Raw genomic sequence first — 113,627 nt, forward strand, 5'->3', positions numbered from 1 at the left:
GAAACCCTCGCGCATCTCGGCAAGGACGGCATTCCACGCCGCCAGCATCGCGCCCGCCGCCAGCACCGATACGATGCCGAGCAGATAGATCGGCCCCGCGATCGAGCCGCTGACATAGGCGCTATAGGGAGAGACGGCCATCGCCATCACCGTGCGCAGGTTGAAGATCGGCTCGCTCGACAGCAGCAGGAAGGGGATCACCACCCCGATCGCGACATAAACGGTCAGCGCGCGCCAGTGCTCGCCCGCCAGCGCCCGCGCTTCGGCGAGCCCGCTTCTGATTTCGATGTCCATGATCGCCCCCTGTTTCCCCGATGACGGGGTTATCAGGGGCGCCGGCGATTACAAGAGCGTGCCGAGGGCCCGGGCTTCAGAGCGCGAGGATCGGCATGTGCATCGGCGCGCCGACGACATGGTCCGATGCGGCGAGGATGCCCAGTGCTGCGTGGATCGCGCTCGCCGGCCCTTCGTGGGTGACGAGCACGATGACGACGCCGCTGCCGTCTTCGCTGCCACGCTGGATCAGGCTTTCGATCGAGACGCCGGCATCGCGCATCGCGGCGGCGATCTCGGCCAGCACTCCGATGCGGTCCTCCACGATCAGGCGGACATAATGTTTGCCGATTCGCGCACCGGCGTCGGCGGGCGGCGCGGCGTCGAGCGCGTCGACGGGCATGGCAAAGGCGGGTCCATATTCGTCGCGTGCGATATCGATGATGTCGGCGACGATCGCCGACGCGGTCGGGCCTTCGCCCGCGCCCGCGCCCTCGAAGAACAGGCGGCCGACGAAATTGCCCTCGGCGACCACGGCGTTCAGCGCGCCGGGGACATAGGCGAGCGGGTGGTCGGCCGGGACCAGGCACGGCTGGACATGCTGATAGAGGCGGCCGTTCGCTTCGGCGCCGTCGCGTTCGGCCATGCCGATCAGGCGGACGCGGTGGCCGAGCGCCTCGGCCTCGCGAATGTCGGCGGCGATCAGGCCCCGGATGCCGTCTGCGGTCACGGCATCTATGTCGAGCCGGGTGCCGAAACAGAGCGCGGCAAGGATCGACAGCTTGTGCGCAGCGTCGATGCCGTCGACGTCGAAGGTCGGGTCGGCCTCGGCATAGCCCTCGGCCTGCGCGGCCGCGAGCGCGTCGGCAAAGCTCGCGCCGTTCCGCTCCATCTGCGTCAGGATATAATTGCAGGTGCCGTTGAGGATGCCATAGACGCGCGCGATCTGGTTCGCCGATGCGCCCTCGCGGATTGCCTTGATCACCGGAATGCCGCCCGCGACTGCGGCTTCATATTTCAGCGGCGTGTCCTTTTCCTCGGCGATCCGCGCGAGGTCCAGCCCGTGATGCGCGATCATTGCCTTGTTCGCGGTGACGAGCGCCTTGCCCGCGCCGAGCGCATGACGCGCGATCGTCAGCGCCGGACCGTCGGCGCCGCCGATCATCTCGACCACGACATCGACATCGTCCGCCCCGACGAGGGCGTCCATGTCGTCCTCCCAGCGATAGCGCGACAGATCGACGCCGCGATCCTTGTGCCGGTCGCGCGCCGACACCGCGACAATCTCGATCGCCCGCCCGGCGCGCCGGGCGATGAGGTCGCGATTCGCCTCAAGCAGCTTGACGACGCCGCCGCCGACGACGCCAATGCCGGCGAGCGCGACGCGCAGCGGCGGACGGGGCGCGGCGGGGGCAGGCGAAGGCGACATCGAGGCACTCCATGTTATGGATGCGGGCGATTGCCCGCAGAATGCCCGCGCCCTATCCGCTTTTGACGCGGAAACAAGCCCGCCGCGCCTTTGCGGCGCCGAAGCGGAAGTTTATCCCCCGATCGGCGGCATTCGCGTTCGTGTGCATTCGCCGAGCGCGCCAAGCACGACCGCATAGTCCGACGCCGCTTTCTTGCGGTCCTCGGGCGCGGTGCCCCCGAGCTTGGCGAGCGGCAGCTGGCGCGGCAGGCCGCAGGCGAGCCGGTACCATGCCAGCGTATCGCGTTGCGGCACTGCCGCTGACCCGTCGACGATCTCGCCGAACGCAGCGGCCCAGCGGCGTGATCCGTCGGCGGCGGTCAGAATCGTCAGCGACACGGGTTCGCCGGTCTTCGTATCGAGGAACAATTGCGTCTCGCCCTCGCCGGGAAGCGTGCCGGGAACGTGAAAGCCGTTCGCGACGCCGGTAATCGCGGGCGGGGCGCCGGGCTTGACGAGTTCGGTCAGAATCGCGCGGAGCTGCGCCTCTGTTGCGGGATCCCATGGCAGCTGCGCGTCCGGCGCGACCAGCCGGATGCTCCCGGTGCTATTCGCGCCAGGCGTTGCGCCCGCGACGGGGCGGGCGAAGAGCAGGACGGGTTGCTTTTTCTTCAGCTTCGCCGGCTTGCCCTTGGCATCGAGCGGCAGATCGACGAGATAGTTTATCCGCGCGGCAAGCGGGCCGGCGCCGCGAATCAGGCCGATAACGTCCGCCTCGACATAGAATCGCGCCTGACCCGCCTTCAGCCCGGGCGACTGCTCGGGTTTCAGCACCGCGCTGCTATAGATCCGCGCGTGAATCGTCATCGGCGCGATCGTCGCCAGATCGGCGATATCGGCATAGCTATAGGGCGAAGGCGATGTCACCGGTGTCGGCGCCTGCATGGCATAAACTTCAGGAAAACAAATGCTTGCTAAGGGAATTGCCAGAGCGGCGGCGTGCAGGAGCGCGCGCATGATCGAACCACCTTCCATTGTTCGAAGCGCCTGGGCGGCGCCAAAACCCCTTCATGGGGAAGCGGACATTAACCGCTGATAAAGGGTTTGCGAATGTGCCGCCACCGCGATAGGACGAGCGGCGAAGCGTCCGGCAAGAGCAAAACAAGGCCGGATGCGACACCGCCGGGTCTGTGGAACGCATCGGAAATCATCCGAGCATTTGGCAACCGAACCCGTCGGTGCGGATTTGGTGTCAGGATGATCTAGCAAGGAGCGTCGTCCCTGAATGGCTTATGGTGATAATGTCGACCCTAAAAACAGGGTAGTGGCGATTGTCTTGGTGGGCTTGTTCACGGCTTTGCTGGGCTACGGCCTGGTCAATGGCCTGAACATCAGCATCGTCAAGAAACTCGCCGAGAAACTGGACGTCGTGGACGTCGAGGAACCGCCGCCGCCGGAGGAGCCCCCGCCGCCGCCGCCGCCGGACAACAAGCTGCCGCCGCCGCCGCCGGTCGTGACGCCGCCTTCGGTGTTCCCGCCGCCGGTGACCACGAACTCCGTGCAGTCGGTTCAAGAAGCGCCTCCGCGTCCGCCGCTGCCGATTCCGCCGATTTCTGCGCCGCCGGCTCCGCCGCCGTCGCCGGATCTCAGCGCTCCGGGTACGCCGCGTGGCAACCCCGGCCGTTGGGCAACCAACGACGACTATCCGGCGCGCGCGATGCGCGAGGAGCGTGAAGGGACGACGGGTTTCCGCGTTACCTATGATGCGTCGGGCAAGATCACGAGCTGCGATATTTCGGCATCGAGCGGCCATGCCGACCTCGACGCGGAAACCTGCAAGCTGATCCAGCGTCGCGGCCGTTTCAATCCGGGTAAAGACCGCGCGGGCAACCCCGTCGGCGGCAGCTATTCGAACCGGATCCGGTGGCAGATTCCGAAGTGATCCAATCGGGGCATCGCCCCGGTACGAACTTTGATATTCAGTCTTTTGAGAGGGAATAACCGAAATGTTTAATCTGATTGCAAACGCCGCCGCCGGCGCGGCGCCCGCCGCCCACGATGTCGGCCTCAGCCTGCTTCCCGCATCGATGTGCGTGAAGAAGGAAGGCGAAAACCCCTACGGCCTGCTGCCCGCGCTCTGCGAAGGCGGTATCGTGTCGCAGGTGACCTTCCTGCTGCTGCTCATCATGTTCATCGGCACGCTCTACATCCTGTTCACCAAGCTCTTCGAACAGAACAAGGTGATGAACCAGGGCAAGGCGGTCGATGCGAACTTCTGGCGCGCCCCGACGCTCGCCGATGGCGTTGCCAAGCTCGAAAAGAACAGCGCCTATCGTCAGGTCGTCGAAGACGGTCTGCGCGCCAACGAAGAGCATAACAAGCTGACCGACCCCGTCGAAGCGCATGACTGGATGCACGGCACGCTTGAGCGTTCGCAGAACCACATCAACTCGAAGCTCAACGGCGGCCTCGCGTTCCTCGCGACCGTGGGTTCGACCGCTCCGTTCGTCGGTCTGTTCGGTACCGTTATCGGTATTCTTCGCGCTCTCGTGAAGATCGGTGCGTCGGGTCAGGCTTCGATCGACACCGTCGCCGGTCCGGTCGGTGAGGCGCTCATCATGACCGCGATCGGTCTGATCGTGGCAGTTCCCGCGGTGCTCGCGTTCAACTGGCTGCAGAGCCGCAACAAGACGATCGCGCGCCGTCTTTCGACCTTCTCGAACGACGTTCTCGGCTCGATCATGTCGGGTGGCCAGGTGAAGCCGGCGGTTTCGGCTGCTCCGGCGAAGGCTGCTCCGGCCGCCGCGCCGAAGAAGGCCTAAAGGTCTGAGGGCCCCGTATATCGTTCTCCGGACGATGCACGGGGCCGCTGGACGGGACGGTGCGCCATTCGGGTGCCCGTCCCGGTCCGTGACGCTAATTTTGTGACAGGATGCTAATCCTATGGCGATGAGTGTAGGCGACAAGGGCGAAGATGCCCCGATGTCGGACATCAACACGACCCCGCTCGTGGACATCATGCTTGTGTTGCTCATCATCTTCCTCATCACGGTCCCCGTGGTGCTGAAGACCGTGAACCTCAAGCTCCCCGACGTGGTCTTCGAGCCGACGACGACAAAGCCTGAAAACGTGCTTCTGTCGGTCCGAGCGCCCGATACCAATGGCGATGGTGTGCCCGATTCGAACAGCACGGCTTGTGAAGTCTATTGGGGCCAGACCCCGGTCGACTCGCGCGAACTGCTTCAGAAGGGTCAGGACAAGCTCGAGCAGCTGATCAAGGATATCGGCGGTCCGCAGAACATCACCGAAGAAAACTTTCCCGAAGTGCACATCCGCGGCGATATTAATACGCCGTACCAGTGCATCGGCGGTGTGATCTATACGATGCAATATGCCGGCTTCCAGAAGATCGGGTTCATTTCCGAACCGGCTGCTGGCTCGGGCACGCTGGGCCGCCTGTAAGGGCGGTTCACCAGGAATGAAGGAATAATCCTATGTCCATGGCCGTTGGTGATCGGGACGAAAATGAACCGATGATGGACATGAACACGACGCCGTTGATCGACGTCATGCTCGTGCTCCTCATCATGTTCATCATCACGCTCCCGGTCCAGACCCACGCGGTAAAGATCGACTTGCCGGTTCCGACCGATGCCAAGACCAATGTCGATCCCGAGAAGAACAAGATCACCATCGACCCCGCGGGGACGATTGCGTGGAACGGTTCGCCGGTCGATCTGGCACAGCTCTCGCAGTATCTGGAACAGACCAAGGCTTTGCCTGTCGAACCTGAACTGCAGGTGCAGCCGGATCCCTATGCCCGCTATATCGTCGTCGATCGCGTGATGGCGGTCGTCAAGCGCAGCGGCGTCGGCAAGCTCGGCTTCGTCGGCAACGAACAATATGCCCGCGTCTTCTGATCGCTGATCGGAACGCAGACAGAGGAAGGGCCGCGAAGCGATTCGCGGCCCTTTTCTTTTGGACATCCTGGCCGCCGCTTTCGACCGATTGCGGAAATTCGCGCGATCACTACAGCGTCAAGCTGACGCTAAAGGGAGTGATGGATGGCCGACATACCTAACGCTGGCGCATTCGCCATTATCCCAAATAATGACTTGCCGGCCGCTGTCACGTTTTGGGAGAGGTTGGGCTTCAGTCGAACGGGCGGCGCCGACGACTACCCGATCATGACCGGATGGGGTTGCGAGGTTCACCTTACGCAGGCGGGCGCTCCGCCTTGGAACGTGCCGGAACACAACCCTTTCGGTATTTTCCTTCGCACCCCCGACGTCGAAGCAATCGCGGCCCTCGTCGAGGATCTGATTATTCAGCCCGGAGGCGTCTTACGGCATCGCGAGTGGGGCCTTTACGAGGTTGGGATCAACGGACCTGACGGACTTCTTGTGCGCATCGGTTGGCCCTCTAAACTTGTGCGCTAGCGTATGGCCGCTTTCCACCCCTAAGTCGACATCGCTTGGAAATGCGGCCAGTTGAAGGCATCATCCGCTGGATCGAAATCGGCGCCCATCGCGTTATGATGCCAAACAACCGGAGAAGAGATTGATGACCATCCCCTCGCTTGCCCGCTATTCCCTGACCGCCGCCGCGGCGCTGGCCCTCGCCGGCTGCGCGGGCATGGGCGGCAAGTCGGTCGAAAAGCTTCCCGCTGCCGATGCATCGGCGCAGCTCGTCGACGCCCGCGGTGCCGACCGCGGACGCGCCGACTTCTACAAGACGACGACCGGCCTGCGCGTCGAACTGGTCGCGCGCGGCTTTGCCGCTGGCACCTATGGCATGCACATCCACACCGTCGGCCGGTGCGATGCGCCTGATTTCACCAGCGCGGGTCCGCACTGGAACCCGACCGGCGCACAGCACGGCCGCGACAATCCGATGGGCGCGCACCATGGCGATCTGCCGAACCTGGTCGTCGATGAAGGCGCGATCGGCCGTGCGACGTTGACGCTCGTCGGGACGCGCCTGACTGGAGACGGCGGCCTGATCGACGCCGATGGCGCGGCGTTCGTCATCCACGCCGGTCCCGACGACATGAAGACCGATCCCAGCGGCAATAGTGGCGGGCGTGTCGCCTGCGGCGTGATCGAGCTTCCCGCCCAATAATCCGCGGGCGAATAATCTCGATAGAGGAGTTTAAGGCGGGCGGGCTCTAGACGGGCTCGCCCGCTGCGCGTTCGGCGATCGTCGCCTCGGCCTTCGGTACCGTGCGATAGGCGTAGATCAGCAGGGCGAGCGCAATCGGGGCGACGCCGATCAGCGACAATATGCCTGTCCGCAAATCGCCGACCGGCTTGCCGTCGACCATAGTGCCGGCCAGATCGGAAATCTGCCCGACCATATAGGGACCGAAAGACAGTCCGACGAGCGTGGTGCCGAGGAAGAAGGCGGCGGTCGCGGTGCCGCGCATGCGCGGCAGCACCAGATCCTGCGTCGTCGCAGCCGCCGCGCCAAGCGCCGTTGCCCCGAACATGCCGGCGAGGAAGTTCATCGCATAGAAGATTATCGAGCTTTCGGTCGTATAGCCGATCCAGATCGGGATGACGGGCGCGACGACGCCGAAAATGATCATCCAGATGCGGCCCGCGGGGTTTGTCGCGCGCAGATGGTCGGCCACGCGTCCGCCGATGATCACGCCCAGAAATCCTGCAACGGCGCCGTTACCGCCAAGGATGAGCGCCAGTTCCTGCTTCGGCAGCCCCAACACGGTTTCGGCATAGGGCGCCGACCAGAAGGCGATGCCATAGGCCGCAAGCGCGACGAGCCCATAGCCGAGCGTCGTGCAGATGAAGGCGGGGGTGCCCCAGATCAGGCGGAAGGTCGCGGGATCGCGCGCGCGCAGCGTGCTCGCCCAGGAGAAGACGGCATAATAACCGAGGCCGACCGCCGACCATTGCGGGAGGTTGCCCGTTAGCCCGATCATCCACCATGCGAAGCCGACGACGGCGGCGGCGAAGCCGACATTGACTGCGAATGCCACAGGCCCGCGCAGCGCGGCGCCGATCAGCGTGAAGGGCGGAACGATCGTCGACAGGTCATAGAAGAATTCGCGGAACGGCGTCGGCGAACTGGCGCTGGCGACGCCGTCCATCGCGCCGCGGACGGGCTCGCGCAGCGTTGCCACCCACAACGCGACGAGCAGGCCGGGGATTCCGACCGCGAGGAAGGCCGCGTGCCAGCCGGAAAGGCCGAGCGGGCCGCCGTCCGGATAGGCTCTGTTCCAAGCCTGAACAATCGACGCGCCGATGAACAGCGAGACGCCGCCGCCCAGATAAAGCCCCGACGAATAGATGGCGAGGGCCGTGGCGCGCTGATGTTTTGGGAAATAGTCGGAGATCAGCGAATAGGCGGTCGGGCTGGCCGTCGCTTCGCCGATGCCCACCCCCATGCGCGCGAAGGTCAGCGTCAGCTGGTTGCGCGCAAAGCCCGATAGCGCGGTCATCGCCGACCACAAAGCAAGGCCGATCGACAGCAGCTTCACCCGGCTCCAATTATCGGCCAGCCGGCCGAGCGGGATGCCGAACAGCGCATAGAAGACCGCGAACGCCGCGCCGCCCAGAAAGCCCATGTCCGAATCGGTGAGGCCAAGGTCGGTCTTTATGTCGACCGCTAGGATGCTGACGATCTGGCGGTCGATAAAGTTCAGGATATAGACGACGACCAGGACGGCCAGCACATACCAGCTATATCCGCTGGCCTTGGTGACCGGCAGCGGCTCGCGCTGATATTCACCTTCGCGAACACCTTCGGTCATCTGGCAACCCTCTCCCATATCTTTTATCGCTTGCATTATGGCTAGCAGAGCGGGGCGGGGGCGCAAGTTGAAAGTCGGTTCAACTTCGGGCAGGAGATGCGCTATATGAGCGAAAATCGACACAATCCCCCTGCCATCCTCTTTCTCTGCCTCGGCAACATCTGCCGGTCGCCGCTTGCAGAGGGGGCTGCGCGTGCGGCGTTCGCTGAGGCCGGCGTTGATGCGCGGCTCGATTCTGCAGGGACCGGCGACTGGCATGTCGGGCGGCCGCCCGACGCCCGTGCCCAAGCCGAGGCACAGCGGCACGGGGTGGATATCTCGGGCCTTTGCGCGGGCGGCAGCTACGCCGCAGCGACTTCCACGACTTCGATCTGATCCTCGCTGCCGACGAGGCCAATATCCGTGACGCGCTCGCGATCCGTCCCGCCGACGCGACGGCGGCGCTGAAGTTGATGTTCGACATCGTGCCCGGTCGCGCAGGGGAAGGGGTGACCGACCCCTATTATGGCGCCGACGAAGGCTTCGCGGCGACGTGGGACGACGTCAGCGCAGTCGCTGCGGCGCTCGTCGCCTCTTTAAGAGGATAACGCGTGACCGGGCGATAGCGCGACCCGCCATGTCCCATCTCGCTTTCATAAAGGGTGACATGGCCGAAGCTGAAGGGCGGGCTCGTGAGGTCGCTGTTCTGCGCCAGAAAGGGCGCGACTGGTCCCGAGCCGCGATTGAGCCGTGCCAGCGTGATATGCGGAATGAAGGCGCGCTTTTCCGGCGACACACCGACGCGGGCGAGCAACTGATCGACCTTGTGATGGAGCGCGCCGAGCGGTTCGGCGGGCTCGACCCCTGCCCAGACCATATGCGGACGTCCATGATGCTCGAACAGGCTGACCCCGGCAATGCGCGCGGTGATCGGCGGCGCATAGAGGCCGCCGAGGGCCGCTGCGATATCCTCGGCGCGATGATGATCGACCTCGCCGATGAAGCGCAGGGTGAGGTGGATCTGGTCATCGTCCTGCCAACGGGCGCCCGAAATGCCATGCATTGCGGCGCGCAGAATTTCGCGCACCGGACGCGGGGGGCGGAGCGCGACGAACAGGCGATGTGTGGACATGCGGGCAGCATAAGCGGTGATGCATCGCACCGCGACCCCCGACTTGCGGCGAAACAATAATATTGCTGGAATATTGCTGATGTCCGGTTTCGCTTGAAACAGGAAGGGAAAGCCCCGATATTATGGGCTACGGCCGGTATGGGCTGGCCGGTGATGGAGTAATGACAATGGCGAATTGGAACGACCCCAATATGGCGGCGTCCGGCTTCCAGGGCAGCGCGAGCGCGATGGATCAGGCCGTCGACGCGGGCCTGCGGTCGTACATGCTGTCCGTTTACAACTATATGGGCTCGGGCGTGCTGCTGACCGGCATCATCGCGATGCTCGCGTTCAATACGGGCTTCACCACGTCGATGGTCGGCACCCCGCTGATGTGGGTCGTGGCGCTCGCGCCGCTGGCGTTCGTGCTGGTGCTTAGCTTCGGCATCAACAAGCTGTCGACGACCGCCGCGCAGATGCTCTTCTGGGCCTATGCCGCGGTGATGGGTCTGTCGATGTCGACGATCTTCCTCGCCTTCACCCAGACCTCGATCGCGCAGACTTTCTTCGCGACGGCGGCGGCCTTCCTTGGTCTCAGCCTCTATGGCTACACGACCAAGAAGGATCTGTCGGGTTTCGGCACCTTCCTGATCATGGGCGTGATCGGCATCATCGTCGCGATGCTGCTCAATGCGTTCGTGTTCCAGTCGGGCGCCTTCGCGATGGCGATCAGCGTTGTCGGCGTACTGCTGTTCGCGGGCCTCACCGCCTATGACACGCAGAAGATCAAAAGCATGTATTTCTATGTCCACGGGACCGACTTTGTCGGCAAGTCGGTGGTGATGGGTGCACTGACGCTCTACCTCGACTTCGTCAACATGTTCACCTTCCTGCTCAATCTGTTGGGCAGCCGCGAATAAGCGGACGGACATAAGGCAAGACACAGAAGCCCGGCGAAGCGATTCGCCGGGCTTTTTTCTTTGGGGTGGGATGATGCTTCGTATCGGAACGGTCATGGCGGCGATGCTTTTGGTGCTGGCCGCTGCTCAAGCAGAACCATCGGCCGCGCCCTGCACGGTCGCGCGACCGGCCGATGGCGATCTCAAGGCCTATGCGGCGACCTTTTTCCCCAAAGCAGGACGGGCCGATCTGACGGCGCTTGCCGCTTGCTTGGGCGATCCCGATCCCGCGGTCCGCGACGGCTTTGCTTATGCACTCTGGTCCGAAGGGCTGCGCGGGAGGCATCTCGGTGCGGATAAGATGCGGCAGGTGCTGGGGCTGCTCACCGCAATGGCACGTGCGCCCGACGATGCAGCGGGTTTTCGCAAGCCTTTCGCCGTGCTGGCGCTTTCAGAGGTCGCGCGCACCGACCGGATCGAGGCTTGGATGAGCGATGCCGAACGGCACGCGCTCGCCGAAACGGGGGCAGCCTATCTGCGCGGGGTGACCGACTATCGCGGTTTCACTGCCGGCGAGGGCTGGCGCCACGGTGTCGCGCACGGTTCGGACCTTGCGCTCCAGCTCGCGCTCAGCCCGCGGCTGACGCGCGCCGATGCCGAACTTCTGCTCAGCGCGATCGCGGCGCAGGTCGCGCCCGCCGCCTCGCCCTATTATCATCATGGCGAGCCCTCGCGCCTTGCGCGGCCGATACTCTTTCTCGCGAAGCGCGCCGATATCGACGATGCGGCCTGGGCGGCCTGGTTCAAGGCGCTCCACCCCGACGCCAGCGCGCGCTGGAAAGACGCTTATGCTGGCGACGCCGGCCTCGCGGCGATCCACAACAGCACCGCCTTTGCGAACGCCATCTATGTCGGCGCGGCCGAAACGCAGGATCCGCAGATCCGTCGCCTGGCCCCGCTCGCCGCCGATTTGCTGAAGGCGCTGCCCTAGGGTCAGGCCCCATTGATTGCACGTTCGAGGCGTCGAAATGGCGAAGATATCGAACTCGTGCGGCCTTGCGGGTAGCATCGCTACCCGCAAGGCCGCACGGGCTTGAGATCGAAGCCATTTCGGCGTCCCTTCGGGATTTGACCGATTTTGCCCGCGCCGGCGTCCGAAAGTCTTGAGATATCGACATATCCCTGCGCCTTTCCTCCTAGCCCCGAGCAAGATCGCTTCAAACCTCGCGCGCGCAATCAATGGGGCCTGACCCTAGCGCGGGCGTGCGCGCCACTCCTCGGCGGTGATTTCCCATAGTTCGGTCGGTAGTGACCCTTCGACATAATCCTTCTGCCCGCGCCAGATCACGCGCATGCCGCTGCCCGTCGAAATGGCCCGCGAGGCTGCATTATCGATAGCTTTCGGAACGCGCAGAACGGGCTGGCCCAATATGTCGAACCAATAATCGGTCGCCGCATCGCTGGCTTCGCGGATCAGACCCTTTCCCCAGTGACGGGGGTCGAGCCAGAACCCCCTGTTTTCTTCTGCCCCGAGCATCAGGCTGATGACGCCAATCAATCGGTCGGGCGTCTCCTTGTTGCGGATCGACCAGTGCCATGCCGCGCCCGCAACCATGGCCGGAAGCGCCACGTCGCGAACATAGGTCAGCGCCCCATCCGCCGGATAGGGCCATGGAACGAGCGCGTTCAGATGCCGGACGATCTTCCATTGCGGGAAGATCGCCTGAATTTCGGCATGATCCGCCAGCTCCAGCGGACGAAGAAGCAGCCGGGTGGTCGAGAGCTCTGCGACCGATGCCGTCACTGCGCCGCCTGCATCTCGGCAATCAGGGCGTTATCGATGTCCTTCGCCCGCTTGTAGCCCGCGCGCTCGCGAAGCCCGGCGGCATAGGCCTCGAACGCCGGACGCGAGGGGATCGTCCCGAACTGCAGCCCCCAGTCGATCTGACTGCCGACATAGACATCGGCGGCAGTGAAACGGTCGCCCGCGACATAGGTCTTGCCCGCGACCGCGCTCTCAAGTGCATCGAGCGCATGCTGGAGCGTTCCGAAGCCCGCCGAGCGTTGCTGGTCGGCGTCGGGCTCGATCCCGAAATGTCTGGCGGTGATCGCCTGTTCGACCGGCCCGGCAGCAAAGAACATCCAGCGATAATAGTCAGCGCGGTCGGCGGTTGCCGGCGCGAGGCCGGCCGACGGAAAGGCATCGGCCAGATAGGCGCAAATCGCAGCGCATTCGGTGACCGCCTTGCCATTGTGGACGATCGCGGGAACCTTCCCCATCGGGTTGATCGCCAGATAGGCGTCATCTTTCATCGACGTGCCATAGCCGAGGATATTTGTCTCATAGGGCGCGCCGACTTCTTCGAGCATCCACCGGACGATCTGTCCGCGCGACATGGGGTTGGTATAGAAAATCAGCTCATCGGCCATCGCGTCTCTCCCTTGATTGCGAGTCGAGTTGGAACATATAAGGAACATGATCGCCCTGCCAGCAGACTTGTTTTGTCATGCCAGCGGGCTAAGGCAAAGCGATGAGCGACGAACGCATCTGGACCGCCGCGGTGCTGGTCATCGGCGACGAAATTCTCTCGGGCCGTACGCAGGACAAGAATGTCGCGCAGATCGCGACCTGGCTCGACGTGCAGGGGATTCGCCTCCGCGAGGTCCGCATTGTCCCCGATGTCGAAGACGAAATCGTCGATGCGCTGAACACGATCCGCGCGCGCTACGACTATGTCTTCACCACCGGCGGGATCGGGCCGACGCACGACGACATCACTGTCGACGCGGTCGCCAAGGCGCTCGGCGTCGGCGTCGTCATCCATCCCGGGGCGCGGGCAATCCTTGAACGCTATTACAGCGGGCGCGGTATCGAACTGACCGAGGCACGGCTGCGCATGGCGCGCGTTCCCGACGGCGCCGACCTGATCCCGAACCGCCAGTCGGGCGCGCCGGGAATCCGCATGGGCAATCTCTTCATCATGGCAGGGGTGCCGCACATCACCGCAGGGATGCTCGATGCGCTGACCGGCGAGCTCGAGGGCGGTGCGCCGCTGATCGCACATACGATTGGCTCCTGGTCGCCCGAGAGCGAAGTCGCCGACCTCCTCCGCCAAGGCGAGAAGGACAACCCCGGCGTCGTGATCGGCAGCTATCCCTTCTTCCGCGACGGCAAGGTCGGCGCGAACTTCGTCGTCCGCTCGACCGACGGCGATGCAGTCGCGGCTTGCGTCGCGATGCTGACCGCCGGGCTCGAGGCGCTCGGCTATGCGGTGACCGACGGCGGCATCTGATCTGCGCCGCGCGTCGCGCGTGGCAGGCGGCGGAGCATCAGGATCGCGAGCAGCCCAAAGATCGCCGCGACGATGAAAGCCGCGCCAGGGAAATGCGCCGGCGCGCCCTTTGCAGTGAAATACGCCATCGTGCCCGTCAGCACTATCGGCGCGGCAAGCTGGCCGAGCCCCATCGCCATCGCCGAAATGCCCTGCACCTCGCCCTGCGTTTCCGGCGTCGCGCGGCGGGACATCATCGCCATCAATGAGGGTTGCACCGGGGCCTGCAGGGCGACCGGGATCAGCAGCAGGAAGGCGCCCCATGTCGTCGTCGTGAAGGCATAGCCGATATAGACAACCACCGCGACGAGGATGCCGAGCGTCGCGGCATCGCGTTCGCCGAAGCGAGCGACCGCGGGGCCGACGACGAAGACCTGCCCCAGCGCGATCATCACGCCGACCGCGGCAAGGCTCGCACCGATCATCCCCGGCGTCCAGCCAAGCTGCGCGATGCAGTAAAAGCTCCACGTCATCGGATAGACCAGGCTCGCGATCTGCCACAGTACCAGCACCGCCGCGATGCCGCCCATGCCTGTCAGCTCGCGCATCGTCTTGAGCGCGCCGAGCGGGTTGGCGCGCCGCCAGTCGAAGGCGCGGCGCCGTTCCTCAGGCAGCGTTTCGGGGAAGATGATCAGGCCATAGAGCATGTTCGCCGCCGCCAGAATCGCTGCCGCCACGAACGGCGCGCGCGGGCTGAGCTCGCCGAGGAAGCCGCCGATCGCCGGTCCGACGACGAAGCCGACGCCGAACGCCGCGCCGACGAAGCCGAAGTTGCGCGCGCGGCTCTCGGGCTTGGTGACGTCGGCGATCGCCGCCTGCGCCGCGGCATAGCTGCCGCCGAAGACCCCCGAAATTGCGCGCGCGACGAACAGCCAGGGAAGGGTATTCACCACCGTCAGCAGAATATAATCGGCAGTCAACCCGGAAAGCGACAGCAGCAGCACCCGCCGGCGCCCGAAACGGTCCGACAGATTGCCGAGCACCGGCGAAGCGAAGAAAGTTGCGATCGCCATGACGAACCCGATCCACGCGCCAACTTCGATGGCGTGCGGCAGGTCGATCTTGCCGACTTCCATGACGAGCTGCGGCAGCACCGGCATGATGATGCCGAAGCCGATCGCGTCGATAAAGATCGTGACGACGATGAAGGGTATGGTACGCGCCGGCGTCACTTGTGATTTTCCCGATTGGTCATTAGCGGCACCGATCCCCCTCTTATGCGTTGCCGATAGATGAAACTCAAAATTTCCGCCTCCCTAAATTACCGGCTTCCCGAACCCGTCGACCTGATGTTGCAGGTCGAGGCCGCCAATGGTCACGGCCAGCAGGTGATCGACAGCTCGCTCGACATGGGCGATTCCGAAAATCTCGTCCGCGTTCCTGCGAGCGACGGGATTTGCGAGCCGATCTGGCTGCGCACCAGCGGCGAATTCCGTGCCGAATATCGCGCGCTCGTCGAAATCGATCGCGTCGAGGAAAATTTCCGCGCGCTGGCGGCAGTGCCGCTTCATCGCTTGCCCGCCGAAGCCGTGCCTTATCTCAACGAATCGCGGTATTGCCCCTCGAACAAGTTCCACGCCTTCGTCGAGCGCCGTTTCGGCGACCATGAGGGTGGCAAGAAGATCGGCCGGATGCGCGACTGGATCGAAAGCCGCTTCACCTATGTTTCGGGATCGAGCAATTCCGAAACCGGCGCGCTCGACAGCTTCGTCGAACGGCGTGGCGTTTGCCGCGACTATGCCCATGTCATGATCGCGCTGGCGCGTGCGGCGCATATCCCGGCGCGGATGGCGAGCGTCTATGCGCTTGGCGTCGATCCGCAGGATTTTCATGCGATCGCCGAAGTCTATCTGGACGGCGACTGGCACATGGTCGACGCGACCGGAATGACCAGCCCGACCGAAACCGCACGCATCTGTGTCGGGCGCGACGCCGCCGACATCGCATTCCTCACCGCTTACCGCGAGATCGAATTCGTCAGCCAGAAGGTGAGGGTGAAGCGATTTGGGGAAGGCTAGGTCCGGCGCGGCAAAGCTACGCCGTCAGTCCTCGCCGCGCGAGGTTGGCCGGACTTTCGCTGATCACGATTTAGCGCGGCTAAATCGCTACGAAAATCTGGAGCGGGTGAAGGGAATCGAACCCTCGTCGTAAGCTTGGGAAGCTTCTGCTCTACCATTGAGCTACACCCGCGCGATTTCCGGCCTTTGCCGTTTCGCGCGGCAGCGGTCAATCCTCCGCGCCTTCGCGGCTCTCACAAAAAGCAGCTTGTGAAGGGGGGCGCGGCGCAATAGCGGCTTTGGAACAAGACCAAGGGGAGAATGCCGGTGTTCGACACGCTCAGCCTCGCCAGCCTGCCGGATGCCGACGAAGCGATCCGGCCGGCGATTCGCGCGCTGGCCGACGAAGCTGCGGCCGCTGCGGGAACCGATCGCCGCGCGCGGTCATGGCAGGGCTATGATCCGGCGTTCAGTCGCCGTCTCGGTGAGGCGGGCTTTCTCGGCCTTACCCTCCCCAAACGTTACGGCGGACACGAGCGCGGGCCATTCGCGCGTTTTGTCGTCGTCGAGGAATTGCTCGCCGTCGGCGCCCCGGTCGCGGCGCACTGGATCGCCGACCGGCAGAGTGCGCCGCTGATTCTCAATTTCGGCAATAAGGCGCAGCGCGAATATTACCTGCCGCGTATCGCGAAGGGTGAGATTTTCTTCTGCATCGGGATGAGCGAGCCGGGTTCGGGCTCGGATCTCGCGAGCGTCCGCACCCGCGCGGAGCGCACCGCGAACGGCTGGCGCGTCAACGGCCAGAAGATATGGACCAGCGGCGCGCCGCACTGCGACTATATGATCGCGCTGCTGCGGACCTCGGGCAGCCCCGAAGACCGCCATGCGGGCCTGTCGCAGCTGATCATCGACCTGAAAGCCCACGGCGTCACGATCCGCCCGATCCGCGATCTGTCTGGCGATGCGCATTTCGCCGAGGTCTTTTTCGACAATGTCGACCTCCCCGAGGACGCTCTGATCGGCAATGAGGGCGAGGGTTGGAAACAGGTCACCGCCGAACTCGCCTTCGAACGCAGCGGGCCCGAGCGCATCTATTCGAGCGTCGTGCTGCTCGATGCATGGGTCCGCCACCTGCAGACGGTCGACCGCGATGACCTGGCGACGCTTGCGCTCGTGGGCGATTTCACCGCGCGTCTCGGTGTTCTGCGCGCGATGTCGATCGCCTGCACCGCGCGGCTCGCGGCGGGCGAAAGCCCGGTGACCGAGGCGTCGCTGGTCAAGGATCTCGGCACCGCTTTCGAGCAACAATTGCCGGTGGCGATCGGCGCCGATCTCGCGGCGCATCCCGACGAGCCGGTCGATGCGGAACTCTATCGGACATTGCTTTACGTCACCCATGTGGCGCCGAGCTTCTCGTTGCGTGGCGGGACGCGCGAAATACTGCGCGGGATCATCGCGCGCGGCATGGGGCTACGCTGAGCGGGAGTGGGCTGATGAGCGAATTTCTCGAACCCTTCGAACGGATGCTCGAGGCCCTGTCGCCGCCCGCGGCGGTGCGTGCGATCGAGGCGGGGGAGGGCGCCGAAGGGCTGTGGAGCGGCATCGCCGAATCGGGCTTTCTCGACGCGCTGGTTCCCGAGGAGCGCGGCGGCGCAGGCCTGTCGCTCGCGGAGGTCGGCTCGTTGTGGCAGGCGCTCGGCGGCCATGCGGTGCCGCTGCCGGTCGGCGAGACGATGATCGCGCGCGCCTTGCTGGCCGACGCGCCTGACGGGCCGATTGCGCTGGCGGTCGCAAGCACGGGCGGAGAAGTGATCGTTCCTTTTGGGCGTGTGGCGGATCATGTGCTGATCGAAGCAGGGGGGCAGCTCTATCTGGTCGCGGCCGCCGGCAAATCTACGGATGTGTTCGGAAGCACGGCGCTGCGCACGAACCCCGTTCTCGATAAACCCGTTGGCCCTACGCCCGAAGGAGGCCTGCGCGCCATTGCAGCGATCCTCCGTGCCGCTCTCATCGCGGGCGCTGCCGATCGCCTCACCATAATGACCGCCACCTATGCCAATGAGCGCGTCCAGTTCGGCAAGCCGATCGGCAAGCAGCAGGCGCTGCAGCAACAGATGGCTATTATGGCCGAGGATATGGTCGCGTGCCGCATAGCAGCGCAGCTCGGCTGCGCGGGCGGCCTGCCGCCGAGCCTCGCTGCCGCGGCGACCGCCAAGTCGATCACGAGCACCGCCGCCGCACGCCTCGCTGCGACCGCGCACGCCGTCCATGGCGCGATCGGGATCAGCGAGGAATATGACCTCCAACTCTATACGCGTCGCCTCCACGAGTGGCGTCTCGCCGATGGCTCGGAAACCTATTGGAACCGCCTGCTCGGTGCCGCGCGTCTCGCCGACGATCGCGGCTCGGTCGATTATGTTCGCGAGGCCTTCGCCTAGCGCGCCGATTCGAGGATCGTCTCCATCGCGACGAAGGTCGAGGTGCTGGCGACATGCGGCAAGCTCGAAATCTTTTCGCCGAGCACAATGCGGTAACGGCGGATGTCGGGGGTGCGGACCTTCAGCAGATAGTCGAAGCTGCTCGCGATCATATGGCATTCCTCGACCTCGGGAATCTGTCGCACCGCATGATTGAACTGGCGCAGCGCCTCTTCGCGCGTATCGGACAATTTGACCTCGGTAAAGGCGACATGGTCGAGGCCGACCTTGGCCGGATCGACGATCGCGCGAAAGCCGGTGATCAGCCCGCTATCGACGAGGCGTCTGACGCGCTGCTGGCACGGCGTCTTCGACAGGCCCACCTGCTGCGCCAGGTCGGTGTAAGTAATCCGGCCGTCACGACCCAGGATCGAGATGATCTTGCGATCAAAATCGTCCAGTTCGACCATCGAATGGTGATTTTTCATATATTCAGACTAAGCATGGCGTAAAATTCAGTCAAAACATATATTCAATGGCCCGATTGAAGTCGGATCGTCTTTTTTTGATATGCTATGAAAGGCCCATGAGCCAACCCAACGACCGCGCCGCGCTTCGCGCCCTCGCCCGCCGTTCCGAAACCGATATCGTCGCCGACCTGCGCGCCGAGCTCGCGCGCTCGCCCGCGACCGTCGCGGCGACAACGGCCCGCGGCCTTGCGCTGATCCGCAAGGCGAAGGCCGAGGGCGACCGCGAGACGCTCGTCGCGCAGCTGATGAACCGCTACCGCCTCTCGACCGAGGAAGGCGTCGTGCTGATGTGTCTCGCCGAGGCACTGCTGCGCGTTCCCGACAGCGCGACCGCCAATGCGCTGATCCGCGACAAGATCGCGGGGCGCCACTGGAAGGATGGCGAGGATGAGGACAGTCCGCTGATCGTCGCGCTCTCGGCACGCGGGCTTTCGCTCGGCTCGGCGACCCTGATGCTCGATGCGATGGGCAGCAAGGCGAACCCACTGTCGCTGCTGAAATCGATGATCCGCCGCTCGGGCGAGCCGGTGATCCGCCAGGCGGCGCTCGCCGCGATGAAGCTACTCGGCCAGCAATTCGTGATGGGCGAGACGATCGACGCCGCGGTAAAGCGCGCCGACAAGGAAAAGAGCGAACTCGCGAGTTTCGACATGCTCGGTGAGGCTGCGCGAACCGCAGAGGATGCGCGGCGCTATTATGACAGTTATGCCCATGCCATCGCGCGCATCGGCAAGAACGCTGGGGCCGGCGACCCGCACGCTAACCACGGCATTTCGATCAAGCTGTCGGCGCTCCATCCGCGCTACGAATATTTGCAGGCCGACCGTGTCCGTGACGAACTGATCCCGAGCGTCATCACGCTCGCCCGCGCGGCGCGCGACGTGAATATCCCGCTGATGATCGATGCCGAGGAAAGCGACCGGCTCGAACCGCATATGGATGTGTTCGCGGCGCTGATCGACGCCGGCATTGCCGATGGCTGGACCGGGCTCGGCATCGTGATTCAGGCCTATCAGAAACGCGCGCCTGAGGCGATCCGCTGGGTTGCGGCGCAGGCGCGCGCACGCGGCGTCAAACTGTCGATGCGCCTCGTTAAGGGCGCCTATTGGGATACCGAGATCAAGCGCGCGCAGACGATGGGGCTCGCCGATTTCCCGGTCTTCACCGCGAAGAACCACACCGACCTCAACTACATGCAATGCGCCGGGATTCTCCGCGATGCGCAGGATTGCATCTTCCCGGCCTTCGCCAGCCACAATGCGATGACGCTGGCCTTCGTGACCGAGCTGTTCGCCGACGCCGATTACGAATTGCAGCGGCTGCACGGTATGGGCGAGGGCGCGCACGATGCGATCATGGCGCTCTATCCGCCGCCACGGCCGGTGCGCGTTTATGCGCCGGTCGGCACGCACCGCGACCTGCTCGCCTATCTCGTCCGCCGCCTGCTCGAAAATGGTGCGAACTCCAGCTTCGTGCATCAGTTCTCGGACCCCGACGTCACCCCCGAACAGCTCGCGGTCGATCCGCGCAGCGTCGCAAGCACCCAGCGATCGATAGCGACTGGCATCGAGTTGTTCGATCCGGTGCGCCGCAATTCGCGCGGCTACGACCTCGGCGAACCGGGTGTTCCCGAGATGCTGAACGCTGCCATCGCCAAGGCGCGGCAGAGCAATCATGTCGCGGCGCCCATCGTTGGCGGGGTGACGCAGAGCGGCACCGCCGAGCCGGTGCGCAATCCTGCGACCGGCGCCGTCGTCGGTCAGGTGATCGAGGCCGACCGCGCCGTGGTCGATGCAGCGGTCGCCGCAGCGCGCAAGGCGCAAGGCAACTGGAGCCTCGCCGGCGGGGCCTTTCGCGCCGAGCGTCTCGAACGCGCCGCCGACCTGCTCGAGGAGCGCGACGCGCTGTTCCTCGGTCTCGCGATCGACGAAGCCGGCAAGACGCTCGTCGACGCGGTTGCCGAGGTGCGCGAGGCGGTAGATTTTCTGCGCTATTATGCGGCGCAAGCGCGCGCCGACTTCACCTATCCCCTCGCGCTCCCCGGCCCGACGGGCGAACGCAATGAGTTGATCCTCGAAGGCAAGGGCGTCTTCGTCGCGATCAGCCCGTGGAACTTCCCGCTCGCCATCTTCTTGGGGCAGGTCTCGGCCGCCCTGGCTGCCGGGAACTGCGTCCTCGCCAAGCCCGCCGAACAGACTCCGCTGATCGCCCATGCCGCGGTCGAGCTGCTGCTCGAAGCGGGCGTCCCGGGTGACGTCCTTGCGTTTCTCCCCGGCCGCGGCGAGACCGTCGGCGCGGCGCTGACGAGCCATGACGACACCATCGGCGTCGCCTTCACCGGCTCGACCGAGGTCGCGCGGATGATCAACCGCAGCCTCGCCGGGCGCGACGGTCCGATCGCGACACTGATCGCCGAAACCGGTGGTGCGAACGCTATGATCGTCGATTCGACCGCGCTCCCCGAACAGGTCGCGCGCGATGCGGTGGCCTCCGCCTTCCAGTCGGCGGGTCAGCGCTGCTCGGCGCTCCGCCTGCTCTGCGTGCAGGAAGATGTCGCCGATACGATGATCGAGATGGTCGCAGGCGCGATGGCCGAGCTCAACGTCGGCGATCCGGCGCTGCTATCGACCGATGTCGGTCCGATCATCGATTACGAGGCGCAGGCCAGTATCGCTGCCTATGTTGCCGAAGCGCGCGCCGCGGGTCGCGTCATCGCCGAAGCCGGGCGAACGACCCTGCCTGCGGACGGTCATTTCGTCGCCCCGGCGCTGATCCGTCTCGACCATGTCACCGATTTGAAGCGCGAGATTTTCGGTCCCGTACTTCACGTCGCGACGTGGAAGGGCGGTGAACTCGACCAGCTTATCGATGCGATCAACGCATCGGGCTATGGCCTGACGCTCGGTGTGCATACGCGGATCGACGGTGTCGCGGCGCATATCGCGGCGCGGGCCGAGGTCGGAAACGTTTATGTGAACCGCAATCAGATCGGCGCGATCGTCGGCTCGCAGCCCTTCGGCGGCCGCGGCCTGTCGGGTACCGGCCCGAAAGCCGGCGGCCCGCATTATCTGCACCGCTTCGCCGAGGAAAAATCGATCTCGACCGACATCACCGCGGCGGGCGGCAACGCGGCGCTGATGGCGGGCTAAGGCGCCGGCCTGATCTGCATGGCCAGGTCGTGCGCGCGCCGCAGCTGGTGGATGAAGCCACCCGGCGTGCCGTCGATATTATAGGCGTTGACCGTCATCACCTTGCCGCCGACCGTGGTCATGCAGACGCCGCCCAGCATGACTTGTTTCCGGGCCGCGACTTCGACGTTCAGCTTGCCGCCGATATAGGCGCAATCATCGTCGACCCCCTGCGGGCCGAGCGTGCCGGTGATCGCGATATCCGATCCCATCGCGTCGGTCATATTCTGCGATACGGTACCGAACAGCTTGTCGTTCTCGCCGTCCTGCCACTTGGCCTTGCCCATCTCGGGCTCCACCAGCTTCAGAAATTCCGGCCGGCTCATCTCGGCTTCGAGCAGCTCCCGCGGGGCTTTAAGGAGTAGATAGTCGGCGCCGACGCCCTCCGGGTGATTGCGCCGGTCGCAGCGGATCAGTGCGAGCGGCGTGATATTATATTTGTCTCCCGAAGCGGTTGCGTCGAGGAGCGTCTTGTCGTTCCCGTCAGGCAGGCAATAGCCCTCTGGAATCGGCATGAGGAAGCGCTTTCCTCCGACCGAGAATGTCGCCTGCTCGGCCGCCTGCGCACCCTGCGCCGCGAAAAGCGTCGCAGCGGCGACGCCCAGTATCGATAATTTCACGCTCATTTCCCACTTCAAGCCCCCGGTACGCCGAGCATCTGCGCCTGCGCCTTCAATCGTCCCGCCGCCGACGGATTGGCCGCGATGCCGTCCTTCAGCGCCTGCGCGGCCTTTGCGGTTTCACCGAGCGTCATCCGGCTGCGCATCAGCATGATCCAGCGGTCTACATTCGACGGGTCGGCCTTCAGCTTGGCCTCGAGGCCGCTCACCATACCCTCGATCATCTGATCCTGCTGGCCTTTGGGAAGCTGCGATGCCGCCTCCATGTCGGCGCGGCTCGGGCCCGGTATCGCGCGCGCGGCGACCGGCATTTCCTCGGGCTTCAGCGGCCGCGCCTGCGTGTTCATCAGCCGCGTTCCGACGTCGATTTTGTGGATCGCGGCGACCTGTTCGATCGTGCGGCGGAGGTCTGCTTCCCACGGCGCGCCCTGCGGCGTTTCGGCGAGCAGCGCGAACCAGTCCTCGATCGCACCCTTATGGTCGCCGCCGATGTCCTTCTTAACTGCCAGAAAATAGCGCGCGCGCGGATCCTTGGCGTCAAGCGCGATCGCCTTGTTAAAGGCTTCGAGCGCCGGCGCCGGCATCGGATCGCGCGCGCTCGCCATCACCCGCGCTTCGCCGAGCGCCGACCAGAGGCCTGCCGATTCGGGCGAAAGCGCGACGGCTTTCTCATAAGCCGCTGCTGCGCCGGGATAATCGCTCAGGTCGAATCGCCCCGCGCCGAGCGCGGTCCATGCCTCGGCACTGTTCGGTTCGCGCTGTGTCCGCGCCTCCAGCGCCGCGAGTTGATCGTCGGGCCGGAACGGCGCGCCGGCGGGTGTTGTCGGCGTCGAAACCGCGGAATCGCGCCAGATTGCATAGCTGATGGCGGCGACCAGCAGAACGAAGGCAGCGATCAATATTGCGCGGTTGGTGGCGGTCATGCCCCCGGCCATCTTCTTGCTCTCGTTCATCTTTGTCCCCGCCTTTGTCTGTTGTGCGGCGCACCAAAAAACATGGGCGTCGCGCGCTCGCATCTTGCCTTTGCCCGGCGATGGTGTAGCCTTTCTCCTGCGAGGTCGGTCAACGACAAAATCGTCAGTGGGGTCGCACCGATTTTCCCAGGCTATAGGGGAGGGGTGCAGTGGCAGTTTCGGATCACGTCGATTTTTCGACGTTCATGGAAGGCGTAAAACGGCGTAACCCGGGTCAGCCCGAGTTCGTCCAGGCGGTGCAGGAAGTGTCCGAGGACATTTTCGATTTCATCGCCGACAAGGAAGAATATCACGCGCAGCAGATTCTGCGCCGTATCGCCGAACCCGACAGGGTCGTTTCTTTCCGCGTCTGCTGGGAGGACGATAACGGCAATATTCGCGTCCAGCGCGGCTGGCGCGTCCAGAATAACAACGCCATCGGCCCTTATAAGGGGGGCATCCGCTTTCACCCTTCGGTGACCGAAAGCGTCCTGAAGTTCCTGGCCTTTGAACAGACGTTCAAGAATGCGCTCACCGGTCTGCCGATGGGCGGCGGCAAGGGCGGGTCGAACTTCAACCCCAAGGGCAAGAGTGTGCGCGAGATCATGCGCTTCTGCCAGAGCTTCATGACCGAGTTGTATCGCCATATCGGCGCCGACATCGACGTGCCGGCAGGCGACATCGGGGTCGGCGGGCGCGAAATCGGCTTCATGTTCGGCCAGTACAAGCGCATCACCAACGAATTCACCGGCGTGCTGACCGGCAAGGGCCTCGAATGGGGCGGCTCGCTGATCCGCACCGAGGCGACGGGTTATGGCGCGGTCTATTTCCTCGCCAACATGCTCGCGGCAAAAGGCCAGGATCTGGTCGGCAAGACCGCGGTCATCTCGGGCTCGGGCAATGTCGCGACGCATGCGGCTGAAAAGATCGTCCAGCTCGGCGGCAAGGTGCTGACGCTGTCCGATTCGGGTGGCTTCATCCACGATCCCGACGGCATCACGCAGGAAAAGATCGACTGGGTGAAAACCCACAAGACGCACCGTCGTGGCCGGATCGAGGAATATTGCGACGAGTTCAAGAGCGCGAGCTTCACCGCCGGAAAGACGCCATGGGGGGTTCCCTGCGACGTCGCGCTGCCGTGCGCGACGCAGAACGAGCTGCTCGGTGACGATGCCAAGGCACTCGTCACCAACGGCTGCATCGCGGTCAGCGAAGGCGCCAACATGCCGACCAACCTCGAAGGCGTGCACGTCTTCAAGGATGCGAAGATCATGTTCGCGCCGGGCAAGGCCGCCAACGCCGGCGGCGTTGCGGTCTCGGGCCTCGAAATGAGCCAGAACAGCGGTCGCCGCAGCTGGAGTGAGGCCGAACTGCAGCAGATGCTCAAGGATATCATGGACGGCATCCATTCGAGCTGCCTGACCTATGGCGATCAGGGCGGTGGCTACATCGATTATGTGAAGGGCGCGAATATCGCAGGTTTCAAGAAGGTTGCCGACGCGATGCTCGCATTCGGGGTTGTGTGATCAAGGTCTAGGCGCAAAAGCGTCAGGCGGGAAAAGGGGACACTGGGCATGACGACCGACGCGATCCGGAGGCGCGGCGAGCAGCCGCGGGCGGCCATAGGGGCGCTCGCGGTGCTTTTGCTCGCGCTGATTGTCGCGGCGATCGTCTTTGCTCCCCCCGCGCGCTCGCAGGGCGAGGGCGGCGCGCGCTATACCGGCGTCGCCTCCTGTGCCGGATCGACCTGCCACGGCCGGATGGAGGGTGACGGCACCGTCGTCCGCCAGGACGAACTGATGAGGTGGCAGGAACCCTCGACGGCCGGCGGTGCGCACAGCCGCGCCTGGGCAGTGCTCGGCAACAGCCGCAGCCAGTTTATCGCGCGCAATCTGGGCATCGGCGATCCGACTGCGGCGCCGATGTGTCTTGGCTGCCACAGCACCGCTGGCGCATCACGCCGGGCGCCGGTCGAGGATGGCGTCGGTTGCGAATCGTGTCACGGCCCCGCCGGGGGCTGGATCGCGAGCCATTATGCGGGCGTCGGCACCAATGCCGATCCCGACCGCGAAATGCGCGAAAAACATCTGTCGAACCTCCGCGCCGGCCTGTGGAAGCTCGAAGACCCGGTGGTGCGCGCGGGCGTGTGCGTCGACTGCCATTTCGGTGCGGCGGGCGAGGGACAGTTCGTCACCCACCGCATCATGGCGGCGGGCCATCCGCGCATCTCGTTCGAACTCGACCTCTTCTCGTCGCTGCAGGCGCATCATCATGAAGATGCCGACTATGGGTGGCGCAAATTCGGTTCGGGCGGCGCACGCACCGACCATGTTCAGATGTGGGCGGTCGGGCAGGCGGTTGCGCTAGAACGCAGCCTTTCGCTCTTCCAGTCGAGGCGCGGGACCGAAGGGATGTTCCCCGAATTTTATTTCCTCGACTGCCACAGCTGTCATCGTCGCATCTTCGACCAGGCAAAGCCGGTGAAGAGCAGCGTCGACAATCCGGCGCGCGCGGGAATTCCGGAGGGCATGCCGCCCTATAATGACGAAAATCTGATCATGCTTGCCGCCGCTGCGCGCGTTGCGGCGCCGGCGCTCGCCGATCAGCTCGCGGCGCGCACCGCGGCGTTCCACAAGGCGATGGCGACCGACCGTGCGAGCGCGGTCGCGGCAGCGGCGCAGCTCGGCCAGACGGTCTCGGCGCTGAAAAGTGCCTTTGCATCGCGCAGCTTCTCGGGCGCCGACGCCTTCGCGCTCGTCGATGCGATCGCGGCGAAGGCGACGACCGAGCGCTTCACCGATTATTCGGGATCGCAGCAGGCGGTGATGGGGGTGGATACGTTGCTCAACTCGATGGTCTCGTCGGGCCGGATCACCGTCGGCGCAGCCGCCGGCATCCGCGCCGACATCGACCGCGCCTATAGCTCGGTCAAGGACCCCAATGCCTACAAAGCCGCTGATTTTCAGGCCTCGCTGGGCAGCGCGGTCAATTCGATCCGGGCACTGCGGTAAGCGATATGCGACATAAATCCCGCCTTTTCCGCTCGGTGGCCTTTGCCGCAATCGGTTCGTTGCTGCTCGCTTCGTGCGGTGGAGGCGGCGGCGGTGGAACGCCTACTCCGACCCCCACGCCTACCCCGACGCCCACCCCGACGCCGACGGGCGGCCTCTATACGCCGCCTGCGGCCCAGTCGCTCAGCGTGACCGAGGTCCAGACCGTGCTCGCCAACGCGGTGTCGGAGGCGCAGGCGCGCGGCCTGCCCTCGGTGATCGCGGTGACCGACCGCGTCGGCAACGTCCTCGCGGTTTTCCGGATGAATGGTGCCGCGCTCAACGCGACGACGGCGCCGGCGCCGAACGGCGTAAATATCGACGCGCAGAACGTCACCTTCCGGGCGGAGGGCGGCGCGATCGCGAAGGCGATTACCGGCGCCTATCTGTCGAGCGGCGGCAACGCCTTTTCGACCCGCACGGCAAGCCAGATCGTCCAGCAGCATTTCCCGCCCGCGCCGACCACCGTCGGCCTCGAAAGCGGACCGCTGTTCGGCGTGCAGTTCAGCCAGCTGCCGTGCAGCGACTTCTCGTCGCGCTTCGGTGCGGCGGGCGCCGCGGCGCTGATCGGCCCGAAGCGTTCGCCGCTCGGCCTCGCTGCCGATCCCGGCGGGCTACCGCTCTACAAGAACGGCGTCCTCGTCGGCGGCATCGGCGTGATGGGTGACGGTGTCTATGGCAGCGACCCGAACATTCTCGACGTCGACAATGATGCCGAAGAGTTCATCGCGCTCGCCGGCACGCGCGGGTTCGAGGCGCCTTCGACGATCACGGCCGACAAGATCAGCGTCGACGGCACGACACTGCGTTTCTCCGACGCGACCTTTGCGGGAGTGATGAGCAGCGGCGGCGCAAGCTTTGCGTCGCAGAACGGCGTCATCGGCAATCTGGTCGCGGTCGCCGGCTATGCCAATGCCGCGGTCATCGCGGGCACCGCTTATGGCAGCGAGGCGTCGGGGGTGCGGCCCTCGACCGCGGCCGAATTCTCGAACCGCGATGCCTTCGTCTTCAGCGATGGCAGCGGGACGAACCGCTACCCGATTCGCGCCGCCGCCGATGGCGCAGCAGTCGCGACCCCGCTCAGTGCTGCGGAGGTGCGCGCGGTGCTCGAAGAGGCGTTCACGGTGATGAGCCGCGCGCGCGCGCAGATTCGCAAACCGCTCGACAGCCGCGCGCAGGTCACGATCAGCGTCGTCGACACCTTTGGCACCCCGCTCGGCATCGTGCGCTCGCCCGACGCGCCGATCTTCGGTTCGGACGTCAGCCTGCAAAAGGCTCGCACCGCGGCCTTTTTCTCGAACCCCAACGCGGGCGCCGAGCTCAGCGCCAATGCCAGCGCCGACATCCGCCAGTTCGTCACCGCGACGCGGACATTCCTGAACAATCCTGCGGCGCTCACCGGCACAATCGCTTTCCCCGATCGCGCCAACGGCAATCTCTCGCGCCCCTATTTCCCCGACGGTGAGGTCGGCCGCCCGAACGGTCCGCTTTCGCGCCCGATCGCGCAGTTCAACCCCTTCTCGACCGGCCTCCAGTCGGCGCTGATTATCGGCAATCTTGGCCAGCATGTCGGCTTCCTGCAGGGGGCAAACCCCGACACGCCCGCGCGTTGCACGACGCTGCCCGACGTGACGGCGGGGCAGAACCGGTTGCAGAACGGCATCCAGATCTTCCCCGGGTCGGTTCCCATCTATCGCGGCAATACGCTCGTCGGCGCGATCGGCGTTTCGGGCGACGGGATCGATCAGGATGATATGATCAGCTTCCTCGGCGCCCATAACGGCGGTGCCCGCGTCGGCGGGATCGGCAATGCGCCGACGGGGATGCGTTCGGACCAGGTTGTCGTGACGCTCGCCGACGGCGCGAAAGTCCGCCTCCGCTATATCGGCTGTCCCTTTGCGCCCTTCCTCGACACGGCGCAGCAGAATGTCTGCGACGGGCTATAGTTGATGGCGGTCGAGGTCAGCCTGCTTCCCATCATCGCGACCCTCGCGGCGCAAGGGGCGCCTGCGGTCGAGACGCCGGCACCGCCTGCCGCGGATCCCGCCGTCGATCAGGCTGCACCGGCGTCTGCCGCCGAACAGCCGCCGGTCGAGGAACTCACCCCGCCGCCGCCGCCGGTCGACTGGCAGGAGGTGATCAAGGACGATCTCGTCACCCAGATCATCGAGGGTCGCCGCCGTCCCGGCTATACCCCCGATCTTCCCGACCGGCTGACGCAGGACAATGTCGGCGCGCTGCGTCCGCCGCCGCCGCAGGCGTTTCCGGGAATGGACGATCAACTCCCGATCCCCGACCGCTGGCGTCTGATCGAGACGCTGGGCGTGGTCAAGGAACGCTGGTTCGACCCTTATCACCAGAATACATTGAAGGGCGACCGCGCGATCGACCCGGCGAAGGTGCCGTGGCTGCCGATCAAGGGCGACGACTGGTTCTTCGTCGCCAATGCGGTGTCCGACACGGTGTTCGAACCGCGCACCTTTCCGATCCCCGTCGGCGTCCAGACGACCGAGCGTCCGGGCAGCCTCGACGTGTTCGGCAAGGACCGCAGCTTCGTGCTCGCGCAGACCTTCATCGTCGGGGCCGCGCTGATCAAGGGCTCGACCGCGTTCAAGCCGCCAGACGTCGAATATCGCGTCACGCTCGCCTATCAGGCCAATTATGTCGACGTGCCCGAACGGCGCGTTCTCGACGTGCGCCCGTCGAAGAAGAGCCACCGTTACGACAGCTTTCTGGGCGTGCAGGAACTGTTCGTCGACAAGCATCTCGGCAACGACAGCGACCGCTATGATTTCCACTCGATCCGTATCGGCATCCAGCCGTTCCAGAGCGATTTCCGCGGCTTTCTGTTCAACGACAGCCAGCTTGGCATCCGCTTCTTCGGCAACCGCGACAACAATCGCTTCCAGTATAATCTCGCAGCCTTCTGGCGGCTGGAGAAGGATACGAACAGCGGCCTCAACGATATCACGCAGACGCCGCGCGACGATTTCATCCTCACCGCCAATCTCTATCGCCAGGATTTCCCGTTCGTCGGGCTGACCAGCCAGGTCAGCGTGACCTACAATATGAACCGCGAGAAGAACGACGTGCAGGTCGATCATAACGGCTTCCCGGTGCGTCCGGCGCTGATCGGCGATCTGCGCGGGCGCGAATATGATGTCGCCTATCTCGGGTACAGCGCCGACGGCCGCATCGGCCGCATCAACGTCACGGCAAGCTTCTATGCGGCGCTGGGCGAAGACCGGAACAGCTTCTTCACCAGCAAGCCTGCCAAGATCCGCGCCGGCTTCGCCGCCGCCGAACTCAGCTATGATCACGACTGGATGCGGTTCCGCCTGTCGGGGCTCTACGCGACGGGCGACAGCAACCCCTACAACAACACCGAAGCCGGTTTCGACGCGATCTTCGAAAATCCGATCTTCGGCGGCGCCGACACCAGCTACTGGATCCGCCAGACGATCCCCTTCGCGGGCGGCGGGCGCGTGATTTCGATCAGCGGTCGCAACGGCATATTGAATTCGCTCCGCTCGTCGAAGGAAGAGGGGCAGTCGAACTTCAACAACCCCGGCACCATTTTCCTCGGCGTCGGGGCCGATTTCGACCTGTCGCCCGAAACACGCATCAGCACCAACCTCAACCATCTCTGGTTCGAGGATACGACGACGCTGCAGCAGTTGCGCGTCGAAGGGTCGATTCCGAAGGACATCGGCTTCGACCTGTCGGTCGCCGGGATTTACCGGCCAAAGGCGACACAGAATATCGTCGGCCGCCTCAGCGCGGCGGTTCTGGTTCCGGGCAAGGGGTTCAAGGATTTGTTCGACAACAAACAGGGCAACAAGGCCTATGTGTCGATCCTCGCCAATGTGATCGTGAGCTTTTAAACGATGGCGCGCAAACTCTTCGCCCTTTTTGCATTTTTCCTGATGGCGCTGGCGTTCGGCGCGCAGGGCGTGCGCGCGTCCGAAGAGGAAAAGCCCGTCAAGGTGGTGTATCGCTTCACGCCGCCGGCGCCAAAGGAGCAGAGCGAGGCGCAAATGGCCGAGAAATCGGCCGGCTGTTACAGCTGCCACGTCCGCACCGACATGCCGACGATGCATGCGACGCCCGCGGTGCGGCTCGGCTGCACCGATTGCCACGGCGGCGATTCGACCTCGCCTGCTGCGTTCGGAAAGCCCGAACTCGGCTATGAAAACGCCTATAATCTGGCGGCGAAAAAGGTCGCGCATCCGCAGCCGACGCTGCCCGGCGCATGGGGCGGCAGTCCGGCAAATCCGAAGCGCAGCTACACCCTGCTCAACAAGGAATCGCCCGAATTCATCCGCTTCGTAAACCCCAGCGATTATCGCGTCGCGCGCGAGGCATGCGGATCATGCCACCTCGAGGTGATCGAGGCGACCGAGCGCTCGCTCATGTCGACCGGCGCAATGCTGTGGGGCGGCGCGGCGTATAACAACGGCATCGTCCCCTATAAGAATTACATCTTCGGCGAAGCCTATACGCGCGACGGCAAGCCTGCCTGCATCCTCTCGCCCTCGTCGCGGCTGACGAAGGAAGAATATGCCGAGGCGTGCAAGCCCGGCTTCGGCTTCGACAAGATATTGACCGATTCGGAGAAAAAGCGCGGCGCGCTCGCCAAAATGTATCCGCTGCCGCGCTGGAGCGTGATCCCGCCGGGCGACGTCTTCCGCGTGTTCGAGCGCGGCGGGCGCAACATCAGCACGCAGTTCGCCGAAATCGGCCTGCCGAACCCGACGGGTAGCATCCAGCGTCTCGAAGAGCCCGGGCGCCCCGATCTCAAACAGTCGAACCGCGGCCCGGGCACGGGCCTCCGCGTCTCGATCCCCGTGCTCAACATCCACAAGACGCGCCTCAACGACCCGTTCATGTGGTTCATGGGTACCAATGACCAGCCGGGCGACTATCGCCATTCGGGCTGCGCGGGCTGTCACGTTATCTATGCCAACGACCGCGAACCGCGACACAGCCTGATCTACGCTCAATATGGCCGCGACGGCGAGACCGCGACGGTCGATCCGACGATCGCCGGCCGCAAGTGGAAGCCTGATAGCGACGGTCATGGCGACAGCCACGGCGGCGGTGGTTCGGACCATGGCGATGCGGCCAAGCATGCGCCCGATCCCGACCAGCACGGCGCGCTCGTCGATCCCGCTGCGGCGGCGGCGGGGCCGCCGGCGAAACCGAAGAAAGACCGGCTCGAGGCGGGGCATCCGATCGGCCATGCCTTCACGCGCGCGATCCCGACCGCGCAGTGCATGACGTGTCACATGCACCAGCCGAACATCTTCCTGAACTCCTACCTCGGCTACACGATGTGGGATTATGAATCCGACGCGCCGCAGATGTGGCCGGGGCCGGACAATACCGCGCCGCGTCCGCCGGGAATGAGCGACGAGGAGTATCAGAAGAAGTTCAAGCAGCAGCATTATCCGACCGCGGCGGAGGTTCATAAGACCCTCGAACGCAACCCCGAAGGCGCGGCGACGCGCGGCCTGTGGTCCGATGTCGAGTTCCTGCGCGACGTCTATGACGTCAACGACACGAACCAGGATACCCAGTTTGCCGACTATCACGGCCATGGCTGGAACTTCCGCGGCATCTTCAAGCGCGACCGCAACGGCAATTTGCTCGACGCCGACGGCAATATGTCGACCTATGGCACCGACAAGGCGCATATCATCGATCCGAAGGATCCGGAGAAATGGCGCAAGAGCTGTAGCTATTACACCGACGCCAGGGAGCGGGATCTCTGTCTGTCGAGTGCCGATCCGGGCAAGCCGGGGGTCGAGGGCAAGTTCGTCCCGCCCGGCATCAATCCCGGCAAGACCGTCCATATGATGGACATCCATGCCGAGAAGGGCATGCAGTGCGCCGACTGCCACTTCGCGCAGGATTCGCACGGCAACGGCTATATCCAGGGCGAGGTCGCGAATGCGGTCGAGATCAGCTGCAAGGATTGCCACGGCACCGCCGATGCCTATCCGAACCTTTTGACCTCGAACGTCGCGGCGCGGCCGCAGGGCACGAACCTCGCGCTGCTTCGCAACAGCGACGGGCGCCGCCGCTTTGAATTCCGGTATGACGACAACGGCGAGGTGACCGGCCTGATCCAGCGTTCGATCGTCGATCCGAAGCTCGAATGGCAGGTCAGCCTGGTCAAGCAGGCGGTGACGCCGGGGCCGCATTTCAACGCCAAGGCAGCGCGCGCGAAGCTTATGTCGCGCGCGGGCGCCGAGGACGGAAAATTCGAATGGGGACCGGGCGTCGCGAAGGAGGATCGCGCGCACAGCGACGACAAGATGACGTGTTTCACGTGCCACCTGTCATGGACGACGAGCTGTGGCGGGTGTCATTTGCCGATCGAGGCGAACTGGAAGACCAAGATGCATCACTTCGAGGGTGAGGAGACGCGCAACTTCGCGACCTATAACCCGCAGGTGGCGCGCGACGAGATGTTCCAGCTCGGCCGGCACATGCTGACCAAGCCCGGCGAACCCGATGCGGAGGGCAACCCGCGCGGGATCATCACCCCGGTGCGGTCGACATCGGCGCTCGTCCTGTCGTCGACGAACATCAACCGCGAACGCATCTATATCCAGCAGCCGCCGGTGTCTTCGGCCGGCTTCTCCAGCCAGGCCTTTGCCCCGCATTTCCCCCACACGGTGCGGCGTCAGGAAACCAAGCAGTGCACCGACTGTCACCTGTCGGCGGCCGACGACAATAATGCGATCATGGCGCAGCTGAATCTGCTCGGCACCAATTTCGTCAATTTCGTCGGGCTCAATGTCTGGTCGGGTCAGGAAAACAGCTTCCAGGCGACGCGTGTCACTGAATGGGACGAGCCGCAGGCGGTGATCGGCAGCTATCTGCAGAAATATGCCTATCCCGATTACTGGAAACTGCACGTCGACCAGAACGGGCGCGAACTCAAGAACTGGGTGCGCGGCAAGACCTTCGACAAAAAGGTCTCGGGCGAGAAATATGCGCTCGAGGAATTCCACAACATCGTTCAGGGCACCAGCGGCCGCGTAAACTGCCTGCAGCAGCGCGGCGAATATATGTTCGTTGCCGAGGGCAAGGGCGGCTTCCGCGTCTATGACGTCGCGTCGGTCGGCAACAAGGGCTTCTCGGATCGCATCGTCCGCGCGCCCTTCTCGCCGCTCGGCCACGACACGCATGTGAAGACGACGAACGCGACCTGCATGGCGATCGGCACCAATCAGCCGATCAGCCTCTCGCGCAACGAGAATATCGTGAAGAATTTCCCCGAGAACCACGAGCAGTCGTTCCACCCGCTCTATCGCTATGCGGTGATCACCGACAGCGTCGAGGGGCTGATTCTCGTCGATATCGACACGCTGGCCGACGGTGAATTCCGCAACAACAAATTCACCCGCGCGCTGACGTGGAACCCCGACAATGTGCTGGCGGGCGCGCGGCATGTCACGCTGGCCGGCGATTATGCCTATATCGCCGCCGATGCCGGCCTGGTCGTCGTCAACCTGTCGAACCCGCTGGAGCCCAGGGTTACCGCGCAGCTGCCGCTGACAGATGCGCGCGCGAGCGCCGTGCAGTTCCGCTATCTGTGGGTCACCAATGCAGAGGGTGTCAGCCTGTTCGACATCACGCACATGGATCGGCCGGTGCCGCTGCCCGAGGGCACGGTGCGATTGACCAATGCCCGGAAAATCTATCTCGCGCGCACTTACATGTATGTCGCGGCAAAGCAGGACGGGCTGGTCGTCGTCGATGTGACGCGCCCCGCGGCGCCGGTCGTCTGGCCCGCGCTGACCTTTGGCGGTGCGCTCGATGATGCCGAGGATGTGATCGTCGGATCGACCAACGCCTCGCTGTTTGCCTATGTCGCCGACGGTCGGAACGGCATCAAGGTGTTGCAGCTGACGAGTCCCGACAATCCCGGCCTCTATGGCTTCTCGCCGAAGCCGACGCCCGAGCTGATCGCCTGGGCGAAGACGCCGTCGCCCGCGCTCGCGCTGTCGAAGGGCCTCGACCGCGACCGCGCGGTTGACGAGACCGGCGGCCAGATCGCGGTCTTCGGCCGCGTCGGCTCGCGCCCGTTCACGCGGCCCGAGATGGAGAAGCTGTTCCTCAACAGCAAGGGGCTGGTCTACAAGGTCAGCGACGCGGTCGATCAGGCCGCGTGGCGGCCGCCGCTGCTCTACGCGAACTGAGGACTAAAGCCGCTCGGCTTGCACGACGCTGTCCGACGCGCGTAGCGCTGACAGGATCCGCATCACGTGCTGGACGTCGCGCACCTCGACGACGACGTCATAGGTGTGGAAGTCGCCCTCGCGGTTCGACAGCCGCAAATTGGTGATGTTCGCCGAATTGGCGGCGAGGATGCCCGACATTTCGGCAAGCGTGCCGGGTTCGTTGAGGATGACGACGCACAGCCGCGCATTGCCGCCCTCGCTGTCCTCCTGCCACCTGAGGTCGATCCAGTCGGCATCGATGCCGTCGGCAAGGCTCGGGCAGTCGATGACATGCACCTCGATCCCTTCGCCGGGGCGCGACAGGCCGACGATGCGGTCGCCGGGGACCGGGTGACAGCAGTCGGCGAGCTGGTAGGCGACCCCGGGGGTCAGTCCCGCAATCGACACCGCCGCGCCCTGCACCAGCTTGCCGGGCTTGCTCTTCATCTCGGCGGTGATGCCGGGGACGAGGGCCTCTAGCACGGCATTGTCGGAAAGCCGCTGCTTCGCGATCGCCACATACAGCGCGCTATCGTCCTCCAGCTTCAGCCGGGTGAGCGCCGCGGCGCGCGCCTTGTCGCCGACCTTGTTCGGCAGGCGGCGCGCGATCTCTTCGTACATCTTGCGCCCGAGCGCGGAGAGCTCGACCTTTTCCTTCGAACGGACATGGCGGCGGATCGCCGCGCGCGCCTTGCCGGTAACTGCGAAGCCGAGCCAGGCGGGCTGCGGTACCTGCTTGTCCGACGACAGAATCTCGACCGTGTCGCCATTCGCGAGCTGGGTGCGGAGCGGCACGAGCCGTCCGTTGACCTTCGCCCCGACGGTGCGGTCGCCGAGCTTGGTGTGCACCGCATAGGCGAAATCGACCGGGGTCGCGCCCTTCGGCAACTGATGCAGGCTTCCCTTCGGGGTGAAGGCGAAGATACGGTCCTGATACATCGCGATGCGCGTGTTCTCGAGGAACTCATCGGCGTCGTGCGTCTGCTCAAGGATTTCGAGCAGATCGCGAATCCACCCCGCCTGTCCGTCGGGCACCGCGCCGCCCTGTTTATACGCCCAGTGCGCGGCGAGGCCGAATTCGGACTGCTGATGCATCCCCAGACTGCGGATCTGGATCTCGATCCGCATATTCTGCTGATGCATGATCGTCGTGTGCAGCGACTTGTAGCCGTTGCGCTTGGGGGTCGAGATGTAATCCTTGAAGCGCCCCGGGACCATTTTCCACTTGCCATGGATCAGCCCGAGCGCCGCGTAGCAGTCGGCGGTCGTCGGCGTGATGACGCGGAATGCGATGATGTCGGTGACCTGTTCGAAGCTGACGTGGCGTTCCTGCATCTTGCGCCAGATCGAATAGGGATGCTTCTCGCGGCCCGAAACATCGGCCTCAATGCCGTTCCTGGCGAGTAGTTCCTTGAAGTCGCGGCTGATCGCAGCGACTTGATCCTTGCCGCCCGCGGTCAGCTTGGCAAGGCGGCCGGTGATCGTCGCATAGGCTTCGGGTTCCAGCTCGCGGAATGCCAGCAACTGCATCTCGCGCATATATTCATACATGCCGATCCGCTCCGCGAGCGGCGCATAGATATCCATCGTCTCCTTGGCGATGCGGCGGCGCTTGTCGGGATTCTTGATGAAATGCAGCGTCCGCATGTTGTGCAGCCGGTCGGCCAGCTTGACCAGCAGCACGCGGATGTCGTCCGACATGGCGAGCAGGAATTTGCGCAGATTTTCCGCGGCGCGTTCATTCTCGGTCTGGGCTTCGATTTTGCTGAGCTTGGTGACCCCATCGACCAGGCGGCCGACATCGCTGCCGAACAGCCGCTCGATCTCCTCGGGCGTCGTCAGCGTATCTTCCAGCGTGTCGTGGAGCAGCGCGGTGACGATCGTCTCGCTGTCGAGGTGCAGGTCGGTCAAAATGCCCGCGACTTCGACCGGATGGCTGAAATAGGGATCACCCGACGCGCGCTTCTGGCTGCCATGCTTCTGGACCGTAAAGACGTAGGCGCGGTTGAGCAGCGCCTCGTCAACGTCGGGATCATAAGCGCGAACGCGCTCGACAAGTTCATATTGTCTCAGCATTGGTGCCAATGTCGTTCATGCAGGCCCAATTGCAATGCGAAATTTGCTTGCGTCAGCGACCGAGGCGTTAGCAACTTTGGTAAAGCCCGTTGGAAGCATCGTTCGTGACGGGTAGGACGACAAGAGATGGGGACTATTCTTCCTGATTCGACCGAGCCGCCACGGGTCTCGATGGTGATGCCCGTGCACAATGGCGCACGCTGGCTGGCGGAGGCGATCGAGTCGGTCCTCGTCCAGGATTTCCTGAATTTCGAACTGATTCTGGTTGATGATGCGTCACGCGATGACTCGCCGCGGATCATGGCAGAGGCGGCCGCGCGCGATCCGCGCATCCGGCTGGTCACGCTCAAAGACAATGTCGGTCTGCCCGCCGCGCTCAACCATGGCTTCGCCGAGGCGCGCGGGAGCCTGCACAGCTGGACCTCGGACGACAATCTGCTCCGCCCCGCGATGCTCGGCCGGCTCGTCGGTGCGCTCGACGCCGAACCCGACGCGGATATTGTCCATGCCGATTTCACCCTGATCGACGAAGACGGCACCGAACTCGGCCGCTCGCGCGTCGGGCCGATCGAACGGCTGCTCCACGGCAATAATGTCGGTGCCTGTTTCCTCTATCGCGCGCGGGTGACCGAAGCGCTCGGCGGGTATGACACCGGGCTGTTCGGGGTCGAGGATTATGATTTCTGGCTCCGTGCGGCGCGGAGCTTCCGCTTCGTCGAACTGCACGAGGATCTCTATCTCTACCGCAAGCATGGCGGCAGCCTGACGAGTCAGCGCGCCGAGCGCATTCAGGCGCTCACGGCGCAAATCGTCGAACGCGCGATGCCTGATACGCTGCCGGCGCGGAACCGTAGCGAGATATTGCTGGGTCTCGCCCTGAAGAGTCATTTACGTTGGCGGCTTGATCTGGTCGGGCGGGCGTTTCGCGCCGATCCGGTACATGTCGCGGCGCGCCTGCCCCAGATCGCGCGCTGGTCGCTCGCCGTCGCGCGCAACCGTTTCGCCGCCTGAACCCCGAAAAGAAAAGGCCGCCACACCCCTGGGAGGGCGGGCGGCCTTCTGCGGCTTGCCGGGCGGCGCTGGAAGAGGGGAGAGCGCCGCCGCTCGGCAGCGCTTACTTGCCGTTGCAGCGCGCCAGTTCTTCGGCGGCGATCGCGGTGCCGTTGATCGCAAAGCTTTTCACTTCGCCCGCTTCGCGCGCGAGGCTCGAGCACATGATCAGCGGGCGGCTGGTGCCGCGTCCTGCGACGCAATTGGTTCCGTCGCACGACCACACCACGTCGCGCGCGACAAACTTGGCCTTCGGGGCCGGGCTGGCAAGCTCGGCACGATAATAGGAACCACTCGCGGCGCCGGCGGCGACGGGCGCTAGAGCGGCAGCGAGAAAGGGCAGCGCAAGCGCCGCGGTCGAAAGCTTCAGCATGGGGAGTCCTCCTGTTTTTCTGGGCAACGCGAAGCGTTGCAGAATGAAATTTAGGATACGGGTTGCAAATTGCAACGGAGGCCACATATTTTTTGTGCGGGGGGCAATTTTACGTTAGTGCTAGGCCCATGGGAAAGTTACGCGAACCGCTAAACGACATTTACGGTGCCAATTGCGCGCTTCCGCTCGCGCTCGAAGCGATGGGCGAGCGCTGGTCGTTCATGATTTTGCGCGCCGCCTTCAATGGCGTCCACCATTTCGAGGAGTTTCAGCAGGAACTCGCGATTGCGCGGAATATCCTGTCGAACCGGCTGTCGAAGCTCGTCGATCATGGCATCATGGCGCGCGAAGTGATGGCCGAAGACCGGCGCAAGGTCCGCTATGAGCTCACCCAGAAGGGGATCGAGCTGCTGCCTGCGATGATCGCGCTGCGCCAGTGGGGCGAAAAATGGGGTGCGGGCGTTCCCTCGACCCCGGTGCTGGTCGATACCTCCGACGAACAGCCGATCGGCCCCGTTACGATTACCGCGCACGACGGCCGGCCGCTCGGCTATGGCGAACTGGTGTGGAAGCATCGTTCGGAATTGCAGCCGATCGGCCAGGCGCGCGTACGGATGGCCCCGGTCGCGGCCGAATGATCTCCGCTACCGCGCGTACGCGACGTCACCAGCTTTTCGGATTCTGACAATGGCGAGTCCGTCCGTATCGCAGCCGGTTTCGATTCCTTTGCTGGGCTTTTCGTCACCCGAGCCCTTTTTCGGCAACAAGGTCCGCGCCTTCTGGAACCTCCAGATATTGGGCTGGGCCGGGTGGCTTGGGCTGCGCGGCATTTCGGGCCTCGCCAACGGGCAGTCCTTCACCTTCCTGATTCCGCAGACGATTTCGGCGATCACTGGCTTCTCGCTGACGCTGATCCTCTCGGTCTGCTATCGCGCGCTCATCAACCGGCGGCCGATATTGATGTGGGGCGTCAGCTTCGGGCTTGCGGGGATCGCCGTCGCGCTGTGGGCCTTTATCGATGCCTGGGTGGCGCAAATCCAGAATCCGGCGAGCGAGGCGGGCTTCACCAGCCTGCTGCTTGGCGCCATCTACATCGACGCGACCTCGCTTGGCGCATGGTCGGCGCTCTATTTCGCGATCAACTATTTCCTGCAGCTCGAAGAACAGAATGATCGGATGCTGCGGCTCGAGGCGCAGGCCGCCTCGGCGCAGCTTGCGATGCTGCGGTATCAGCTCAACCCGCATTTCCTGTTCAACACGCTGAACAGCATTTCGACCCTGGTGCTGCTGAAACAGTCGGAGCCGGCGAACGCGATGCTCTCGCGTCTGTCGGCGTTCCTGCGCTACACGCTGGCGAACGAGCCGACCGCGCAGGTGACGCTCGCGCAGGAGGTCGAGACGCTGAAGCTGTATCTCGACATCGAGAAGATGCGTTTCGAAGACCGGCTGCGGCCCCATTTTCACATCGATCCCGCCGTTTCGCGCGCACGGCTCCCGTCGCTGCTGCTGCAGCCGCTGATCGAAAATGCGATCAAATATGCCGTTACCCCGCAGGAGGAAGGCGCCGATATCACGCTCGCGGCTCAGCTTGCCGGTCAAAATGTCCGGATCACCGTGTCCGACACGGGGTCGGGATTGTCAGAGGGGGCGGTCGATCCCACCACAGGGACTGCAACGGAATCGACCGGTGTGGGTTTAGCCAATATCAGGGACCGTCTGGCGCAGGCTTATGGCGACCAGCAGCGGTTCGAGGTGCAGTCGGGCGCCGATGGCGGCTTTCAGGTTATTATCGAGATTCCGTTTCAGCCCGATGGACAAGTGACGATTGGAACCGAACGCACATGACGATCAGAACCATCCTGGTGGATGATGAAAAATTGGCGACCCAGGGCCTGCAACTGCGGCTCGAACCGCATACGGATGTCGAAATTGTCGACACCGCCCAAAACGGCCGCGAGGCCATCAGAAAGATCAAGACCCACAAACCCGACCTCGTTTTCCTCGACATCCAGATGCCGGGGTTCGACGGCTTTTCGGTGATACAGGGGTTGATGGAGGTCGAGCCGCCGCTCGTTGTCTTCGTCACCGCCTATTCCGATCACGCGATCCGTGCGTTCGAGGCCCAGGCTGTCGACTATCTCGTCAAACCGGTCGAGCCCGAACGGCTCGCCGACGCGCTCGATCGCGTTCGCCAGCGGTTGCTGGAAAAGCGTGGTGCGGCGGAGGTCGAGCGGCTGAAGACGGTGCTGGCAGAAGTCGCGCCGGATGCCGCAGACGATTATGACGCCGAAGTTCAGCCCGATGCGCATGCCGCCGACCGCTATGAAAAGATGATCAACATCAAGGACCGCGGCCAGATCTTCCGCGTCGATGTCGACAGCATCGAGCGCATCGACGCCGCCGGCGACTATATGTGCATCTATACCGCCGACAATTCGCTGATCCTGCGCGAGACGATGAAGGATCTGGAAAAACGGCTCGACCCGCGCAATTTCCAGCGCGTGCATCGCTCGACGATCGTGAACCTGTCACAGGTGAAGCAGGTCAAGCCGCACACCAACGGCGAATGTTTCCTCGTGCTGGGGTCCGGCGCGCAGGTGAAGGTCAGCCGAAGTTATCGCGACGTCGTCGCGCGCTTCGTGCATTGAGATTTTTTGCCTAACAGCAGAAGCGGCACTGGCCCGCTCCCCCACCCGGTCTCCCATTTCAGGATACGCTGTTGGCAGGCCGGGTGGGGGAGCGGGCCGGTGCCGCTTAGTTCCCGCACAAGCGGGAACAGCAACTAAAGCTGGTGCCCCGTCCGGTCGCGCTTCGTCGCGAGATATTGCTCGTTATACTTGTTCGTGGGCAGTGCGAGCGGAATGCGCTCGACGACCTCGACGCCTTCCCTCTGAAGCCGCGCGACCTTTTCGGGGTTGTTCGTCATCAACCGGATTCGCGGGATATTCAGCAGTTCTAGCATCCGCCCCGCAATCGCGAAATCGCGCGCCTCAACCGGAAAGCCGAGCCGCAGGTTCGCATCGACCGTGTCATAGCCCTGATCCTGCAGCGCATAGGCGCGCAGCTTGTTGACGAGGCCGATCCCGCGCCCTTCCTGGCGCAGATAGAGCAGCACGCCCCACGGTGCATCGGCCATCGCATGCAGCGCGGCGTGAAGCTGCGGTCCGCAATCGCATTTGAGGCTGCCGAGCACGTCGCCGGTCAGGCATTCGCTATGCAGGCGCACGACGGGCGGATTGTCGTCGCGTTTGCCGATCACCAGCGCGACATGATCCGATGCCTCTTCGGGCGAGCGGAATGCTACGATTTCGGCGCTTTCGCTCGCCTCCACAGGCAGGCGCGCGCGCGCTGCGATGTCGAGCCGGGCAGGGTCGAGCAGCGCAGCGACGTCGTCGATGCTGCATGCGGTCTCCGCGTCGCCCGCCGCTTCGCAAACGAAGAAAGCGGGGAGCAACCCGGCATGACGTGCCATCGTCATCGCCGTCGTAGCGGCACTGTCGCCGCCGGTCGGGATCGTCCGGAACGGCCCTTTGAGCGGATGGGCGAGATCGAGCGACGGATCGGCGATCGCGAGCGCTGCAGCCACGCCGCTCGCCGCATTTGCGAGCCTTACCGGACCCGGCGCCGCTGCCGGCCGCTGGTTGGTGAGTTTCAGCGTCACGGCGCGTTCGCCCGACAGCAGCACGTCGTTGCTGCCGAATTGGACCAGCGCGGTGTCTCGCGCGCTTTCGACCGCGAGCAGGTCGAGCGCGCCGTCGGGTCCGGTCACGCGGAACGGCCAGCCGCGGCGCAACGCATCGATCGCGCGCGCGGCGCTTCTTGCGCCGGCATCGCTCAAAGGGCGAACTCGGTGATCAGCGGAATATGGTCCGACGGGCGTTCCCAGCTTCGTGCGGGCTGGACGATCCGGTGCGACACTGCCTTCGGCATCAGGTCGGGTGTCACCCACATATGATCGAGCCGGCGGCCGCGGTTCGAGGCTTCCCAGTCCTTGGCGCGATAGCTCCACCAGGTGAAGAGCTGCGCCGGCGCCGCGACGAAGTGCCGGCCGAGGTCGACCCAGTTCGACGCCGCCTGCAGCCGCGCCAGCGTCTCGACCTCTATGGGCGTGTGGCTGACGACGTCGAGCAGCGCCTTGTGATTCCACACATCGCTTTCGAGCGGGGCGACGTTGAAATCGCCGGTCAGAATCGTCGGCGTATCGACCAGCGCGGCCGACCATTCGGTCATGCGGCCATAGAAATCGAGTTTCTGCCCGAATTTCGGGTTGAGTTCGCGGTCGGGAATATCCCCGCCGGCGGGGATATAGACATTGTCGAGCCGCACGCCCGCGGACAGCGTCACGCCGACGTGACGTGCTTCGCCATTCGCCTGCCAGTCATATTTGCGGACATCGGTCAGCGGCAGCTTGCTGACGATCGCGACGCCATGGTGCATCCGCTGGCCGTTGGTGACGATGTGCGTATAGCCAAGCTGCTCGAACATCCCCTTGGGGAACAGGCCGCATTCGACTTTCGTCTCCTGCAGGCAGAGGACATCGGGGGCCTCTTCGCGCAGGAATTTCTCGACGATGCCGATACGGGCGCGAACGCTGTTGATGTTCCACGAGGCAATGCTGACGGTCATTCGGCTGGCTCTATCGGCGCAGGCAGCGGGGCACAACACCCGCATAAACATAAACCCCCGTTCCAGGGGCGGTGGAACGGGGGTTCAAGGTCAGCGTTCGTCACGCTCTTGAATGAAGACACCTGGCAGTCCGGGTGGGGCAACAGGGGGAAACCCAAATCCGGGGCCGTGTTGGCGTCTTCGAGAGTTGAAATAGCCCGTCTTCCCTGTCGCCAAGCTGAACAAAGCCCACAAGTCTGCCGTTCGTCGGCTGTTGAAGGCCGTTCGTCGAAGCCCGGACGCTCAGGTCCGCTTGCGCGGACGGGGGTCGGTCCATTTGAACGCGGAATCGGCGACCGCAACGTTGAACTTCTGATTGCTGAGGTCGATGCGCGTCCGGTTGTTCTGCGAATCGAGCGCGACCCAGCCGCGGAGACGGAGGCCGCCGGGGGCCGCCCCGTCGCGGACGAATACCATGGTGATGGTGCCATATTCGGGGCGCTTGGGATCCTTGACCTCGACGCTCAGCACGTCGTCGCTGCCGGTCGGCAGCACCTTGGCATATTTCGTCAGGTCGCGGTCGGGATCGAGCAGCGCGCCGAGCGGCGAATTCCTGACCGGCCAGCTTTGCACCTGTTTCACCTGATAATCGATCATCGTCAGGCGGCTGCCGTCGCCGACGATCAGCAGCGGGACGTCTTTTTGATACTGGAAGCGAATCTTGCCCGGGCGCTTCAGGGTCAGCTTGCCGGTGAGGCGCTGGCCGTTGCGGTCGGTCTGGACGAAGTCCGCAGTCATCGAGCTGGTCGATTTGAGATGCGCCTGCACTGAGGTCAGCGCGCCCGTCGCCTGTGCGATCGCGGGCGCGGCAACGGCTAGCCCGGCTGCGGCAAGCGGCGCGAGCGTCCAAACGGCGGCGCGGGTCGAAAGGGTCTTGAAGATCATCTGGCTCTCGTTCCTCGAAAATGTCGGTCGGATCATCGCGGCCGGGCCTTGAACCCGCCCTGAACCCGGTGTTGGATGCTGTTCAAGTCGCGGGGCCGCGGAAAGGTTCCTCACCGCGGCTGGCCATATTGGTCGGTCAGCACGTCGCGGCGGCCGACATGGTTCGGCGCACTGACGATGCCTTCTTCTTCCATCCGCTCGATCAGCCGCGCAGCGCTGTTGTAGCCGATACGGAGCTGGCGCTGGAGCCAGCTCGTCGAGGCTTTCTGGCTTTCGGCGACGATCTGGCAGGCCTTGGCATACATGCGATCCTCGGCACTGTCGCCGCCGGCGGGCGCGCCTTCCATCGCAAAGCCGCCATCCTCTGGATCCTCGGTTACGCTTTCGACATAGTCGGGACGCCCCTGTCCGCGCCAGTGATCGGCGACCGCGCGCACTTCGTCGTCCGAGACGAAGGGGCCATGGATGCGCGTGATCTGCTTGCCGCCCGGGACATAGAGCATGTCGCCTTTGCCGAGCAGCTGCTCGGCGCCCGCTTCGCCCAGAATCGTCCGGCTGTCGATCTTCGACGTCACGTTGAAGCTGATGCGCGTCGGCAGGTTCGCCTTGATGACGCCGGTGATGACATCGACCGAAGGACGCTGCGTCGCAAGGATCAGGTGGATGCCCGCGGCGCGCGCCTTTTGCGCGAGGCGCTGGATCAGGAATTCGACTTCCTTGCCCGCGGTCATCATCAGGTCGGCGAGTTCGTCGACGACGACGACGATCTGCGGCAGCGGCTGATAGTCGAGCGCCTCTTCCTCATAGACCGGCTGGCCGGTGTCGGGATCGTAGCCGGTCTGGACGCGGCGGCCGAGCGACTTGCCCTTGGACAGCGCGCCGCGCACCTTGTCGTTGTAGGATGCGAGGTTGCGCACCGACAGCGACGACATCATCCGGTAGCGATCCTCCATCTGCTCCACTGCCCATTTGAGTGCGCGGATCGCCTTCTTGGGCTCGGTCACGACCGGTGCAAGCAGGTGGGGAATGTCGTCGTAGACGCTGAGTTCCAGCATCTTGGGATCGATCATGATCATCTTCACCTGGTCGGGGCCAAGGCGATAGAGAAGCGACAGGATCATCGCGTTGAGGCCGACCGACTTACCCGAGCCGGTCGTACCCGCAATCAGCAGGTGCGGCATCGGTGCCAGATCGGCAATCATCGGGTCGCCGCTGATGTTCTTGCCGAGGATGATCGGCAGGGCGCCGCTCTGATCCTGGAACAAGGCGCTGCCTATAATCTCGTGCAGGACGACAGCCTCGCGGTTTGCGTTGGGCAGTTCGATGCCGATCACGGTGCGGCCGGGGATCGGGGCGATACGCGCCGACAGCGCCGACATGTTGCGCGCGATATCGTCGGCAAGGTTCGACACGCGGCTGGCTTTGGTACCCGGCGCGGGCTCGAGTTCGTACATGGTGACGACGGGGCCGGGGCGCACTGCCGTGACGACGCCCTTGACCTGGAAATCCTCAAGCACCGATTCGAGCAGGCGGGCGTTGCGTTCGAGCGCCGCCTTGTCGATCTGTCCCGTCCGTCCCTCGGGAGCCGGGGTGAGCAGATCGACCGAAGGCAGCTGATAATTGGTGAACAGCTCGGTCTGCGGCTTCGCCTTCGGTTTCGAGGGTGCGGTGCGCTGGACGGGATCGGTGATCTCGGGCGGTGCGCGGTCGCTGGGTTCGGCGCGCGGGCGCGGGCGCGTGACCCGCTCCATCAGATTGGGCGCCTTGGCATCGGGCTCGGCAAGGCGTGCGGGCTCGACGACGCGGCTGCTGGTCGAAGCGGGGAGCTTCAACCGCGATGCCCATCCCTTTTCGAGGCGCAGCGAGCGGAAGGCGAGCCAGAGACCAAAGCCGACGAGGACGAGGATGGTCGCGAACCGTGCGAGCGCCGCGCCCGGCTCGCCGGCAAAAGCGAACAGCGGGGTGATCGCCCCGCCGACGACGAGCGCGATGATCCCGCCCCAGCCTGCGGGCATGGGTGCGCCGCTGGCCGGCGACCAGAGCTCGGCGCCGAGCCCGACGAGCAGGATACCGACGAAGCAATAGCTGAGCTGGCGCAGCCAATAGGGCTGCGCCTCGCCGCTCCACAGCCGCCAGGCCATGATGCCGATCAGCGGCAGCAGCAGGATGATCGGTGCGCCGCCGATCGAGAGGCCAAGGTCGGCGAACCACGCGCCGGGGCCGCCCATCCAGTTCGCCGCATTGCCGTTGGCCGCGGTGTTGAGCGCGGCGTCGGTGCTGTCATAGGTCGCGAAGGCGAGCGTCAGGAACAGGGTGAATGCCGCCAGCGCGGCGGCCGCGCCGATCACGAGCGACCGGGCGATGCTCTGGCGGAAAATCGTGCGCCAATCGGCCTTTCCGGCGACGGGCTTGCGGCTGGCCATGCTGAAAAACGTCCCTAACGAATTGGTCATGGCGATATGCACATGCGGCGGACTCGCCGTCAAGCAGGCCTCTCCGCTTCCCAACGCCCGAACGGCAGGCTAGGGCAGCGACATGACCGAAACGCTGCGCAGCGATGTCCTGATCTCCGGCGGCGGCCTGGTGGGCCAGGCGCTGGCCCTTGCCCTTGCCCGCCATGGCCTGTCGAGCCAGATCGTCGATCCGGCCGATCCGGTGGCGACGATCGCCCCCGGCTTCGACGGCCGCGCGTCGGCGATCGCAAGCGCGGTGTGGCAGATGTTCGAGGTGATCGGCATCGCCGACCGGCTGGCGGATCAAGGCTGCCCGATCCGCGCGATCAAGGTCAGTGATGGCGGACAGGCGGGCGAACTGGATTTCGTGACCGCCGAGGATGCGCCGCCGCTTGGCACGATGGTCGAAAATCGCCGCCTGCGTCTCGCGCTGGCCGCCGGCATCGCCGAGGCGCCGCTGGTGCGGCTCTTTGCCCCGGCCAAGGTCGTTGACCGCGACGTCGGGCCGCATGGCGTGACCCTGACGCTCTCCGATGGATCGCCGCTTGCGGCTCCCCTGCTGATCGTCGCCGAGGGGCGGCGCTCACCGACGCGCGAGGCGGCCGGCTTCAGCATCGCCAACTGGTCCTATCACCATCATGCGATGATCGGCGCGGTCGCGCATGCGAGGCCGCACGGCAATGTCGCGCATGAAATCTTCTTTCCGTCGGGGCCGTTCGCGTTGCTGCCGCTCGTCGATGACGAACAGGGCCGGCATCGTTCGGCGTTCGTCTGGACCGTGTCCGAAAAGGACGGGCCGGGTTTTGCCAAGCTTGGTGATCGCGGCTTTACCGCCGAACTCGAAAAACGCGCGGGCGGGATGCTCGGCGCGATGGAACTGGTCGCACCGCGCATGACTTATCCGCTCGGTTTTCATCACAGTGCGCAGATCGTCGCGAACCGCATTGTGCTCGTCGGCGATGCCGCGCACGGGATTCACCCGATCGCCGGGCAGGGGCTGAACCTTGGCCTTCGTGATGTCGCAGCGCTGACCGAGGTGCTCGTCGAGGGCGCGCGGCTGGGGCTCGACCTTGGCGATGCGGCGTTGCTTGCGCGCTATCAGCGTTGGCGCGGGCTCGACAATCTGATGGTCAGCCTTGCAACCGACGGCCTCACCCGCCTGTTCGGGGTTCCCGGCAGGACCGCCTCGGCCGTACGGCGTGCGGGACTGGGCGCGGTGCAGCGGATGCCGATGCTCAAGCGCTTCTTCATGGACGAGGCGCGGGGCGAGGCGGGCGACCTGCCGCGCCTGCTCGCCGGCGCCGAAATCTAGGTAATATTACATAGGCGCCGCTCAGGTCGCCGCTAACCATCCCGGCATATCCCTTGGCATGCAGGCACTGGCCTGTCGTGACGGGGGAAGGACCATGTCGGACAAGAGCGACGCGCTCGAAAGGGCGGTGATGGAATTGATCGAGGCGCGAACCGCGCTTGAGGCCGCGCCCGGCGCGCGGGCACGAGCGGCCGTCGACCGCTCCTTCGCGCGCCTTGCCGCGCTTGCGGCGCCGCGCATCCGCTATTTCACCCGCATCTATGGCCTCGCCGACTTCTTCGAGGATGCCGAGCAGGCGGCCGCTATCGCGCTCTACCGCGCGGCCGAGCGCTTTGATCCGTCGCGCGCGCGCTTCACCACCTATGTGAACTGGCAGATCCGGGCCGAGTTGCAGGCGTTGCGGCTTCGCCTGCGCGGCGATCCGCGCTGCGCCGGCCGCCGGCAGGCGGGTGCGATGCTATCGTTCGACGCGCTCGTCGAAGACGGCGGCGATGACTGGCTCGCCGACCCGGAGGCCGAGGCGGCTACCGAGCGTGCGGCGGCGGACGGGTTGGCGTCGCGCGCGATCGACCGGCTCGTCGCCGACTGGGGCGCAAGCCGCCGCTCGGCGCTGCTGCGAATGCCGCGCGGCTCTGCCGCGCCCGAGCGAGTGGCGGTGAGAGTGGATGAGGAATGCGCGCTCGTCCGCCGTCAGCTTATGCATACCGAAACGCTGACCGATCGGCTCGGAGAGGCCGACCGCCATATCGTCCGGCGCGCCTTCGCCGACATGGCGCGCGTCGCCGCTGCCAAGCCGCACTAGATTACTGAAGCGTCGCGCGTCCGTCGTCGGTGTCGAAGCGGCCGAAGAACTGCATCATCTGGACGACCAGTTCGGCACGCGCATCGATCGGGCTTGCCTCGAGCAGCGCCTGTTTCGCTGCGGCATCGAACGGGGCGACCTGCGCGATCCCGTTTACCAGCGTTGCATCGTCGAGCTGGCCGACCGAATCCCAGTCGACAACATAGCCCTGCCGTGCCGCGAAGCGCTTGGCCTCGCGTTCGAGGCTGGCGCGTTCGATGCTCGCGAGAACGGCATCGTCTTCGGCCTCGACCTCGATTTCGGCCTCGACCTGCCGGAACGGCGTCGTGACGTCGAGTTCGCGGCGGACGCGAAACCGTGCGATGCCTTCGAGCACCAGATTGAACCGACCCTCGTCGAGCGCCTCGACGTCGACGATGCGACCGACGCAGCCGACGTCGTAAAGCGCGGGCGGCTCGCGAGCCTCTTCGCCGGGAATCTGGCGCGGCTGGATCATGCCGATCTGGCGATCGCGCGCGAGCACTTCCTGCACCATCGCCTTGTAGCGCGGCTCGAAAATGTGAAGCGGCAGATGCAACCCCGGAAACAGCACGGCGCCGGGGAGCGGAAAGATCGCGATCCGTTGGATAGTCAGAGGCGCGGCTTCGCCCATCAACCGAACAGGATCAACGACAGTTTGCGGCGCTGTGCGGCGACCCATGAGTCTTCCAGGCCCACGGCCTCGAACAGCGACAGCAGCTTCGCGCGCGCCGCGCCATCGCTCCAGTCGCGGTCGGCGGCAATGATATGGAGCAGATTGTCGGCGGCGGCGTCGCGTTGCCCGGCGCCGATCTGTGCGGCAGCAAGGTCGAAGCGCGCCTGATGATCGTCAGGGTTGGCGGTAACTGCCGCTTCGAAGCCGGCGAGCTCACTGAGGTCGGGCGCGTCGGCAGCAAGCGCGAGCGCGCTTTTTGCCTGCGCGATTGCCGCATCGTCGGCGATCTCGGCGGGAACCATAGCGAGCGCCGATTGTGCGGCTTCGACGTCGCCCGCGAGCAGCAGCGCGCGGATCAGTCCACCATGCGCGGCGGCATTGTCGGGCGCCATTTCGGCGATCTGCGCAAAAATACCGACGGCGCGTTCCCCGTCGCCCTCGGCAAGCACGCTCTCGCCCATCTCGATCAGCGGCGCGATCTCGACCGCCAGATCCTTTGCCGCGCTCTCGATCGGCAGCTGCGCGAGCAGCTGATCGAGAATCGCCTTGAGCTGGCTTTCGCTGCGCGCATTGGTCAGGTTCGCGACGGGTTGCCCTTGAAAGATCGCATAGACGGTCGGGATCGACTGCACCTGGAACTGGCTGGCGATGAAGCCGTTCGCATCGACGTCGACCTTCGCGAGCACGACGCCCTTGTCGGCATAATCGGCGGCGACCTTTTCGAGCACCGGCGCCAGCTGCTTGCACGGCCCGCACCATTCGGCCCAGAAATCGAGAATCACCAGTTTCGTCATCGACGGGTCGACGACGTCACGGCGGAAGGCTTCGACGGCTTCCTTTTCCTGCGGGTTCAGACCGAGAGTGGCCACGAAAACATGCTCCTTGATAACATAGGCAAGCCCGGTCCCGATCCGCTCGCGCGCCGACGGGCCGGACTCATGCTCCGCTTATGTGGGATTTGGGGCGGCAATGCCAACCCTTCGCAGAAAAACACAAACAGGGCTTGCCGACTCCGGAAGCCGGTGCTAATCGCCCGCCTCACCCGCTGGAAGCCACCCGTTTCCAGCCGCCAGAGCGGGCGTAGCTCAGGGGTAGAGCACAACCTTGCCAAGGTTGGGGTCGAGGGTTCGAATCCCTTCGCCCGCTCCATCGTCGTTTCCTACGATATCGTTGCCAAACCCTTCCTATCACTCGACAGCATCCGTGCCGGCATCGGGAAATATCGATTTTGTCTCCAAGCCAAAGGTTCGGGTCGAAGGTTCGAATCGTGCCTAGATTGGCGGCTTAACGTCGCCAAACTGCGGCCAGCCAGAACAGCACTGCGCTTGCTGAGAGCATGTCGGGAGGGCCGCTTTGCGCCCGAAATCAGACATTCGGTGCCCCGTCTAGATCGCTACTGGCTTGGAGAACATTTCGCATCAAGCAAGTGCAAGTCTGCAATGGGCCTCGAATCGGACGTTCGGTTTCACGCGCAAACCATTGAAAGTCGTGCTTGTATTTGACGACTCCAACGTCTGCTAGCGGCCATTCCGCGCGGAAATGTCATCGAAAGGGCTGGAACACTCTCACGGCGACCCAGCCCTTCCCCGTCTAGCGCGTCGGCGGCGGCGCGACCGCGGCCGCATCGGCGGGCGCCGCGGGTGCGGGGGGCGCGTTGACCGGATCTGCGTCGGCGCCGATTTCGCCTGGCGGCGGAGGGCCGTCGAGCCGGTGGTGCCGGCCATGGTCGCGCGGGCCGACCTGTTCGACCTGCCCGCTGGCATCCGTAATGAACGAGGCGCGCAGCTGCCCATCGTCATAGCGGCCCTGCACGCCGATGGCGTCGCCCTTGGCAATCGTCAGGCGATCGTCGCGTCCCGCATCTATCATCATGCGGCCGCTGCTGTCCTCGATGATGAAGCGGTCGCCATAGACTTCGGCGACGCGGCCCTTCACCGACACGATGCCGGTCGCGGCGGACAGCCTGGACACGGGGGTCGGCACCGCCGGCGCCATTTCAATTCCTGGTCGCGTCAGCGACGCCGCACTCGCGCCGCCCACCGCACCAATCGCGAGAAGGGCGATGGCCGTCGCCGCCTTGGCGCGCTGGGACATTGCCGAAATCCTGTCGTTCAACCTGCTCATTGATCTGCTCCTTCGCTTGTTGTTGAACGACCATCTAGCGAAGCCGGCCCGCGCCTCACTGAACGCCGCGGTTCAGCTTCGGTTTAGCGGACGAAGGTAGCGGTCACGCATGCGCATCCTGTTGGTAGAAGATGATCCCGATCTCGGCCCCGCCATCGCAAAGGCGCTGCGCGGAGAAAATTGCGCCGTCGATATCGCGACGAACGGCATCGACGCGGCGCATCTTGGTGACACCGAAATCTATGACGCCGCTGTTCTCGACCTCGGCCTTCCCGATCGCGAGGGCGTGTCGGTGCTCAAATCGTGGCGCGACTCGGGGCGCACTTTGCCCGTCCTGATCCTGACCGCGCGCGACAGCTGGTCAGACAAGGTCGCCGGGTTCAAGGCCGGTGCTGACGATTATATGACCAAGCCGTTCCGCGTCGAAGAACTTGTCATGCGCCTGCGCGCCATCGTCCGGCGCGCGGCGGGCCATGCGGCGAGTCGGATCGACTGCGGCCCGCTGTCGTTCGACAGTCAGACTGGTCAATTCGAGCTGGAGGGCTTTCCGCTCCGCCTGACCGCGCTCGAATGGCGCGTGCTGTCGGCGCTGATGCTGTCCAGAGAAACGGTGATCGAGCGGCTCACGCTGCTGGAGCGTGTCTATGAAGGCGATGCCGACAATGATTCGAACAGCCTGGAGGTGATCGTGGGGCGGCTGCGCAAGAAAATCGGCGCGACGCTGATCGAGACCGTCCGCGGACGCGGCTATCGTTTGACGGCTGGCAACGCCTGATGCGAATCGTCCCGCGTTCGATCCGCGGCCGGATGACAGCCTTGTCGATCTTGGCCACCTTATTCGCGCTGACCGTCGCGGGAGCGGTGATTTTCCACACGCTCGAGCGCGTCGTCACGCAAGGCATCGACCGGCGGCTCGACGCCGAAATCGCTCTGTTGGCCAGCAGCATCGGCCACGATGGCCGTATTGACCGCGAAAGGATCGCGCAGCTTGGCGACGCGCTATACGCCGGACCGGGTTGGCAATGGCAGATCGTCGGTCCCGCCGAGACTCTCGGGTCGGCCGACTTCCCAGCCCTCGACGCCGAACATTCCCGCCGAGATCATCACGGTATCGGCGACAGGCGTGGCCCAACGCCGGTGGAAGGTCGAAACAGGCGCGGCGAACGCGTGCACGCCCGGCAGGTGATGATGGAAACTGCGTCAGGACCGGTTCGACTTGCCGCCTCGGCTCCGCGCTCGGTGATTGAGCGACCGATCCGCGATGCAGCACTGCCTTTGCTTCTTCTCCTCGGCACATTGTCTGCGTTGCTGGCGGTCGCTGGAATCGTGCAAGTGCGTTATGGTCTGCGACCGCTCGACCGATTGCGCCAGGCGGTGGTTGACATACGCACCGGCCGGTCGGGTTCGATCCCGACCGACCAACCTGTCGAACTGCAGCAACTCGCCGACGAGCTGAATTCGCTGGCGCGCGACAATGATGCGGCGCTTGCGGCGGCGCGCGCCTCGGCCGCAAATCTCGCGCACGCACTGAAGACTCCTGTGGCGACATTGGCGCTCGAGCTTTCCGACCAGCCCGGTCCCGCGCGGCAGGTCGCGCGGATCGACGAGACCATCCGCCACCATCTCGCGCGCGCCCGCGATCGGGTGGTATCGGCGCGCTGGCGCACCGCCGCCGGACCCGCCATTGCCGATCTGGCCGCGACCATCGCGCGGCTTCATGCCGATCGCGCCATCGCGGTCGAAATCGACATCGACGCCGGTCATGGTGTCGCGGTCGATCCCGCCGATTTCGACGAGATCATGGGCAATCCGATCGACAATGCGATGCGTCACGCTCGTTCGCAAATCTCGATCCGGACCGAAGTTGCCGACCGGATTTTGCATATCATCGTGGCGGACGACGGCCCTGGCATTCCCGTGGCTGAACGCACGAAGGCAATGACACCGGGCGTGCGGCTCGACGAACGAGGGGAAGGGACGGGCTTTGGATTGGCGATCGTTCGTGAACTCACCGAACTTTACGGCGGCTCGATTATATTGGCTGAAACCGATAAGGGCGGGCTGATGATAAAGCTGAGTTTGCCGAGGGCGGAAGTGAACTGAGCAACGCCTTGCCTTTATCTTTTGGTCAGTTTCAGACTGTCCACACACGGCCAAAGAGGATCGCGCTGTACGCCAGCGTTGGGGCTCCGCTATGGCGCAGGCCATGCAGGGACTGCCGATCCTCTACAGCTTCCGCCGTTGTCCTTATGCGATGCGCGCGCGGATGGCGCTGATCGCGAGTTGCCTTGCTTACGAGCATCGCGAGATATTGCTGCGCGACAAGCCCGCCTCGATGCTGGCGGTCTCTCCCAAAGGCACCGTGCCGGTGCTCATCCTTGCGGGCGGGCGAGTGATCGACGAGAGCCTCGATATCATGCGCTGGGCCTTGGACCAGAGCGACCCAGAGGGGTGGCTAGCGGGCGCTGACCTGGCGTTGATCGCCGACTATGACGGCGCGTTCAAGCATCATCTCGACCGCTACAAATATGCGGTACGCTATGGCGACGATCCTTTGGTGCATCGCGCTGCTGCCGCTGCAATGCTATCGCAGCTCGACGCGCAGCTTGCGGTCCTGGATTTTCTCGGTGGTGCGGTGCGAGGCATTTCCGACATCGCAATCTTCCCTTTCGTGCGGCAGTTTGCCGGTGTCGATCCGTTCTGGTTCCAGCTGCAGAGGCTGCCGAATGTGCAACGCTGGCTCGCGGGCATAGCCGGGTCCGAGCTGTTCGAGCGCGCGATGGTCCGGCGGGCGCTGTGGACAGAGTATCAGGGCTGACAAGCGCGGGCGTTTGTTGGCTGCGGCTGACAAATTGCGATCGATGCCCATATGGGCGCATGACCTTTCCCAAAATCGTGAATGGAGCCAGCCTCAAACCGCGATCCGGAGAACCGCCCAAGAAGATTGTCCTGCTGCTGCATGGCTTCGGATCGAGCGGGACTGACATGATCGCGCTCGCGCCAGCGTGGCAAGAGGCGCTTCCTGATACATTGTTCTTGGCGCCGCACGGGCCGCAGCGCTGCGGCATGATGGGAGCGGGCTATCAATGGTGGGGCTTGTCGGGCTTTGCGCCATCGGCTCTCGCCGAGGGTGCTGCGTCGGCGGCCCCCGCGATCGACGCCTTCATCGATCGCAAGCTTGCCCAATATGGTCTGACCGAGGCGGATCTGGCCTTGGTCGGCTTCAGCCAGGGTGCGATGATGGCGCTTCAAATCGGATTGCGCCGGCCGCGCGCGGTTGCTGCGGTTGTGGGCTATTCCGGCATGCTCGCCGGGTCGGCCGGGCTTGAGCATGACAGCTTCCCGAAGCCGCCGGTGCTGTTGATCCACGGAACAGCGGATCCCGTGGTCCCGGTCGCTGCGTTGCATATGTCCGAGAGCCAGCTGAAGCATCTCGGTATCAACGTAACCACACATCTATCCTACGGCGTAGCACACAACGTCGATCCGGTGGGCTTGCGCCTCGGTCGGGATTTCGTGACACAGGGACTTGCTCGATCGCCGTCGTGACCGCTCTTCCGTCGCTGGCCGCGCCACGGTTCAGGCGCTGTAAGACGTCGTCTTTCGAGAGTGCTGTCTCCTAAGCTGCCGTCCGCAGTCGGCCACTTTAGGCGTTACGCCCCCGGAATTCCGGCCAGTTCAGCCGGCGTGACCACGGGCTCCTTGCGATCCTTCCGCTCCGAATAGCGGTCGACGAGTTGATCAGCATGGCCGCGCGTCAGGACGGTGAAGCGTACGAGTTCCTCGGCGACGTCGACGATCCGGTCATAATAGCTTGAGGGCAGCATGCGGCCCCCCTCGTCGAATTCCTGATAGGCCTTTGCCACACTCGACTGGTTGGGAATGGTGATCATCCGCATCCAGCGGCCAAGGATGCGCAGGGTGTTGACGCTGTTGAACGATTGCGATCCCGCCGACACCTGCATCACCGCGAGCGTGCGGCCCTGCGTCGGGCGGAGCCCCTTGTAGGCGAGCGGCAGATGGTCGATTTGGGCCTTCATGATGCCAGTGATCTGGCCGTGACGCTCGGGGCTGCACCAGACCTGTCCTTCGGACCAAAGCGAATGCTGCCTCAGCTCCTCGACCGCCGGATGATCGTCGTCGGCGATCTGGTCCGGCAGCGGCAGGTCCGAGGGATCGAAGATGCGCGTCTCGCAGCCTAAGAGCTGGAGCAGGCGCGCGGTCTCCTCGACGACAAGCCGCGAATAGGAACGCTCGCGCAGGCTACCGTAGAGGAGCAGGATCCGCGGCTCGGGATCGAGCGGGCCCAGCCCGAGAGCCGGCTGCGAGCGAATATATTCGGGACTGAGAGCCGGAAGGTAATCGGATTCGGCAAGCGTCCGCACGCGGGAGTAGGTCGAGGTCGGCATCGGTCAGTCTTTCGCGGGGGTGGATGCGGGAAACCAGCGGCGCCCGAACCAGAAGGCGACACTGACCAGCAGGATCAGCACGGGCACTTCGACGAGCGGGCCGATGACCGCCGCAAATGCGACGGGCGACGCAAGTCCGAAAGCGGCGATTGCGACGGCGATAGCGAGCTCGAAATTATTACCTGCGGCAGTGAAGGCAACGGCGGTTGTGCGCGGGTAATCTGCATCGATGAGTTTGCCCATCCAGAAGCTGATGACGAACTGAACGACGAAGTAGATGGTGAGGGGAATTGCGATCCGCACGACGTCGCCCGGGATCGTGACAATCTCGCTGCCCTTGAGGCTGAACATCGCGACGATCGTGAAGAGCAGCGCGACAAGGGTAATCGGAGCGATCTTCGGCAGGAAGCGCGTCTCGTACCACTCATTGCCCTTGGCGTCGGCTAGCCACTTGCGGGTGAGGAAGCCGCCGAGAAAGGGAATGCCGAGATAGATGAGAACTGCCTCGGCGATCGTCCAGAAGCTCACGTCGATGACGCTGCCCTCGAGCCCGAACAGCGGGGGCAGGACGGTCAGGAAGAACCAGGCATAGACGCTGAAAAAGAGGATCTGAAAAATCGAGTTGAAGGCGACGAGTGCGGCGACATATTGATTGTCGCCCTTGGCGAGCTGGTTCCACACGATCACCATTGCGATGCAGCGCGCGAGGCCGATCAGGATCAGGCCGGTCATATATTCGGGCTTGTCCGACAGGAAGATGACCGCCAGCGCGAACATCAGCACCGGACCGATGATCCAGTTCTGGATGAGCGAGATGGCGAGCACTTGCTTGTCGTCAAATACGCGCGGGAGTTCGTCATAGCGGACGCGCGCGAGGGGTGGGTACATCATGATGATCAGCCCGATCGCGATCGGGATATTGGTCATTCCGACCGACATCGCATCGATGGCGGCAGGCAGGCCGTCGAGTGTTGACCCCAGCAACACCCCCAGCGCCATCGCTAGGAAAATCCAGAGCGTGAGGTAGCGGTCGAGGAACGACAGGCGTTCGCGGTTGGTAGCGGTGGGCACAGCGTTTCTCTCAGCGCTGGATACGGCTGCCGTCGGCTGCAATCACCTGTTCACCGTCTTCCTTGGCGAAGGCGCCGCGCTGGGCTTCCGGAATAAGGTCCAGCACGGCATCTGACGGACGGCACAGTTTGACGCCGAGCGGCGACACGACGAGCGGACGGTTGATCAGCACCGGATGTGCCATCATCGCGTCGATGAGTTCGGCATCGCCGAGCGCTGGATCGTCGAGGCCGAGTTCGGCGAAGGGCGTGCCCTTCTCGCGGAGCAGCTCGCGCGGTTTGATTCCGGCGCGCTCGATCAGCTGTTCGAGCAGTGCGCGTGACGGGGGTGTCTTGAGATATTCGATGACGTGGGGTTCGATCCCCGCGTTGCGGATCAGGCCCAGCGTGTTGCGCGATGTTCCGCACTCGGGGTTATGATAGATAATGATGTCGGCCACCGCTTTACCTCTCAGCAGCAGGACAGCTCGGCGAGCAGAGGCTCGCAGAGTTCGGCGCGACCCTGGCAGCAGTCCTTGGCGAGGAAGAGCATCAGGCCGCGAAGCGCATCGATGTCCGCGCGCTGGATGAGGTTGCGTCCGCGCTTTTCCGACTGAACGAGCCCGGCCTTGGCGAGGACGGCGAGGTGCGTCGAAAAGGTGCTCTGGGTGAGCCCGGCATGGTCGACCAGCTGTCCCGTCGAAAGTCCTTCGGGTTCATGTTGAACGAGAAGGCGGAAGGCAGCGAGCCGTGTCGGATGGGCGAGGGCGGCGAGCGCCAGCAGGGCTGCGTCATTGTTCATACATCGGAATTATCCGATGGATTAGATTGGGTCAACATCTATCGTAAATTGCCGATGGGTCTGCGTCCGCTTCTTAGTTTCGCTACCCGAAGGCTGCCAGTCTCCAATTGATAACATGGACGGCTCGCCACCTCTCTGCGGTATGATCTGCGGGACAGCTTTCGGTCTTGATCATCAATCGCGGATCACGGTTTTCATCCGCCCTCGATCATCGGCCGGCGTTGCTTCCGGATTTGACCTTTGGAAAAGTCGGGGTCAAATGGCCAGATGACCGAAGCCCTTACCGCTCCCGTTTCCGGTCGGCCGCGGCGCCTGACCAAGCGCGGCATCGATGCGCGCGAAAAAATCCTCGACGCAACGATTGCTTGTATCGTGCGCGCGGGCTTCACCGCGACGACGATCGAGCATGTGATGGTCGAAGCCGGGCTCAGCCGCGGTTCGGTGCTGCACCAGTTCCCGAACCGGGTCGCGCTGATGGTCGCGGCGGCGGAACTGGCGATGCGCCGGGTGATGGACTCGGCGCGGATCATGGCGGAAGCGATCGAGGATCCGTTCGAGCGACTGTCGGATTACGCGCGTATCTCGTGGGAAACGCATTCGCTGCCCGAGGGTCTGGCGCTGACCGATATCCTGCTGGCGGCGCGTTGGGACCGTGAACTGCTCGACGGGTTGCAGCCGATCACCAGCAGGGTCGAACAGGAAATCCACGACGAATTCATCAAGCTCGCGCGCGAGGCGGGTTTCACCGACGCTGAGGCGCTGGTTCCGCACGGCTGGTTGCTGATCGCGAGCGTGCGCGGCCTGATCATCGAGCATAGCGTGAACCAGTCGCGCCCGATGATTATCGCTGCGATCGATCGGATGAAGGAACGGCACCGACGCTTTTGCGCCAATCTTGCGGCACGCGACGCATCATAAGAAAAATAGTCATCACTGATTAGTCGATATTGACTAATTTGGAGCAATCTGGTTTCCTTTTCTGGAGCTGGCACCAAAAGCCGGCCCCAAAAAGGAGAGTATGATGTCCAAGGGATTGGCCGCGCGGCTGTGCGCCGGTGTTACCTATATCGCATTGATGGCTGCCGTACCGGCAATGGCGCAGACGGCGGAGGCCGATGGCGGCGACAGCGCCGCGAGCGCGCCGTCCGACAATGCGGGCGAGATCATCGTCACCGCGCAGCGCCGCGAACAGTCGCTGAACTCGGTCCCGATGTCGATCACCGCGATCGGCGGCGACCAGCTCACCGCGCAGGGTATCAGTACGGTCGCGGACCTTGCCAAGATCGTTCCCGGCCTGACCTTTACCCAGAGCCAGATCGCGACCCCGGTCTATACGATCCGCGGCGTCGGCTTTTACGAATCGACCCTCGCCGCGTCGCCGGCGGTGAGCGTCTATGTTGACGAAGTGCCGCTGCCCTTTGCGATCCTTACCCAGGGCGCCGCGCTCGATCTGTCGCGCGTTGAAGTGCTGAAGGGGCCGCAGGGCACGCTGTACGGCCAGAACGCCACCGGCGGCGCGATCAACTATATTTCAGCCAAGCCGGGCAATGATTTCGAGGCAGGCGCCGATGCGAGCTTCGGCCGTTTCGGTGCGCTGGAACTCTCGGGTTTCGTCAGTGCACCGGTCACCGATACGCTGGGCGTCCGGTTGAGCGCGCGCGTCGATGAGGGCGGCGCCTGGCAGCAGAATTACACGCGCGATGACAAGCTGGGCAGCGCGCGCCGCGTCGCGGGCCGCGCGCTCGTCGTCTGGAACCCTACCGACACGCTGGAATTCACGCTCAACCTTAACGGCTGGCGTGACAAGTCGGATGTGCAGGCGCCGCAGCTGACCGCGCATACGCCGTATAACCCCGCGGGCGCTTATCCCTATGTGCTCGCGACCCCGCTAGCGCCCGAAAATGCCCGCGCCGCCAACTGGTCGGCGTCGACGCCGATGCGCCGCGACGATGATTTCTATCAGGCTTCGCTGCGCGCCGATCTCGACGTGTCGGACGATGTCCGCCTGACCTCGATCACCTCGTGGATCGAATTCAACACCGATGCCACGCAGGATCTCGACGCGACGCAGTGGCGCCAGCTCGACAGCTATACGCCGGGCAATGTGAAGAGCTTCTTCCAGGAACTGCGCCTGACCGGCACCAGCGGCAACGCGCGCTGGATCCTCGGCGCCAATTTCTCGCACGACAAGGCGAGCGAGCAGCAGATCCTCTTCACGAACGATCTCAGCAGCAACGTCATCATCCCCGGCCTGCCGATCCTGACCACGTCGGCGGTGTTCACCAACCAGAAGGTGACCACTTATGCGGGTTATGCAAACCTCGAATATGATCTGACCCCGAACCTCACCGCGCAGGGCGGTATCCGCTACACGCGCAACGAGCGGAGCTTCAACGGCTGCGGCTATGACGGCGACGGCACCACCTATCTCAGCTTCAATGTGCTGACCCAGTTGTTCACCGGGGCGCCGCCGATCACGCCGATCCCCGCCGGCGGCTGCCTGACCTTCAGCCCGGCCTTCCAGCCGTCGCTGGTCGTCGACGAGCTGAAGCAGGACAATATCTCGTGGCGCGGCGGCCTGACCTATACGTTCGACAATCGCGCGATCGTCTATGCGAACGTCTCGCGCGGGTGGAAAGCGGGCGGGTTCCCGACCGTGCCAGCCTCCTCCTTCACGGGCTTCCTGCCCGCGACGCAGGAATCGCTGCTCGCCTATGAAGCCGGCTTCAAACTGCCGCTTGCCGACCGCACGCTTCAGTTCAATGCCGCCGGCTTCTATTACGACTATTCTGACAAGCAGGTCCGCGGCCGTATCCTCGACCCGATCTTCGGGCTGCTCGAACGGCTCGTGAACATCCCCACCTCGCACATCTACGGCGTTGAAGCGGCGATCAACTGGCGCCCGGTCGAGGGCCTGACCGCGAACCTGTCGGGCACCTATGTGAAGAGCCGCATCGACGAATTCACCGGCTATAACGGTACCGGCGTCTTCGCCGATTACGAAGGCTCGGCATTCCCCTTTACCCCGAAGTGGCAGGCGACCGCCGACGTCCAGTATAAATGGCCCGTCAGCGATCGCTGGAATGCGGTGATCGGCACCAACGTCAACTACAACAGCGCGACCAACTCGACCTTCGGCGATCCCGCGATCCTGCGGATCAACGCGCGCACGCTTGTCGATGTGCGCGCCGGGATCGAGAGTGAGGATGGCAAGCTCCGCGTCCAGCTATGGGGCCGTAACATCTTCAACGAATATTACTGGAACTCGACCTTCCAGGCCGACACCGCGTGGCGCATGGCCGGCCGCCCCGCGACCTACGGCATCTCGGTCGGCTGGCGTCTGTGATCCAACCCGCCTTCCGCACGATCGCCACCAACGGCATCCACCTTCGCGCGGCGATAGCCGGCGAAGGGCCGTTGGTGGTGCTCGTGCACGGCTTTCCCGAAAGCTGGGCGGCGTGGCGGCATCAGATCGGGCCGATCGCGGCAGCGGGTTACCGGGTTTGCGCGATCGATTGCCGCGGATACGGCGGTAGCGACAAGCCGGACGCCATTGAGTCCTATGATCTGGAGAGCATGGCGGCCGATATCGCGGGCGTTGTGGATGCGATGGGTGATGGCGAGCCCGGCATTTTGATCGGGCACGACTGGGGGGCGTATCTGGTCTGGCACACCGCCTTGCTTCACCCCGACCGGGTCCGCGCGGTCGCCGCGCTGTCGGTGCCTTTCATCGGCGTCGCCGAGGTTGCTTTGATCGATGCGCTAAAACCTGTCTACGCCGACCGGGGTCGCTTCTTCTATCAGGATTATTTCCAGACGCCCGGCATCGCCGAAGCGGAGGCCGAGAGCGACCTCGACGCCTTTGTCCGCCGTTTCTATTTCTGGCTCGCGGGCGAAGCGCCTGACGGTCTGGGAGACGACCGGCCGGCTGATTCGCGGCTGCTCGATGGACTTCCGGGCCCCGATCCCTTCCCCGCGTGGCTGCCCGAGGCGGACATTGCCTATCTGGTCAGCGAATTCCGGGCCAGCGGCCTTCGCGGGCCGCTCAATCGTTATCGCAACCAGCATCGCGATGTCGCCTATCTGGCCCCTTGGCGCGGACGGACGATCGATCAGCCGGCGCTCTATATCGGGGGCACGCGCGACCTTGTGCTGTCGATGCTGCCCGGCTTCGACATGATCGCGGCGATGCGAGCCCAGGTACCCAATCTGTCCGACGCGATCCTTTTCGACGGATGCGGGCATTGGACACAGCAAGAGCGCCCCCATGCGGTGACCGCGGCGCTTCTGACCTGGCTGAAACAAGTGAAAAAAGGACAGACGCAATGAGATTTGCAGGCAAGACCGCAATCGTCACCGGCGGCGCCTCGGGCATCGGGGAGGCGTTCGTGCGCCGCTTCGTTGCAGAGGGCGGGGCGGTGATGATCGCCGAACTCGATGTCGAGCGCGCCGCCGCGCTCCGCGCCGAGCTGGGTGAACGCGTTGCGTATGAACTGGTCGACGTTGCCGACGCCGAGGCCTTTGCGCCGCTCGCCGACAAGACGATCGAACGCTTTGGCGGGATCGACATATTGTTCAACAATGCAGGGATCGGCAATTTCGGGCTGACCCCGGATATGGATGTCGAGCAGTGGCGGCGCTGCATCGCGGTGAATCTCGACGCGGTCTTTTATGCCTGCCGCGCGATCATCCCGCATCTGAAGACGCGCGGGGGCGGGGCGATCGTCAACACGGCCTCGGCATCGGGCTTGGCCGCCGATTATGGCTTCACGGCTTACAATGCGGCGAAGGCCGGGGTGATCAACTACACCCGCTGCCTCGCGATCGACCATGCGCGCGATAACATCCGTGCCAATGCGATCTGCCCGGGTCCGGTCGATACCCCGCTGCTGACCAGCGGCGTCGATGCGATCGAGGGCCTGCGCGCCGAATGGGAACGGATCGTGCCGTCGGGGCGCTTCGCGCGGCCCGAAGAGATCGCTTCGGTCGCGCTGTTCCTCGCCTCCGACGATGCGAGCGGCGTCACAGGCGCGTCGATCCCCGTCGATGGCGGACTGACCGCGCACACCGGCCAGCCCGATCTTCGCGACGTCATGGCCGCGGCCGCCCAGGAAGCGTGAAAGGATAAGAGGATGACTGCCAAGAAAACGAACTTCCAGGTCTATCGCGCCGCTGATGCGCCGCCTTACAGCGAGACCTCGTGCATGGAATATTCGGGAATCACCCCGGTGATCGAGGACGGCATCGTCCGCGCGGCCGCCGAGGGCGCCGACGACGGCAACGAGGTAAAGCTGCTCTTTTCGATGCCCGGAATGAGCCTGACCTATGCTTGGTTCAAGAGCGGCTTTCCGCTGCCGCTGCACAGCCACAACGCCGACTGCCTCTATTATATCATCGCGGGCTCGCTGAAGCTGGGCACCGAAGAACTCGGCCCCGGCGATGGCTTCTATGTCGGCACCGACGTCCCCTATACCTACAAGCCCGGCCCCGAGGGCGTCGAGGTGCTGGAATTCCGCACCGCCGACAATTTCGACATCCGCTTCAAGGGCAACACGGCCGCCTTCTGGGACAAGATCGTCGATGGCCTGCGCAAGGAAAAGCCCGGCTGGGAAGGCCAGCGCAAGCCGACCGAACTCGCAGGCGCAAAATGAGCGGAGCCACGATGCGCGCGGCGGTCCGCCGCGGCGCCGCGCTGACCGTCACCGACGTTCCTGATGTGGTGCCCGAGGGGGGGCAGGTCGTCGCGAAAACGCTCGCATGCGGCATTTGCGGGTCGGACCTGCACGCCGTCCATCATCTGGAACATGGCGTTGAGATCGGCCGCCGCTGCGGCGCGCCCGACACGATCGACCCGTCACAGGATCTGGTGCTCGGACACGAATTCTGCGCCGAGATTCTGGACCATGGGCCTGGCACCGAAAAGCGGTTTGCAGCGGGAACCCGCGTCGTCTCGACGCCCTTCGCTTTCGGACCGCTCGGCGCCGAACTGATCGGCTTTTCGACCCGTTATCGCGGCGCGCTCGCCGAGCGTGTGGCGCTGACCGAAGCCTTGCTGCTACCGGTGCCGAACGGCCTCGCTTCCGAAATCGCGGCACTCACCGAGCCGCTGTCGGTGGGCACCCATGCGGTCGCGGTCGCCAATCCCGGACCGGGCAGCGTCGCGATGGTCATCGGCTGCGGCCCGATCGGGCTCGCGGTCATCGTCGCGCTGAAGCGCCGCGGCATTGGGCCGATCATTGCCGCCGACTTCTCACCCGCCCGCCGCGCGCGCGCCGAAAAGCTGGGCGCCGACATCGTCGTCGATCCCGCCGCAACCTCGCCGCACGACCAGTGGGAGGCGCTCGACGTCCCCGCGACGCTGACGTCCTTCGGCGCGGCGCAACTGTCGGGCCGCTCGATGCGCGACGCGATCGTCTTCGAATGCGTCGGTGTGCCGGGCATGCTCCAGACCCTGCTCGAACAGGCGCCGCCGCTCGCGCATATCGTCATCGTGGGCGCATGCATGGAGGATGATCGCATCCTGCCCGTTCTCGGCATCAACAAGCAGATGCGCTTCAGCTTCGTCTGGGCCTATGCGCCCGACGAGTTTGCCGAAACGCTGCACGCGTTGGGCGAAGGCGCGATCGACGGCACCGCCTTCCTCACCGATCAGGTTGGCCTCGGCGACGCGCCTGCAGCCTTCGAACGGCTCGCCACCCCCGGCGATCAGGTGAAGATCGTCGTGGAGCCGTGGCGGTGAGCGACGAAACCACGTCGGCGATGCCCGGCGGGAAGGCCGCGATGGTCACCGGCGGTGTGGTGCTGCTCATCGCGGGTTTCATCGTACTGGGTTTTGCGTTCGGGCTGACGCCGCTTTATGCAGGCTTCCTGCTGCTCTGGTATTGGGGCAACGTCGACATGGTCGAAGGCAGGGCGTTGCTGCCACTGCTCGTCGGGGCGTGCGGTGGAACGGCGACGGCGTGGCTGCTGCAATATGGGGCCGTTCATGGCGGGCTGGCCGGCGTGGCACCGGTGCTGGGTCTGATCGTCGCGGCCATTTACGCGCAACTCCGCGGCTGGCTGCCGCTGCTGATCAATCGGCCCTACATGCTCTATCTGACCGTGATGGCCGCGCCTTTGCTACAGGCGGGCGAGAGTTTCGCACATGTCATGGCCGCGATCGTCGCCGCGACGCTCTACTTCGGCGGTATCGTGACCGCCGGGCGTATGGTGATGGCGCGGCGGTCGGCGGCGCTGGCATGACCGGCCTCGCGATTACGCAAGCGTTGCACCGCGCAGTCCGCGAGACGCCCGATCGCATCGCGACGGTTGACGGCGCACGGCAGCGGACGTGGCGCGAGATCGCGTCGCGCACTCGCCGCATCGCCGGTGCGCTTGCCACGCTGGGCGTAACCCCGGGGGATCGCGTCGCATTGCTTGCGCCCAACGGCGACCTGTTCGTCGACTTCCTGTTCGGCAGCCTGTGGGTGGGGGCGGTCGCGTGCCCGGTCAACACGCGCTGGACGGCGGGCGAGATTGGCTATGCGCTCGCCGATTGCGGGGCCGAGGTGCTGATCGCCGATCCGGCCTTCGCAGCAATGCTGGCCGACATCCGCCGCGAAGCCCCGGCGCTGCGCGAGGTGGTCGTCGCGGGCGCCGAGTTCGAGGCGTTGGTTGCCGACGCGGCCGAAGGCGAAGAGCATCTGCGCCACGGCGATGATCTGGCGATGATCCTCTACACGGGCGGCACGACGGGGCGGTCGAAGGGCGTCATGCTCTCGCACCGCGCGCTGATGACCTATGCGCTGTGTCTCGCGGGCGCGGGCGATGCGGCGCCCGGGGCCTGCATGCTCCACACCGCGCCGCTGTTCCATGTGGGTGCGATTTCGGGCTTTCTCGCCTGCCTGCTCGGCGGCGGGCGGCATGTTTTCTTGCCCGCCTTCGAGGCCGAGGCCGTGATGGCGGCGATTGCGGGGCAACAGGTCACCGATATCTTCCTCGTCCCGACGATGCTGCAGGCGCTACTCGATCACCCGCGCTTCGGCGCGCATGACCTGACCAGCGCCCGGCGCATCTATTATGGTGCCGCGCCGATGCCGCCCGCGCTGATGGACCGCGCGATCGCGGCGATGCCGCGCGTTGGCTTCGTGCAGGGATACGGCATGACCGAGACCTCGGGCTCGATCTCGCTGCTGAAGCCTGCCGATCACCGCGATCCGGCACGGCTGCGCTCGGCCGGACGCGCGGTGCTGGCGATCGAGGCGCGTATTGTTGACGCCGACGATAACGAAGTGCCGGTCGGCGAGGTCGGCGAGATTGTCGCGCGCGGCGAGGCGGTGATGACGGGCTACTGGAACCGGCCCGAGGAAACTGCCGAGGCGCTGCGCGGCGGCTGGATGCACACCGGCGACGTTGGCCGGATGGATGCCGACGGCTATATCCATGTCGTCGACCGGCTGAAGGACATGATCATCACCGGCGGCGAGAATGTCTATTCGGTCGAGGTCGAGGCGGTGCTCGCCGATCATCCGGCCGTATCGCAATGTGCCATCGTCGGTCTCCCCGATCCGCGCTGGGGCGAGCGCGTGCATGCGGTGGTCGTCGCGAAGCCCGGCGTCGTGCCCGATGCCGATGATATCATCGCGCATATGCGCGCGAAGCTCGCTGCCTATAAATGCCCGCGCTCGGTCGAGTTTCGCAGCGTCATGCCGCTGTCGGCGGCGGGGAAGATATTGAAGGCCGAACTGCGCGGCTGATCAGTCTTCGATGATCGATGCCAAAGCGTGAGCGACGCGGCCGAGCGTGTCGGGATGCGACCACATCGGATGTTCGCGCGAACGGTCGGAAAGCTCGGTCTCGCGTCCTGCCAATATCCCGCCGATCGCGCCGCCCATGAAGACGAGCCGCTGGTTGAGCAGGTCGGCCGGGACGTGCGCCATCAGGCGTCGGACCTCGTCGAGGCAGCGCTGATAGCCGGAATTCCAGCGCCCCTCGAGTGCGTCCATGAACAAGGCGCGGTTCGATAGCTGGAGGCCGACCACGAAGCGGTTGTAGCATTCGCCCCAAGCGGGGGGATCGGGGTCGACCGAGGTGTCGACCAATATCTCCATCACTTCGACGACGCTGTGCGGGCCGCCGGCGGCCCTGGCGCGATCGAGAGCGGCGTTGCGGCGCGCGTCGATCGACTGCGCGCCCTCGACGACCAGCGCGCGGATCAGCGCCTCCTTCGAGCCGAAATGATAGGTGATCGCGGCGTGGTTCTTTTGCCCCGCTGCCTCGGCGATCTGGCGCACGGTCACGCCATCGATCCCGCGCTCGGCGAAGAGTTTGAGCGCGACCGCCTTCAGATGCTGCGGCGCTTCGGAATGCGCGGTCGAGGGGTCGCGGGCCATGCATCGCATTTGCCATTGACAGCGAGGGGCGTCAAATGCATTTATCCAAATGGATAAGAGAGAGGGTTGAGGATGATCGAGGGAGTCGACCTCGCGGCGCTCGAACGCTGGATGGACGGGCAGGGCGTCGGCACGGGGCCGATCGCCAACGCGCGGCTGTTGTCGGGCGGCACCCAGAATATCCTGATGCACTTTCGCCGCGGCGACGCCGCCTATGTGCTCCGTCGCCCGCCGCCGGCGCCGCGCCCCAATTCGAATGACACGATGCGCCGCGAGGCGCGCGTGCTCGCCGCGCTCGATGGCACCGCCGTGCCGCACCCGCACCTCGTCGCCGCCTGCCCGCAAGAGGATGTGCTGGGCGTCGCCTTTTACCTGATGGAGCCGGTTGAGGGCTTCAATCCGACGCAGGGGCTGCCCGCGCTTCATGCCGGCGACGCAGCGGTCCGCCACCGCATCGGCCTGTCGATGGTCGAAGCCATCGCGGCGCTCGGCGCCATCGACTATCGCGCGGTCGGGCTCGAAGGCTTCGGCAAGCCCGACAATTATCTCGAACGGCAGGTCGGGCGCTGGAAGGCGCAGCTCGCCAGCTACGCCGATTTCGCCGAATGGCCCGGACCGGACGCCATCCCCGGCGTCGAGCGCGTCGCCGACTGGCTCGACGCGCACCGTCCCGCCGAGTTTCGACCGGGCATCATCCACGGCGATTTCCATCTCGGCAATGTCATGGTCCGCCCTGACAGCGGCGATCTGGCCGCCGTGGTCGATTGGGAGCTGAGCACGATCGGCGATCCCTTGCTCGACCTCGGCTGGCTGCTCGCGACCTGGCCCGAGGGCGATACGCCGCGCGCGACCGACGTTGCGATCACGCCGTGGGAGGGGTTTGGGACCCCCGACGAGTTGGTCGACCATTATGCTGCGGTCAGCGGCCGCGATCTGTCGGCGCTCGACTGGTACGTCGTGCTCGCCTGCTACAAGCTCGGCATCATCCTCGAGGGAACGCACGCCCGTGCATCGGCGGGCAAGGCACCGAAGGAAACCGGCGACCGCCTCCACGCCCATACGCTTGACCTGTTCGACCGGGCATTGCGCCGCATCAGCTGAAGGAATGATGATGAAAGACGATACCGATTTCACGGGCCGGCGGGTGCTGATCGTCGGCGGATCGAGCGGCATCGGCAATGGTATCGCGCATGGCTTTCGCGAGCGCGGTGCCGACGTTCATGTCTGGGGCACGCGCGCCGCGGCGGCCGATTATGACGCAGCCGACGGATCGGACCTCGGCGGGCTCGGCTACACCTGCGTCGATGTCGGCGATCCCGATGCGATCGAGGCGGCGGCGCTGCCTTTCGACACCCTCGACGTGCTGATCCTCTGTCAGGGCACTGTCGTCTATCGCCGCGGCGAGTTCGAACGCGAGGGCTGGGACCGCGTCATGGCGGTCAATCTCGACAGCCTGATGCACATTTCGCGCAAGTTCCGCGCGCAGCTCGCCGACGCGGGCGGCTCGATCGTCATCGTCAGTTCGATCTCGGGGCTGAAGGCGAATATCGGCAATCCCGCCTATGCCGCATCGAAGGCGGGCGCGATCAGCCTGACCAAGACGCTGGGACAGGCGTTCGCCGCCGACGGCATTCGCGTCAACGGGCTCGCCCCCGGCCTCGTCGATACCAAGCTGACCAAGGTCACCACCCAGAACCCCGAACGGCTCGAAGGCACGCTCGCTCATATTCCGCAGCGGCGGATGGGCACGCCCGGGGACATGGCAGGCGCCGCGATCTTCCTCGCATCGCCGCTCGCTTCCTATGTCACCGGCCATACGCTCATCGTCGATGGCGGGCTCTCCCTCTAACGAAAGGCAGACAGATGAATTTCGAATATAGCGACAAGGTCGCCGGGCTGATCGCACAGATCGAAGCCTTCATGGACGAGCATATCTATCCGAACGAACAGACCTATTACGACTTCGTCCATGATCAGAACAATCGCTGGCAGGAATGGCCGGGGATGGAGGCGTTGAAGGACAAGGCGCGCGAACAGGGGCTGTGGAACCTGTTCCTCCCGCACGAATATGGCGAATTCTCGCCGGGTCTCACCAACCTCGAATATGCGCCGCTCGCCGAAATCTTCGGCCGCGTGCCCTGGTCGAGCCAGGTCTTCAACTGCTCGGCGCCCGATACAGGCAATATGGAAGTGCTGGCGAAATTCGGTTCGCCCGAACAGCAGGAAAAATGGCTGAAGCCGCTGCTGAACGGTGAAATCCGCTCGGCCTATGTGATGACCGAGCCGCAGGTCGCTTCGTCCGACGCGACCAACCTTGAGCTGTCGATTATTCCCGACGGCGACGATTATGTCATCAACGGTCGCAAATGGTGGATCTCGAACGCGATGCATCCACGCTGCGACCTCTTCATCGTGATGGGCAAGACCGATTTTGACGCGCCGCGCCATGCGCAGCATTCGCAGATCCTCGTCCCGCGCGACACGCCGGGTGTGACTTTTGTCCGTCACCAGACCGTGTTCGGCTCCTATAATTCGCCGGGTGGCGAGTCCGAACTGCGGTTCGACAATGTCCGCGTGCCGAAGGAAAATCTGATCCTCGGCGAGGGCCGCGGGTTCGAGATCGCGCAGGGGCGCCTCGGGCCGGGGCGCATTCATCACTGCATGCGCTCGATCGGGCAGGCGCAGCGCGCACTCGAATATATGGCGCGCCGTGTCGACAGCCGCGTCGCCTTCGGCAAGAAGCTCGCCGACCAGAGCAGCATCCGGCAGGATGTCGCGAAAAGCTTTTGCGAGGTCGAGATGGCGCGGCTCCTGACCTTGAAGGCGGCCGATGCGATGGACCGCTTTGGAAACAAACAGGCGAAGGATCTGATCGCCGCGATCAAGGTCGTCGCGCCCACGATGGCGCAGACCGTCTCCGACCGCGCGATTCAGGCGCATGGCGGCATGGGGGTCAGCGAGGATACGCCGATCGCCTATTTCTTCACGCTCAACCGATACGTCCGCCTCACCGACGGGCCCGAGGAGGTGCATATGTCGCAGCTCGGCAAGCAGAAGATCGCCGAATATGTCGCCGCGAACCGGCGCTGATCGGGAAGGGGAGCCGAAGCCATGAAAGCCCTTCGCTATTACGGCGCGCACGACATCCGCTACGAAAGCATGGACGATCCGACGCCGCAGTCGGACCGCGACGCGATCGTGAAGGTCACCGCCTGCGCGATCTGCGGCAGCGATCTGCACATCTATCACGGCCATGGCTTTTCCGAGGATGTCGGTTTCTGCGTCGGTCATGAGGCGGTAGGCGAGGTTGTCGAGACCGGACGCGGTGTGTCGCGGCTGAAGGTCGGCGACAAGGTGATGATCCCCGCTGCGGTCGGCTGCGGATCGTGCCGCCAGTGCCTCGCCGGCGTGGTCAATCTCTGCGAATATGGCATGGGCTCGTGCTACGGCCTGTCGGCGAAGCTGCAGGGTTCGCAAGCCGAGGCAGTGCGGGTGCCCGCCGCCGACGTCAATGCGGTGCTGATCCCCGACGGCGTGTCGGAGGAACAGGCGCTGCTGATGACCGACGCACTCGCTACGGCCTGGTTCGGTGCGCGGGGCGCCGACATCGTGCCGGGCAGCAGCGTCGCGGTGATCGGGCTCGGGCCGATCGGCCTGATGGCGGTCGAAAGCGCCTTCGTCATGGGCGCGCATGTCGTCTATGCGATCGATCCGGTCGCCGAACGCCGCGCGCTCGCCGAGGAGGCGGGCGCCATCGCGCTCCACCCCGGTGAAGCGGTCGAGACGATCCGCGAGGCCACCAAGGGGCGCAAGCTCGACTGCGCGATCGAGGTCGTCGGGCGCGACGAGACGGTCGATCTGGCGCTGCGTCTCGTCCGCGCGCGCGGCACCGTGTCGGTGATCGGCGTGCAGCAGTCGCGGCGCTATGCCTTTCCGCTCGAACGCTTCTTCGCCGCAGGGCTGACTTTTCGCGCCGGCACCTGTTCGGTGCCCGAGGAATTGCCGACCCTGTTCCCGCTGGTGCAGTCGGGGCGGCTGAAGCCCGAGAAATATGTCAGCCACCGCTTGCCGCTGAGCGCGGGGGCGGAGGCCTACAAGCTGTTCGACGCCCGCGATGCGGGTGCGCTGAAGATGGTGCTAACGCCCGATTGAGTCCGGTCAGGCTGCCCGTTCGAGCGGCCGCGCGTCGGTCCGCCGGACGAGGCGGCCCGGCAGCGCGCCGGTATGCTTGCCGTCCTGATAGGTGATCTCGCCCGACACGATCGTCGCGACATAGCCGTCGGCGACCTGCTGCATCCGCTTGCCGCCGGCGGGCAGGTCGTAGGCAACGCGCGGGACGTGGAGCGTCAGCGCGTTGAAATCAATGATATTGATGTCGGCCTTGTAGCCCGGAGCGATGCGGCCGCGGTCGGTCATGCCGACCGTCGCTGCCGCCTTGCTCGTCAGTTCGGCGATCGCGAGCGGTAGCGGAATGCGCTGCTCGTCGCGCGCATCGCGAACCCAGCGTTGCAGCAGATAGGTCGGGAAGCTTGCGTCGCAGATCAGCCCGTAATGCGCGCCACCGTCGGCGAGGCCCATCACCGTGTTCGGATGCCCCAGCATCTCGCGCACGCTGTCGAGATTGCCGTTCGAATAATTGGCGGCGGGCAGATAGAAGACTGCGCGGCCCTCGTCGCCGAGCAAAAGGTCGTAGGCATAATCCTCGAGCGGTTGCCCCGCGGCGGCGGCGCGCGCTTCCATGCGATCCGCGCGTGTCGGCTCATACTGCGGTGTGTCGCCCCACGGACAGGTCGCACGAAAGGCGCCGATCAGGGTCAGCGTCACCGGATTGCTGTCCTCGGGCTGTTCCGACAGCAATTGCGCGCGGAACGCGGGATCGCGCATGCGCTTGACCCGCTCGGAGAGCGTCAGATGCGCGATCGCCTTGTAGCTCGGATGCGCCGAGAAGAGGTGCAGGCTGAGGTCGAGGCCGAAGAACATGCCGACCGGGCGCGGCGCGACCTGTCCGCGCATCTCGACGCCGTCAACTGCGGCCTGTTCGAGCCCCTTCAGCATATGCTGCCACCCGCCGCCGGGCTGGCCCGCGACGTCGAGCAGGGTGAAGGAGAGTGGCCGCCCCCCATGTTCGGCTACGGTGCGCAGCACGTCGAATTCGGTCCCGGCATCACCATCGGGCGCCGGGATGATCTGGAAGACGCCCGCATCGGCGTCGACCAGTCCGTCCATCAGAGCGCAAAGCTCATCGACGTCCGAATGCAGGCTCGGCGCCAGTTCGCCGGCCTTCGTGCGGTGCATCATGTTGCGCGAGGTGGTCACGCCGAACGCGCCCGCTTCGATGCCCTCCGCTACGAGTGCGCGCATCTGCTTGAGATCCTCGGCGGTGGGTGCCTCGCGGCGCACCGCGCGCTCGCCCATCACATAGATGCGCAGCGCCGAATGCGGGATCTGTGCCGCGATATCGATGTCGAGCTGTCGTTCGCCGAGCGCGTCGAGATAGTCGGGAAAGCTCTCCCAGTTCCACGGCAAGCCGTCGACCATCACGACCTCGGGAATATCCTCGACCCCCTCCATCAGTTCGACGAGCATCTCGCGCTGATGCGGGCGGCACGGCGCGAAGCCAACGCCGCAATTGCCCATGACGACGGTGGTGACGCCATGGCCCGAGGAGGGTGCGAGCCGATCCTCCCATGTGACCTGTCCGTCATAATGGGTGTGGATGTCGACGAAGCCGGGGGTGACGATCTTGCCGCTGGCGTCGATCTCGCGCGCGCCGCGGCCGGGCACGTCGCCGACCGCGACGATCAGCCCGTCCGTCACCGCGACATCGGCGATGCGCGGCGCGCTGCCGAGCCCGTCGTGAACCGTGCCGCCGCGAATGACCAGATCGTGATCTGCCATGCTTCTCATCCTTTCCCGATGATCCTGCTCGTCGGCAGGTTGTCTTTTGCAACTCAGTCTACGCGATTCTCTGTCGCAGGAAAGCCCGAACCTGTCTTTCCATCTCAGCCCTCGCGCGCCTCGGCCAACCACGTAGCGCGCACCGCGGCATCATCCTGACCGACAGTCGCCGGGGCGGAGCTGCGGATGCTGCCGGGGGTGCGTGAGAATTTGGGAAAGACGCCCTGCATCGGTACCGGGCCCAGTTCGTCGTCCTCGACCGTGACGATCGCCTCGCGCGCCGCGAAATGCGGGTCGGTCAGCATGTCGGCGGCGGCGAAGATCCTGCCCGCCGGGATCGCATGTTCGATCATCAGCGCTTCGAGCTCGGCGATGGTCAGCGTCCGCGTCCAGTCGCCGATCAGCCCATCGAGTTCGGCTTGGCGTTCACCGCGCGCGAGATGCGCTGCGTAACGCGGGTCAGTGGCCAATCCGGGCTGGCCCATTGCCTGTGCCAGACGGGCGAAGATCGCGTCGCCGTTGCCCCCGATCAGATATTCGCCGTCGCGGCACGGATAGACGTTCGAAGGCGCGATGCCGGGAAGGATCGATCCGGTGCGCGTGCGCGCATGGCCCGCGACCGCCTGTTCGGGGATCAGGCTTTCCATGACCTGCAGCACGCTTTCGAACAGCGAGACGTCGACGACCTGCCCAAGTCCGCTGGTCTGGCGTTCGTGGAGCGCCGCCAGCGCGCCCATGCAGCCATAGGTTGCCGCCAGACTGTCGCCGATCGACACCCCCATGCGCGAGGGCGGCCGGTCGGGCTCGCCGACGATCGCGCGCCATCCGCCCATCGCTTCGCCGATACCGCCGAAGCCGGCGCGCTGCGAATAAGGACCGGTCTGGCCATAGCCCGAGACGCGGACAATGATCAGCCGGGGGTTGAGTGCGTGGAGGATTTCGGGGCCAAGCCCCCAGCGTTCGAGCGTGCCGGGGCGAAAATTCTCGATCAATATGTCGGCCTGCCCGGCAAGCCGGCGCGCGACCTCCTGATCGACCGGATCGCCGAGGTCGAGCGCGATCGATTGCTTGTTCCGCGCGATCACGCGCCACCAAGTCGGTATCTTGCCCTGTCCCCAGTCGCGCATCGGATCGCCGCCGCGGCGGGTTGCGGTCGCCGGCGACTCGATCTTGACGACCTCCGCGCCCATGTCGCCGAGCAACTGCCCGCAAAAGGGACCGGCGATCAATTGCCCCAGCTCGAGCACACGTAAGCCCGCCAGCGGCCCGCCGCCCCGATCGCCCATCGCTTTTCTCCCGTTTTCCCGTCCCGCCTTATCGTGCACGGATTCCATGGCACCTCGTAATGTCAATATATCTGACGTGACGGCAGCATAGGAACGTCATTTAATTTGACAAGATTATATTCTTAGATAGCTTAGCAATAACCGTCGGCGGAGATTGGCGGTCGGACATGGGAGAGGGAATATGGGCAAGCGCACTATTGCGTGTTGTGTGTCGCTGCTGGCTGTCGCCATCAGCACCGGCGCATCGGCACAGGTCGAATCGTCGTCCACTCCGGCAGAGGCCGGCGCGTCCAATCAGGTCGCCGAAATCATCGTCACCGCGCAGCGCCGCGAACAGAATTTGCAGGACGTTCCCGCGTCGGTGACGGCGTTTGACAGCTCGGCGCTTGCGGCGCAGTCGGTGCTGAATCTTACCGATCTCAACAGCAAGGTCCCGAACGTCGTCCTCGCGCCCGTCGGCGCTTATCCCTACGCCAGCGCCTTCTTCATCCGTGGCCTCGGTTTCGCCGACGTCGAATCGACGTTCGAGCCGTCGGTGGGTGTCGAAATGAACGGCGTCTATCTGGCGCGAAACAGCGGCGCGCTGCAGGATTTCTTCGACATTGAATCGGTCGAAATCCTGCGCGGGCCGCAGGGCACACTCTATGGCCGCAACACGATCGGCGGCGTCGTCAGCGTCCGCACCAAGCGCCCCGGCGATGTCTTCGCCGGCGCCGGGCAGCTGACCTTTGGTGACCGTGGCCGGATCGAGGGCCGCGTTGCGCTCGAAACGCCGCTGGGTGAGCGGCTCGCGGTGCGGGCGTCGATGCTCTACAAGACCTACAACGGCTTCAACTACAATGCGACGACCGGCAAGAAGGTCGGCGACAATGAAGTCTGGTCGGGCCGCCTGACCTTCGTCGCGCGGCCGACCGACAGCATCGAGGCGACGCTGATCGCCGATTTCGACCGCGAACGCGGATCGGGCGGCGTCTTCCGCAACGCGTCGCAGCCGGGCAATGTCTATTATAATTTCAGCCCCGACACGGGGACGCCGACGCCGGCGGTGCCCGCGGGCAATTCGGATCCGACCGATCCTTACACGGTCTATTCGGACACGCCACTGTTCGCGAATCTCGACACGTGGGGGCTGGCGTTCAATGTCGACTGGGATGTTGGCGGCGCCAAGGTCACTGCGGTCACCGGCTACCGTGAATTCAAGGATCGCGTGCAGAGCGACTATGATGCCAGCGCCCTGCCTTTCTTCGCAGCGCTGCGCGACCAGAAGCATGAGCAGATCAGCCAGGAAATCCGTATCGCATCGGACGGGCCGTCGCGCCTCGACTATGTGTTCGGCGCCTTCTTCATGCACCAGAGCTATGACATCACCAACGCGCAGAGCGGGTTGATCTATGGCGGGGCGACCGTTCCGCAGATCGCGAGCCAGAGCAACACGGCGTGGGCCGGTTTCGGCCAGCTCGACTTTCACGCGAGCGATGCGCTGACGCTGACCGCAGGCGGTCGCTACAGCTATGAAAAGAAGCGCTTCACCAACCAGCCGCTCTTCTTCCCGACGTCGATGACATATAACGACAGCTGGAAGAATTTCTCGCCCAAGGTCGGTGTCAGCTACAAGGTCAATTCGGACGTCCTCGCCTATTTCAACTGGTCGAAGGGTTTCCGCAGCGGCGGGTTCAACGGCCGTGCAGCAAGCTTTACGTCGGCAGGCCCCTATGACGCCGAAACCGTGTCGAGCTTTGAGGGCGGTGTGAAGACCGAACTGTTCGACCGCCGCGTGCGCTTCAATCTCGCGGCCTTCTCGTCGACCTACAAGGACATGCAGGTGGGCACGCAGGGGCTCACTTCGGGCGGGGTCTATGAATCGATCGTCACCAACGCCGGCAAGGGCCGGATCGACGGGATCGAGACCGAATTGCAGTGGGTGCTCGGCGGCGGGTTCAGCATCAACGCCAACGCTGCCTACCTCGACGCGCGGTTCAAGGAGAATTTCACCGATCTGACCAGCGACGGCATCGACAATCCGACCGATAACAGCGATCTGCCCTTTGCCTATGCGCCGAAATGGTCCGGAAGCGTCGGGCTTTTCTACGATGCCGACGTCGGCATCGGCAAGCTCAACGGATCGGTCAACGCCGTCTATATGGATGATCTCTACACGTCGGGCGGCGCCGCCAACCGGACGAGCGACGTCCAGCTGCGGCCGAGCAATGTGCTGGTCGACGCGACGCTGGCACTGGAGAGCGAGGATGGCTGGCGCGTCGGTGTCTGGGTCAAGAACGCCTTCGACAAGGCGGTGATCAACAACACTTTCGGGCTCGGGCCGCTGGGCTTCCTGCGGATCTATTCGCCGCCGCGTACCTTCGGGGTCGACCTGGGGTATAAATTCTGATGTCGGGTCCCGGCAGCGTATTGGCGGAGACGATCGTGCCGCCGCCCGCCGTGCCTGTCGGGTCCGCCGAGGTTCCGGGTATCAGCGCGCGCGATCGCCGCTACGCGGTGTTCATGCTGCTCGTGGTGTCGACCGTCGCGTTCATCGACCGGTCGATCCTCAACACGGTGGGGCAAGCGATCAAGACCGATCTCCACCTCAGCGATACGCAGCTCGGCCTGCTGGGCGGTGCGGCCTTTGCGATCCTCTATGGTGGTCTTGCGATTCCGGTCGCGCGGCTTGCCGAACGCTATAATCGCGTCCGCATCATCTCGATCTCGATGGCCGCCTGGTCGGCGATGACCGCGCTCTGCGCCGCAGCGGGCGGCTTCGGCGGACTGATGCTCGCCCGCATAGGTGTGGGCATCGGCGAGGCGGGATCGGGCGCGCCGTCGCAGTCGCTGGTCGGCGATTATTTCCCGCCCGAAAAGCGCGCCTCGATCTTCGGGATATTGGGGCTGGCAACTCCGATCGGTATCATCTTCGGCGGCATCGGCGGTGCGGTCGTTGCCGAGCTATATGGCTGGCGCGCGGCCTTTCTGCTCGTCGGCCTGCCGGGGATCGCGCTCGCCGCGGTCGTGTGGCTGACCTTGAAGGAGCCGCCGCGCGGCCTTTCGGATGGCCGGCTCGCGTCGGACGTCACCCCGCCTTTGACTGAGGTGCTGCGCCGCCTCGGCGGAAGCCCCGCCTTTCGCAATCTGGTATTCGCCGGAACGATGGTCAGCTTTGTCGGCTATGCCGGCATGACCTTCGCTCACCCCTTTTTCGTCCGCAATTTCGACGTCGGCTATACCGAGGCAGCGATTGCCTTTGCCGTCATCAACAGCCTGTCGCTCGGTAGCGGCAGCGTACTCGGAGGGATCGTCGCCGACCGGTTGGGGCGCCGCGACATCCGCTGGTACGGCTGGGTTCCGGCGATCTGCATGGTGCTGGCGGCGATCACCTACATGATAGGCTTTTCGCAGACGAGCTGGTTCTGGACGATCCTGCTGCTCTCGCCTCCGGGCTTTTTTGCCGGCGTGTTCACCGGGCCGACGTTCGCGATCACCAGCAACCTTGTCGAACCGCGGATGCGCGCTTCGGCGACCGCGATCCTGACGCTGACGATGAGCGTGCTCGGCATGACGCTGGGGCCGATCACCGCCGGCTGGCTCAGCGATATATTCGCGGCGCGCGCTTTCGTCGGTGACTATGCCGCGACCTGCGCCGACGCGACGACGATCGCGACCTGCGCGGCGGCATCGGCCGAAGGGCTGCGGACGGCGCTCGTCACCGTCTGCTCCCTCTATGTGGTCGCCGGCATCCTCTTCTACCGCGTGGCGGGCCATCTGCCGCGCGAACTTGCGCATATGAAGGATCGCCCATGACCGGGCAGGGCAGGATAGCGGCGGTCGCCGAGCGCTTTTTCGGCGCGGTCGAGGCGGGCGACGCGGCGACGGTCGAGGATTGTTATGACCCGGAGGTCGTCATCTGGCACGGCCACACGCGCGTCGCGCAGGACCGTGCAACGAACGTCGACACGCTGACCCGGTTCATCGCGCTCACCCGGTCGCGCGACTATACCGACCGCAAGGTCCGCGTCTTCGACGGCGGCTTCGTCCAGCAGCATCTGCTCGTCGCAATCTCGAACGGCGGCGCGCGGCTCGAACTGCCGGCGGCGCTCATCTGCGAGGTGGCGGATGGCCGCATCACGCGGCTCGAGGAATATTTCGACAATGCGGCCGTGATCGAATGGGCGGGCAAGCCCGACTTCGCCTGACGGTATCTGGAGACCAAGCAATGAAGACGATGGGGATCAACCATATTGCGCTGGTGGCGCGCGACATGGCCGAAACGGTGAAATTCTATACCGAAGTGCTGCAGATGCCGCTGGTCAAGACGGTCGAGTTGCCGACCGGCGGGCAGCATTTCTTCTTCGACTGCGGCGGCGGTTCGGCGGTGGCCTTCTTCTGGTGGAAGGATGCCCCGCCGGCGGCGCCGGGCGTTGCGTCAGTGAAAAAATTCCCCGGCGACGACAAGACCGCGATCGGATCGATGAACCATCTGGCCTTCCATATGGAACAGGACGAGCTGGAGGCCGCGATCGGCCGTCTGACCGAGGCGGGGGTCGAGGTTATCCCGATCGTCGTCAATCATGACGACAGCGAAACGACGGTGAGCATGGAAATGCACGACGGGGTCTTCATCCGCTCGGTCTATTTCACCGATCCCAACGGCATCATGATGGAATTCGCCGCCAACACCAAGACGTTCGGGCCCGAGGATGTGCGCCACGAACCGGCGAGTGCAGAGGCCGCCGCCTGATGCCGCGCCTGCATCTGGTGCCGAAGGCGGATTCGAACGCCGATATCGTCAAACAGGCCTATACGATCGTTTTCGGCGACCGCGATCCGGTGACCCAGCCGGGAACCGCGACGGGGTCGACCGGCGACTGGTGGCCGGTGTTCGCCAATTCGCCCGGCGCGCTCGAACATGCGCTGCGCGGGTTCGGCTTTTATCGCGACCCGGCGCGCAAGCTCGACCCGGCGCTGCGCGAGCTCGCCCAGACCTGGGCGGGATGGGCGGTCGGCAGCCAGTTCGTCTTTTCGCAGCATTGCAAGTCGCTGCGCGGGGCAGGCGTGTCCGAAGAGAAGATTGCGGCGCTGCCCGTGTGGCAGACCGCGACCTGCTTCAACGCGCGCGAGAGGCTGGTGCTCGCCTATGCCGACCGGCTGGTCACGCATCGCGGGCGCGTACCCGATGCGCTGTTCGACGAACTGAAGGCCGCGTTCGACGACGAGGAAATCCTCGAGCTCACCTATGTGACCTGCAGGTACGACATGCATGCGGTGATGAGCAAAGCGCTCCGGACCGAGTTCGACGACCGTGACGATCCGATCGTCGAGGTTGCGGCGCCCGAAGGCTTTTCGGCGACGGACTTTCTCGACACCGGGCGGCGTTAAGAGCCCGCGCTCAGCGCTTGATCGTCACCACCGGGGGCTCGCCCCAGTCGGCCTCGAACGCCGCGCGCAGCGCCTGTACGCGGCGCTTGCCGATACGCTGCTCCAGTTCGACGCCCAGTTGCTCGACGATGGCATTGGCATCGGCGTGCATCTGCGCGCCGCGTTCGGCGAGGACGACGACCTTGATCCGGCCATCCTCGGGATCGGGTTCGAGCTTGAAGAAGCCCGCGTCGACAAGGCTGCCGATCGTGGTGTGCACCGCTTGTCGCGACAAACGCAGCGCCCGCGCAATATCCGCCGGCCGCCGCGTTCCGACGAGAACATGCAGGATGACCATCGATTCCGCGCGGGTGACAGGCTCCCAGCCCGCAGCCTTGAGGCTGCGTTGCAGCGCGTCGTCGAACCACTCGAACCCTTCGAGCAATGGCGCAATGAGATAGGTGGATGGCTGCATTGCCGACTTCTAATCGCACGCTTTGCCGGTGCGCAAGATGGTGCATCCATTCGATTGACCCGCGCGCGCCGCGCGTCCAGCGTAGGCGCCGGCATCCAGCCTGACATAGCCTGCCGATGGGGGTTTCATGCTTCGTATTTCATCCGCGTTCCTCGCCGCTTTCGGTATGACGTCGCTTCTCGCGCTTGCGGCTTGCGGGGATGGTGGAGGCGAGGAAAAGGCGGTCGTCGCGGCTTCTCCACGCCAATGCCCCGGCATTGCCGACACGCCGGTCAAGCTGACAGGCGGCGCCTTCGAAATGGGCGAAGAGGATGTCTATGACGAGGAGGGGCCGGTACGGAAAACGACGGTCGGGGGCTTCTGGATTGATCCGCACGAGGTGACGAACCGCCAGTTCGCGGCGTTCGTGAAGGCCACGGGCTATGTCACCGTTGCCGAGAAGCCGGTCGACCCCAAACAATTCAAGGTGCCCGCTGATCAAATCCCGCCCGACATGCTGAAACCGGGTTCGGCCGTGTTCACGCCGCCAGACTTCCCCTCGAACCGCTATTCGGACTGGTGGAAATATGTGCCGGGGGCGAGCTGGAAAAAGCCCTATGGCCCGACCGGTCCCGATGATGTCGCGAACGAACCGGTCGTGCACCTCGCGTGGGACGACATGCTTGCCTACGCCAAATGGGCGGGCGGCCGCATCCCGACCGAGGCCGAATGGGAATATGCCGCGAGCGCGGGGCAGCGGTCGAAGAATGTCCAGCCCGAGGAAGCGAACAGCTGGCAGGGTGCCTTCCCCAACTACAATGCCGAAACCGACGGCTTCAAGGGGGTCGCCCCGGTCGGTTGCTACAAACCCAATGCCAATGGTCTTTACGATATGGTCGGCAATGTCTGGGAAGTGACATCGGACTATTTCCGTCCGGGCCACGATCCCGCCGCGACCGACAATCCACACGGGCCCGACGAGGGCAATGCGTATGATCCGTTCAGTCCCGACACGCCATCGCGCACGGTGAAGGGCGGCAGCTATCTTTGCGCACCCAATTATTGCCAGCGCTACCGCCCCGCTTCGCGGCAGGGGCGCGACCCGGGGATGGGAACCAGCAATGTCGGCTTTCGTCTGGTCTATGATCGGCTACCGGAAGCCTGAATCCCGCGCCTAGCGTTCGATCTTGGTCGCGAGAATGACCGAGGTGGTCGTGCGCTCGATCCCGTCGAACAGGCCGATGTCGTCAATCAGCTCATTGAGCTGTGCGCCATGGTCGGCCTCCAGCATTGCGATGATGTCATACTCGCCGCTGATCGCGTGGATCGCCTGCACCTGCGGCAGTGTCGCCAGCGCTGCCTCGACCTCGCGGTGAAAGCGCGGCAGCGTCTTGATCATCATATGCGCGCGGACGCGGCTGGCGGCAAAGGCGTGACCGAGGCGGACGGTATAGCCCGCGACGATCCGTTCTTCTTCGAGCCGTGCGAGCCGCGAATAGATTTGCCCGCGCGATATGCCGAGCTCTTTCGCAAGCTGCGCGATGGTCTGGCGCGCATCGTCACGCAGCAGGGTGAGCAGGCGTTCGTCGATCTCGTCAAGATTGACGCTGCCGCTCGCCATCAATCGACCAGCTTTTCGTCAGCGAAGATCGCTGTCTGCGGAGTCCCCCCGGCGCTCATGCGGCCACGATACATGCCGAGGTCGTTGATGGCAAAGGCAGGGTGCCCGCCCGGACCCATCGCGATCAGCCCGCCGTCGCCGCCGATCGCGCCGACCGCCTTGATCGTATCCTGCGCGGCGGCATCGAGAGGCTCGCCCTTCCATGCGACGCGGTCGCAGACCTGCCGGGCGGCGCTTTCGCGGATGAAATATTCGCCCGACCCGGTCGCCGACACCGCGCATTGGCCATTCTTGGCATAGGTGCCCGCGCCGATGATCGGCGAATCGCCGATGCGGCCCCAACGCTTGCCGGTCATCCCCCCGGTCGAGGTCGCAGCGGCAAGATTGCCGTCGGCATCGAGCGCCACTGCGCCGACGGTGCCGAACAGATGCGTGGGATCGATCGCCGCCTGCTGGCGCTTCCGCCATGCGAGCAATTGCTGCCAGCGTTCCTCGGTGCGGAACCAGCCGGGCTCGACCTGCTCCAGCCCCTGTTCGATCGAGAAGTTGTCGGCGCCCGCGCCCGACAGCATCACATGCGGGCTCTTGTCCATCACCGCGCGCGCGAGGTCGACCGGGTGCCGCGTGCGGGTGACTCCCGCCACTGCGCCAGCCTTTTGGGTCCTGCCATCCATGATCGCGGCGTCGAGTTCGTTGCGGCCCTCGGCCGTGAAGACCGCGCCGCGCCCGGCGTTGAACAAGGGATTATCCTCGAGCACGCGCACCGCCGCGGCGACCGCATCGAGTGCCGCACCGCCCTTGTCGAGCACCGCGCTGCCGGCGCGCAGCGCCTCGTCGAGCCCGGCGCGATAGGCCCTTTCCTTGTAGGGCGTGAGCGATCCGCGCTCGATCACACCGGCGCCGCCGTGGATCGCGAGCGACCAGCGCGGGACCTCGGCGATTGCACCGCCCTGAGCGGCATAGATGCGCTCGAAGACCGGATTGTCGACGCGGGCGGAGGGCAGGTGGATGACCGATCCCGGACCGACTCCCGTCACCTTGACGCGCGGCGCGTCGAGCGGGCCGCGTCCCGTCACGCCGCGCAGCCCCGATCCGTCGACAACCCAGGCATAGCCGTCGGGCGCAGTGGCATAGATGCGCCCCGATCCGTCGGGTTCTACCGCGAGCGCGGCGCTTTCATCGACGCCAAGGCCGATCATCGCGGGGGCGCCGGCGGGGCGATCGACCTGCGCCTTGGCAACGAAGGCGAAGAGGCGGCCGAGCCGGTCGCGTTCCTTGAAATGCGTGTCGGTGACGATGCCCTTGAGCAGCGCGAGGTGCAGGAAGTCGCCCTCGATCGTGTTCGCGGGGCCAAGCGGGTCGGCGAGCGCCTCGGGGCTACGGAGGCTGCCGTCATCCATTGCGCCATAAAGCTTCTCGCCCTGCATCGCGAGGCCGGCACTGGTTCCTGCGAGCGGCTTGCCCGCCGCGACATGCGCGTCCAGAATTTCGTTCACGGGGGTGCCGCGCCAGAAACGGACGTAGCGTGACTGGTCACCGCCCGCGATGAAGATGCCGTCGGCCTTGCGCAGCCGGGCGAGGATTTTCTTGTCATAGGCCTGCGAGCGCGCATGGAAGACGAAGATTTCGGTCGACTGGATGCCGCCGACTTCGTTGAAAAACTCCTCGCCGATCTCCTTGCCGTAGGAGGCGCTGATCACGACGATATGGCCGTTCCCGGCCTTTTTGAAGAACCATTTCATCGAATCGACATTGCGGTCGCCGCCGCCCATCAGCAGCAGCCCGCCCGACACCGGGCCGGGTGTCGGCGTGCCCAGCTTGCCGAACACATAATGTTCGTAAGGCTGCTCTTTCGCGTCCTTCGCGGCGGCGGGGGCGAGGGGTAGCGCAGCCAGAAGGGCCAGCAGGATTCCCCGCACGAACGATCGCAACATGATGAACTCCCTCCGGCCTCGTGAGGGCGTTATGTTACATAATGATCGCACCAGAAGACAATATGATTTCCAGATGCGTCATATTGGTTGAAATTTTCGACGGTTTCTGGTGGAGAGAATGAAATATCCGTCCGAGCCGATACGGCGGGACGACAGGACAGGGGGTTGTCACATGATGGTTTCGGGTAAACGGTCGCTTCGCATTCTGCTCGGGGTCGGGGTCTGCATGCCAGCACTCGTCGCGCCGGCCTTCGCACAGGATGCGACATCGGGCGGGGATGAAATCATCGTCACGGGATCGCGCATTCCTACGATCAAGGATCAGGGGCCGTCGCCTGTCACGACGATCGATTCGGACACGATCCGCGCCAACGGCTATACCAGCGTTCCCGAACTGCTCGCCGCGATGACCCAGAACAGCGGCGAGACGCAAAGCCCGCAGTCGGGCAGCAGCGCCGACTTCACCCCCGGCGCGCAGCAGGTCGATCTGCGCGGGCTTGGCCCGAACCACACGCTGGTGCTGGTCAACGGTCGCCGCATCGCCGACTTCCCGCTTCCTTACATTGGCCGCAGCAACTTCACCGACATCTCGAACATCCCGGTCAGCCTGATCGACAAGGTCGAAATCCTGAGCGGCGCCGGGTCGGCCATTTACGGTTCGGACGCGATCGCGGGCGTCGTCAACTTCAAGATGAAGGAAAAGCTCGACGGCCTGACGCTCGACTATCGCCACGGCCGCACCGAACATGGCGGCGGCATGTCGCACCGCTTCACCGCGACCGGCGGCTGGTCGTCCGGCCGCTTCAACATCGTCGGCGGCATCGAATATCTCGATCAGCGCCCGCTCTGGGGCTACGATCGCGCGATCCAGGACAGCACCGACGACAGCCCGGTCGCGTCGACCGCGATCGCGCGGCGCACTTTCTACCGCGCCGACTATTATGACGATTATATCACGCCCGAAGACGGGACGTGCGAGCGATTGTCGAACCTCAACTTCGGCTCTGTCGCACTCTATAATCGCCCGCGCTACGGTGATTATTGCGGCAGCAAAACGTCGATCGGCTATGGCACGATCATTTCGGGCCGCAAGGGCTTCAACAGCTTCGGCACGCTGTCGTACGAACTGTCGGACAATGCCAAATTCTTCACCGACTTCCAGTTCGGGATCAGCAAGGTCCGGCTGATGTACGACGTGACGAGCTGGGCCTTCGAGCAATCGTCGAGCAGCTCCGACAATTATTTCTACAACCGCACCACCGACCAGATTGAGGATTGGTCGCGTCAGTTCACGCCCGAGGAAACCGGCGGGTTCGAGATGCAGCGCAGCAAGCAGACGACCTACAGCATCACGCCGGGCATCCGCGGCAATTTCGGCAAGGCCTGGAATTACGAACTGTCGTTCAACTACAGCCGGTATCAGTCGACGGTGCGCTGGCCGCAGATCATCAACAGCAAGGCACAGGCCCTGTTCCTCGGTGCGCAGGATGGCTTCGAGGAAGATTATCCGGCCTTCAACGCCGACCCGGCGCGGCTCTATACCGCGCTGACCCGCGCCGAATATGAGAGCATTTCGGCCGACACCGTCTATCGCCCCTTCGCCTGGACGAGCAATCTGCAGGCGACGCTGACCAATGGCGAGCTGTTCCAGCTTCCCGCCGGCCCGGTCGGCTTCGCTGCGGTCGCCGAATATGGCAAGCAGGGCTATAATCTTCGCCCCGACCCGCTCGCGCTCACCGACTATTATTACAGCTGGCGCGACAGCGACGGCGAGGGCAAGCGCAGCCACGCCGCGATCGGCGGCGAAATCCGCGTGCCGGTGCTCGAATTCGTGACGCTGTCCGGCGCCGGGCGCTACGACAATTTCCGGTTCGGCGGCGGCAGCACCGGCAAGTTCACCTATAATGGCGGGCTGGAAGTGCGGCCGACGAACAGCATGTTGTTCCGCGCCGCCTATGGCACCGCCTTCCGCGCGCCCGACCTCCACTATGTCTTCACCGGGCCGGGCAATGTCGAGGGAAGCGTCAACGATTATAAGCTTTGCGCCCAAGAGGGGCAGGACATTGGCGACTGCGATTATGCTGACATCGGGGTTGTCGTGAACCGCAACGGCAACCGCGATCTCAAATCCGAAACCGGCCGCACGCTGACAGCAGGCTTCGTTTTCGCGCCGTCGAGCCGTCTGCACTTCTCGGTCGATTATTTCCGCGTGACGCTCGACAATCAGGTCGACGATCTCAGCCTCGATACGCTCGCGCGTACCGAAGCTGATTGTCAGCCGGGGGGCAGCCTTGATGCCAGCTCACCGACGTGCCTTGATGCCATCGCGCGCATCACGCGCTTCCCGAGCAATATCCAGGATGGCCGGATCGCCTCGATCCGCGTCAACCCGATCAACATCTCGCGTGAAAAGACCAGCGGTCTCGACCTCGCTTTCCGCGGTACCTTGCCGACCGGTATCGGTGACTTTACCTTGTCGCTGGCACATAGCCATGTGTTCAAGCACAGTTTCCAGCAATATCCGGGTGACCCGTTCATCAACAAGCTGGCAGCCGACAGCGGCTATTATCTGCCGCGCGACAAGTCGAACGGCAGCATTACCTATGCCAATGAGGGCTTCCAGCTCACCTTCTCGGGCACGCGCCTCGGCAAGCTGCCCAATTATGACGAGGATGCCTTCATCAAGGCGAGCTACCTCTTCAACGCGACGATGCAGTATGATTTCACCGATCATTTCCGCGGTTCGCTGACGATCCGCAACCTGTTCGACACCAATCCGGTGAAGGATCCGACCTGGTCGAGCTATCCCTATTACAACACCAGCTGGTTCGACAGCATCGGGCGCAGCGTGTTCCTGCAGCTCACCTACAAGCTCGGCGGCGCGGGGCTTTAAGAGGTACGGCATCGCCCGGCTCATGATCGAGCCGGGCGATACTTCCGTCAGGGTTTTTTCAGTAGCGCCACCGTGCCATGGCCGCCGTCGGCGCAGACGCTGACGATCGCCCATGATCCAGAGGGAAGCGCGGAGAGTTCCTTGACCGCCTGGCTGAGGTCGCGTGCGCCGGTGGCCGCGAAGGGATGGCCGATCGCGACCGATCCGCCGTTCGGATTGACGCGGTCCCACGGGAAGGGGCCGAAGTCGAAATCGACGCCCGCGTGCTCCTTCGTCCAGCCCGGCTTTTCGAGCGCAGCGATATTGGCGAGCACTTGCGCCGCGAACGCCTCATGGATTTCCCACAGCGCGACATCTTCATAACGCAGCCCGTGGCGCGCGAGCAGGCGCGGGATCGCGAAGCTCGGCGCCATCAGCAGCCCGTCGACATGATGATCGACCGCGGCGATTTCCTGATCGACCAGTTCGGCAAAGGGAGTGCCTGCGGGCAAACGTCCCAGTCCGGCCTCGGTCGCGACCCATAGCGCAGCGGCGCCGTCGGTGATCGGCGAGCTGTTGCCGGCGGTCAGCGAGCCCTTGCCGGACTTGTCGAAGGCGGGCGGCAGCGAGGCGAGCTTTTCCGCCGATGTATCGGCGCGCGGATTGGCGTCGCGCGCGAGTTCGGGGAGAGGGATCACCAGATCGCCGAAGAAGCCGCTATTCCATCCAGCGACGGCGCGCTGATGGCTCTTCAGTGCCCAGTCATCCTGCGCCGTGCGGGTGATGCCCCACGCCTGTGCCGTCTCTTCCATATGGTCGCCCATCGTGCGACCGGTGATACGGTTTGCCCAGCCTTTCACCGGCAGGGTCAAGTCATCGGCGGTCAGTGCCTGCAGCGCGGCGATTGCGGCGGGCGGGTCGGTGCGGAACAGCTTGGTAATCCGTTTGGATGCGTCGAGCTTCAATCCGATCGGCGGATTGCTCATTACCTCCGCCCCGCCGACGAGCGCGAGATCGGCCGAGCCGCCGAGCATTCCCGCCGCGGCAAAAGCCGCGACCATGCTCGTCGAGCAAGCGAGGACAGCAGAGAAGGCCGGAACCGTCGGATCGAGCTTTGCATCGAGCCACACTTCGCGGCCGATGTTGCTCCACCCCAGGCTGGGGATCACGGTGCCCCAGACGAACAGGTCGGGGCGGGCTTTCGCCGCCATCGCCTGCACGAGCGGGACCGAGAGGCTGATGGCATCATGGTCGGCAAGCGCGCCGCCGCCGCGCCCGAAAGGCGTGCGAAGGCCCGAAGCAATGAAGATTTTCTGGGCAAAGCGCTGCATGGTGACGAACTCCCGATGCGGATCGCAGAGCGGCGGAAGTGCCGCGCGCCTAGCCTATATTGGGGAGCGAATGTTACCGGGCAAGGCGCCGCCGGCGAGCCTTTTTTCGGGATCTGAAACAAAATCTGCGCCCCCGCGCGGAGCGAGGGCGCAGCCCGTGGACGGCACGGGAAATCAGCTCTTCGTCCAGCGCCCGCCAAGCGCACGGAACAGGTCGACCTGTGAGTCGGCGATGCGGGCGTCGGCGAGCGCCAGCGTCGCTTCGGCTTCCGCGAACGTGCGTTCGGCATCGAGCGCGACGAGCCCGTCGATCGCGCCTTCGCGTTGCTGCGCGCGGGTAATCTTCACCGCAGTCTCGGCCTGATCGCGCGCGGCCTGCAGCGCGGTGCGCCGGTCGAGCTGATGGGCATAGGCCGACAACGCGGTCTCGGTCTCCTCGAGCGCGCGCAGCACGGTGCCGTCGAAGGTCGCGAGCGATGCCTGCGTGTCGGCCTCGGCGCCGGCGATCCGCGCGCGGGCCCCCTCCTGATTGAGGAAGTTCCAGTTGATCAGCGGCCCGAGCAGCCAGCGCAGCGGACCTCCGCCGAACAGGTCGCCAAGGCCCGAACTCGTCTGCCCGACCGATCCGCCGAGGGTGATCTTCGGATAAAGGTCGGCAGTTGCGACGCCGATGCGCGCGGTCGAGGCGGCAAGGCGGCGTTCGGCAGCGGCGATATCGGGGCGGCGCGCGAGCAGCGCGGCACCGTCGCCCACCGGGATCGGCTGGTCGAGCCGCAGCGTCGTTGTGCGCGCCGCTGCGATCGGCGGCAGGTCGGACGGGGTGCGGCCGGTCAGCGTCGCAAGGCGGAACAGCGCCGCATCGCGCTCGGCAGCGATCGCGGGAATGTCAGCGCGGCGCTGATCGCGCAGCGCCGCGACGCGCGCGGTATCGAGTCTGGTCGTCAACCCGACCTCGGCGCGGCGCGCGGTGAGCGCAACCGACTTGTCGAGCAAAGCGACGATCCGTTCGGCGACGCCGAGACGCTCGGCAGCCGAGGCGGCGTCGGCATAGGCGCGCGCGGTTTCGGCGGCGACCGTGACGCGCACCGCATCGGCGTCGGCTTCGGCGGCAGCGACATCGCCGCGCGCGGCTTCTACCCCGCGCGAGACGCGGCCGAACAGGTCGACCTCATAACCGACGGTCAGCCCGGCATCGACCTGCCAACCGGTGCGATCCGCGCCAGCCGGTAGCTGTCCCTCGCTGACGCGGCCATAGGTCGCGCCGGCACCGAGGTTCGTCGAGGGCAGGCGGTCGCCGCGAACTTCGCGCAAGGATGCGCGCGCCTTGGCGATACGGGCGGCGGCGACGCGCACGTCGGTGTTCGCTGCCAGCGCGTCGGCGACGAGCCCGTCGAGCACCGGATCCTTATAGAGCCGCCACCATTCGGCATCCGCCGCAGCGACGCTCGTGACGCCCGCCTTGGTCGAGAGGAAGGGGCCGGACGCCGTCACAGGGGGAGTAGGGGCGACGAAGTCCGGCCCCGCCGCGCACGCAGCAAGCGTGAGCGCGGATACGGTTGCGATCAGAAGGTTGCGCATGAGCTTTCTCCTTATTCGGCGGGCTGCAGCGCGGGTTCGTGCGAACCGTCGCGGCCGCGCAGGGTCGCGATACGATCGCCGAGCGCGCGGCAGACGACATAGAAGGTGGGGGTGAAGAGCAGGCCGAATGCCGTCACGCCGATCATCCCGAAGAAGACCGCGGTGCCGAGCGCCTGACGGAGCTCCGCGCCCGCACCGCTCGCGATCAGCAGCGGCACGGCGCCGAGGATGAAGGCGAAACTCGTCATCAGGATCGGGCGCAGACGGTCGCGTGCGGCGCGCACCGCGGCTTCGACCGGCGACAGGCCATCCTGTTCCTCGGCCTGCTTGGCGAATTCGACGATCAGGATCGCATTTTTCGCTGCCAGTGCGATGAGGACGACGAGCCCGATCTGGGTCAGGACATTATTGTCCATCCCGCGCAGGTTCACGCCGACCATCGCCGCGAACAGACACATCGGCACGATCAGGATGATCGATAGCGGCAGCGTCAGGCTTTCGTACTGCGCCGCGAGGACGAGGAAGACGAACACGACCGCCAGCGCAAAGACGAGCGCCGCCGTGCTGCCCGCTGCCTTTTGCTGAAAGGCGATGCCGGTCCATTCGGTGCCATAGCCTTGCGGAAGGGTGTCGGCCGAGAGCTTCTCCATCGTCGTCAGCGATGCACCCGACGAGTAACCCGGCGCGGTGTCGCCATCGACCTCGACCGCAGGGTAGAGGTTATAGCGGACGACGCGGTACGGGCCGGTCTTGTCCTTGAAGGTCGCGACCGATCCGATCGGCACCATCTCGCCGGTGTTCGAGCGCGTCTGGAGGTTGGCGATGTCGGCGACCGACTGGCGGAAGGGTGCGTCGGCCTGTGCGGTCACCCGATAGGTGCGGCCGAGCAGGTTGAAGTCGTTGACGAACGCCGACCCCAGATAGACCTGCAGCGTCTCGAACACACGTTCGGGGGGCACGCCGAGCAGGTTCGCCTTGGCCCGGTCGATGTCGGCATAGACACGCGGACTGCCGGTATCGAAGAAGGTGAAGACCTGCGCCAGACCCGGCGTTTCATTCGCCTTGCCGATCAGCTTGCCCGATTCCTCGGCGAGCTTCTGGTAGCCGTGGCCGCTGCGGTCCTGCACCATCAGGCGGTAGCCGCCGGCCGAGCCGATGCCCTGAATGAGCGGCGGCGGGATCACGATCACGCGTGCTTCGGTGATGTCGGCGACATCGGCGCGCGCTTCGTTCATGATATCGTCGAAGCTGACGCCGAGCTTCCCCCGTTCCTCGAAGCTCTTGAGCGGGAAATAGGCTGCGGCAGCGTTCGGAGCGAGCGTCTGCGACGGTCCGTCGAAACCGGCGAGCATCACCGAGCCGAGGATGCCCTTGTTCGGCAGGATGCGTCCGGCAACTTTCCGCAGCGCGGCGTCGGTGCGCTCGACCGAGGCGCCCGGGGGCAGCTGGACGACCGCGAGGAAATAGCCTTGGTCCTGCGCCGGGATGAAGCCCGTGGGCGTCGCCCAGAACAGGCCGGCGGTCGCGGCGATCAGACCGGCATAGGTGATCATCATCCGCTTCGGACGCCGCACGAGCCGGTCGGTGAGCGACGCATAGGCGGTGCTCATCTTCTCGAACGCCTCGTTGAAGGCGTCGCCCGCACGCTGCGCCAGTGCGCGGATGCGCGAGGGTTTTTCGGGTGCGGCGTGCGGTTTCAGCAGGATCGCGGCGAGTGCGGGCGACAGCGTGAGCGACACGATCAGCGAGATGATCGTCGCGGTCGAGATCGTCACCGCGAACTGCTGATAGAAGGCGCCCGACAGCCCGGTGAGGAACAGGGTCGGCACGAACACCGCGCAGAGCACGAGCACGATCGCGACGAGCGCGCCCGACACTTCGTCCATCGAGGTTTGCGCGGCCTTCAATGACGACAATCCGCGCTCGAGGTTGCGCTCGACATTCTCGACCACGACGATCGCGTCGTCGACGACGATGCCGATCGCGAGCACCAGCCCGAAGAGCGACAAATTGTTGAGGCTGTAGCCGAAGGCCGCGAGCACGGTGAAAGTGCCGACGAGCGAGATCGGGATCGCGACGATCGGGATCACCGCGGCGCGCCATTTCTGCAGGAACACCAGGATCACGATCACCACCAGGATCATCGCCTCGATCAGCGTGTCCTTCACCGCGTCGATCGACTGCTCGATGAACTTGGTGGGGTTGTAGATGACGCGATATTCGAGGCCCTTGGGGAAATTTTTCGACGCGGCCTCCATCTCGGTCTCGATCGCCTTCGCGGCGTCGAGCGCGTTCGATCCCGGACGCTGGAACGCCGCGAGGATCACCGTCGGATCGCCCGAGAGATAGGTGTTGCTGTTATAGTCCGACGCGCCGAGCTCGACGCGCGCGACGTCGGCGACGCGGACCTGCCGCCCGTCGGCGTCGGTGCGGATCACGACATCGGCAAATTGCTGGGGGTCGGCGAGGCGGCCCTGCGTCTCGACGTTGAGCTGATAGGCGTTGCCGCTGGCATAAGGCGGTTGGCCGAGCGAGCCTGCCGCGACCTGCACATTCTGTGCGCGCAGCGCCTGCACGATCTCGCCGGCGGTCAGCTTCAGCGCGGCGGCGCGCGTCGGGTCGATCCAGACGCGCATCGCATAGTCGCGCGCGCCGAACAGCCGGACGTCGCCGACGCCGTCGATGCGGCTGAGGCGGTCCTTGAGCTGGGTGAGCGCATAGTTGGAGAGATAGGAGCGATCGAGCGACTTGTCGGGCGAGACGAGGTTCACGACCATCAGGAAGTCGGGCGAGGTCTTGCGCGTCACGACGCCGAGCCGCTGCACCTCTTCGGGGAGGCGCGGCACGGCGATCGCGACGCGGTTCTGCACCAGCACCTGCGCGGCGTCGAGGTCGGTGCCGATCTTGAAGGTCACGGTGATCGTCACCGCGCCGTCGCCGGTCGACTGGCTCGACTGGTAGAGCATGTTGTCGACGCCGTTGATTTCCTGCTCGATCGGCGTCGCCACCGTCTCGGCGACGGTCTCGGCCGACGCGCCCGGGTAATTGGCGGTGACCGTGACCGTCGGCGGGACGATGTCGGGATATTGCGAGACGGGCAGCGACCAATAGGCGATCGCGCCGACAAGGGTGATGATCACCGCGATGACCGCGGCGAAGATCGGGCGAATGATGAAGAAGCGCGAAAGACGCATGGCCGGCTCCCCGGACTGGAGGATCGAAAGAAAACAGGATCGAAATCATGCCCTCCGCCGAGGGGAGGGATGCGGCGGGTGGGAGCCGCCGGCGCAACGTAAAACCGCCGGCTCCCACCCCCACCCCTCCCTTCAGGGGAGGGGCCTATCGTTTATCGGGCGAAGGTCGCTTCGCCGACCAGCGCGGTGCTCGGCGGCGCGGACGTTTCCGCCACCGGCGCAATTTTGCCGGCCTTGGTCTGAACCTTGGTCCCGGGCTGTGCGAGCTGGGTGCCGACAATCACGATGCGGTCGGTCGGGGCGACGCCGCCGCGCACGACGCGCAGGCCGTCGACGACGGGACCGAGCTGGACTTCGCGCACCGCGACCTGACCATCCTTGCCGACGACCAGCAATGTCTTGCGCGCCTGATCGGTCTGGACCGCCGAGTCCGGCACCAGCAGCGCGCGTTCCTTGGCGCCGCTCGACAGGCGCATGTTGCCGAACATGCCCGGCGACAGGAACAGGTCGGGGTTGGCGATCACGGCGCGGCCGCGGATCGTGCCCGATCGGGGATCGATGCCATTGTCGGTGAAGTCGAGCTTGCCGGTGCGGCTGTAGGTCGCCTCGTCCTGCAGCTTGATCTGCACCTCGGACCCCTTGGCACCCTCGGCGCGCTTCGCCTTCAGGAACAGGCCCTCGGATCCGTTGAAGCTGAAGTAAATGGGGTCGAGCGCGTTGATCGTCGTCAGCAGGCTGCCGCCCTGACCTTCGCCCGCGGCGACGAGGTTGCCCGCATCGACGCGGCGGTCGGAGATGCGGCCGCTGATCGGTGCGCGCACCTGTGTGAACTCCATGTCGAGCGCGCGCGACCGGACGCGGGCATCGGCGGCGGCGAGCCCGGCCGAGGCTGCGCGCAGCTTGGCGTTCAACTGGTCGAGGTCGCTCTGCGACACCGCGTCGTCGGCGACGAGCCGGTTGGCGCGGGCGAGGTTGGTCTGCGCGAGCGCCAGATCGCTGCGCGCGCTGGCTGCCTCGGCGCGGGCCTCGGCAAGCGCGGCGGCGAACGGGCGCTGGTCGATCGTGAACAGCAGCTGGCCCTTGCGGACGATCTGGCCGTCGGTGAAGTGGACGCCGGTGAGCTGGCCCGAGACGCGCGGGCGCACCTCGACCGAGTTCACGGCCTCGAAACGGCCGACATAATCGTCCCATTCGTTGATATCGCGCACCAGCGGTGCGGCGACGGTGACAACGGGGATCATCGGCGCGGCATTCGCCGGCGCCTCGCGGTGGGTCAGGCCCCAGCCTGCCGCGACGAGCAGCAGCGCCGGAAGACCATATTTCAGACCGCGACTGCGCCAGCGCTTCGCGGCGTCATTCGGGGTAGGGGCGAGGGCGGCTTCTGCCGTCTCCTCGCCCCGGATCGGGGAGAGCATGTTCATGGATATTACTTTCGGAAGAGGCGGGCGACGTGCACTTCGGCAACGCGCTTGCCCAACAGTTCATAGTGATCGGTATCGAAGCCGGCCGCGAAGAAGGCCTTCAATTCGGTCTTCGGTACCGAATAGCTGTGGTGCCAGGTCAGCACCGCCATGCGGCGCAACGCCTCAAGCCGGGGATCGGCAAGGCGGCGATTAAAGGCTTCGCCAAAGATCCGGCCCAGCCACCGGGTGATCCGTCCGGGTTCGCGGAGGCTAGACGGTCGGTCGTGACGCGCGAGCATCACGACCGACCATTCCAGCGCCGAAAAGCCTGCGGGACTATGGGCTTTTGGCGCAGCGGGAGCCTGGACGGGAGCGAAAATCTGGGAGCCGGCCGGAGCGATCGCGCCGGTGCCTCCGTCGGTCAGGGCAAGATAAGCCATGGTCTGTCCTCCGTAGACTTTTGCCGGGCGCAAGGGGGCTCAGGCCCCGGGACGCTTGCGCCCGGCGAGGGGAGATTCCGGATGCAGGAAACCGCTCGCGCCAACGGAGTTGGCAACGCGACGTCCCGCGAAACTTGTATGGACTGGCCTGGGGATCAGGCCGGCACAGGATGAAGACAATGCCGCTGCGCTTCTTGGGGCGCGTCCGTCACATCACCATCTGTACTATGCGGTATATAAATCCGCCGTTCATCTTGTCAAGGAGTTTTGTACCGATCGGTATCGAAAAAGTTCGGGGCCTTTATTTGCTCGGCCAGAGCGCCAGGCTGGTGTCTACCAGTCTTTCCAGTTCGGGCCGCGTCGCGCCCGCGCCGGCCTGTACCGTGATCCCTTGCAGAATCGCATAGAGAAAGCTGGTGAGACCTGCAGCATCGATATGCGCGGGCAGGTCGCCTTCGCGCTTCGCCTGCTCGAACCGTTCGACGAGCGCGCGCTGCGATGAGGCGCGACGGCTGATGACGTCGGCCTTGATCGACTCGGCTTCGGGGCTGCAGGCGAGCGAACTCATCAGGCCCATGCAGCCCTGCGGCTCACCCTCGGCGGCGTGGACATCGACGCCGCCGCGCAGATAATATTCGGCAACCCTGCGCGCCGTCGGCTGTTGCAGCGCGGCGCGCGTATATTCCAGCTTCTCGGACTCATAGAGGTCCAAGGCCTTGTGAAACAGCGCTTCCTTGTTGCCGAACGCCGCATAGAGGCTGGGCTTGGTGATGCCCATCGCCTCGGTCAGGTCGGTCATCGACGCGCCGTCATAGCCCTTCGCCCAGAAGACGTGCAGAGCTTCGGCCAGTGCCTTGTCGACACAGAATTCGCGCGGGCGCCCCTTGACCGGGGTGGCAGTTTCGATTTCCATAACGGACGGTATATAATGGTCCGTGCCGAAAAGTCCAGAGGTGGAGATTCGGCCGAATTTGGGGTGCAATGGCAGCTATCGACCCAATTGCGGACACTCAGTGCTGAGACTATCTTGCGGCTATGCGTACGCGATCCGCCTTTTTACAACAGATTTTGGCTGTCGTTCCCCTGACAATTTTCCTCGTTTTGGGAGGATGTAGTTCGCAGCCGGTGGTGCTGGGAGACGGATCATGCTCGTGGCCGAAGGTTGGCGACAATGTAAAGGGTACGGCAATCCTGCGGTCTTGGGCTGGGACAGGCTGCATCGAATGCGGAGCACGCTTAACGCAAGCTGGGTGCCAAGGTGGATTAGGTTTTCGATTTGGATCGGCGGAGGCTGAGCAAGATTACGATCTGATCACTCGGCGCCTCCGCGATGAGCCCCAGCAAGAGCCTATCGAGCGTGCAGTCTTTGTAACAGGAAAAACTATAGCGGGCCGCGAGGATGGGACTTCCTTGTTAGTAGTAAGCCATTTCGCTCCCGCCCAAAACAGCAGCCGGTAGTCGTCCGCTTCCCAATCACATTTGCGCCGTCGTTCGCCGAACTGATGCGATGGCAGCAAGCGACCGGCTGCGGACGTTCCAGTCGAAGGGTAGGAAAAGCACGTGACCAACTCCCTGACGATCGCGGTCGAAGCCGTCATAGAAACAAACGATCACCAAGCGAGGCCGTTCATCGACGGCAAAGATTGGCTGGGCCCAGAGTTTTTAGGCTTGGACCCGCCAATGCTGAAGGCCGAATTTCTCGCCGAAGACGGACGAGATATCATCGTAGGGCGGTGCCGGTGCGGGATCGTCGAATGTAGTAATCGCAGCGTTGAAATCCGGCGAACTGAAGGTTCAGTTCACTGGTCCGCTCCCGGTGCCAACGGCCCCGTTTTCGATGCGGCTCAGTATGACGCAGAGGTCGCCCGGTTCGTTCACGATACATCTTGGGAAACAGTCGGTCGAGCCGCAGAGCGGGAAATTGAGCGACTCTTTCGCGGGACGACCATCAGGCGTTTCAAGTTCGACTGGGTCTCAACCAGGCATCGAGAGGGGTGGATCACCCTTTCGTACTCAAAAGGTGATCGACAACGGCTTTTGAAGTTTCGTTGGGACGGGGTCAGTGTCGCCGATGCGATTGACCAAGCGAAAGCCTTTCGCGCTCAGCGGTTCCCCGATCAGAAGGGGGGCGATTGAACCGCACCATAATGCCATGATGCCACGTCCGCTTCCCACCCCAAAGCAGACATTCCTCAGAACAGTCCCGGCAGCTCGCGCTGCGCTGCACGTGGTTCGGCTGGCATCAGCATTTCGGGCTCGGCTTCGAGGCGGACGCCGCGGCTTTGCGCGGCGATGCCCGATCCGGCGTCGGCGATCCGCGTCGTGCAGGCGTTGCCGGCGAGGAAATCGATCGCGGCGCGGACCGAGGCTTCACGCGCGTCACCGAGCGGAAAGGACAGGTCGTCACCCGCTGCGCAGCTGTTGCCGATCTTCGGCGCGAGGCCGTTGAAATAATCGCCTGCAGTTGTCGCATTGCCGGTCGAAAAAGCGATGACGCGCATGCGGTCGTCGCACGACGCCCGGTCGAGTGCGATCTGCCCGACCGGCTTGCCATAGGTGTTGCTGCCGACGAGGGTCATGTTGGTGCCGAGCCAGGGCAGCATGCCGTTGATCACGAGCTCGCTCGCCGATGCGGTCGAGCCGGTGCCGATGAAGGCGATCCGCGTCGGCGCGATCGATTCGGGCTGGGTGGTGAAGAAGTGCCGGGTGTTCTCGGACGATTTCGACGACCGGAAATTGGTCTGCGAAAACAGCTCCGACGAGGTGCGGTTGCGGCCGAGCAGGTCGCCGAACAGCTCGGCGGTCGAAACGAGTCCGCCGCCATTATAGCGCAGATCGACGATGACATCGGTGATGCCGCGGTTGCGGAAATCGAGGAACGCCGTGCGGAGCTGCGGGTTCGCCGAGCTGATGAAGCTGCGCAGGTTCACATAGCCATAGCTGCGCCCGCCCTCGGTAATCACTTTCGCGCCATAGCGGTCGGAGATCGGGTCGAGATCATAGTCGGCCTTGGTGACCGTCACGTCGCGTGTGCCGCCGCCGGGCTCGACGATACGCAGCACACGCGCCACGCCGGGGTCGCTAGGCCCCAGCGCGTCGGTGATGCCTTGGGTGCCGCTGCTCGCGACGATCGCGGAGATCGTGCGGACGTTCGACGCGTTGGTGCCGATGCCGACGATCTGGGTGCCGCGGTCGATCCCGGCGGCAAGGGCGGGGGCGTTCTCATAGGCTTCGGCGATGACCACGCGCTGCACGACGGGGTCGTAGGACAGCCGGACGCCAAAGCCCGCGCTCGACCCGCTGGCGAAGAAGGCATTCTCTTCGGCGATCGAGGTGATGTAGGTGAAATAGCGGTCCTTGTTCTGCGCACGCGCGGGCGCGACCAGCGCGTCGATATAGGTCTGCACGTCCGGATAGCTCGCCGGATTGACCCCGGTCGCGACATCGCTCGGGAACAGATACCATTCGTCGATCACCGATTTCACGAAGGATTGCCGCGCAGAGAGGCTGCAGGTCGCGGTTGGGGTGGGTGTCGGCGTGGGTGTCGGGGTTACCGTAACGGGGCTGCTGCCCAGGCTTCCTTCACCGCTGCCGCACGACGCGAGCAGCAGCGCCGCAAGCGTGACAAGCGAAACAGATTGCTTACCCATTTTTCTTCCCTCCCCGGTCCGGCCTGCTTCATGCACCGGCCGAGTCGGGCGCACAATGGAATATCATTCTATCGCGGCGAATATCATTCCGTCCCGGTGGTTTGGCTCGTTACTTGCCCGGTTTCCGGGCGGGCGCTAGCGGCCCTTGAACCCCTGCGCGATCACATAAAGTTCAGGCGATCCCTTGCGGCTTGCCGGCGGCTTGGCGTGCTTCACGGTAGCGAAATTCCGCTTGAGCACCGTCAACAGCTCGCGGTCGGCGCCGCCCGCGAACACCTTTGCGACGAAGGCGCCGCCGGGCTGGAGATTCTGCACCGCAAAATCGGCTGCGGTCTCGGCAAGGCCGATGGTGCGAAGATGGTCGGTCTGCGGATGGCCGACGGTATTCGCCGCCATGTCCGAGATGACGAGGTCGGGCGCGCTGCCGAGCGCCTCGATCAATGCGTCGGGCGCGGCGTCGTCCATGAAGTCCATTTCGAGGATTTCGACACCCTCGATCGGTTCGCACGCCAGCAGGTCGATCCCCGCGACGCGCGCGCGCGGGTTCGTCTTGCGGACAACCTGCGACCAGCCACCCGGCGTGATGCCAAGGTCGACGACCGCGCGCGCCTTTTTGAGGAAACCGAATTTCTCGTCGAGCTCGATCAGCTTGTACGCCGCGCGCGAGCGATAACCCTCGGCCTGCGCACGGCGGACATAGGGGTCGTTGAGCTGGCGTTGCAGCCAGCGGGTCGACGATACGCTGCGCTTGCGCGCGGTCTTGACCCGCACATGCAGGCCGCCCCGGCCGCTGCCGCCCTTGGTGCCGCCGCCGCTCATTTGCGAAACTCGCGGCGCGTCACGGGAATGTCGCGGCCCTGCATCGCGAGCGTCCGCAGAATGCCCTCGCGAATGCCGCGGTCGGCGACGCCGACGCGGGCGGCCGGCCACAGGTCGATAATGCTTTCAAGGATCGCACAGCCGGCGACCACCAGGTCCGCGCGCTCGCGGCCGATGCACGCGATCTCGGCGCGGTCGTCCATGCTCGCTTCAGCCAGACGGCGGCTGATATCGCGCATTGCGTCGGCGGGCACCGCGATCCCGTCGACCGCACGCCGGTCGTAGCGCGGCAGATCGAGGAAGACGCTGGCGAGCGTGGTGACCGTGCCGCTGGTGCCCAGCAGGCGCAGGGGTTGTCCCGCGAAACGTTCGGCGCGGCCGGCGAAGGCGGCGAAGGCGCTCTGGGTCACTTCGCGCATCCGGGCATAGCTCGCCTGCCGGGCGGCAAGGCTGTCCTCGCCCGGCGCGGCATGTTCGGTCAGCGACACGACGCCCCACGGCACGCTGATCCAGTCGTGGATCTTCACGTCATGGTCGGACACATCGACGTGCATCAGTTCGGTCGAGCCACCGCCGATGTCGAAGATCAGGGCAGGGCCGTCGCCCGGCTCCATCAGATTATGGCAACCCAGTGCCGCGAGTCGCGCTTCCTCGGCGGCCGAGATGATGTCGAGCGCGATGCCGGTTTCACGCTTCACGCGTGTGGCAAGCTCGACGCCATTGTCGGCGCGGCGGCAGGCCTCGGTCGCAACCGCGCGCGACAGGGTTACGTGGCGGCGGCGCAGCTTGTCGGCGCAGATGGCAAGCGCGGCGACGGTGCGATCCATCGCCGCCTCGCTGATGCGTCCGGTCGCGTGCAGACCTTCGCCAAGGCGCACGATCCGCGAAAAAGCGTCGATGACGATGAGTTCGCCATCCTGCGGACGCGCGATCAGCAGGCGACAATTGTTGGTACCGAGATCGATGGCGGCGTAGCTGCGCGGCCGGACGAACGGAGCGGGGCGCGGACCGGCCCCCGTCTTGTTTCGCCCGGTCGCCGTTGGTTCCGTTCTCGAACCTGGCCGCGGCGATCGCCCTGATGGCGCTGCCATTTGCCGCATGGCTTGTGTAACCTGTCTTTTGTCTCACGCGCCCACAGAGGTGCAGGCGTGCACTTGGGGCCGAGATTAGGCCCCTGACGGCGCGATGGCAACCCCGCGACCCGACAGCGAAAACCCCGCCCGGCGCAGGCCGGACGGGGCAAAGGGGGAGAGAATTTATTGGGGGTCGGGCCTGCCCTGGTATCGGCAGCCGTCATTCCCCGTAAACCATGGGCTTAACGGCGGCAGCCGTCGTTGCCCTTGTCGATCGCGCGGCCGGCGATGGCGCCGACGGCGCCGCCGATGATCGTACCGACCGTCCGGTCACCGCGACCTGCGATCTCGTGGCCGGCGAGGCCGCCTGCAATCGCACCGATCACGGTGCCGCCGGTGCCGTTGTCGCACTGGCGATAGTTGCGGCGGTCGTTGTTGCGATAATAACGACGGTCGTTGCGGTAATCGCGGCGGTCGTAGCTGCGATAGTCGTTCCGGTCATAGCGGCGGTCGTCGCGGCCATAACGCGCGTCGTAGCTCGAATAGCCGTCGCGGTCATAATAGCCGTTCTGCGCCGCGGCAGGTGCAGCCACGCCCAGCGTCGCGACGGACATCAGGGCGGCGAGCGAGAGGGGCACCATCTTCATCATTGTCTTTCTCCTGCGTCTTCAGTTCGACCGTGGGGTCTTCCCTTGGGCCGGTGATCGATGATGCCGTTTTGCCCGATTCGGATTGAGTGAAGCCTGAACATGGTTGTTGGCCATTGTTCATCTTTCCTCCGCGGTGATCGGACGGGGCTCCCGCCCTTGCGCGGAGGGGGGCTCCCGCCCTATCGCAGCGCCGCATGCGCCGCATTGTCCCAGCCCTGCTGATCTTTCTCGCGCTCGGCCCTCTGCCCGGCACCCATATGCGCTTTCCGGTTCTGCAGACCGGTTCGCAGCAGATCGCCGCCCGCCCGCTCGATTATCCGGCCGACACCGCCGGCGTGCTGCGCTTCGTGCGCGGCTGGCGTCTGGTCAGTCCGAATCAGGCGTTCGGCGGCCTGTCCTCGCTCGCGGTCATCGGGCCGGACCGGTTCCAGTTCGTCGGCGACAACGGCTGGTGGACGCGGCTGACGCTCCATTCCGACGGCAGGATTTCCGATGCGGGCATCGCCACACTGCCGGCGGAGCAGGGCGGCAAGCAGCGCAAGTGGCAGCGCGACGTCGAATCGATGTTTCATGACCCCGCGAGCGGCAAGAGTTGGATGGCCTTCGAGGGCGTCAATCAGGTGTGGCGGCTCGACCCCGATCTGACGAAGGTCGAATCGCGCGCCCGGCTGCCCGAACCGCGCTGGCCGGGCAACCGCGGCCCGGAGGCGATGGTGCGCCTTGCCGACGGGCGCACGATCATCTTCTCCGAAGATGCCGACGATGATCCGCGCGGACGCGAAGCGCTGGCCTTCACCGGCGATCCGTCGGTGCCGGGGACGAACGCGATCCGCTTCTTCTATGATTCGCAAAGGAAAGGGTTGGTCAGCGATGCCGCGCCATTACCCGACGGGCGCATCCTGCTCGTCCACCGCCGGATGGGTTTCCGGTCGGTCTTCACGACGGTGCTGGCGATCGTTGATCCCGCCGACATCGGGCCCGGCCGGGTGATCCGTTCGCAATGGCTGGCGCGCGTGCCGTTGCCGCTCGCCGACAATTATGAAGGTGCGGCGGTCGAGGTGCGCGGCGGTCGAACCTATGTGTGGCTCGTCTCCGACGACAATTTCAACAGCTGGCAGCGCACCCTGCTGCTCCAGTTCGAACTGGTCGGCTTGCCGCCGCCGCCGAAGACGGACAGCAAAAAGGCCGCGCGGTAAACCGGCGGCCCCTTGCTATTCGAAAAGCGTGGAAGCTCAGGCGGCCTTTTCGGCCAGCTTTTTCGCGACTTCCTTCTTCAGCTTGCGCGCCGAAACCGACAGCTGATCGTCGCCGGCCTTCAGCAGCCAGTTGTCGAGGCCACCGTTGTGCTCGACCGTGCGCAGGCCGTGGGTCGACACGCGGAGCTTGAAGCCCTTGCCGAGCGCGTCCGACAGCAACGTCACATTCTGCAGGTTGGGCAGGAAGGTGCGCTTGGTCTTGTTGTTGGCGTGGCTGACATTGTGGCCAACCTGGCGGCCCTTACCGGTCAGTTCGCAAATGCGCGACATGGTCTTCTTCCTCGAATCAATGGGCGGCGTCCGGGGTGGGCCGTAAGGCACCGAAAGGACCGGATGGGCCGGGAAAGGCGCGCGCTTATCGGCTTGCCGGAGATTCGTCAAGCGATTAGCGGGGGGAAATGGCTCAATTCCCGCTTCCCGAACCGATGCGCCGTGCGCTCGATCTGGCCCGTATCGCCGCAGAATGGGGCGAAGTGCCCGTCGGCGCGGTGATCGTCAAGGACGGTGCGATTATTGCGGAGGGTCACAATCGTCCGCGCGAATCGCACGACCCGACCGCGCATGCCGAGATCGTGGCGATTCGCGCTGCGGCGGCCAAGCTCGGTAACGAGCGGCTCGATGGCTGCGACCTCTATGTGACGCTCGAACCGTGCGCGATGTGCGCCGGCGCGATCGCGCACGCCCGAATCGCGCGGCTCTATTATGGTGCCGACGATCCGAAGGGTGGCGCGGTCGCGCACGGCCCGCGCACCTTCGCGCAGCCGACGATCCACCACCGGCCCGAAATCTACGACGGTATCGGCGCGAGCGAGGCGGCCGCGCTGCTGCGCGACTTCTTCGCCGCGCGGCGCTAGCCGAGCATTTCCTCGACCCACTGGGGCACGAGTTGCGTCGCGGGGCCGTGGCGCGCCTCGCTGAACCAGTAACTGCCCTGGCTCGGCTCCATGTTGAGTTCGAGTGTCCGCGCGCCCGAGGCCCGCGCTTCGCGTACGAAGCCGGCGGCGGGATAGACCGCACCCGAGGTGCCGATCGACACGAACAGGTCGGCGCGGTTCAGCGCGTGATAAATCTCGTCCATCCGGTACGGCATCTCGCCGAACCAGACGATGTCGGGGCGCAGCGACCCGGACGCGCCGCACACGGGGCAGGCAGGCCGGTCAAGCAAAGGGCCGCTCCACGGCATTCGCGCATCGCAGACCGTGCACCAGGCATTCAGATGTTCGCCATGCATATGGAGCAGCCGCTTCGCCCCGGCGCGTTCGTGCAGGTCATCGACATTCTGGGTGACGATCAGCAGTTCGCCCGGCCATTCGGCATCGAGCCGAGCGAGCGCGACATGCGCGGCGTTCGGCTCCTTGGTCTGGATCGCCTCGCGCCGCATATCGTAAAAGCGCAGCACCAGATCGGGGTCGCGCGCGAAGGCCTCGGGCGTTGCGACATCCTCGACGCGATGCTGCTCCCACAGGCCGCCGCCGTCGCGGAAGGTGTCGATGCCGCTTTCGGCCGACACCCCGGCGCCGGTCAGGATGACGATGTTCTGGATCAGGCTCATGCCTCCTCTCTATCCCGCAGCACCATCTCCTTCACCCCCTTTTCGTCACCCCGGCGAAGGCCGGGGTCTCGCCTCATCGCAACAATGCACCGGTGAGATCCCGGCCTCCGCCGGGATGACGAGGTTGTTGATTTGCGCGCTCCATGCGAACGGCTAAGGGAGGTTGAAATATAGGGGACGCATCATGACCAGCATCGGCATTATCGGCAGCGAAGGACGGATGGGCGTTGCGCTTGCCGCCGCGATTGCCGAGGCGGGGCAGCAGGGCGTCGGCGTCGACAAGGGCGGCAATGTCGTCAAGCTGGCATCGGACAGCGACGCGATCGTCGATTTCTCTTCGCCTGCCGGGCTCGAGGCGACGCTCGACGCTTGTGTCGCGGCGAGGACGCCGATCGTCATCGGCACGACCGGCCTCGAAGAGCGTCACCATTATCTGATCGATGATGCGGCGCAGGATATTGCGGTGCTTCAGACCGGCAACACCTCGCTCGGGGTCACCCTGCTCGCGCATCTGGTGCGCGAGGCTGCGGCGCGGCTCGATGGCGACTGGGACATCGAAGTCCTCGAAATGCACCACAACCGCAAGGTCGACGCGCCGAGCGGCACCGCGCTGCTGCTTGGACAGGCGGCCGCCGAAGGCCGCGGGATCGACCTCGCCGCCGCATCCGAACGCGGGCGCGACGGCCTGACCGGCGCGCGCGGGCGCGGCCATATCGGCTTTGCGAGCCTGCGCGGCGGAACCGTCGCGGGCGACCATGACGTGATTTTCGCAGGCCCCGAGGAAATGCTCACCCTCTCGCACCGCGCCGAGAACCGCATGATTTTCGCCCGCGGCGCCGTTCGCGCGGCGTTGTGGCTGATCCACCAGAAGCCCGGGCGCTATACGATGCCCGAGGTTCTGGGGCTCTGACGATCTTTTAGCCGGAGGACTGCCATGCGTTTCGATCCCGCCGCCGCGACCAAAGCCTATATCGATGCCCTCGGCCCCGAGGCGCTCGAAAAGGCAACATCCTATACCGTCGGCAGCGAATGGCAGAGCTTCTGGGGCGTTGTCGTCGCCGCGATCGTCACCATGTTGTTCGTTCGCCTGCGCATCCTCGACCGGCTCGACACCAGGCTTGCCCGGCGCGGCTGGGCGCTACGCACCTTCCTGCTTTGCGCGGCCTTCATGCTGCTGTCGGCGATTATCACCCTGCCGTGGGATCTCTATTCGGGCTGGTGGCGCGAGACCGCCTATGGCCGCACCAGTCAGCCGCTCGGTGACTGGCTGGGGCAAGGCGCGATCGGTATCGCGCTCTCCACGCTGTTCGGCGCGCTCTTCTTCATGGGCATCTACACGCTGATTCGCCGCGCCGGAAAGCGCTGGTGGATCTGGTCGGGCGGGCTGGCGGCCTTCGCGATTTCGGCGATGCTGCTGCTGTCGCCGATCGTCGTCGAGCCGCTGTTCAACGACTATAAGCCGGTACCCGCCGGCGCGGTGCGCGACGCGCTCGTCGTACAGGCGAGGGAAGCCGGCATCGATCCCGGCCGCATCTACATGTTCGACGGCTCGCGCCAGTCGAACAATTTCACTGCCAATGTATCGGGCATCGGCCATTCGGCGCGCATCGCGATTTCGGATGTCGCGCTGAAGGGCGCCTCGCTCGACGAGGTGAAGGCGGTGACGGGGCACGAGATCGGCCATTATGTCCTCGGCCATGTCTGGATCATCGTCATCGTCTTTTCGTCGCTTGCGGTGCTGCTCTTCTTTCTTGCTGACCGGCTGTTCCCGAGGATTGCGAGAGCTTTCAGTAGCGATGCTGTGATCGGCGACCCGCGCGGCTTCCCGGTGCTGATGTTCCTTCTCTCGCTGTTCGCCTTTTTCGCGCAGCCGGTATTGAATACGCTGTCGCGCACCGACGAAAGCGCCGCCGATGCCTACTCGCTGAAAACGGTGAACCTGCCCGACGCACTGGCGAGCGCGCTCGTCAAGACCGCCGAGTATCGCAATCCGCGCCCGAACGCGGTCGAGGAATTTCTCTTCTATTCGCACCCCTCGGTCGAACGGCGCGTTCGCGCGGCGATGGAATGGAAGGCGGCGCACCCACCGGCAAACCCGCCCGCGCCGCAATGAAAAAGGCCGACATCTTCGAATTCTACCGGAGGCTCGCGGAACTGAACCCGAGTCCCGAGACCGAGCTGGAGTTCGGAAACACCTATCAGCTACTCGTCGCCGTCGTCCTGTCGGCGCAGGCGACCGACGTGGGCGTGAACAAGGCGACGCGGCGGCTGTTTCAGGAGGTAAAGACGCCGCAGCAGATGGTCGATCTGGGCGAAGAGGGGCTGAAACAGCACATCAAGACGATCGGGCTGTTCAACGGCAAGGCGAAGAATGTCATCGCGCTCAGCGAAATCCTCGTCCGCGACCATGGCGGCGAAGTGCCCGCCGACCGCGACACGCTCGTCGAGCTGCCCGGCGTCGGGCGCAAGACCGCCAATGTTGTCATGAATTGCGCGTTTGGCGCGGAAACTTTCGCGGTCGACACGCATATCTTTCGCGTCGGCAACCGCACCGGCCTTGCGCCGGGCAAGACGGTGCTGGCAGTCGAGAAGAAGCTCGACAAGGAAACGCCGCAGCCGTTCCGCGTCGGCGCGCACCACTGGTTGATCCTCCACGGCCGCTACATCTGCAAGGCGCGCACGCCCGAATGCTGGCGCTGCCCGGTCGATGACCTCTGCCGTTACAAGCCGAAGACGCTGGCCCCGAAAGCGAAGAAGATCGCGGCGTAAAATTCTGGTCGTGTCCCGCTTGTCGAAGCGCTGCTCTTGGGCCAGCATGGCAGCCGAAAACATCCAAAAGGGGTCGACGACATGCGTCTTGTTTCCACTTTCCTTGCCTCCGCCGCCATGCTCGCTGCCGCGCCCGTCCAGGCCAAGCCCGCCGATACCGCTGCGGCGAAGAAGATATTGATGGACAGCGTCGCGATTCCGACGGTCGAGGGCCGCGGGCAGGTGCCGAAGCTGGCTGCCTATTACGCCGGCGTGCTGAAGGCGGCGGGCTATGCCGACGCCGATATCGAAATCACGCCGATGGGCGAGACCGCGACGTTCGCCGCGACGTTGCAGGGCACGACCAAGCAGAAACCGATCGTGCTGCTCGGCCATATGGATGTCGTCGAGGCCGACCCGAAGGACTGGACGCGCGACCCGTTCGTGCCGGTCGAGGAGAATGGCTATATTTTCGGCCGCGGATCGGAGGACAACAAGTTTGACGTCTCGATGATGGTCGCGACGATGGCGCAGCTCAAGAAGGACGGCTTCAAGCCGAAGCGCTCGATCATCCTGCTGCTGTCGGGCGACGAGGAAACGTCGATGGTGACGACGCGCGCGCTCGCCGCCAGATATAAGGGCGCCGAATTCGCGCTGAACGGCGATGGCGGCGGCGGCCTGATCGGCGAAGACGGCAAGCCCAAATATTACGGGCTTCAGGCGGGCGAGAAGACCTATGCCGACTTCATGCTGGAGGTGACCAATCCCGGCGGCCACAGCTCGCGCCCGTCGGATAGCAATGCGATCGTCCAGCTTTCGAATGCGCTCGCGAAAGTCGGCGCGTATCGCTTCACGCCGCAGCAGAACGAGCTGACCAAGGTCGGGATGCCGATCGTCGCCGATCAGGTCGGCGGCGACATCGGCGCGGCGCTGAAGGCCTTTGCCGCGAACCCGAGCGATGCGAAGGCGATCGCCGCGATCCGCGCCGACCCCGAATATGTCGGTCAGATCGGCACCACCTGCGTGCCGACCCTGGTCAAGGGCGGTCATGCCGAGAATGCGCTGCCGCAGCGCGCAACCGCGAACATCAACTGCCGTATCTTCCCCGGGGTGCCGGTCGAAACGGTGCGCGCCGAGCTCGAAAAGGTGATCGGCGATCCGGCGGTCAAGGTGAACCCCGATCCCGACGCCAGCGCCAGCGACGCTTCGCCGCTGCGCCCCGACGTCATGGCGGCGGTGACGAAAGCGGTGCATGCGCGCGCGTCCGGCCTGCCGATCATCCCGTCGATGAGCGCGGGCGCGACCGACTCCTATCATTTCCGCATCCAGGGCGTGCCGAGCTACGGCGTCGCGGGCCTCTTCTCGAAGGCGAGCGACAGCTACGCCCACGGGCTCAACGAGCGCGTGCCCGTCGATGCGATTGCCCCGGCGCTCGCGCATTGGGACAGCCTGCTGCGCGATCTGTCGAAGTAAGCGGCGCGTTACGCCGACAGTCCGAACTCCGGCGCCGCGCGCAGCCGCGCGACGTCGCGCAGCGGGGGCAGGCCGAAGGTACGGCTGTAATCGCGGTTGAACTGCGACGGGCTTTCGTACCCGACTTGGAACCCTGCGCTCGCCGCGTCCATCGCGTCCGACACCATCAGCCGCCGTGCCTCGAGCAGGCGCAGCCGGGTGCGATATTGCAGCGGGCTGAAGCGCGTCACGCTCTTGAAATGCTCGTGGAAGGATGACGGGCTCATCCCCGCCAGCCCCGCCAGATGGTCGATACTGAAGGCGCCAGCATAATGATCCTTGATCCACGCCACCGCGCGGCTGATCTGGTGCAGCCGCGTGTCCGCGGTCGCGATATGGCGCAGCATCGCCCCCTGCGGTCCGGTCAGTAGCCGGTACAATATCTCGCGTTCGGCGAGCGGAGCCAGCGCTGCCATGTCGTCGGGCGTGTCGAGCAGGCGCAGCAGGCGGAGCGCTGCGTCGAGCAGGCCTGCATCGGTGTCGCCGACCGCGATAGACGGCGCATGGTCGCTGCGCGGGATGCGCGCATCGTGCGCGAGTAACAGTTCGGAGAGCACCGCGACGTCGAGGTCGAGCTTCAGGCACAGATAGGGGGCGTCGGCACTGGCATCGACGACCATGCCGCTCACCGGCAGGTCGACCGACACGATCAGGAACTGTGCGCTGTCATAGACGAAGCTCGCATCGCCGAGCATCACCCGCTTGCGGCCGCTGACCGCGAGGCACAGCGACGGTTCGTACACGACCGGCATCGGGGCGCTCGGTTCGGAGCTACGGACAAGCGATACGCGCGGAAGTGCGCTTGGGTGTATCCCGTCGGTTGGCCGATGCCGAAGCAGCAGCGACTGCATTTCCTGAAATATCGTCATGACGACGATTTTGCAGCCTCGCTGCTTCGGGACAAGGGCAAAGCACATCATCCGGAGGATCGTGCAATCATCGCGGAGGCCCGTTCTACCGCTCCATCGTCGTGCAGGCCCAAAAGCGGGTCAACGGACGGCACAGGGCCGCCCGGCTTTGATGGAGACGATCATGACCCTCAACACCGACAAAGTCATCCTGATTACCGGCGCGAGCAGCGGCATTGGCGCCGCGACGGCGCGCGAGCTCGCCGCCACCGGCGCGAAGCTGCTCCTCGGCGCGCGCCGCACCGACCGGCTCGAAGCGCTCGCTGCCGAAATCGTCGCCGCTGGCGGCATTGCCGAGTTCCGTGCGCTCGACGTCACCAGCCGCGACGATATGCAGGCGTTCGTCGATCATGCCATCCAGCGCTTCGGCCGCGTCGATGTGCTGATCAACAACGCCGGCATCATGCCGCTGTCGCCGCTCGCCGCGCTCGAAACGGCGAATTGGGACGCGATGATCGACGTCAATATCCGCGGCGTCCTCAACGGCATTGCGGCCGCGCTGCCCGGCTTCACGGCGCAGGGATCGGGCCATTTCGTCAATGTCGCCTCGCTCGGCGCGCATTATGTCGTGCCGACCGGCGCGGTCTATTGCGCGACCAAGTTCGCGGTCTGGGCGATCACCGACGGCATCCGGCAAGAGCATCGGGACGTCCGCGCGACGATCATCTCGCCCGGCGTCGTCGAATCGGAGCTTGGCCACGATATCACCGATCCCGGAAGCGCGGCCGCGATGGCCGAATTCCGCAGCGTCGCGATCACCCCCGACGCGATCGCCCGCGCGATCCGCTTCGCGGTCGAACAGCCCGAGGATGTCGATGTCAGCGAGATCATCGTACGCCCGGTGAAGGGCAGCTTCTGAGGCTTCCCGTTGGCGGCGTTGCTAGTCGAGCAGCGCCGCCACCGCCTTTTCGACCATCGCCGCCGCCGCTTCCGCGCCGAAGCTGGCGGCGTCGAGCGACAGTTCGAGCCACAGCCCGTCGACCATTGCGGTCAGCATGATCGCCAGCCGCCCGGCGTCGCGGGAGCCGCAAGCGGCGAGAAGTTCGCCCAGCCGTTCGCGATAGCCGGCATAGCTTTCCGCATGGATCGCCGCCATCCGCGCATCGCTCCGCGCCAGCGCCCAGAAGGCTGTCCACGCGCCGAGCAGCTCGGGGTCAGTCACCGGCGCGCGGAAGCTGGCGGTCAGATACGCGGTCAATCGCGCGCGGGGATCGGCGCCCGCCTTATCGACAGCGGATGCAAAAATCATGTCCATCCGGTCGCTCGTCGCCTGATATGTTGCGGCGACCAGATCGTCGATGCCGTCGAAATAATGGCGCAGCAGACCCGGCGACACCCCCGCTTTCGCGCAGATCGCGCGGACGTTCGTTCCCGCCAGCCCATGTTCGGCGAGCACCGCGGCGGTTGCCTCGATAAGGTCGGCGCGGCGGGCGTCGGCGCTTTCGCGCGTAAAGGCTTGGCGAGCGGCGGTCATCTTGTTATACATATGTACAACAAGGAGCGAGCCATGGCAACTGCACCCCTTCGCGATTCGAATTTCGATCCCGCTCCCATAGATACTTTGGACGGCTGGTCCTTACCGGCGTGGACCTATAGCGATCCCGATTTCTACGCGGCGGAAATGGAACGCATCTTCCGCCCGAGCTGGCAGGTCGTCTGTCACGACAGCGATATCCCGAACGCCGGCGACTGGCACAGCATCGACTATTGCGGCGAGAGCGTGATCCTGGTGCGCGGGACCGACAGCGTGGTGCGCGCCTTCACCAATGTCTGCCGCCACCGCGGCTCGCGCCTCGTCGACGGTGCGGCGGGTTGCGCGAAAAAGCTCGTCTGCCCCTATCATGCCTGGACCTACGAACTCGACGGCCGGCTGACCGGCGTCCCCGATTCGGCAAGCTACCCGACGCTCGATAAGAGCAAGGCGGGGCTTGTCCCTGTCGGGCTCGAACAATGGCGCGGCTTCTGGTTCGTGCGGCTTGACGACGATGGCGGCCCGTCGGTCGCGTCGATGATGGCGCCCTATGAGGTGATGGTCGATCCCTATCGCTTCGAGGAACTCGGCGCGCTTGGCCGCGTCACGCTTCGCCCGCGCGAGGTCAACTGGAAGAATGTCGGCGACAATTATTCGGACGGGTTGCACATCCCCGTGGCGCACCCCGGCCTCACTCGCCTGTTTGGCAAAAGCTATGGCGTCGAGGCCGAGGATCGTGTCGATCGCATGTGGGGTGACCTGATCGACCGGCCGTCGGTGAACTGGTCGGAGCGCATGTATCAGCGGCTGCTGCCGCCGGTGCCGCATCTGCCGGAGGCGAACCAGCGTCACTGGCTCTATTTCAAGCTCTGGCCGAATGTCGCCTTCGACATCTATCCCGATCAGGTCGATTTCATGCAGTGGTTGCCGACCGGGCCGACGACCTGCCTGATCCGCGAAATCAGCTACGTCCTCCCCGACGAACGCCGCGAGATGAAGGCCGCGCGCTACCTCAACTGGCGCATCAACCGTCAGGTCAACGCCGAGGACACCGAGCTGATCACGCGCGTCCAGCAGGGGATGCAGTCGAAAAGCTTCACCATGGGGCCGCTCAGCGACAAGGAAGTGTGCCTCAAGCACTTCTGCTCGCGGATGCGCGACCTGATCCCCGAGGCGCGGCTGGAGCAGGCGCCGAAGGCGGGATGGAGCCGCGCTTGAACGACAGCGCGCCCGTGGTGATCGTCGGCGGTGGCCCCGCCGGCATGGTCGCGGGTCTGCTCTTTGCGCGGGCCGGGGTGCGCGTCACCATCCTTGAAAAGCATGCCGACTTCCTACGCGATTTCCGCGGCGACACGGTGCATCCCTCGACGCTCGAACTGTTCAATGAGATCGGGCTGCTGGAAGAACTGCTCAAGAAACCGTACGCCGCGATCGACACGATGACGCTCAACTTGCTGGGCGGGCAATATACGATCGCGACGATGAAGCATCTGCCCGTCGCGGCGCGCTTCGTCGCGATGATGCCGCAATGGGACCTGCTCGATTTTATCGCGGGGCAGGGCCGGAAATATCCGACCTTTGATCTGCGCATGTCGACCGAGGCGACCGGGCTCACCTATGACGCAACGAACCGCGTCAACGGCGTGACGCTCGCGAGTGGTGAGACTTTGCCAGCGCGGCTCGTCATCGCCGCCGACGGGCGCCGCTCGGTGCTGCGCGACGCCGCCGAATTGCTGCTCGAAGATCTCGGTGCGCCGATGGACGTGCTGTGGTTCCGTATCCCCGTTCCCGCCGGCGTAGACATGTCCGAAGTCGCGCTCGGCACGATCGACAAGGGCGGCATGGTCGTCGCGATCCCGCGCGGCGATTATTGGCAGTGCGCGCAGATCATCGAGAAGGACGGCTTTGCACCGATCGAGGCGCGGGGGATCGCAGCGTTTCGCGACAAGGTCGTCGAGATCGCGCCCGGCCTTGCTGCCGGGATCGACGCGATCCAGAGCTTCGACGACGTCAAACTGCTCACCGTCGCGCTCGACCGGCTGACGCGCTGGTCGCGCCCCGGCCTGCTCGCGATCGGCGACGCCGCGCACGCGATGTCGCCCGTCGGCGGCGTCGGGATCAATCTCGCGGTGCAGGATGCCGTCGCGACCGCGAATATCCTCGCCGCACCGCTCGCCGCGGGCGCCGACCCCGATCCCTTGCTCGTCAAGGTGCAGGACCGCCGTTGGACGCCGACGATACGCATGCAGGCGATCCAGCGTTTCGCGCACCAGCGCGTCATCGAACCGATGCTGCGCGGCGAGATCGCCCGCGTGCCCTTCGCCGTCCACTTGCTCGACGCGATCCCGCTGCTCCGCCGCATCCCGGGCCGCATCCTCGGCCTCGGTTTCGGCCGCCAACATGTTCAATCCCCGCTTGCGAAAGAATTTTCATGACCAAAGCCTATGACGCCCTGATTATCGGCGCCGGCCACAACGGCCTCGTCTGCGCCTTCTATCTCGCGAAGGCGGGGCTGAAGGTCCGCATCGTCGAGGCGCGCGACGTCGTTGGCGGCGCCGCGGTGACCGAGGAATTCGCACCGGGCTTCCGCAATTCGGTCGCCAGCTACACGGTCAGCCTGCTCCAGCCCAAGGTCATCGCCGACATGAAGCTCGCCGATCATGGCTATCGCGTCATCGAGCGGCCGATCAGCAACTTCCTGCCGCAGGAAGAGGGCGGCTATCTGAAACTCGGCGGCGGGCTCGAACGGACGCAAAAGGAATTTGCGCGCTTCTCGGCGCACGACGCCGCGCGGCTTCCCGAATATTATGACATGCTCGAGGGCGTCGCCGACGTGCTGCGCGACCTCGCATTGAAATCGCCGCCGAATGTCGGCGACGGCTTCAAGACTTTGCTCGACGCGGCGCGGCAGGGGCGCGGGCTGACCAAGCTCAGCCTGTCGCAGCAGCGCGACGTGCTCGAACTCTTCACCAAGTCGGCGCGCACCTTCCTCGATAGCTGGTTCGAGAGCGAAGCGGTCAAGGCCGCCTTCGGTTTCGACGCAGTGGTCGGAAACTACGCCAGCCCCGACACGCCAGGCAGCGCCTATGTCCTGCTCCACCACGTCTTCGGCGAAGTGAATGGCAAGAAGGGCGCGTGGGGCCACAGCGTCGGCGGCATGGGCGCGATCACCCAGATGATGGCGAAGGTTTGCACCCAGCTCGGCGTCGAGATCAGCCTCGAAAGCCCGGTCGACAAGGTTCTTGTCGATGGTGGCAAGGCGGTCGGGGTCAAGCTGGTCGGCGGCGAGGAAATCGCCGCGGCGCGCGTGATCGCCAATGTCGGGCCGAAATTGCTCTACGAACGCATGTTCGACGAAAGCGATATCGCCCCCGAATTCCGCCGCCGCATCAAGGCATTCAAAGCGGGCAGCGGCACCTTCCGCATGAATGTCGCGCTCAGCGAACTGCCGCGCTTCACCTGCCTTCCCGAACCCGGCGAGCATCACCAGTCCGGGATCATCATCGCCCCGACGCTCGACTATATGGACAAGGCATTCCTCGACGCGAAGGAACATGGCTGGTCGAAGAAGCCGATTGTCGAAATGCTCATCCCGTCGACGGTAGACGACAGCCTCGCGCCTCCCGGGCAGCATGTCGCAAGCCTTTTCTGCCAGCAATTTGCGCCTGAATTACCGGATGGTCGCGACTGGGATGTCGAGGAAGGCAAGGCGGCCGATACGATCATCGACACGGTCGAGGCGCACGCGCCGGGCTTCCGCGCTTCGATCGTCGGGCGCCAGATCCTCAGCCCCAAGGGGCTTG

The 113,627-nt window shown here is 64.9% G+C and carries 102 protein-coding genes, 2 tRNA genes and 1 pseudogene (2 of these 105 cut by a window edge); 60 read left to right on the forward strand and 45 right to left on the reverse strand.

Translation table 11 applies throughout. The features are described 5' to 3' along the window. The 3 genes from ACQY80_RS08015 to ACQY80_RS08025 all read right to left on the reverse strand — a co-directional run. Positions 1–294: the 5' end (the start) of a hypothetical protein gene (locus ACQY80_RS08015; protein WP_428685343.1), read on the reverse strand. The gene continues 543 nt to the left of window position 1, outside the view; the window shows 294 of its 837 coding nt (coding positions 1–294); the start codon lies at positions 292–294; its stop codon lies beyond the left edge, outside the window. Positions 295–370: 76 nt separating this feature from the next. Further along, a complete protein-coding gene (locus tag ACQY80_RS08020; RefSeq protein ID WP_428685345.1) occupies positions 371–1,702 on the reverse strand; it encodes a homoserine dehydrogenase in 1,332 nt (443 codons plus the stop codon). A 111-nt stretch (positions 1,703–1,813) separates the two neighbouring features. Then, positions 1,814–2,608 (reverse strand): hypothetical protein, encoded by a 795-nt coding sequence (locus ACQY80_RS08025; RefSeq protein ID WP_428685347.1) that lies wholly within the window; start codon positions 2,606–2,608, stop codon positions 1,814–1,816. Between the two features lie 358 nt (positions 2,609–2,966). On the opposite strand from ACQY80_RS08025, the gene ACQY80_RS08030 reads away from it, so the two are divergent. The 6 genes from ACQY80_RS08030 (at position 2,967) to ACQY80_RS08055 (ending at position 6,802) form a co-directional block, all read left to right on the forward strand. Further along, positions 2,967–3,623 carry an energy transducer TonB gene (locus ACQY80_RS08030; protein ID WP_428685349.1) on the forward strand — a complete coding sequence of 219 codons (657 nt, stop codon included), beginning with the start codon at positions 2,967–2,969 and terminating at the stop codon, positions 3,621–3,623. Between the two features lie 64 nt (positions 3,624–3,687). Continuing rightward, the gene (locus ACQY80_RS08035) at positions 3,688–4,503 is read left to right on the forward strand and encodes a MotA/TolQ/ExbB proton channel family protein (protein ID WP_428685351.1); all 816 of its coding nucleotides are present in this window, start codon (positions 3,688–3,690) and stop codon (positions 4,501–4,503) included. A 121-nt stretch (positions 4,504–4,624) separates the two neighbouring features. Beyond that, complete coding sequence (locus tag ACQY80_RS08040) at positions 4,625–5,143, forward strand: ExbD/TolR family protein (protein WP_428685353.1); 519 nt, start codon at positions 4,625–4,627, stop codon at positions 5,141–5,143. A gap of 32 nt (positions 5,144–5,175) precedes the next feature. After that, positions 5,176–5,601, forward strand: a complete 426-nt coding sequence (locus ACQY80_RS08045) for an ExbD/TolR family protein (protein WP_428685355.1) — start codon at positions 5,176–5,178, stop codon at positions 5,599–5,601. A gap of 144 nt (positions 5,602–5,745) precedes the next feature. Continuing rightward, the gene (locus tag ACQY80_RS08050; RefSeq protein ID WP_428685357.1) at positions 5,746–6,120 is read left to right on the forward strand and encodes a VOC family protein; all 375 of its coding nucleotides are present in this window, start codon (positions 5,746–5,748) and stop codon (positions 6,118–6,120) included. Between the two features lie 124 nt (positions 6,121–6,244). After that, positions 6,245–6,802 (forward strand): superoxide dismutase family protein, encoded by a 558-nt coding sequence (locus tag ACQY80_RS08055; RefSeq protein WP_428685359.1) that lies wholly within the window; start codon positions 6,245–6,247, stop codon positions 6,800–6,802. Between the two features lie 46 nt (positions 6,803–6,848). Here the strand turns inward: ACQY80_RS08055 and ACQY80_RS08060 are convergent, their stop codons facing one another. Next, the gene (locus tag ACQY80_RS08060; protein WP_428685361.1) at positions 6,849–8,450 is read right to left on the reverse strand and encodes a spinster family MFS transporter; all 1,602 of its coding nucleotides are present in this window, start codon (positions 8,448–8,450) and stop codon (positions 6,849–6,851) included. Between the two features lie 105 nt (positions 8,451–8,555). Between ACQY80_RS08060 and ACQY80_RS08065 the strand changes: the two are divergent. Further along, positions 8,556–9,037 (forward strand): annotated as a pseudogene (locus ACQY80_RS08065) (low molecular weight protein-tyrosine-phosphatase). Here ACQY80_RS08065 and thpR read toward each other — a convergent pair. After that, a complete protein-coding gene (thpR, locus tag ACQY80_RS08070) occupies positions 8,953–9,561 on the reverse strand; it encodes an RNA 2',3'-cyclic phosphodiesterase (RefSeq protein WP_428685363.1) in 609 nt (202 codons plus the stop codon). The pseudogene ACQY80_RS08065 and the gene thpR overlap by 85 nt on opposite strands. Positions 9,562–9,728: 167 nt before the next feature. On the opposite strand from thpR, the gene ACQY80_RS08075 reads away from it, so the two are divergent. Then, positions 9,729–10,460: a Bax inhibitor-1/YccA family protein gene (locus ACQY80_RS08075; protein ID WP_428685365.1), complete on the forward strand. Its 732-nt coding sequence runs from the start codon at positions 9,729–9,731 to the stop codon at positions 10,458–10,460. Positions 10,461–10,530: 70 nt separating this feature from the next. Next, entirely contained in the window at positions 10,531–11,430 is a 900-nt protein-coding gene (locus ACQY80_RS08080; RefSeq protein WP_428685367.1) for a DUF2785 domain-containing protein, read from the forward strand. Between the two features lie 261 nt (positions 11,431–11,691). Here the strand turns inward: ACQY80_RS08080 and ACQY80_RS08085 are convergent, their stop codons facing one another. Continuing rightward, the gene (locus ACQY80_RS08085; protein ID WP_428685369.1) at positions 11,692–12,243 is read right to left on the reverse strand and encodes a GNAT family N-acetyltransferase; all 552 of its coding nucleotides are present in this window, start codon (positions 12,241–12,243) and stop codon (positions 11,692–11,694) included. Then, the gene (locus ACQY80_RS08090) at positions 12,240–12,869 is read right to left on the reverse strand and encodes a glutathione S-transferase family protein (RefSeq protein WP_428685371.1); all 630 of its coding nucleotides are present in this window, start codon (positions 12,867–12,869) and stop codon (positions 12,240–12,242) included. The genes ACQY80_RS08085 and ACQY80_RS08090 overlap by 4 nt, the downstream gene beginning before the upstream one ends. 101 nt (positions 12,870–12,970) lie before the next feature. Between ACQY80_RS08090 and ACQY80_RS08095 the strand changes: the two genes are divergently transcribed. After that, the gene (locus ACQY80_RS08095) at positions 12,971–13,732 is read left to right on the forward strand and encodes a competence/damage-inducible protein A (protein ID WP_428685373.1); all 762 of its coding nucleotides are present in this window, start codon (positions 12,971–12,973) and stop codon (positions 13,730–13,732) included. Here the strand turns inward: ACQY80_RS08095 and ACQY80_RS08100 are convergent. Then, positions 13,705–14,943: a TCR/Tet family MFS transporter gene (locus ACQY80_RS08100; protein ID WP_428685375.1), complete on the reverse strand. Its 1,239-nt coding sequence runs from the start codon at positions 14,941–14,943 to the stop codon at positions 13,705–13,707. The two genes, ACQY80_RS08095 and ACQY80_RS08100, sit on opposite strands and share 28 nt — an antisense overlap. 60 nt (positions 14,944–15,003) lie before the next feature. Here ACQY80_RS08100 and ACQY80_RS08105 point away from each other — a divergent pair, with 60 nt between their 5' ends. Then, positions 15,004–15,789, forward strand: coding sequence for a transglutaminase-like domain-containing protein (locus ACQY80_RS08105; RefSeq protein ID WP_428685377.1), 786 nt, complete (start codon positions 15,004–15,006; stop codon positions 15,787–15,789). 98 nt (positions 15,790–15,887) lie between these two features. Here ACQY80_RS08105 and ACQY80_RS08110 read toward each other — a convergent pair. Next, positions 15,888–15,961 (reverse strand) — tRNA-Gly (locus tag ACQY80_RS08110). Between the two features lie 128 nt (positions 15,962–16,089). On the opposite strand from ACQY80_RS08110, the gene ACQY80_RS08115 reads away from it, so the two are divergent. Together ACQY80_RS08115 and ACQY80_RS08120 are read left to right on the forward strand one after the other, a co-directional pair. After that, positions 16,090–17,247, forward strand: a complete 1,158-nt coding sequence (locus ACQY80_RS08115; RefSeq protein ID WP_428685379.1) for an acyl-CoA dehydrogenase family protein — start codon at positions 16,090–16,092, stop codon at positions 17,245–17,247. A gap of 14 nt (positions 17,248–17,261) precedes the next feature. Next, positions 17,262–18,206, forward strand: coding sequence for an acyl-CoA dehydrogenase family protein (locus ACQY80_RS08120; RefSeq protein WP_428685381.1), 945 nt, complete (start codon positions 17,262–17,264; stop codon positions 18,204–18,206). Here ACQY80_RS08120 and ACQY80_RS08125 read toward each other — a convergent pair. Beyond that, positions 18,203–18,673, reverse strand: a complete 471-nt coding sequence (locus ACQY80_RS08125; RefSeq protein ID WP_428685383.1) for an Lrp/AsnC family transcriptional regulator — start codon at positions 18,671–18,673, stop codon at positions 18,203–18,205. The genes ACQY80_RS08120 and ACQY80_RS08125 overlap by 4 nt on opposite strands. 98 nt (positions 18,674–18,771) lie before the next feature. Between ACQY80_RS08125 and putA the strand changes: the two genes are divergently transcribed. Next, on the forward strand, positions 18,772–21,864 hold the full coding sequence (putA, locus tag ACQY80_RS08130; RefSeq protein WP_428685385.1) for a bifunctional proline dehydrogenase/L-glutamate gamma-semialdehyde dehydrogenase PutA: 3,093 nt from the start codon (positions 18,772–18,774) through the stop codon (positions 21,862–21,864). Here putA and ACQY80_RS08135 read toward each other — a convergent pair. Together ACQY80_RS08135 and ACQY80_RS08140 are read right to left on the reverse strand one after the other, a co-directional pair. Beyond that, complete coding sequence (locus ACQY80_RS08135) at positions 21,861–22,523, reverse strand: hypothetical protein (RefSeq protein WP_428685387.1); 663 nt, start codon at positions 22,521–22,523, stop codon at positions 21,861–21,863. The genes putA and ACQY80_RS08135 overlap by 4 nt on opposite strands. 14 nt (positions 22,524–22,537) lie before the next feature. After that, on the reverse strand, positions 22,538–23,476 hold the full coding sequence (locus tag ACQY80_RS08140; RefSeq protein ID WP_428685389.1) for a tetratricopeptide repeat protein: 939 nt from the start codon (positions 23,474–23,476) through the stop codon (positions 22,538–22,540). Between the two features lie 170 nt (positions 23,477–23,646). Between ACQY80_RS08140 and gdhA the strand changes: the two genes are divergently transcribed. From gdhA to ACQY80_RS08165, 5 genes are read left to right on the forward strand one after another with little or no spacing between them, the layout of a single operon-like run. Then, the gene (gene gdhA / locus ACQY80_RS08145) at positions 23,647–25,002 is read left to right on the forward strand and encodes an NADP-specific glutamate dehydrogenase (protein WP_428685391.1); all 1,356 of its coding nucleotides are present in this window, start codon (positions 23,647–23,649) and stop codon (positions 25,000–25,002) included. A gap of 48 nt (positions 25,003–25,050) precedes the next feature. Next, the gene (locus ACQY80_RS08150) at positions 25,051–26,487 is read left to right on the forward strand and encodes a multiheme c-type cytochrome (protein ID WP_428685393.1); all 1,437 of its coding nucleotides are present in this window, start codon (positions 25,051–25,053) and stop codon (positions 26,485–26,487) included. A gap of 5 nt (positions 26,488–26,492) precedes the next feature. Beyond that, entirely contained in the window at positions 26,493–28,472 is a 1,980-nt protein-coding gene (locus ACQY80_RS08155; RefSeq protein WP_428685395.1) for a heme-binding protein, read from the forward strand. 3 nt (positions 28,473–28,475) lie between these two features. Continuing rightward, positions 28,476–30,410 carry a hypothetical protein gene (locus tag ACQY80_RS08160; protein ID WP_428685397.1) on the forward strand — a complete coding sequence of 645 codons (1,935 nt, stop codon included), beginning with the start codon at positions 28,476–28,478 and terminating at the stop codon, positions 30,408–30,410. Positions 30,411–30,413: 3 nt separating this feature from the next. Continuing rightward, positions 30,414–34,739, forward strand: a complete 4,326-nt coding sequence (locus tag ACQY80_RS08165; RefSeq protein WP_428685399.1) for a hypothetical protein — start codon at positions 30,414–30,416, stop codon at positions 34,737–34,739. Between the two features lie 3 nt (positions 34,740–34,742). On the opposite strand, the gene ACQY80_RS08170 is transcribed toward ACQY80_RS08165, so the two are convergent. After that, a complete protein-coding gene (locus ACQY80_RS08170; RefSeq protein ID WP_428685401.1) occupies positions 34,743–36,836 on the reverse strand; it encodes a RelA/SpoT family protein in 2,094 nt (697 codons plus the stop codon). A gap of 126 nt (positions 36,837–36,962) precedes the next feature. Here ACQY80_RS08170 and ACQY80_RS08175 point away from each other — a divergent pair, with 126 nt between their 5' ends. Further along, positions 36,963–37,847, forward strand: a complete 885-nt coding sequence (locus ACQY80_RS08175) for a glycosyltransferase family 2 protein (RefSeq protein ID WP_428685403.1) — start codon at positions 36,963–36,965, stop codon at positions 37,845–37,847. A gap of 103 nt (positions 37,848–37,950) precedes the next feature. Here the strand turns inward: ACQY80_RS08175 and ACQY80_RS08180 are convergent, their stop codons facing one another. Further along, complete coding sequence (locus ACQY80_RS08180) at positions 37,951–38,259, reverse strand: CC_3452 family protein (RefSeq protein ID WP_428685405.1); 309 nt, start codon at positions 38,257–38,259, stop codon at positions 37,951–37,953. 128 nt (positions 38,260–38,387) lie between these two features. Here ACQY80_RS08180 and ACQY80_RS08185 point away from each other — a divergent pair, with 128 nt between their 5' ends. Genes ACQY80_RS08185 through ACQY80_RS08195 form a run of 3 tightly spaced genes read left to right on the forward strand, consistent with a single transcriptional unit; the run spans position 38,388 to position 40,907 of the window. Continuing rightward, positions 38,388–38,897, forward strand: a complete 510-nt coding sequence (locus tag ACQY80_RS08185; RefSeq protein ID WP_428685407.1) for a winged helix-turn-helix transcriptional regulator — start codon at positions 38,388–38,390, stop codon at positions 38,895–38,897. Between the two features lie 49 nt (positions 38,898–38,946). Continuing rightward, positions 38,947–40,104: a sensor histidine kinase gene (locus ACQY80_RS08190; RefSeq protein WP_428685409.1), complete on the forward strand. Its 1,158-nt coding sequence runs from the start codon at positions 38,947–38,949 to the stop codon at positions 40,102–40,104. After that, on the forward strand, positions 40,101–40,907 hold the full coding sequence (locus ACQY80_RS08195; RefSeq protein ID WP_428685411.1) for a LytR/AlgR family response regulator transcription factor: 807 nt from the start codon (positions 40,101–40,103) through the stop codon (positions 40,905–40,907). Before ACQY80_RS08190 ends, ACQY80_RS08195 begins: the two co-directional genes overlap by 4 nt. A 134-nt stretch (positions 40,908–41,041) precedes the next feature. Here the strand turns inward: ACQY80_RS08195 and ribA are convergent, their stop codons facing one another. The 4 genes from ribA to ACQY80_RS08215 all read right to left on the reverse strand — a co-directional run bounded on the left by ribA (position 41,042) and on the right by ACQY80_RS08215 (position 46,232). Further along, a complete protein-coding gene (ribA, locus tag ACQY80_RS08200; protein WP_428685413.1) occupies positions 41,042–42,097 on the reverse strand; it encodes a GTP cyclohydrolase II in 1,056 nt (351 codons plus the stop codon). Further along, on the reverse strand, positions 42,094–42,885 hold the full coding sequence (locus tag ACQY80_RS08205; protein ID WP_428685415.1) for an exodeoxyribonuclease III: 792 nt from the start codon (positions 42,883–42,885) through the stop codon (positions 42,094–42,096). Before ACQY80_RS08205 ends, ribA begins: the two co-directional genes overlap by 4 nt. A gap of 282 nt (positions 42,886–43,167) precedes the next feature. Further along, positions 43,168–43,809 (reverse strand): LolA family protein, encoded by a 642-nt coding sequence (locus ACQY80_RS08210; protein ID WP_428685417.1) that lies wholly within the window; start codon positions 43,807–43,809, stop codon positions 43,168–43,170. 110 nt (positions 43,810–43,919) lie between these two features. Continuing rightward, the gene (locus ACQY80_RS08215; protein WP_428685419.1) at positions 43,920–46,232 is read right to left on the reverse strand and encodes a DNA translocase FtsK 4TM domain-containing protein; all 2,313 of its coding nucleotides are present in this window, start codon (positions 46,230–46,232) and stop codon (positions 43,920–43,922) included. Positions 46,233–46,344: 112 nt separating this feature from the next. Between ACQY80_RS08215 and ACQY80_RS08220 the strand changes: the two genes are divergently transcribed. Both ACQY80_RS08220 and ACQY80_RS08225 read left to right on the forward strand, forming a co-directional pair. Beyond that, a complete protein-coding gene (locus ACQY80_RS08220; RefSeq protein WP_428685421.1) occupies positions 46,345–47,574 on the forward strand; it encodes a UbiH/UbiF/VisC/COQ6 family ubiquinone biosynthesis hydroxylase in 1,230 nt (409 codons plus the stop codon). 94 nt (positions 47,575–47,668) lie between these two features. Further along, positions 47,669–48,376, forward strand: a complete 708-nt coding sequence (locus tag ACQY80_RS08225) for a sigma factor (protein WP_428685423.1) — start codon at positions 47,669–47,671, stop codon at positions 48,374–48,376. A gap of 1 nt (position 48,377) precedes the next feature. On the opposite strand, the gene ACQY80_RS08230 is transcribed toward ACQY80_RS08225, so the two are convergent. Together ACQY80_RS08230 and ACQY80_RS08235 are read right to left on the reverse strand one after the other, a co-directional pair. Further along, positions 48,378–49,028: an LON peptidase substrate-binding domain-containing protein gene (locus ACQY80_RS08230; protein WP_428685425.1), complete on the reverse strand. Its 651-nt coding sequence runs from the start codon at positions 49,026–49,028 to the stop codon at positions 48,378–48,380. After that, the gene (locus ACQY80_RS08235) at positions 49,028–49,939 is read right to left on the reverse strand and encodes a tetratricopeptide repeat protein (protein WP_428685427.1); all 912 of its coding nucleotides are present in this window, start codon (positions 49,937–49,939) and stop codon (positions 49,028–49,030) included. The genes ACQY80_RS08230 and ACQY80_RS08235 overlap by 1 nt, the downstream gene beginning before the upstream one ends. 205 nt (positions 49,940–50,144) lie before the next feature. Between ACQY80_RS08235 and ACQY80_RS08240 the strand changes: the two genes are divergently transcribed. Then, positions 50,145–50,219, forward strand: a tRNA-Gly gene (locus ACQY80_RS08240). Between the two features lie 441 nt (positions 50,220–50,660). Here the strand turns inward: ACQY80_RS08240 and ACQY80_RS08245 are convergent. Next, a complete protein-coding gene (locus ACQY80_RS08245) occupies positions 50,661–51,194 on the reverse strand; it encodes a hypothetical protein (protein ID WP_428685429.1) in 534 nt (177 codons plus the stop codon). A gap of 109 nt (positions 51,195–51,303) precedes the next feature. Here ACQY80_RS08245 and ACQY80_RS08250 point away from each other — a divergent pair, with 109 nt between their 5' ends. The 4 genes from ACQY80_RS08250 to ACQY80_RS08265 all read left to right on the forward strand — a co-directional run bounded on the left by ACQY80_RS08250 (position 51,304) and on the right by ACQY80_RS08265 (position 54,743). Then, positions 51,304–51,969: a response regulator gene (locus ACQY80_RS08250; protein ID WP_428685431.1), complete on the forward strand. Its 666-nt coding sequence runs from the start codon at positions 51,304–51,306 to the stop codon at positions 51,967–51,969. Beyond that, positions 51,969–53,297, forward strand: a complete 1,329-nt coding sequence (locus tag ACQY80_RS08255) for an ATP-binding protein (RefSeq protein ID WP_428685433.1) — start codon at positions 51,969–51,971, stop codon at positions 53,295–53,297. Before ACQY80_RS08250 ends, ACQY80_RS08255 begins: the two co-directional genes overlap by 1 nt. A gap of 103 nt (positions 53,298–53,400) precedes the next feature. After that, complete coding sequence (locus ACQY80_RS08260) at positions 53,401–54,012, forward strand: glutathione S-transferase (protein ID WP_428685794.1); 612 nt, start codon at positions 53,401–53,403, stop codon at positions 54,010–54,012. Between the two features lie 167 nt (positions 54,013–54,179). After that, positions 54,180–54,743 carry an alpha/beta hydrolase gene (locus ACQY80_RS08265; RefSeq protein WP_428685435.1) on the forward strand — a complete coding sequence of 188 codons (564 nt, stop codon included), beginning with the start codon at positions 54,180–54,182 and terminating at the stop codon, positions 54,741–54,743. Between the two features lie 104 nt (positions 54,744–54,847). On the opposite strand, the gene arsH is transcribed toward ACQY80_RS08265, so the two are convergent. Genes arsH through ACQY80_RS08285 form a run of 4 tightly spaced genes read right to left on the reverse strand, consistent with a single transcriptional unit; the run spans position 54,848 to position 57,454 of the window. Then, a complete protein-coding gene (gene arsH / locus ACQY80_RS08270; protein ID WP_428685437.1) occupies positions 54,848–55,603 on the reverse strand; it encodes an arsenical resistance protein ArsH in 756 nt (251 codons plus the stop codon). A 3-nt stretch (positions 55,604–55,606) separates the two neighbouring features. Then, on the reverse strand, positions 55,607–56,674 hold the full coding sequence (gene arsB, locus ACQY80_RS08275) for an ACR3 family arsenite efflux transporter (protein WP_428685439.1): 1,068 nt from the start codon (positions 56,672–56,674) through the stop codon (positions 55,607–55,609). A gap of 10 nt (positions 56,675–56,684) precedes the next feature. Beyond that, positions 56,685–57,113, reverse strand: coding sequence for an arsenate reductase (glutaredoxin) (gene arsC / locus ACQY80_RS08280; protein ID WP_428685441.1), 429 nt, complete (start codon positions 57,111–57,113; stop codon positions 56,685–56,687). 11 nt (positions 57,114–57,124) lie between these two features. Then, positions 57,125–57,454, reverse strand: coding sequence for an ArsR/SmtB family transcription factor (locus tag ACQY80_RS08285; protein WP_428685443.1), 330 nt, complete (start codon positions 57,452–57,454; stop codon positions 57,125–57,127). Between the two features lie 267 nt (positions 57,455–57,721). Here ACQY80_RS08285 and ACQY80_RS08290 point away from each other — a divergent pair, with 267 nt between their 5' ends. From ACQY80_RS08290 to ACQY80_RS08325, 8 genes are all read left to right on the forward strand, one after another. Then, entirely contained in the window at positions 57,722–58,372 is a 651-nt protein-coding gene (locus ACQY80_RS08290; protein WP_428685445.1) for a TetR/AcrR family transcriptional regulator, read from the forward strand. Positions 58,373–58,475: 103 nt separating this feature from the next. Beyond that, on the forward strand, positions 58,476–60,800 hold the full coding sequence (locus tag ACQY80_RS08295) for a TonB-dependent receptor (protein WP_428685447.1): 2,325 nt from the start codon (positions 58,476–58,478) through the stop codon (positions 60,798–60,800). After that, positions 60,797–61,783 carry an alpha/beta fold hydrolase gene (locus tag ACQY80_RS08300; protein ID WP_428685448.1) on the forward strand — a complete coding sequence of 329 codons (987 nt, stop codon included), beginning with the start codon at positions 60,797–60,799 and terminating at the stop codon, positions 61,781–61,783. Before ACQY80_RS08295 ends, ACQY80_RS08300 begins: the two co-directional genes overlap by 4 nt. Beyond that, entirely contained in the window at positions 61,780–62,574 is a 795-nt protein-coding gene (locus tag ACQY80_RS08305; RefSeq protein ID WP_428685449.1) for an SDR family NAD(P)-dependent oxidoreductase, read from the forward strand. Before ACQY80_RS08300 ends, ACQY80_RS08305 begins: the two co-directional genes overlap by 4 nt. 12 nt (positions 62,575–62,586) lie before the next feature. Next, positions 62,587–63,105, forward strand: a complete 519-nt coding sequence (locus ACQY80_RS08310; protein WP_428685451.1) for a cupin domain-containing protein — start codon at positions 62,587–62,589, stop codon at positions 63,103–63,105. Beyond that, complete coding sequence (locus ACQY80_RS08315) at positions 63,102–64,193, forward strand: zinc-binding dehydrogenase (protein ID WP_428685453.1); 1,092 nt, start codon at positions 63,102–63,104, stop codon at positions 64,191–64,193. The genes ACQY80_RS08310 and ACQY80_RS08315 overlap by 4 nt, the downstream gene beginning before the upstream one ends. Further along, on the forward strand, positions 64,190–64,696 hold the full coding sequence (locus tag ACQY80_RS08320; protein ID WP_428685455.1) for a hypothetical protein: 507 nt from the start codon (positions 64,190–64,192) through the stop codon (positions 64,694–64,696). Before ACQY80_RS08315 ends, ACQY80_RS08320 begins: the two co-directional genes overlap by 4 nt. After that, on the forward strand, positions 64,693–66,189 hold the full coding sequence (locus ACQY80_RS08325; RefSeq protein ID WP_428685457.1) for an acyl-CoA synthetase: 1,497 nt from the start codon (positions 64,693–64,695) through the stop codon (positions 66,187–66,189). Before ACQY80_RS08320 ends, ACQY80_RS08325 begins: the two co-directional genes overlap by 4 nt. Here ACQY80_RS08325 and ACQY80_RS08330 read toward each other — a convergent pair whose 3' ends face one another. Next, positions 66,190–66,825, reverse strand: a complete 636-nt coding sequence (locus tag ACQY80_RS08330) for a TetR family transcriptional regulator (RefSeq protein ID WP_428685459.1) — start codon at positions 66,823–66,825, stop codon at positions 66,190–66,192. A 72-nt stretch (positions 66,826–66,897) separates the two neighbouring features. Between ACQY80_RS08330 and ACQY80_RS08335 the strand changes: the two genes are divergently transcribed. From ACQY80_RS08335 to ACQY80_RS08350, 4 genes are read left to right on the forward strand one after another with little or no spacing between them, the layout of a single operon-like run. Next, entirely contained in the window at positions 66,898–67,926 is a 1,029-nt protein-coding gene (locus ACQY80_RS08335; RefSeq protein ID WP_428685461.1) for a phosphotransferase family protein, read from the forward strand. A 10-nt stretch (positions 67,927–67,936) separates the two neighbouring features. Then, positions 67,937–68,674 carry an SDR family NAD(P)-dependent oxidoreductase gene (locus tag ACQY80_RS08340; RefSeq protein WP_428685463.1) on the forward strand — a complete coding sequence of 246 codons (738 nt, stop codon included), beginning with the start codon at positions 67,937–67,939 and terminating at the stop codon, positions 68,672–68,674. Between the two features lie 14 nt (positions 68,675–68,688). Beyond that, positions 68,689–69,915, forward strand: a complete 1,227-nt coding sequence (locus ACQY80_RS08345; protein ID WP_428685465.1) for an acyl-CoA dehydrogenase family protein — start codon at positions 68,689–68,691, stop codon at positions 69,913–69,915. Between the two features lie 21 nt (positions 69,916–69,936). Further along, positions 69,937–70,977, forward strand: a complete 1,041-nt coding sequence (locus ACQY80_RS08350) for an alcohol dehydrogenase family protein (protein WP_428685467.1) — start codon at positions 69,937–69,939, stop codon at positions 70,975–70,977. A 6-nt stretch (positions 70,978–70,983) separates the two neighbouring features. Here the strand turns inward: ACQY80_RS08350 and ACQY80_RS08355 are convergent, their stop codons facing one another. Both ACQY80_RS08355 and ACQY80_RS08360 read right to left on the reverse strand, forming a co-directional pair. Then, positions 70,984–72,723: an N-acyl-D-amino-acid deacylase family protein gene (locus ACQY80_RS08355; protein WP_428685469.1), complete on the reverse strand. Its 1,740-nt coding sequence runs from the start codon at positions 72,721–72,723 to the stop codon at positions 70,984–70,986. Between the two features lie 104 nt (positions 72,724–72,827). Continuing rightward, the gene (locus tag ACQY80_RS08360) at positions 72,828–74,009 is read right to left on the reverse strand and encodes a CaiB/BaiF CoA transferase family protein (protein WP_428685471.1); all 1,182 of its coding nucleotides are present in this window, start codon (positions 74,007–74,009) and stop codon (positions 72,828–72,830) included. Between the two features lie 181 nt (positions 74,010–74,190). On the opposite strand from ACQY80_RS08360, the gene ACQY80_RS08365 reads away from it, so the two are divergent. Genes ACQY80_RS08365 through ACQY80_RS08385 form a run of 5 tightly spaced genes read left to right on the forward strand, consistent with a single transcriptional unit; the run spans position 74,191 to position 79,379 of the window. Next, complete coding sequence (locus tag ACQY80_RS08365; RefSeq protein WP_428685473.1) at positions 74,191–76,398, forward strand: TonB-dependent receptor; 2,208 nt, start codon at positions 74,191–74,193, stop codon at positions 76,396–76,398. Then, positions 76,398–77,804 (forward strand): spinster family MFS transporter, encoded by a 1,407-nt coding sequence (locus ACQY80_RS08370; protein WP_428685475.1) that lies wholly within the window; start codon positions 76,398–76,400, stop codon positions 77,802–77,804. Before ACQY80_RS08365 ends, ACQY80_RS08370 begins: the two co-directional genes overlap by 1 nt. Continuing rightward, on the forward strand, positions 77,801–78,196 hold the full coding sequence (locus ACQY80_RS08375) for a nuclear transport factor 2 family protein (RefSeq protein ID WP_428685477.1): 396 nt from the start codon (positions 77,801–77,803) through the stop codon (positions 78,194–78,196). The genes ACQY80_RS08370 and ACQY80_RS08375 overlap by 4 nt, the downstream gene beginning before the upstream one ends. A gap of 20 nt (positions 78,197–78,216) precedes the next feature. Continuing rightward, positions 78,217–78,741: a VOC family protein gene (locus tag ACQY80_RS08380; protein WP_428685479.1), complete on the forward strand. Its 525-nt coding sequence runs from the start codon at positions 78,217–78,219 to the stop codon at positions 78,739–78,741. After that, positions 78,741–79,379 carry a carboxymuconolactone decarboxylase family protein gene (locus ACQY80_RS08385; protein ID WP_428685481.1) on the forward strand — a complete coding sequence of 213 codons (639 nt, stop codon included), beginning with the start codon at positions 78,741–78,743 and terminating at the stop codon, positions 79,377–79,379. Before ACQY80_RS08380 ends, ACQY80_RS08385 begins: the two co-directional genes overlap by 1 nt. A 10-nt stretch (positions 79,380–79,389) precedes the next feature. Here ACQY80_RS08385 and ACQY80_RS08390 read toward each other — a convergent pair whose 3' ends face one another. Continuing rightward, complete coding sequence (locus ACQY80_RS08390) at positions 79,390–79,833, reverse strand: MarR family winged helix-turn-helix transcriptional regulator (protein ID WP_428685483.1); 444 nt, start codon at positions 79,831–79,833, stop codon at positions 79,390–79,392. A gap of 127 nt (positions 79,834–79,960) precedes the next feature. Between ACQY80_RS08390 and ACQY80_RS08395 the strand changes: the two genes are divergently transcribed. Continuing rightward, positions 79,961–80,977, forward strand: a complete 1,017-nt coding sequence (locus tag ACQY80_RS08395) for a formylglycine-generating enzyme family protein (RefSeq protein ID WP_428685485.1) — start codon at positions 79,961–79,963, stop codon at positions 80,975–80,977. Positions 80,978–80,986: 9 nt separating this feature from the next. Here ACQY80_RS08395 and ACQY80_RS08400 read toward each other — a convergent pair whose 3' ends face one another. Both ACQY80_RS08400 and ACQY80_RS08405 read right to left on the reverse strand, forming a co-directional pair. Next, positions 80,987–81,433 (reverse strand): Lrp/AsnC family transcriptional regulator, encoded by a 447-nt coding sequence (locus ACQY80_RS08400; protein WP_428685487.1) that lies wholly within the window; start codon positions 81,431–81,433, stop codon positions 80,987–80,989. Then, complete coding sequence (locus ACQY80_RS08405) at positions 81,433–83,367, reverse strand: isoaspartyl peptidase/L-asparaginase (protein ID WP_428685489.1); 1,935 nt, start codon at positions 83,365–83,367, stop codon at positions 81,433–81,435. Before ACQY80_RS08405 ends, ACQY80_RS08400 begins: the two co-directional genes overlap by 1 nt. Positions 83,368–83,539: 172 nt before the next feature. Between ACQY80_RS08405 and ACQY80_RS08410 the strand changes: the two genes are divergently transcribed. Next, complete coding sequence (locus ACQY80_RS08410; RefSeq protein ID WP_428685491.1) at positions 83,540–86,260, forward strand: TonB-dependent receptor plug domain-containing protein; 2,721 nt, start codon at positions 83,540–83,542, stop codon at positions 86,258–86,260. 47 nt (positions 86,261–86,307) lie between these two features. Here ACQY80_RS08410 and ACQY80_RS08415 read toward each other — a convergent pair whose 3' ends face one another. The 6 genes from ACQY80_RS08415 to ACQY80_RS08440 form a co-directional block, all read right to left on the reverse strand. Then, the gene (locus ACQY80_RS08415) at positions 86,308–87,570 is read right to left on the reverse strand and encodes a thiolase family protein (RefSeq protein ID WP_428685493.1); all 1,263 of its coding nucleotides are present in this window, start codon (positions 87,568–87,570) and stop codon (positions 86,308–86,310) included. A gap of 174 nt (positions 87,571–87,744) precedes the next feature. Further along, a complete protein-coding gene (locus ACQY80_RS08420) occupies positions 87,745–89,148 on the reverse strand; it encodes an efflux transporter outer membrane subunit (RefSeq protein ID WP_428685495.1) in 1,404 nt (467 codons plus the stop codon). An 11-nt stretch (positions 89,149–89,159) separates the two neighbouring features. Continuing rightward, entirely contained in the window at positions 89,160–92,342 is a 3,183-nt protein-coding gene (locus tag ACQY80_RS08425; protein WP_428685497.1) for an efflux RND transporter permease subunit, read from the reverse strand. A 152-nt stretch (positions 92,343–92,494) separates the two neighbouring features. Next, positions 92,495–93,763 carry an efflux RND transporter periplasmic adaptor subunit gene (locus tag ACQY80_RS08430; RefSeq protein ID WP_428685499.1) on the reverse strand — a complete coding sequence of 423 codons (1,269 nt, stop codon included), beginning with the start codon at positions 93,761–93,763 and terminating at the stop codon, positions 92,495–92,497. A gap of 5 nt (positions 93,764–93,768) precedes the next feature. Beyond that, positions 93,769–94,185, reverse strand: coding sequence for a hypothetical protein (locus ACQY80_RS08435; protein ID WP_428685501.1), 417 nt, complete (start codon positions 94,183–94,185; stop codon positions 93,769–93,771). A 301-nt stretch (positions 94,186–94,486) separates the two neighbouring features. Next, a complete protein-coding gene (locus ACQY80_RS08440) occupies positions 94,487–95,098 on the reverse strand; it encodes a TetR/AcrR family transcriptional regulator (RefSeq protein ID WP_428685503.1) in 612 nt (203 codons plus the stop codon). Positions 95,099–95,745: 647 nt separating this feature from the next. Between ACQY80_RS08440 and ACQY80_RS08445 the strand changes: the two genes are divergently transcribed. Beyond that, positions 95,746–96,321, forward strand: a complete 576-nt coding sequence (locus ACQY80_RS08445; protein WP_428685505.1) for a hypothetical protein — start codon at positions 95,746–95,748, stop codon at positions 96,319–96,321. 56 nt (positions 96,322–96,377) lie between these two features. On the opposite strand, the gene ACQY80_RS08450 is transcribed toward ACQY80_RS08445, so the two are convergent. The 4 genes from ACQY80_RS08450 to ACQY80_RS08465 form a co-directional block, all read right to left on the reverse strand. Next, the gene (locus ACQY80_RS08450) at positions 96,378–97,835 is read right to left on the reverse strand and encodes a S41 family peptidase (protein WP_428685507.1); all 1,458 of its coding nucleotides are present in this window, start codon (positions 97,833–97,835) and stop codon (positions 96,378–96,380) included. Between the two features lie 135 nt (positions 97,836–97,970). After that, positions 97,971–98,654: an RlmE family RNA methyltransferase gene (locus ACQY80_RS08455; protein ID WP_428685509.1), complete on the reverse strand. Its 684-nt coding sequence runs from the start codon at positions 98,652–98,654 to the stop codon at positions 97,971–97,973. Then, positions 98,651–99,754 (reverse strand): Ppx/GppA phosphatase family protein, encoded by a 1,104-nt coding sequence (locus ACQY80_RS08460; RefSeq protein WP_428685511.1) that lies wholly within the window; start codon positions 99,752–99,754, stop codon positions 98,651–98,653. Before ACQY80_RS08460 ends, ACQY80_RS08455 begins: the two co-directional genes overlap by 4 nt. 215 nt (positions 99,755–99,969) lie before the next feature. Then, positions 99,970–100,377 (reverse strand): glycine zipper 2TM domain-containing protein, encoded by a 408-nt coding sequence (locus ACQY80_RS08465; protein ID WP_428685513.1) that lies wholly within the window; start codon positions 100,375–100,377, stop codon positions 99,970–99,972. Positions 100,378–100,571: 194 nt separating this feature from the next. Between ACQY80_RS08465 and ACQY80_RS08470 the strand changes: the two genes are divergently transcribed. Continuing rightward, positions 100,572–101,573: an esterase-like activity of phytase family protein gene (locus tag ACQY80_RS08470; protein ID WP_428685515.1), complete on the forward strand. Its 1,002-nt coding sequence runs from the start codon at positions 100,572–100,574 to the stop codon at positions 101,571–101,573. A 36-nt stretch (positions 101,574–101,609) separates the two neighbouring features. Here the strand turns inward: ACQY80_RS08470 and rpmB are convergent, their stop codons facing one another. Then, complete coding sequence (rpmB, locus tag ACQY80_RS08475) at positions 101,610–101,903, reverse strand: 50S ribosomal protein L28 (RefSeq protein WP_428685517.1); 294 nt, start codon at positions 101,901–101,903, stop codon at positions 101,610–101,612. A 128-nt stretch (positions 101,904–102,031) separates the two neighbouring features. Between rpmB and tadA the strand changes: the two genes are divergently transcribed. Then, positions 102,032–102,487: a tRNA adenosine(34) deaminase TadA gene (tadA, locus tag ACQY80_RS08480; RefSeq protein WP_428685519.1), complete on the forward strand. Its 456-nt coding sequence runs from the start codon at positions 102,032–102,034 to the stop codon at positions 102,485–102,487. Here the strand turns inward: tadA and ACQY80_RS08485 are convergent. Continuing rightward, complete coding sequence (locus tag ACQY80_RS08485; RefSeq protein WP_428685521.1) at positions 102,484–103,185, reverse strand: NAD-dependent deacylase; 702 nt, start codon at positions 103,183–103,185, stop codon at positions 102,484–102,486. The two genes, tadA and ACQY80_RS08485, sit on opposite strands and share 4 nt — an antisense overlap. Before the next feature lie 184 nt (positions 103,186–103,369). Between ACQY80_RS08485 and dapB the strand changes: the two genes are divergently transcribed. The 4 genes from dapB (at position 103,370) to ACQY80_RS08505 (ending at position 107,406) form a co-directional block, all read left to right on the forward strand. Next, on the forward strand, positions 103,370–104,095 hold the full coding sequence (gene dapB / locus ACQY80_RS08490) for a 4-hydroxy-tetrahydrodipicolinate reductase (protein ID WP_428685523.1): 726 nt from the start codon (positions 103,370–103,372) through the stop codon (positions 104,093–104,095). A 24-nt stretch (positions 104,096–104,119) separates the two neighbouring features. Beyond that, positions 104,120–105,298, forward strand: coding sequence for a M48 family metallopeptidase (locus ACQY80_RS08495; protein ID WP_428685525.1), 1,179 nt, complete (start codon positions 104,120–104,122; stop codon positions 105,296–105,298). Then, positions 105,295–105,954 (forward strand): endonuclease III, encoded by a 660-nt coding sequence (gene nth / locus ACQY80_RS08500; protein WP_428685527.1) that lies wholly within the window; start codon positions 105,295–105,297, stop codon positions 105,952–105,954. The genes ACQY80_RS08495 and nth overlap by 4 nt, the downstream gene beginning before the upstream one ends. Before the next feature lie 81 nt (positions 105,955–106,035). Further along, complete coding sequence (locus tag ACQY80_RS08505) at positions 106,036–107,406, forward strand: M20/M25/M40 family metallo-hydrolase (RefSeq protein WP_428685529.1); 1,371 nt, start codon at positions 106,036–106,038, stop codon at positions 107,404–107,406. Positions 107,407–107,414: 8 nt separating this feature from the next. Here the strand turns inward: ACQY80_RS08505 and ACQY80_RS08510 are convergent, their stop codons facing one another. Next, positions 107,415–108,197, reverse strand: a complete 783-nt coding sequence (locus ACQY80_RS08510; RefSeq protein ID WP_428685531.1) for an AraC family transcriptional regulator — start codon at positions 108,195–108,197, stop codon at positions 107,415–107,417. A 280-nt stretch (positions 108,198–108,477) separates the two neighbouring features. On the opposite strand from ACQY80_RS08510, the gene ACQY80_RS08515 reads away from it, so the two are divergent. Continuing rightward, the gene (locus ACQY80_RS08515; protein WP_428685533.1) at positions 108,478–109,212 is read left to right on the forward strand and encodes an SDR family oxidoreductase; all 735 of its coding nucleotides are present in this window, start codon (positions 108,478–108,480) and stop codon (positions 109,210–109,212) included. 21 nt (positions 109,213–109,233) lie between these two features. On the opposite strand, the gene ACQY80_RS08520 is transcribed toward ACQY80_RS08515, so the two are convergent. Further along, complete coding sequence (locus tag ACQY80_RS08520) at positions 109,234–109,827, reverse strand: TetR/AcrR family transcriptional regulator (protein ID WP_428685535.1); 594 nt, start codon at positions 109,825–109,827, stop codon at positions 109,234–109,236. A 33-nt stretch (positions 109,828–109,860) separates the two neighbouring features. Here ACQY80_RS08520 and ACQY80_RS08525 point away from each other — a divergent pair, with 33 nt between their 5' ends. The 3 genes in view from ACQY80_RS08525 to ACQY80_RS08535 are tightly spaced (each overlapping or abutting the next) and all read left to right on the forward strand, a layout consistent with a single transcriptional unit that may run on beyond the window. Next, positions 109,861–111,042 carry an aromatic ring-hydroxylating oxygenase subunit alpha gene (locus tag ACQY80_RS08525; protein ID WP_428685537.1) on the forward strand — a complete coding sequence of 394 codons (1,182 nt, stop codon included), beginning with the start codon at positions 109,861–109,863 and terminating at the stop codon, positions 111,040–111,042. Continuing rightward, on the forward strand, positions 111,039–112,259 hold the full coding sequence (locus ACQY80_RS08530; RefSeq protein ID WP_428685539.1) for an FAD-dependent oxidoreductase: 1,221 nt from the start codon (positions 111,039–111,041) through the stop codon (positions 112,257–112,259). Before ACQY80_RS08525 ends, ACQY80_RS08530 begins: the two co-directional genes overlap by 4 nt. Continuing rightward, on the forward strand, positions 112,256–113,627 hold the 5' portion of the coding sequence (locus tag ACQY80_RS08535; RefSeq protein ID WP_428685541.1) for a phytoene desaturase family protein. The gene runs 233 nt beyond the window's last position; 1,372 of the gene's 1,605 nt are visible here — the first part of the coding sequence; its start codon is at positions 112,256–112,258; the stop codon falls past the right edge of the window. The genes ACQY80_RS08530 and ACQY80_RS08535 overlap by 4 nt, the downstream gene beginning before the upstream one ends.

Origin of the sequence: Sphingopyxis sp., from assembly GCF_965279755.1 — a bacterium.
Classification (GTDB): Bacteria; Pseudomonadota; Alphaproteobacteria; order Sphingomonadales; family Sphingomonadaceae; genus Sphingopyxis.

Excerpts from the sequence above, each read along its gene's own strand:
- ACQY80_RS08255 (WP_428685433.1), top strand. The coding sequence starts at position 51,969 with ATGCGAATCGTCCCGCGTTCGATCCGCGGCCGGATGACAGCCTTGTCG.
- dapB (WP_428685523.1), top strand. The coding sequence starts at position 103,370 with ATGACCAGCATCGGCATTATCGGCAGCGAAGGACGGATGGGCGTTGCG.
- ACQY80_RS08265 (WP_428685435.1), top strand. The coding sequence starts at position 54,180 with ATGATCGCGCTCGCGCCAGCGTGGCAAGAGGCGCTTCCTGATACATTG.
- ACQY80_RS08140 (WP_428685389.1), bottom strand. The coding sequence starts at position 23,476 with ATGAACGAGAGCAAGAAGATGGCCGGGGGCATGACCGCCACCAACCGC.
- ACQY80_RS08055 (WP_428685359.1), top strand. The coding sequence starts at position 6,245 with ATGACCATCCCCTCGCTTGCCCGCTATTCCCTGACCGCCGCCGCGGCG.
- ACQY80_RS08150 (WP_428685393.1), top strand. The coding sequence starts at position 25,051 with ATGACGACCGACGCGATCCGGAGGCGCGGCGAGCAGCCGCGGGCGGCC.
- ACQY80_RS08175 (WP_428685403.1), top strand. The coding sequence starts at position 36,963 with ATGGGGACTATTCTTCCTGATTCGACCGAGCCGCCACGGGTCTCGATG.
- ACQY80_RS08190 (WP_428685409.1), top strand. The coding sequence starts at position 38,947 with ATGGCGAGTCCGTCCGTATCGCAGCCGGTTTCGATTCCTTTGCTGGGC.
- nth (WP_428685527.1), top strand. The coding sequence starts at position 105,295 with ATGAAAAAGGCCGACATCTTCGAATTCTACCGGAGGCTCGCGGAACTG.
- ACQY80_RS08205 (WP_428685415.1), bottom strand. The coding sequence starts at position 42,885 with ATGACCGTCAGCATTGCCTCGTGGAACATCAACAGCGTTCGCGCCCGT.
- ACQY80_RS08405 (WP_428685489.1), bottom strand. The coding sequence starts at position 83,367 with ATGTTGCGATCGTTCGTGCGGGGAATCCTGCTGGCCCTTCTGGCTGCG.
- ACQY80_RS08425 (WP_428685497.1), bottom strand. The coding sequence starts at position 92,342 with ATGCGTCTTTCGCGCTTCTTCATCATTCGCCCGATCTTCGCCGCGGTC.
- ACQY80_RS08120 (WP_428685381.1), top strand. The coding sequence starts at position 17,262 with ATGAGCGAATTTCTCGAACCCTTCGAACGGATGCTCGAGGCCCTGTCG.
- tadA (WP_428685519.1), top strand. The coding sequence starts at position 102,032 with ATGGCTCAATTCCCGCTTCCCGAACCGATGCGCCGTGCGCTCGATCTG.
- ACQY80_RS08325 (WP_428685457.1), top strand. The coding sequence starts at position 64,693 with ATGACCGGCCTCGCGATTACGCAAGCGTTGCACCGCGCAGTCCGCGAG.
- ACQY80_RS08400 (WP_428685487.1), bottom strand. The coding sequence starts at position 81,433 with ATGGCGAGCGGCAGCGTCAATCTTGACGAGATCGACGAACGCCTGCTC.
- ACQY80_RS08165 (WP_428685399.1), top strand. The coding sequence starts at position 30,414 with ATGGCGCGCAAACTCTTCGCCCTTTTTGCATTTTTCCTGATGGCGCTG.
- ACQY80_RS08420 (WP_428685495.1), bottom strand. The coding sequence starts at position 89,148 with ATGCGCAACCTTCTGATCGCAACCGTATCCGCGCTCACGCTTGCTGCG.
- ACQY80_RS08355 (WP_428685469.1), bottom strand. The coding sequence starts at position 72,723 with ATGGCAGATCACGATCTGGTCATTCGCGGCGGCACGGTTCACGACGGG.
- ACQY80_RS08415 (WP_428685493.1), bottom strand. The coding sequence starts at position 87,570 with ATGCAGCGCTTTGCCCAGAAAATCTTCATTGCTTCGGGCCTTCGCACG.
- ACQY80_RS08380 (WP_428685479.1), top strand. The coding sequence starts at position 78,217 with ATGAAGACGATGGGGATCAACCATATTGCGCTGGTGGCGCGCGACATG.
- ACQY80_RS08290 (WP_428685445.1), top strand. The coding sequence starts at position 57,722 with ATGACCGAAGCCCTTACCGCTCCCGTTTCCGGTCGGCCGCGGCGCCTG.
- arsH (WP_428685437.1), bottom strand. The coding sequence starts at position 55,603 with ATGCCGACCTCGACCTACTCCCGCGTGCGGACGCTTGCCGAATCCGAT.
- ACQY80_RS08090 (WP_428685371.1), bottom strand. The coding sequence starts at position 12,869 with ATGGCCGATGAGCTGATTTTCTATACCAACCCCATGTCGCGCGGACAG.
- ACQY80_RS08220 (WP_428685421.1), top strand. The coding sequence starts at position 46,345 with ATGACCGAAACGCTGCGCAGCGATGTCCTGATCTCCGGCGGCGGCCTG.
- ACQY80_RS08470 (WP_428685515.1), top strand. The coding sequence starts at position 100,572 with ATGCGCCGCATTGTCCCAGCCCTGCTGATCTTTCTCGCGCTCGGCCCT.
- ACQY80_RS08365 (WP_428685473.1), top strand. The coding sequence starts at position 74,191 with ATGGGCAAGCGCACTATTGCGTGTTGTGTGTCGCTGCTGGCTGTCGCC.
- putA (WP_428685385.1), top strand. The coding sequence starts at position 18,772 with ATGAGCCAACCCAACGACCGCGCCGCGCTTCGCGCCCTCGCCCGCCGT.
- ACQY80_RS08330 (WP_428685459.1), bottom strand. The coding sequence starts at position 66,825 with ATGGCCCGCGACCCCTCGACCGCGCATTCCGAAGCGCCGCAGCATCTG.
- ACQY80_RS08035 (WP_428685351.1), top strand. The coding sequence starts at position 3,688 with ATGTTTAATCTGATTGCAAACGCCGCCGCCGGCGCGGCGCCCGCCGCC.
- ACQY80_RS08115 (WP_428685379.1), top strand. The coding sequence starts at position 16,090 with ATGCCGGTGTTCGACACGCTCAGCCTCGCCAGCCTGCCGGATGCCGAC.
- ACQY80_RS08520 (WP_428685535.1), bottom strand. The coding sequence starts at position 109,827 with ATGACCGCCGCTCGCCAAGCCTTTACGCGCGAAAGCGCCGACGCCCGC.
- ACQY80_RS08170 (WP_428685401.1), bottom strand. The coding sequence starts at position 36,836 with ATGCTGAGACAATATGAACTTGTCGAGCGCGTTCGCGCTTATGATCCC.
- ACQY80_RS08195 (WP_428685411.1), top strand. The coding sequence starts at position 40,101 with ATGACGATCAGAACCATCCTGGTGGATGATGAAAAATTGGCGACCCAG.
- thpR (WP_428685363.1), bottom strand. The coding sequence starts at position 9,561 with ATGTCCACACATCGCCTGTTCGTCGCGCTCCGCCCCCCGCGTCCGGTG.
- ACQY80_RS08455 (WP_428685509.1), bottom strand. The coding sequence starts at position 98,654 with ATGAGCGGCGGCGGCACCAAGGGCGGCAGCGGCCGGGGCGGCCTGCAT.
- ACQY80_RS08375 (WP_428685477.1), top strand. The coding sequence starts at position 77,801 with ATGACCGGGCAGGGCAGGATAGCGGCGGTCGCCGAGCGCTTTTTCGGC.
- ACQY80_RS08435 (WP_428685501.1), bottom strand. The coding sequence starts at position 94,185 with ATGGCTTATCTTGCCCTGACCGACGGAGGCACCGGCGCGATCGCTCCG.
- ACQY80_RS08430 (WP_428685499.1), bottom strand. The coding sequence starts at position 93,763 with ATGAACATGCTCTCCCCGATCCGGGGCGAGGAGACGGCAGAAGCCGCC.
- ACQY80_RS08385 (WP_428685481.1), top strand. The coding sequence starts at position 78,741 with ATGCCGCGCCTGCATCTGGTGCCGAAGGCGGATTCGAACGCCGATATC.
- ACQY80_RS08410 (WP_428685491.1), top strand. The coding sequence starts at position 83,540 with ATGATGGTTTCGGGTAAACGGTCGCTTCGCATTCTGCTCGGGGTCGGG.
- ACQY80_RS08125 (WP_428685383.1), bottom strand. The coding sequence starts at position 18,673 with ATGAAAAATCACCATTCGATGGTCGAACTGGACGATTTTGATCGCAAG.
- ACQY80_RS08370 (WP_428685475.1), top strand. The coding sequence starts at position 76,398 with ATGTCGGGTCCCGGCAGCGTATTGGCGGAGACGATCGTGCCGCCGCCC.
- ACQY80_RS08305 (WP_428685449.1), top strand. The coding sequence starts at position 61,780 with ATGAGATTTGCAGGCAAGACCGCAATCGTCACCGGCGGCGCCTCGGGC.
- ACQY80_RS08260 (WP_428685794.1), top strand. The coding sequence starts at position 53,401 with ATGCAGGGACTGCCGATCCTCTACAGCTTCCGCCGTTGTCCTTATGCG.
- ACQY80_RS08360 (WP_428685471.1), bottom strand. The coding sequence starts at position 74,009 with ATGGGCGATCGGGGCGGCGGGCCGCTGGCGGGCTTACGTGTGCTCGAG.
- ACQY80_RS08450 (WP_428685507.1), bottom strand. The coding sequence starts at position 97,835 with ATGGGTAAGCAATCTGTTTCGCTTGTCACGCTTGCGGCGCTGCTGCTC.
- ACQY80_RS08245 (WP_428685429.1), bottom strand. The coding sequence starts at position 51,194 with ATGAGCAGGTTGAACGACAGGATTTCGGCAATGTCCCAGCGCGCCAAG.
- ACQY80_RS08215 (WP_428685419.1), bottom strand. The coding sequence starts at position 46,232 with ATGGCCAGCCGCAAGCCCGTCGCCGGAAAGGCCGATTGGCGCACGATT.
- rpmB (WP_428685517.1), bottom strand. The coding sequence starts at position 101,903 with ATGTCGCGCATTTGCGAACTGACCGGTAAGGGCCGCCAGGTTGGCCAC.
- ACQY80_RS08390 (WP_428685483.1), bottom strand. The coding sequence starts at position 79,833 with ATGCAGCCATCCACCTATCTCATTGCGCCATTGCTCGAAGGGTTCGAG.
- ACQY80_RS08210 (WP_428685417.1), bottom strand. The coding sequence starts at position 43,809 with ATGATCTTCAAGACCCTTTCGACCCGCGCCGCCGTTTGGACGCTCGCG.
- ACQY80_RS08315 (WP_428685453.1), top strand. The coding sequence starts at position 63,102 with ATGAGCGGAGCCACGATGCGCGCGGCGGTCCGCCGCGGCGCCGCGCTG.
- ACQY80_RS08310 (WP_428685451.1), top strand. The coding sequence starts at position 62,587 with ATGACTGCCAAGAAAACGAACTTCCAGGTCTATCGCGCCGCTGATGCG.
- ACQY80_RS08440 (WP_428685503.1), bottom strand. The coding sequence starts at position 95,098 with ATGGAAATCGAAACTGCCACCCCGGTCAAGGGGCGCCCGCGCGAATTC.
- ACQY80_RS08030 (WP_428685349.1), top strand. The coding sequence starts at position 2,967 with ATGGCTTATGGTGATAATGTCGACCCTAAAAACAGGGTAGTGGCGATT.
- ACQY80_RS08285 (WP_428685443.1), bottom strand. The coding sequence starts at position 57,454 with ATGAACAATGACGCAGCCCTGCTGGCGCTCGCCGCCCTCGCCCATCCG.
- ACQY80_RS08495 (WP_428685525.1), top strand. The coding sequence starts at position 104,120 with ATGCGTTTCGATCCCGCCGCCGCGACCAAAGCCTATATCGATGCCCTC.
- ACQY80_RS08335 (WP_428685461.1), top strand. The coding sequence starts at position 66,898 with ATGATCGAGGGAGTCGACCTCGCGGCGCTCGAACGCTGGATGGACGGG.
- ACQY80_RS08465 (WP_428685513.1), bottom strand. The coding sequence starts at position 100,377 with ATGATGAAGATGGTGCCCCTCTCGCTCGCCGCCCTGATGTCCGTCGCG.
- ACQY80_RS08225 (WP_428685423.1), top strand. The coding sequence starts at position 47,669 with ATGTCGGACAAGAGCGACGCGCTCGAAAGGGCGGTGATGGAATTGATC.
- ACQY80_RS08080 (WP_428685367.1), top strand. The coding sequence starts at position 10,531 with ATGATGCTTCGTATCGGAACGGTCATGGCGGCGATGCTTTTGGTGCTG.
- ACQY80_RS08510 (WP_428685531.1), bottom strand. The coding sequence starts at position 108,197 with ATGCCGGTCGTGTACGAACCGTCGCTGTGCCTCGCGGTCAGCGGCCGC.
- ACQY80_RS08160 (WP_428685397.1), top strand. The coding sequence starts at position 28,476 with ATGGCGGTCGAGGTCAGCCTGCTTCCCATCATCGCGACCCTCGCGGCG.
- ACQY80_RS08040 (WP_428685353.1), top strand. The coding sequence starts at position 4,625 with ATGGCGATGAGTGTAGGCGACAAGGGCGAAGATGCCCCGATGTCGGAC.
- ACQY80_RS08395 (WP_428685485.1), top strand. The coding sequence starts at position 79,961 with ATGCTTCGTATTTCATCCGCGTTCCTCGCCGCTTTCGGTATGACGTCG.
- ACQY80_RS08075 (WP_428685365.1), top strand. The coding sequence starts at position 9,729 with ATGGCGAATTGGAACGACCCCAATATGGCGGCGTCCGGCTTCCAGGGC.
- ACQY80_RS08340 (WP_428685463.1), top strand. The coding sequence starts at position 67,937 with ATGAAAGACGATACCGATTTCACGGGCCGGCGGGTGCTGATCGTCGGC.
- ACQY80_RS08515 (WP_428685533.1), top strand. The coding sequence starts at position 108,478 with ATGACCCTCAACACCGACAAAGTCATCCTGATTACCGGCGCGAGCAGC.
- ACQY80_RS08460 (WP_428685511.1), bottom strand. The coding sequence starts at position 99,754 with ATGCGGCAAATGGCAGCGCCATCAGGGCGATCGCCGCGGCCAGGTTCG.
- ACQY80_RS08050 (WP_428685357.1), top strand. The coding sequence starts at position 5,746 with ATGGCCGACATACCTAACGCTGGCGCATTCGCCATTATCCCAAATAAT.
- ACQY80_RS08505 (WP_428685529.1), top strand. The coding sequence starts at position 106,036 with ATGCGTCTTGTTTCCACTTTCCTTGCCTCCGCCGCCATGCTCGCTGCC.
- ACQY80_RS08155 (WP_428685395.1), top strand. The coding sequence starts at position 26,493 with ATGCGACATAAATCCCGCCTTTTCCGCTCGGTGGCCTTTGCCGCAATC.
- ACQY80_RS08020 (WP_428685345.1), bottom strand. The coding sequence starts at position 1,702 with ATGTCGCCTTCGCCTGCCCCCGCCGCGCCCCGTCCGCCGCTGCGCGTC.
- ACQY80_RS08105 (WP_428685377.1), top strand. The coding sequence starts at position 15,004 with ATGAAACTCAAAATTTCCGCCTCCCTAAATTACCGGCTTCCCGAACCC.
- ACQY80_RS08295 (WP_428685447.1), top strand. The coding sequence starts at position 58,476 with ATGTCCAAGGGATTGGCCGCGCGGCTGTGCGCCGGTGTTACCTATATC.
- ACQY80_RS08525 (WP_428685537.1), top strand. The coding sequence starts at position 109,861 with ATGGCAACTGCACCCCTTCGCGATTCGAATTTCGATCCCGCTCCCATA.
- ACQY80_RS08045 (WP_428685355.1), top strand. The coding sequence starts at position 5,176 with ATGTCCATGGCCGTTGGTGATCGGGACGAAAATGAACCGATGATGGAC.
- ACQY80_RS08230 (WP_428685425.1), bottom strand. The coding sequence starts at position 49,028 with ATGGGCGAAGCCGCGCCTCTGACTATCCAACGGATCGCGATCTTTCCG.
- ACQY80_RS08095 (WP_428685373.1), top strand. The coding sequence starts at position 12,971 with ATGAGCGACGAACGCATCTGGACCGCCGCGGTGCTGGTCATCGGCGAC.
- ACQY80_RS08180 (WP_428685405.1), bottom strand. The coding sequence starts at position 38,259 with ATGCTGAAGCTTTCGACCGCGGCGCTTGCGCTGCCCTTTCTCGCTGCC.
- ACQY80_RS08350 (WP_428685467.1), top strand. The coding sequence starts at position 69,937 with ATGAAAGCCCTTCGCTATTACGGCGCGCACGACATCCGCTACGAAAGC.
- ACQY80_RS08185 (WP_428685407.1), top strand. The coding sequence starts at position 38,388 with ATGGGAAAGTTACGCGAACCGCTAAACGACATTTACGGTGCCAATTGC.
- ACQY80_RS08345 (WP_428685465.1), top strand. The coding sequence starts at position 68,689 with ATGAATTTCGAATATAGCGACAAGGTCGCCGGGCTGATCGCACAGATC.
- ACQY80_RS08250 (WP_428685431.1), top strand. The coding sequence starts at position 51,304 with ATGCGCATCCTGTTGGTAGAAGATGATCCCGATCTCGGCCCCGCCATC.
- ACQY80_RS08485 (WP_428685521.1), bottom strand. The coding sequence starts at position 103,185 with ATGAGCCTGATCCAGAACATCGTCATCCTGACCGGCGCCGGGGTGTCG.
- ACQY80_RS08060 (WP_428685361.1), bottom strand. The coding sequence starts at position 8,450 with ATGACCGAAGGTGTTCGCGAAGGTGAATATCAGCGCGAGCCGCTGCCG.